60 protein-coding genes, 2 tRNA genes and 3 pseudogenes are annotated in these 111,823 nt (G+C 43.1%); 31 read left to right on the top strand and 34 right to left on the bottom strand.

Features of this window, described 5'->3' with window-relative positions:
• Positions 1–84 precede the first annotated feature (84 nt).
• Entirely contained in the window at positions 85–537 is a 453-nt protein-coding gene (locus H524_RS0100495; protein WP_027938820.1) for a hypothetical protein, read from the bottom strand.
• 1,565 nt (positions 538–2,102) lie between these two features.
• Here H524_RS0100495 and H524_RS0100505 point away from each other — a divergent pair.
• A complete protein-coding gene (locus tag H524_RS0100505; RefSeq protein WP_027938821.1) occupies positions 2,103–3,572 on the top strand; it encodes a toxin-antitoxin system YwqK family antitoxin in 1,470 nt (489 codons plus the stop codon).
• A 563-nt stretch (positions 3,573–4,135) separates the two neighbouring features.
• Here the strand turns inward: H524_RS0100505 and H524_RS0100510 are convergent.
• The 5 genes from H524_RS0100510 to H524_RS0100535 form a co-directional block, all read right to left on the bottom strand.
• Positions 4,136–4,705, bottom strand: coding sequence for a DUF7822 domain-containing protein (locus H524_RS0100510; protein ID WP_027938822.1), 570 nt, complete (start codon positions 4,703–4,705; stop codon positions 4,136–4,138).
• Between the two features lie 374 nt (positions 4,706–5,079).
• On the bottom strand, positions 5,080–6,708 hold the full coding sequence (locus H524_RS0100520) for an NAD(P)-binding protein (RefSeq protein WP_044121143.1): 1,629 nt from the start codon (positions 6,706–6,708) through the stop codon (positions 5,080–5,082).
• A gap of 13 nt (positions 6,709–6,721) precedes the next feature.
• Complete coding sequence (locus H524_RS0100525; protein ID WP_027938824.1) at positions 6,722–7,780, bottom strand: thiamine pyrophosphate-dependent enzyme; 1,059 nt, start codon at positions 7,778–7,780, stop codon at positions 6,722–6,724.
• A 14-nt stretch (positions 7,781–7,794) separates the two neighbouring features.
• Positions 7,795–9,036, bottom strand: a complete 1,242-nt coding sequence (gene porA, locus H524_RS0100530; RefSeq protein WP_027938825.1) for a pyruvate ferredoxin oxidoreductase — start codon at positions 9,034–9,036, stop codon at positions 7,795–7,797.
• On the bottom strand, positions 9,029–9,607 hold the full coding sequence (locus tag H524_RS0100535) for a 2-oxoacid:acceptor oxidoreductase family protein (RefSeq protein WP_027938826.1): 579 nt from the start codon (positions 9,605–9,607) through the stop codon (positions 9,029–9,031). Before H524_RS0100535 ends, porA begins: the two co-directional genes overlap by 8 nt.
• Positions 9,608–11,538: 1,931 nt before the next feature.
• On the opposite strand from H524_RS0100535, the pseudogene H524_RS17960 reads away from it, so the two are divergent.
• The 6 genes and pseudogenes from H524_RS17960 to H524_RS13465 all read left to right on the top strand — a co-directional run.
• Positions 11,539–11,799 (top strand): annotated as a pseudogene (locus H524_RS17960) (EcoRI family type II restriction endonuclease); the annotation flags it as partial.
• A 2-nt stretch (positions 11,800–11,801) separates the two neighbouring features.
• Positions 11,802–12,839 (top strand): annotated as a pseudogene (locus tag H524_RS13455) (adenine-specific methyltransferase EcoRI family protein).
• Between the two features lie 1,315 nt (positions 12,840–14,154).
• On the top strand, positions 14,155–15,153 hold the full coding sequence (locus H524_RS0100555; RefSeq protein WP_156907494.1) for an ROK family protein: 999 nt from the start codon (positions 14,155–14,157) through the stop codon (positions 15,151–15,153).
• 1,686 nt (positions 15,154–16,839) lie between these two features.
• Positions 16,840–17,865, top strand: coding sequence for a helix-turn-helix transcriptional regulator (locus H524_RS13460; RefSeq protein ID WP_084281565.1), 1,026 nt, complete (start codon positions 16,840–16,842; stop codon positions 17,863–17,865).
• A 674-nt stretch (positions 17,866–18,539) separates the two neighbouring features.
• The gene (locus H524_RS0100565; RefSeq protein ID WP_044121146.1) at positions 18,540–19,430 is read left to right on the top strand and encodes an aldose-1-epimerase; all 891 of its coding nucleotides are present in this window, start codon (positions 18,540–18,542) and stop codon (positions 19,428–19,430) included.
• A gap of 426 nt (positions 19,431–19,856) precedes the next feature.
• On the top strand, positions 19,857–20,396 hold the full coding sequence (locus H524_RS13465) for a nuclear transport factor 2 family protein (protein ID WP_044121147.1): 540 nt from the start codon (positions 19,857–19,859) through the stop codon (positions 20,394–20,396).
• A 260-nt stretch (positions 20,397–20,656) separates the two neighbouring features.
• Here H524_RS13465 and H524_RS0100575 read toward each other — a convergent pair whose 3' ends face one another.
• Positions 20,657–21,322 (bottom strand): YiiX/YebB-like N1pC/P60 family cysteine hydrolase, encoded by a 666-nt coding sequence (locus tag H524_RS0100575; RefSeq protein ID WP_027938829.1) that lies wholly within the window; start codon positions 21,320–21,322, stop codon positions 20,657–20,659.
• Positions 21,323–25,305: 3,983 nt separating this feature from the next.
• On the opposite strand from H524_RS0100575, the gene H524_RS0100590 reads away from it, so the two are divergent.
• From H524_RS0100590 to H524_RS0100635, 8 genes are all read left to right on the top strand, one after another.
• Positions 25,306–26,325 carry a hypothetical protein gene (locus H524_RS0100590; protein WP_027938830.1) on the top strand — a complete coding sequence of 340 codons (1,020 nt, stop codon included), beginning with the start codon at positions 25,306–25,308 and terminating at the stop codon, positions 26,323–26,325.
• 174 nt (positions 26,326–26,499) lie between these two features.
• On the top strand, positions 26,500–26,850 hold the full coding sequence (locus tag H524_RS0100595; RefSeq protein ID WP_027938831.1) for a DUF6547 family protein: 351 nt from the start codon (positions 26,500–26,502) through the stop codon (positions 26,848–26,850).
• A 704-nt stretch (positions 26,851–27,554) separates the two neighbouring features.
• Entirely contained in the window at positions 27,555–28,502 is a 948-nt protein-coding gene (locus H524_RS0100605) for a LacI family DNA-binding transcriptional regulator (RefSeq protein ID WP_027938832.1), read from the top strand.
• 612 nt (positions 28,503–29,114) lie between these two features.
• Complete coding sequence (locus H524_RS0100615; RefSeq protein WP_027938833.1) at positions 29,115–29,924, top strand: DsbA family protein; 810 nt, start codon at positions 29,115–29,117, stop codon at positions 29,922–29,924.
• Between the two features lie 129 nt (positions 29,925–30,053).
• Positions 30,054–30,521 carry a hypothetical protein gene (locus H524_RS0100620; RefSeq protein WP_027938834.1) on the top strand — a complete coding sequence of 156 codons (468 nt, stop codon included), beginning with the start codon at positions 30,054–30,056 and terminating at the stop codon, positions 30,519–30,521.
• Between the two features lie 1,226 nt (positions 30,522–31,747).
• Complete coding sequence (locus tag H524_RS13470; RefSeq protein WP_044121149.1) at positions 31,748–33,475, top strand: carbon starvation CstA family protein; 1,728 nt, start codon at positions 31,748–31,750, stop codon at positions 33,473–33,475.
• Between the two features lie 969 nt (positions 33,476–34,444).
• A complete protein-coding gene (locus tag H524_RS0100630; RefSeq protein ID WP_027938835.1) occupies positions 34,445–35,476 on the top strand; it encodes a LacI family DNA-binding transcriptional regulator in 1,032 nt (343 codons plus the stop codon).
• A gap of 1,006 nt (positions 35,477–36,482) precedes the next feature.
• A complete protein-coding gene (locus H524_RS0100635; protein WP_156907496.1) occupies positions 36,483–37,232 on the top strand; it encodes a DUF4405 domain-containing protein in 750 nt (249 codons plus the stop codon).
• A 350-nt stretch (positions 37,233–37,582) separates the two neighbouring features.
• Here H524_RS0100635 and H524_RS0100640 read toward each other — a convergent pair whose 3' ends face one another.
• Complete coding sequence (locus H524_RS0100640; protein ID WP_027938837.1) at positions 37,583–38,446, bottom strand: CbrC family protein; 864 nt, start codon at positions 38,444–38,446, stop codon at positions 37,583–37,585.
• A gap of 366 nt (positions 38,447–38,812) precedes the next feature.
• A complete protein-coding gene (rbr, locus tag H524_RS0100645) occupies positions 38,813–39,388 on the bottom strand; it encodes a rubrerythrin (RefSeq protein ID WP_027938838.1) in 576 nt (191 codons plus the stop codon).
• A gap of 1,004 nt (positions 39,389–40,392) precedes the next feature.
• Between rbr and H524_RS0100660 the strand changes: the two genes are divergently transcribed.
• The 6 genes from H524_RS0100660 (at position 40,393) to H524_RS0100685 (ending at position 46,823) form a co-directional block, all read left to right on the top strand.
• Positions 40,393–40,469, top strand: a tRNA-Pro gene (locus tag H524_RS0100660).
• Positions 40,470–41,029: 560 nt separating this feature from the next.
• Positions 41,030–41,461 (top strand): hypothetical protein, encoded by a 432-nt coding sequence (locus H524_RS0100665; RefSeq protein ID WP_027938840.1) that lies wholly within the window; start codon positions 41,030–41,032, stop codon positions 41,459–41,461.
• 421 nt (positions 41,462–41,882) lie between these two features.
• Positions 41,883–43,262: an AAA family ATPase gene (locus H524_RS0100670; RefSeq protein ID WP_027938841.1), complete on the top strand. Its 1,380-nt coding sequence runs from the start codon at positions 41,883–41,885 to the stop codon at positions 43,260–43,262.
• 292 nt (positions 43,263–43,554) lie between these two features.
• The gene (locus tag H524_RS0100675) at positions 43,555–44,934 is read left to right on the top strand and encodes an AAA family ATPase (protein WP_027938842.1); all 1,380 of its coding nucleotides are present in this window, start codon (positions 43,555–43,557) and stop codon (positions 44,932–44,934) included.
• A 298-nt stretch (positions 44,935–45,232) separates the two neighbouring features.
• Entirely contained in the window at positions 45,233–46,627 is a 1,395-nt protein-coding gene (locus H524_RS0100680) for an AAA family ATPase (protein ID WP_027938843.1), read from the top strand.
• A gap of 119 nt (positions 46,628–46,746) precedes the next feature.
• A tRNA-Pro gene (locus tag H524_RS0100685) sits at positions 46,747–46,823 on the top strand.
• 542 nt (positions 46,824–47,365) lie between these two features.
• Here H524_RS0100685 and fabA read toward each other — a convergent pair.
• The 4 genes from fabA to H524_RS0100710 form a co-directional block, all read right to left on the bottom strand.
• Positions 47,366–47,893, bottom strand: coding sequence for a bifunctional 3-hydroxydecanoyl-ACP dehydratase/trans-2-decenoyl-ACP isomerase (gene fabA, locus H524_RS0100695; RefSeq protein WP_027938845.1), 528 nt, complete (start codon positions 47,891–47,893; stop codon positions 47,366–47,368).
• 856 nt (positions 47,894–48,749) lie between these two features.
• Positions 48,750–49,385 (bottom strand): cAMP-activated global transcriptional regulator CRP, encoded by a 636-nt coding sequence (gene crp / locus H524_RS0100700; protein ID WP_407708024.1) that lies wholly within the window; start codon positions 49,383–49,385, stop codon positions 48,750–48,752.
• 601 nt (positions 49,386–49,986) lie between these two features.
• The gene (locus tag H524_RS0100705) at positions 49,987–51,786 is read right to left on the bottom strand and encodes a hypothetical protein (protein WP_027938847.1); all 1,800 of its coding nucleotides are present in this window, start codon (positions 51,784–51,786) and stop codon (positions 49,987–49,989) included.
• 303 nt (positions 51,787–52,089) lie between these two features.
• Entirely contained in the window at positions 52,090–54,609 is a 2,520-nt protein-coding gene (locus H524_RS0100710; protein ID WP_027938848.1) for a hypothetical protein, read from the bottom strand.
• 1,420 nt (positions 54,610–56,029) lie between these two features.
• On the opposite strand from H524_RS0100710, the gene H524_RS0100715 reads away from it, so the two are divergent.
• The 3 genes from H524_RS0100715 (at position 56,030) to H524_RS0100725 (ending at position 58,280) form a co-directional block, all read left to right on the top strand.
• Positions 56,030–56,695, top strand: coding sequence for a restriction endonuclease (locus H524_RS0100715; RefSeq protein ID WP_027938849.1), 666 nt, complete (start codon positions 56,030–56,032; stop codon positions 56,693–56,695).
• Between the two features lie 1,071 nt (positions 56,696–57,766).
• Positions 57,767–57,991, top strand: a complete 225-nt coding sequence (locus tag H524_RS13475; protein ID WP_084281567.1) for a TnpV protein — start codon at positions 57,767–57,769, stop codon at positions 57,989–57,991.
• A 13-nt stretch (positions 57,992–58,004) separates the two neighbouring features.
• A complete protein-coding gene (locus tag H524_RS0100725; protein WP_027938850.1) occupies positions 58,005–58,280 on the top strand; it encodes a DUF6809 family protein in 276 nt (91 codons plus the stop codon).
• Positions 58,281–58,346: 66 nt separating this feature from the next.
• On the opposite strand, the gene H524_RS0100730 is transcribed toward H524_RS0100725, so the two are convergent.
• The gene (locus H524_RS0100730; protein WP_027938851.1) at positions 58,347–59,366 is read right to left on the bottom strand and encodes a virulence RhuM family protein; all 1,020 of its coding nucleotides are present in this window, start codon (positions 59,364–59,366) and stop codon (positions 58,347–58,349) included.
• A 354-nt stretch (positions 59,367–59,720) separates the two neighbouring features.
• Between H524_RS0100730 and H524_RS0100735 the strand changes: the two genes are divergently transcribed.
• Positions 59,721–61,619 carry an AAA family ATPase gene (locus H524_RS0100735; protein WP_027938852.1) on the top strand — a complete coding sequence of 633 codons (1,899 nt, stop codon included), beginning with the start codon at positions 59,721–59,723 and terminating at the stop codon, positions 61,617–61,619.
• A gap of 240 nt (positions 61,620–61,859) precedes the next feature.
• On the top strand, positions 61,860–63,794 hold the full coding sequence (locus H524_RS0100740) for an AAA family ATPase (RefSeq protein WP_027938853.1): 1,935 nt from the start codon (positions 61,860–61,862) through the stop codon (positions 63,792–63,794).
• 315 nt (positions 63,795–64,109) lie between these two features.
• Here H524_RS0100740 and H524_RS13480 read toward each other — a convergent pair whose 3' ends face one another.
• The 16 genes from H524_RS13480 to H524_RS13515 form a co-directional block, all read right to left on the bottom strand.
• Complete coding sequence (locus H524_RS13480) at positions 64,110–65,672, bottom strand: hypothetical protein (RefSeq protein ID WP_052338817.1); 1,563 nt, start codon at positions 65,670–65,672, stop codon at positions 64,110–64,112.
• Positions 65,673–65,805: 133 nt separating this feature from the next.
• Positions 65,806–67,368 (bottom strand): AAA family ATPase, encoded by a 1,563-nt coding sequence (locus H524_RS13485; RefSeq protein WP_044121150.1) that lies wholly within the window; start codon positions 67,366–67,368, stop codon positions 65,806–65,808.
• On the bottom strand, positions 67,368–68,423 hold the full coding sequence (locus H524_RS0100755) for a hypothetical protein (RefSeq protein ID WP_027938854.1): 1,056 nt from the start codon (positions 68,421–68,423) through the stop codon (positions 67,368–67,370). Before H524_RS0100755 ends, H524_RS13485 begins: the two co-directional genes overlap by 1 nt.
• Before the next feature lie 509 nt (positions 68,424–68,932).
• Positions 68,933–70,549 carry a hypothetical protein gene (locus H524_RS13490; RefSeq protein ID WP_052338818.1) on the bottom strand — a complete coding sequence of 539 codons (1,617 nt, stop codon included), beginning with the start codon at positions 70,547–70,549 and terminating at the stop codon, positions 68,933–68,935.
• Positions 70,550–70,713: 164 nt separating this feature from the next.
• Complete coding sequence (locus tag H524_RS13495; protein WP_044121152.1) at positions 70,714–72,384, bottom strand: AAA family ATPase; 1,671 nt, start codon at positions 72,382–72,384, stop codon at positions 70,714–70,716.
• Positions 72,381–73,439, bottom strand: coding sequence for a hypothetical protein (locus H524_RS0100770; RefSeq protein WP_044121153.1), 1,059 nt, complete (start codon positions 73,437–73,439; stop codon positions 72,381–72,383). Before H524_RS0100770 ends, H524_RS13495 begins: the two co-directional genes overlap by 4 nt.
• Positions 73,440–73,620: 181 nt before the next feature.
• A complete protein-coding gene (locus H524_RS0100775) occupies positions 73,621–77,694 on the bottom strand; it encodes a DUF2357 domain-containing protein (protein WP_027938856.1) in 4,074 nt (1,357 codons plus the stop codon).
• 346 nt (positions 77,695–78,040) lie between these two features.
• On the bottom strand, positions 78,041–80,557 hold the full coding sequence (locus H524_RS13500) for a DUF8727 domain-containing protein (RefSeq protein ID WP_052338819.1): 2,517 nt from the start codon (positions 80,555–80,557) through the stop codon (positions 78,041–78,043).
• Between the two features lie 2 nt (positions 80,558–80,559).
• On the bottom strand, positions 80,560–82,626 hold the full coding sequence (locus tag H524_RS0100785; protein ID WP_044121155.1) for a hypothetical protein: 2,067 nt from the start codon (positions 82,624–82,626) through the stop codon (positions 80,560–80,562).
• The gene (locus H524_RS13505) at positions 82,613–86,299 is read right to left on the bottom strand and encodes an AAA domain-containing protein (protein ID WP_052338820.1); all 3,687 of its coding nucleotides are present in this window, start codon (positions 86,297–86,299) and stop codon (positions 82,613–82,615) included. Before H524_RS13505 ends, H524_RS0100785 begins: the two co-directional genes overlap by 14 nt.
• Positions 86,289–87,701 carry a protein kinase domain-containing protein gene (locus tag H524_RS0100795; RefSeq protein WP_027938858.1) on the bottom strand — a complete coding sequence of 471 codons (1,413 nt, stop codon included), beginning with the start codon at positions 87,699–87,701 and terminating at the stop codon, positions 86,289–86,291. The genes H524_RS13505 and H524_RS0100795 overlap by 11 nt, the downstream gene beginning before the upstream one ends.
• 9 nt (positions 87,702–87,710) lie before the next feature.
• Entirely contained in the window at positions 87,711–88,391 is a 681-nt protein-coding gene (locus H524_RS0100800; RefSeq protein WP_027938859.1) for a protein phosphatase 2C domain-containing protein, read from the bottom strand.
• A 10-nt stretch (positions 88,392–88,401) separates the two neighbouring features.
• A complete protein-coding gene (locus H524_RS0100805; RefSeq protein WP_027938860.1) occupies positions 88,402–88,854 on the bottom strand; it encodes a hypothetical protein in 453 nt (150 codons plus the stop codon).
• Positions 88,855–89,148: 294 nt separating this feature from the next.
• Positions 89,149–89,862 (bottom strand): vWA domain-containing protein, encoded by a 714-nt coding sequence (locus H524_RS13510; protein ID WP_044121164.1) that lies wholly within the window; start codon positions 89,860–89,862, stop codon positions 89,149–89,151.
• A 783-nt stretch (positions 89,863–90,645) separates the two neighbouring features.
• The gene (locus H524_RS0100815; protein WP_027938861.1) at positions 90,646–91,593 is read right to left on the bottom strand and encodes a hypothetical protein; all 948 of its coding nucleotides are present in this window, start codon (positions 91,591–91,593) and stop codon (positions 90,646–90,648) included.
• 3,293 nt (positions 91,594–94,886) lie between these two features.
• Positions 94,887–95,933 (bottom strand): penicillin-insensitive murein endopeptidase, encoded by a 1,047-nt coding sequence (locus tag H524_RS13515; RefSeq protein WP_052338822.1) that lies wholly within the window; start codon positions 95,931–95,933, stop codon positions 94,887–94,889.
• A gap of 1,709 nt (positions 95,934–97,642) precedes the next feature.
• On the opposite strand from H524_RS13515, the gene H524_RS0100840 reads away from it, so the two are divergent.
• The gene (locus H524_RS0100840) at positions 97,643–101,251 is read left to right on the top strand and encodes a two-partner secretion domain-containing protein (RefSeq protein WP_027938862.1); all 3,609 of its coding nucleotides are present in this window, start codon (positions 97,643–97,645) and stop codon (positions 101,249–101,251) included.
• 602 nt (positions 101,252–101,853) lie between these two features.
• On the opposite strand, the gene H524_RS0100845 is transcribed toward H524_RS0100840, so the two are convergent.
• Positions 101,854–103,038: a PD-(D/E)XK nuclease family protein gene (locus tag H524_RS0100845; RefSeq protein WP_027938863.1), complete on the bottom strand. Its 1,185-nt coding sequence runs from the start codon at positions 103,036–103,038 to the stop codon at positions 101,854–101,856.
• Between the two features lie 595 nt (positions 103,039–103,633).
• Here H524_RS0100845 and H524_RS0100850 point away from each other — a divergent pair.
• Positions 103,634–104,896: a DUF1189 family protein gene (locus tag H524_RS0100850; RefSeq protein WP_169726109.1), complete on the top strand. Its 1,263-nt coding sequence runs from the start codon at positions 103,634–103,636 to the stop codon at positions 104,894–104,896.
• 581 nt (positions 104,897–105,477) lie between these two features.
• Entirely contained in the window at positions 105,478–105,903 is a 426-nt protein-coding gene (locus tag H524_RS0100855; RefSeq protein WP_027938865.1) for a DUF1036 domain-containing protein, read from the top strand.
• Positions 105,904–106,456: 553 nt separating this feature from the next.
• Here H524_RS0100855 and H524_RS0100860 read toward each other — a convergent pair.
• The gene (locus H524_RS0100860) at positions 106,457–107,452 is read right to left on the bottom strand and encodes an MYG1 family protein (RefSeq protein ID WP_027938866.1); all 996 of its coding nucleotides are present in this window, start codon (positions 107,450–107,452) and stop codon (positions 106,457–106,459) included.
• A 570-nt stretch (positions 107,453–108,022) separates the two neighbouring features.
• Here H524_RS0100860 and H524_RS13520 point away from each other — a divergent pair.
• Positions 108,023–109,021: a tRNA-dihydrouridine synthase gene (locus tag H524_RS13520; RefSeq protein ID WP_052338823.1), complete on the top strand. Its 999-nt coding sequence runs from the start codon at positions 108,023–108,025 to the stop codon at positions 109,019–109,021.
• Between the two features lie 308 nt (positions 109,022–109,329).
• The gene (locus H524_RS0100870; protein ID WP_027938867.1) at positions 109,330–109,908 is read left to right on the top strand and encodes a hypothetical protein; all 579 of its coding nucleotides are present in this window, start codon (positions 109,330–109,332) and stop codon (positions 109,906–109,908) included.
• Positions 109,909–110,103: 195 nt separating this feature from the next.
• Here the strand turns inward: H524_RS0100870 and H524_RS0100880 are convergent, their stop codons facing one another.
• Both H524_RS0100880 and H524_RS0100890 read right to left on the bottom strand, forming a co-directional pair.
• Positions 110,104–111,075 (bottom strand): flagellin N-terminal helical domain-containing protein, encoded by a 972-nt coding sequence (locus H524_RS0100880; RefSeq protein ID WP_027938868.1) that lies wholly within the window; start codon positions 111,073–111,075, stop codon positions 110,104–110,106.
• Between the two features lie 209 nt (positions 111,076–111,284).
• A pseudogene (locus tag H524_RS0100890) lies at positions 111,285–111,491 on the bottom strand (flagellin); the annotation flags it as partial.
• Positions 111,492–111,823 lie beyond the last annotated feature (332 nt).

The raw sequence follows: 111,823 nt of genomic DNA on the forward strand, positions 1-111,823 counted from the left end.
TTTTCTTTGGCTACATAACTCTTTGACTGGGACATGGGGACTCCTAATTTCCTACTTCTAGAAAATTATATCAAATTCATCTCCTCAAGTTGCGTTAAGAGGTGGAAAGAGTTTCTTATCCTTTGCCTTGAGGGTGTGGAGCATTCTAAAGGCTACTTCAGGCTTGCCTAAGATGGTGATGCTAGAAACATCTTTGCCATTGGTACCGGCGCATGAGTAACCCTTGATGCCGTTGAGTATGAACTCAAAGTAGAGCAGGTCGCCTTGTCTCTCAATTGGATTAACTTTAGCATGCTGAGCTACTAAGGTTCTTTGTAAGTCAGTAAGTAACTTAGTTGGGTGAATCTGACCAGAGCCTACGACGATATTAACGCTAGATTGCACACCAGGATTAACGAAGTTGACGTTAACTGAGTGCGGCATGTTCTGAGGTCTTCCTTGTACATGCCAGGTGTTGCCTAAATCTACGGTAAAGAAGTGAGTTTTGAAAACTTCAGCAGATGCAGTTGCAGGGAAGGTTAGTGTAACTGCAGCCATAACTAATCCAAGTAATGGGAGTGTAAGTTTTCTTGTAAATTCCCTTACTGACAGTTTTAGCATAGTCACGTCCTTAGCCTCATTAGGCGCTAAGTGCAAAAGACAGGGAGTAGTTTGTCTTTGGCAATGAAAATAGGGTTCTAAACTATGATTTGAGTATATGACACTTGCTCAGATTATAAGAAATCGATCATCTGACAAAGTGAAGCGAGTCAAGTTTTAAATTGCGAATATCTTGCCAATCATACTTAACATGTGTGCAGTAAGAAACGATCCACGTTTTTATAGTCTAAAAATAGCAAAAGACAGAGTGCCTTTAATCAACTTGACGTCATTAAGTGTGAGCAACATGTTTATTTTTCTGAGCAGCTAGGAAGTGTATATGTTGGGCTCTATGCAAAGAACTCTGAGGCTAAAGATATCCTTGAGGCCATATAAGTGCAGATACAGCCAAGTTTTACCGTATATGCATCAAAACTTAATAACTTTAGGGTAGAATATGCGGCCTTAGCTCATAGCATATGCTAAACAGCGTCAGACTATTAAGGTATCTGCATACACGCCTTTGGTTCGTGTTAGCGCTCTTACGTGGTTTTGATAGATGTTTTTAGGTTTTGTACTGGCATGTACTTATGGGCTTTATTGGTATCTTAGCGAGCAGGGTACCTAAGTTTGGTCAGTAGTTCTTTTTACAGGCCAAATGGCTAGTCAATTGCGCGGCGATATTTGATGAAAGATAAGCAGTGTACTTACCTAAGATACTTTGCTAATTGAGAGAAACTGTAAGGTTTTACTCGCTAGTTTGGTGATGACGTACTCAAAATTGCTAAGCGGTTGAGGATCGATCGTGAAATATTCTTAAAAGTAAGTAATATTAGACTTTGATATGTGTGTGGTTATGACTGATGAAATGTCTTTTTTAGTGTAATCACAACAGAATCACATACTGCTTTTTAAAGTATGCACGATCTTTGCTTAGAGCAAAGTGTTGTTTTGTTTTAGTCGCTATCTCGACCCATTAAGTAGCCTTAATGGAATCTCTTTTGTGTAGGCTTTATCCATGGCACTTTTTAGTGCTTTTATGCTAAAGCTTATGGCATAAGAGTAAATCTAGATGGCTTAGGTGTGTGATCTTATAGCACCTCATCAAAACGACGGCTTTGATGCAATGTAGTCTTTTGAGCAAGATTACTGTTAAAGCGATCTTTCTTGAGGATGTTTTAACTCAAGAATAGGTTTATAAATTGACTCAACATTAGGGATTTGTATAGCGTTTGCTATGCATGATCTCTATTGACTAGGCATGCACAGAGATAGTCATTAAGAGTTAATCCTTGTAGTTCACGAAAAGTACTGTTAGTTGATTTGTCCGTAACTTCAGTGCCTTTTCTTGCCATAGCTGTACAAAACGGCCAGTGGTGGTGGCAACAAGGTGCTTTTGCTTAGCTTTGTGATGCTCGTAGCTCGGGGCATATGCAACACCTTTATAGCCAGGTGCTGTCATGTGTAATTGCTATTGGTTTACTTTCTCTTATTAGAGAAACTTTTTAGGGGCATGTCTGAAAGTGCGGAACACTAACCAAGAGTTCAGAAAGGCCAAGCAAGATCCAAACGTAAAGCTAATGCTGGCCGCTGGTCCAAAGCTCACTCACTTAATGCCGGGTGATAGACCAGCTAAGCAAGACAAACCTGCCAATGACATGGGTAGGCCTGCAGCTCCACAGCAAGCTGCATCCACAGGTATGTCTACTGTCGAAGCTTTGGCTAAGGTGTTTTTCAATGCACCTGCAGCCCAAAGCTCGCCTGCAGCAAAGGCAGATCCTAATGCAGCGGCTGCTCAAAATGGAGTCAAGAAGCATACTACCGAGCGCAGTTACTTTGAAAATGGCATGATCCGCTCTGAGACGCCATTAGTTGATGGTATTCGTCACGGACGCGAGCGTGTGTTTTTTGCCAACGGTAATGTTCAAATCGAAACACCTTGGGTAAAAGGCTATAAAGAGGGTGTTGAGAAGCAGTACTTTGAAGACGGTGGTATTCGCCGCACTACTAGCTATCGTCTTTCTAAAAAGCAGGGTGCTGACACTGAGTACTTTGAGCAGGGTAATGCTATCCGTCGAGAGTCATACTACACCGATGACATCATCGATGGTACTCAGCGTGAGTTCTATCCAAACGGCACCATTAAGAATGTAAATCAATACGAGCACGGTGATCGTCACGGCATTAGCTCTACCTTCACCTCTCAAGGTGCCATCATGAATGAGACACCTTATGTGCATAACATTATTCACGGTGTAGCTCGTTCTTATTATTCAGATGGCCAGCTCAACCATGAGACACCATTCCAAAACGGTGTTAAGCATGGTGTTGAGAAGTGGTTCTACATTTCTGGCAAGATTCAGCGTGTAGCTTTCTACCAAGATGGTGAACTCAACGGCACTCGTAAGATGTATTACGAGAATGGCTACATTGAGTCAGAGACTACTTTCTCCGATGGCAAGAAGAATGGCTGGGATCGTGAGTACTACTCTTTAGACACTAGCACTGAGCCAGAGAGTGAGGGTGCTAAGGCAACCCAAAAGGTTTTAGAGACTTCAGGTGTTTCTATCATCAAGCCAAAAGATGAGAACGGCGATCGTAAGATTGTGTTCATGGGTGATGATGAGAAGCGTGGCTTAATGAAGCATGAGGCTTTCTATAACCACGGTGAGCCAGAGGGCTTAGAGCGTACTTATTACGACAATGGTAATGTCGAAACTGAAGGTAACGCTGTAAACGGCTTCTGGGAAGGCATTGCTAAGACTTACTATGAGAGTGGTGTGATTCACATGGAGTCAAACTTCAAGGCTGGTGTACGTGTCGGTGAAGAGCGTCACTACAGCTTAGCAGGCCACCTCAAGTTCATCGTCTACTATGATGAGAACGGCAAGCCATTTGAAGGCAAGTGTGCATGTGGTAAGAAGTTTACCCAAGATCAGCTCGATGCTTTCTACAACGGCTCAGGCGATCCAACCTGCGATCACCGCCGTTAATAAGCTTTAGCTTAAGCATAAGCATAAGCACCGCAAAATCCTTAAAAGCAGCAGTCATTCGACTGCTGTTTTTACTTTAGCTCCATAAAAATGCCGCGCACACATTGTAGGCATGAGATCATCGTGATGGAATCGTCTTTCTTATAGAAGTGCGCTAGTTGTGTCATTGTTTAGCCACAGGCTGTTTAGAGGTGCTAGCGCTAGCTTGCTGTAGCAAGCTGCTCCACCATGTTTGCGCTCATAACCCTAAGCTATTGAAAAGCTATGCCGCTGTAAAGGCATAATGCTGTAGCGAAGTAAATGACAAGGATCATGGGATAGGGCAATAAGCTTTTGGAGTGTTATTGCGCATAAAAGAGGGATGCAGGAGAGGGACTGCACTCGCTGCGGATAGGGCTATGAGGCTGCAGCGGTTGGCATGGGTCAATGCATTGCGTGGCGGCTATATTGTTTAGAGTACCGTGCCAGGGTAGGGGTTATGGCACGGTAATGAGCACTTATCACTAGGCGGTAGTGGATGTGGTAGTGCGGCGTTAGCTGATTGGGGTTTTAGTCAGATAGCACTATTCGTAAAAGAGCACGTCATCCCACTCGATGCCTAGAGCCTCATCAATAGCGTCGTCTTGGCCTTGCTCTTTGAAGTTCTTAAGCTGATTGAGACTGTCTTTGAGGTAGGTCTTATTTAACACATTGTTTTTGTGAAGATCATCGAGCATGTAGATGAAAAATGCAGTTTCCTCATCTTCATACTGAGACTCATCAAAGTCCTCAAAGTCGTCAGGATCATCCATCTCAAAGATCTCGACTACCTCAAGAAAGACCTTGGCATTTTTGCCTAAGTACTTGTCTAAGAACTCGTGGCTGTCGTTAGATAATTGGTTGAAAGTCTCGTCAGATAAGACACCTTGCTGATGGCAGTTATCTAAAAACTCAAAGAAGTTCTTGTAGCCTGCATCAAAGTCACCACATAAGGCTAGAGGATCGTCACTTTCCCAGATATGGGATTTAACTTTAGTGCAGTTGCCACTAACCATGAGGATGTGGCTAAGAGGGATTTCATAGGCCCACTCAGAAAGGCCCTCAAACCCCTCACTATCTGGAGTTTTAACGTATAAATAGCTGCGGTTGCTCATGATAATTCCTTTTTACAGCAAGAGACAGAAGCTAAGCTAAGCTAAGCCAAGATAAGCTTGATTGTGCAAGCAAAAGCTTGCTTTCTACTGCTGCGTGCAATGATACTGAAGTTAGCATAGCACATCGCTTGATATATAGGAGGGTTTATACCAGGAACTGTGAGGATTGATCGCTTGAAAGCTTGGGGAATAATCTTTTAGGGTTTAATTAAGGGAAACGCACTGTTCTTGTAGATTTTCGTGCTAGTTGGTGAGCGGCAATAAAAAAGCGGGCTTGAGCCCGCTTGAGATAAGGGAGAAACCCCTTCAGATTAGAATTTAGTGTTGGATTCAGGCAGGCGTCCCCGCCTGAACCACTAGATGGGACAAAGAGACTAGATCTTCTCTGGAACCATCTTAATGTGACCGCAAGGACACTCCTGAGCACAAACACCACAACCCTTACAGTAGTCGTAGTTGAACTCATAACCCTTGCCTGGGCCTAACTTGATAACAGCGTTGTCAGGGCATACGCCGTAGCAGTTGTCGCACTCCATGCAGTTACCGCATGATAAGCAACGACGAGCCTCGAAAACTGCGTTCTCTTCGGTTAAACCGTGCTGAACTTCGTCGAAGGTTGAGGTACGACGAGCAAGCTCGAGCTGAGGACGAATCTTCTTAGGAGCATCGGAGTAGTAGAATGGGTGCATGTCTTCCCAACGTGCATCCTCGTGCTTCTCTGCCTTTACGTATGGACGGCCAGATAAGAAGCCGTGAACACCGCGAGCTGCATGCTTGCCCATGCCGATAGCGGCAGTTACGGTACGGTCACCTGGAACCATGTCACCAGCTGCGAAGATACCAGATACGGTAGTCTCGAAGGTAGTGGTGTTAACGGTAACAGCGTCCTTCTGTAACTCTAAGCCTGGAATAGCCTGTAAAGGAGATAAATCAACGTTCTGACCGATAGCTAAAACTACGGAGTCAGCAGGCATGTCCTCGTACTCGCCAGTTGGCTGTGGGTTGCCCTTCTCGTCAAGTGCCATCTTCTCGATCTTTAAGGTCTCGCCTTGAGCCTGATCGATGGTGGATAACCACTTAACCTCAATACCTTCCTCGATAGCGCCATCCATTTCTTCTTCGTTAGCTGGCATCTTATCGCGGTTACGACGGTAAACGATGATTGGCTCTGCGCCTAAACGACGTAAAGAACGAGCTACGTCAACAGCGGTGTTACCACCACCGTAAACTGCTACCTTACGGCCGATCTGAATGTCGCCATCGGTAGAAACCTTCTCTAAAACGTCTAAAGCGGTAAGAATACGGGTAGTATCACCAGATGGGATGTCAACATTTGAAGATAATGAAGCACCCATGCCCATGATAACTGCGTCGTACTTGCCGTTTTCCTTCTCAGCAAGAACATTTTCGATCTTACGGCCGTACTCGATGGTTACGCCCATGTCGAGAATGCGCTGTACTTCAGCGTCTAAGATCTCACGTGGCAGACGGTATACAGGGATACCGTAACGCATCATACCGCCAGCCATCTTAGCCATTTCAACGATGTGAACAGTGTGGCCAAAACGACGTAAGTGGTAAGCAGCGGACAGACCAGCAGGGCCTGAACCGATAACTAATACACGCTTGCCGGTCTCACGAGCTGGCTTCTTGAAAGCTAAGTTGTGAGCTAAAGCGTAGTCACCTAAGAAGCGCTCAACAGAGTTGATACCTACGGACTCATCTAAGAAGCCACGGTTGCACTTGCCTTCGCAGGTGTGGTAGCAAACACGACCCATACATGCTGGGAGTGGGTTTTGCTCAACTAAAACGCGCCATGCGTGCTCATAGTCACCCTCTGATGCGTAGTAGAGCCACTGCTGGATGTTCTCACCAGCTGGGCACTGCTTGTTGCAAGGTGGGAGCTTGAATACGTTAACTGGACGTAATGTACGCCATGAACCGGTGTGATTGCTTAAGGATGAAGCAGGATCAAGGGTTGTGGCGAATGGTTTTTTCATCATTTTGAACGGCTCCTTAGACTAACTCTTGACGCTCGTAAGCCTGAATGGCGGTTGGTACGGTCTCAGGGACGGAATCGCCCATCATGTCGTACTGGCGAATGTTCTCTTCGCACATCTTCTCGAGAGCCTCGAGTACCTTAGGATCGGCCTTCTTGCCGGTTAAGTGAGCATAGCGGCGCTGTAACTTGAGGAAGTTGATGATTGGCTGCTTCTCTTTGATCTTGTGTACAGAAGTTACCTTACCGTACTCAGCCTCGAATACTGGGTAGAAGCCAGTCTCAACAGCTAAACGAGCAACAGTTACAGTGCTTGATGATGCGCTACCCCAGCCTAATGGGCATGGAACGAAAATCTGGATGTAACGAGCACCACGGTAGCTCATTGCCTTCTCAACCTTGTACTCAAGGTCACGAAGATCAGCTACGGTTGCGGTGGCTACGTAAGGAATACCGTGAGCCATAGCAATCAGTGGAACGTTCTTACCCTTACCCCAATCAGAACCTGGGTGATCACCAACTAACTGAGTGGTTGCAGTACGAGCTGATGGAGGGGTAGCAGATGAACGCTGTACACCGGTGTTCATGTATGCCTGGTTGTCGTAGCAGATGTATAAAACGTCATCGTTACGCTCAAACATACCAGAGAGTGGACCAAAACCGATATCGGTGGTACCACCGTCACCACCCTGGGCGATAATACGGGTCTCTTTGCCACCATACTTTAAGGCACGAACCTTAGCAGCGGCAGCCATACCAGTACCTACAGCAGCTGCGTTACCGAATAAGGAGTGGATCCATGGTAAACGCCATGCTGATTCAGGATATGGAGTAGAGAAAACCTCAAGACAGCCAGTAGCATTACATACAGCTAAGTTGCCGTTGGTTGCACGCATTGCAGCGTCGATAGCGGTACGAGCACCTAAAGCTTCACCGCAACCCTGGCAAGCACGGTGGCCAGAGGTTAAGGTGTTAGGACGATCCACCTCGGCCTGAACAGCGCGCATGGATGGGTTTAAAAGACGGTTACCTACGGTGTTGGAACCGGTCTGGTAGAAATGAATCTTGTCTAACATTGCGATCTCCAGAACTAGCGTACAGACTTAATGATGTCGCTCTCAGCGATAGGGCCGTCTGCAAAAGAAACACCCTCGGCATCCTTTAAGTAGTTGTTGAGGACATTAGGTTGAGCATCAACGAAGGTTAATTCCTCAACTAACTTGCCCTGAAGAGCCAGATCAGCGATGTTCTTGATGGTTGAACCTAAGATTGCACGACCACCTAAGCCAGCTACTACAGAACGGATCTTGCAGTCAGTGCCGTACATGGAGCGCTCAACCTCTGGGCCGATAATGCCACGAGCACCGATGGAGAATGCACGCTCAAGAACAACAACGTTCTTGCAGTCGCCGATAGCTGCCTTCATTGCCTCGTATGGGAATGGACGGTAGGCCTTTAATGAGATAATGCCAACCTTGTAGCCCTGCTCATTGAGACGATCAACTTCGTCCTTAGCAGTACCAACTGAAGAACCAGCGATAACGATCTTAACGTCAGCATTGTCGCAGTTGTAGCACTCAACTAAGCCGCCAGAGTTGCGACCGGTGAGCTTACGGTACTCTTCGGTAACCTTCTCGATAACGCCAATAGCCTTAGCCATCTTGCGCTGCTGTAAAATCTTAACCTCAGTAAATGCCTCTGGGCCAACCATAGCACCCATAGAAATAGGCTGCTTAGGATCTAAGAACTCCTTAGGGTTGTACTCAGGTAAGAATGAATCGATCTGCTCTTGTGATGGAATGTCCATACGCTCAAAAGCGTGGGTTAATACGTAGCCATCCATCAGAACCATGACTGGAAGACCAACTTCTTCAGCGATCTTGAAAGCCATGATGTGGGTGTCAACTGCGTCCTGGTTGGACTCACAGAATAACTGTAACCAGCCAGAGTCACGCTGTGACAGGGAGTCAGAGTGGTCGTTCCAAATGTTAATAGGAGCACCGATAGCACGGGATGCTACGGTCATAACCATAGGAAGACCTAAACCTGATGCGTTGTATACGCCTTCTGCCATGAACAGGAGACCCTGAGAGGCAGTAGCAGTGTAGGTACGAACACCACCGGCTGCAGCACCGATGGAGATAGACATAGCGGAGAACTCGGATTCACAGTTAATGAACTCGCACTCCTTGAGCTTGCCTTCCTTTACGAGCTTACCTACGTTCTCAACGATGTGAGTTTGTGGGGAAATTGGGTAAGCACATACAGCACCAGGACGGCAAAGGGCAACGGCCTCAGCGATACCAAGAGAACCTTCGATTTGCTTAAGCATTTGCGCCTCCGTTCTTGATGTTGCTAATAAATTCGTAAGCTAAAGCAGCGGTCTCAGCGTTAGCATCACCGACCTTGCCTGGATAGCGGGTTTGGAATGACTTCTGTACTGACTCGAGCTTGAAGATGCCGGTAACAGCTGCTAAAGCGGCGATCATTGGTGCACCTGGAAGTGGACGACCAATCTTCTGCATAGCAAAGTCAGTTGCTGGTACAGTGTAAACGTGACCAGCTGGTAAACGCTTAACCAGCTCTGGAACGATTTCCTCTGGGGACTCGTTGGTGTTGATGATGGCGTAGCCATTATCAGATAAACCAGCGAATACGTCTAAAGCGGTTAATAAAGTACGATCCTGAACAACTACAGCATCAGGACATAAAATTGGCTCGTGAGTTCTGATCTCTTTTTGATCAATACGAGCATATGCAACAACTGGAGCGCCTGTACGCTCGGAACCGAAGCTTGGGAAAGCTTGTGCACAGTGGCCTTCTAAGAATGCTGAGAGTGACAGCATTTCGGCTGCGGTAACTACGCCCTGACCGCCACGGCCGTGTAATCTAATCTGAAGCAAAGTAGGCTCCTTTAATATGCATCAAATCAATTTTCTCTTAGCCTTAGCTACTTACTTATGACTTCTGCACAGGGATACGACTTTTCTTTTACTACGCGATGCATTAAGAATGTTCTAATATGAGGACTTTCAGTAAGCATCAAGATTGAAGCTTTATTTGCAAACGCCTTTTCTTGGCGTTTGTGTCAACACATCAACCGTTAATACTTAACTGATGTATTAGCCATTTTTTAAGTAGTAAAAGCCAAGTGCACAATATCTTGCGATACTGTCTCGAAACAGCAGGTATAAAAGGCATACAAGGAGCACTTGACTTGAGTGCATATCCTTTAGCCTTAATACATACACAGACCTGCAAGAAATGACTGTGTACAACCGCTCCGAACCTTGTTACGGGGCACTTAAGACAGTTTGACAAGGACTGCCGTCGTAGTCCGCTTACCTTCAGGAGATGTCAGAAGACAATCCTAACGTTTAAGCAAATGAACTAACGGGAAAGATCCGCAAGTTACGCCATTAAGAGTTCTTATCTCACCTTCAGTCTCCACGAAAGAGGGAGCAAAACAGCTTAACTTAGGTGCTTGATGTATAAGAGAAAGCTTACACGCAAGAGCACCTGCGAAACTCAAAAACAATATAGTCAACAACACCGTAAAAAGCCACGTACCAATTCTGATTTTGGTTAGCGTCGGATAACTATAAACGTGATGATCTTCACACTAAATTGCCAAAACGGTGCCCATGGCAGTGCGGTTGCACTAAAAATGATAAGTATAAATATTATGTCATAGATAAAATCGGTGATCTAAAAGCGCATAAATCCCTTATCTACAAAGGTTAGCTATAGGTAATTGGGATTAGGCTAGATGGCTATGATGTAATCTAGATCACAACTTGTGACATTCAGAACTTTAATAAACCTACTTAATTAAATGATTTTAATAAATAGCTATCGCCACTAAATTGATGTGAAATTTTTCAAAAGATGATGTGCATGCTGTTTATAAGCACGTGTATCTATTTGAGAATAAAAGATATATAAGTAACGCTTATGGAAAATCGGTTCTTAAACGCAGTCACATCCGCATCAATTAATAGGTGCTAAACCTAGTAGATTAGCCAAAGTTGGGCATTATCTTGGATCCAAGGTGCCGATTACTGCAAAAACACTGCAAAGAGTCTCACTTGAAAAACTAGTATCAAAAGGGCGCTTTTTAGGTCATATTCTGGAGTGAAGTTTCAATTTGACATGTCTCAATGAAATTAAACTCCATGCCAATTACCGCTGCACCTTCTCTTTTCGCCCGCAATGGTGCAAAGCAAATTACGCAAAGCTACTCATTATCAACTCAAAGTCACGAGGCCTACCAAGCCCATAATGCAATGCCAGGCTAGCACATAGTTGAGGCTGCCTATGCTATAGCGTGTGGCAGCCGATCTTATAGCGTGAGGCCTCATCACCATCTATAACTAGGCAGGTTGCTATTTCAAGCAACAAGCTTAATATCTATTGAATACTTCAGCCAGGTAACACGTTCACAGGCATATACATACATACATACATATATATGTATCAGCTGACTGCATTGCTCATAAGATGGTACCTGTGTAGGTAATCGCAATGCCAAAGTAGCTGCAGCTAAGGTCAGATAGTGTCCATCTACATATATAGAAGCAGTACAGACTTTAGTAACACCAATCATTCTACTGGGCTATGTATATGACCATCATTAATGGATTCAGAACCTTTAGTTGACCTTAAAGTTATATCTAGCAGTTTAAGATCTTGGTGGTATAAGTCATACAGTAACGCCAGGCTTACCTCGTTGCTGCTCTCAGATCAGGTATCTTACGTTTGTGCTTAGTTTGGCGGGCTCTAAGTTGCTTAGTGAATCTATTAATGTAGCTCGCTCAGATGGACGGTTGTTTCTTTAGAGAATGATTCAGGACTTGTTAACAGAATAGATAGACTAACCTCAGCAGTCTATGACATGGTAATCAGTATCGACCACTGTTAAACAAGTTTGTTAAGCATGAAGACAGAACAATCATGTTGCAGGCTGCTTCTATTTTATATACAAGGTAATGGTAAGGGGTGTACAAAGGAACAAATGTTTGAAATCATGCTTGAGATAGCTGAAACATCGTTGCAGATGCTTGGCAGGGATTTGAGGAATCAAATGAAAGGTTGAGTATGGCAAGACAAGCAACAAATAAGAACCTACAGAAAGCCAAGAGGCTTAAAAGCGACGAGTTCTATACTCAACTTTGCGATATAGAGCGTGAATTGCAGCATTATGATGGTTGCTTTGTAGATAAGGTTGTTTACTGCAACACCGATGATCCTAAAGACAGTAATTTCTTTAAGTTCTTCAAGCACAATTTTAGAAAGCTTGGGCTGCGCAAGCTAATAGCTTCGTGTTACAAAGAACAAAGTAGGGGTCTTTTTAGTGAGCCTGCTAGAGGGCAAGCATATTACTGTGTTTATGAAGGTAGCGAAGAGACGACTAAAGTAGGCTACTTTAAAGGCGATGGTGATTTTAGAAGTGAAGAGTGTTTGGCCTTACTTAAGCAGGCAGATATTGTTGTCACTAACCCACCATTTTCACTTTTCAGAGAGTTTGTAGCTCAACTTGTTGCATATCAAAAGGATTTTTTAGTAATTGGCAACATTAACGCAATCACTTACAAAGAGATATTTGAGCTAATCCAAGGCGATCGTGCCTGGCTTGGCGTTAATCTTGGTCGTGGCATTTCTGGGTTCATTGTCCCTGACCACTACGAGCAATATGGTAGCGAGGTTGATATTAATGCAAACGGGCAAAAAATCATCTCCACTAATAACTGCCTCTGGCTTACTAACTTGGATTTAGCTTAAAGGCGCAATGATATCAATCTCACTAAACATTATTCAGGAAATGAGCGCTGCTATCCTAAATACGATAATTGCGACGCTATCAACGTAAACAAGACCAAGGATATTCCTAAAGACTACCCTGGACTCATGGGAGTGCCGATAACTTTCTTGCACAAATACAATCCAAGTCAATTTGAAATTGTAAGGTTTAGAAAAGGCGATGACGGCAAAGACCTACGTGTCAACGGCAAATGCCCGTACTTTAGGATCCTTGTGAAAAATAGGGCACCTTTGACATCCACCATTATCCCCACAAATGGCCAAGCACCAGCGCAAGCATCAGCATCTGCTCTGAATATGCAAACAGGCAAGTAGTTGCATCTGGTCAGAATATGCAAATGACCGAGCTGATGCGGCTGATTGAATAGCAAAGCTTATTTGGGATTGTCGTTTTTCATACACTGCAAAGTTTGCAGAAAGCTGCTTATGCTGCAGTGCGCTTTTATGGTAGAGATTGGCTGATCTTTTTGTTTGTAAATGGCTTAAATATGCTATTCGTGGGCAAGTAATGTCTTGCCTTTTCGCAGTCGCAACAATTTTTTATCTATGTAGTATGGCGCTCAATGCATATCTAGGCGCTGAAAATCCCATAGATATGCAAATCTTGATACATAATCAAAGCGTAGACAATCTCTTTATCAGTGATAATTTGCTTGAGTATATGATAACAATTTGCAAATACTTATACTAAGTATTGTGGCCATAGTTCATTATTGATGTAATAGCCACCGAACAAGTCTTGATCGCGTCCTGTATTACTGTGAACCCAGTTGAGTACAGGGCGCTTTTTTATTTTGGCCCTCCAAAAAATCAGATACAGCCATTCGTCCTCTCTTTTTCACTCATCCCAAGCATACAGACACAATCCCTGCAGAGACTGCTGCCCTTCACTTACAAAGCCGTTGACAGCTCTACAGGTAGCACCGTATAAAGGCGTCACATCCCGTAACTGCTTAGTCATTTAGCCCGTAGCATTGGTATGCAGTCGGTCTCAACTTGCTTGTCTCACACCTCCTAACTAGATGCTTAATGGATGCTTACATCGGGTTATTCTGCCGTGCTAATAAACGAGGTACTTGCTGCACTAGCCATGGGGCGTGGTGCGTGAGATCTTTGTTCGCCATCTATAAATGAGAGTGTGGTGGGCAATAGCCATCAAATTTGTAAGTTTAGTGGCCTTGGTTGCTAATACGCTGCCTTTTGCCTTATGGGCTGGCAAGGTGGCCGTGCTTAAGATATAAGCACAGGGGATTATTGAGATTAAGTCGCATGAGGGCTATAAAGTGAGACATGAGCCTGTGTATTGGCAAAAGCTTGAGATAGGCCTCAGGACTTGCATGCTAGTCTCATGCTAGAATCAATAAGATGCCGCTTTGCTATCACTGAGCATGTATGAGCTCGTGATTAGGGGCGCTTCGGTGTTTTTACTTACTTGGCGATTAGTCATTTTGTGTTAAAAATGTGTTTGCTATTTTGAGGCCTTTTTGTACTATATGGCGGACAAAGCTCTTTTACGAGCGTCATTGGATAGGTCAAAAGTAGCTATCTTTATTTTGAGCAAGCGATACCTTACAAAAGGCAGAGCTTGAGTGTTAGTGTGTTAATCCTTGTTTAGTTTAGGGTGCCATTAGTGAAAGATATCAACCAACTGTTGATGAGCCATGATATCCGTGAGAAGAATCTTGAGACAGTTCTCAGGACTCTTCATAAAGAACAGGTATCAACTGCAACTAAGCTAAATAAGCTCACCGGCTTATCTGTAGTTACTGTTAATAAGCTCCTCGATCAGCTTGTTGAGTCTGGACAGGTTAGAGTAGGTGCTAATACTAAGAACCTCAAAGGAAGACCTGCCTCTACTTATCACTTTAATGCAGCCTATAAATTAGTGCTCATCATTTCATGTTACAAGAGAGGCGGCCACGACTATGCGGGCTACTCGATTCATGATCTGTTTGGTGAGTGTATTGAACGCCGTGAAGAGTTACTTGCGACCGTCCATACTGATGAGTTTAAAGTAGCGATTGAGAACTACTTAGAGCGCTTCCCAAAGATCTCCATGATCGGTATCTCCATGCCATCTGAGTCGATTGGCGGCCGTATGGCTTCAGCACTACGTCGTGATCCTCTGTCACGTCGTTTAGCGCAGCATATGAAAAATCGCTTCCACCTACCGGTCTTTTTGGAAACTGATATTAATGCTGCTACTTTAGGAGCCTTTAAACGTCACTCTCAATACGAGTTCGTGTGCGGTTTAGCATTAGTACCAGGTAGATCTCCTGTGTGCTCCTTCTGTTATAACGGCTCCTTGATCCGAGGTCGTGATGGCTTAGCTGGTGAAGTTAAGCACTTCCCGATGTATAACAATATCGGTATCTTGCCACTTGACCCAGATGCTGCTGATGATCTTGCAGTACGTACACTGCAGGCAGTCACCTGCGTGCTTAATCCTGCACTGATCGTCGTCTATACTGAGAGCCTTAAGTCTGGGCCTGCTCTTGCTGATCGCCTTAAGCGTCGTCTGACTAATGAGGCAGAAATCGTATTAATGCCAAAGATCGAGGTTACCGATCATATGCGTGAAGACATTGTCTCAGGCATGATCACCTTATGCTTAGAACATCTAAGCTAAGAAACACTGCTAAAAGATTTGATAAGGCACAAGTTGCCATCATAAGAGGGTCTAGGAGCACTGCTGCTAGGCCCTTTTTCATAAATAGACTTACATCGCCACCTAAACTCTTCGAGTTATCGGCGGAGAATTACGCCTATTAGTTAAATCGGATAAATCTTTAGAGCAGCAATCTTAAAATAAAGGTCAGGGCTATAGGATAGGCAGCATAGCGGATGTCGAATTGAACGAGATCATTTGGGGCACAAGGAATATGACTGTGCATTTTGTGCTTTGGAAGAGACTAAATGATGGTCTACTAAACATAACTAAGCTCCTCAATAGGATATTAGTTGGCTTTTCAGCAATATGAGTTCACTTATAGGGAGATAAAAGTGAGACTTTATCTCTATATCAATTGTTCTGTTATATAGTATTTGAACTCTATCAACTAGGCTAATTGGCTTGAACATTGATCTAAGTTTTGTGTAAGTGCGTTTAAATCCTAGATACTCTTAGAAAACTTTATGCTACAAATCAAAAATAAGGATACTCATCAGTCCAATAAATAAAATTATTGCACATAATGCCAAACATGCTTACACAACTATAGTTGACATAATTTATATAAGTGTTAAAATGAATTGTGAAACAGTTCACTAAAGGTGTTGTATACTAGTATGGATCAGCTAAGTTAGCTCATATGCTAGCTTGTTCAACGAATTAGTTAAGATTTAAACCTTGTCTAAACCTACAATTGAGTGTGACAAGTACATAAATATTTAGTTAACCATCATTTGCATTGAATGCCATATGCACATTGGTGCTATACTCTTTTTCGTTGCAGCACATGAGTTCTAGCCTCTGTCATGCCTTTTGGGGCCATACAGGGCATTACTAAAACTGATACAACCCTTAAGCTCAATATATGCACATTCAGTAACTTAGAACTTCATTTTTTAAACACTGAATGATTTTATGCATGTTTTGCTCTAGACATAAGAATTGGCTGTAATACCCAACTACTTATATATAGAGTAATATTTGAATGCTTTAGGTATGCAACTAAGTTAAGACTTCTTTGCTTGCTCATGCAGAGGCATCTTTAATCAACGCTTATACATGTTAGGCAGTTAGTGCTCTGATCTTATACATGTATGCTCCTTTAAAGAGACCTTTGTCATTTACTTATATTTGTTGTTTCCGCTAGGTTACTTCATAAAGTAATGAGCAGTGAAATAGCTTGATTCACTGATTGGGACAGCACAAGATAAGCTTAGTTTGCCATCTGTTGTTGGCTTTACCTTAATGGTAAAGTCTGAATATGCAAACCTTTTGAACTTATAGCCTGTAGCTAGTAAGACAAAGGGTTTGTGGTAGTGTATGCACAGTTAGATGTAGATTTTTGTGTGGTTAAGGTTCACCAGAAGACTTGTTGCAATGAGTGCTTGGCTTATTGCGCTCACCTTGTGTGAATGATACTGCAAGATTGTTTATATTGGCCGATGCGCACTTTAATCGTTGTTTAATCATATGTCGTATGTGCAGGATCTGTTGTTCATTGTGTGGTTCATACAGCACAGCGACAATTTGCGATTTTAAGCTGGCTTGATGATAGGAGCTTGGTGCTAGTGTTACGTTTTATCAACATTAGTAGCTATCAGTTAATACTGCTTAAATGAGCAAGTACTATGAAAGGGACAAGGTATGGCAGCAAACTCCTATTCAAGCACGAATGGGTCTGAAACAGAGTCAATGGATCCACCCGCAATTGCCTTTAAGTGGACCCAGGCACGACGCCTTGAGTTTATTGACTTTCGTTTAAGTTCAGACGGACGCGTTAATCGTAGTGACCTCGTTGATTTCTTTGGTATCTCTGTACCACAGGCATCTTTAGATTTAGCTCGCTACCTTGAGTTAGTTCGCAAAGCTACTCCAAGACGTAAGAATCTTATCTACAATCGTCATCTTAAGTACTATGTTCGTACTGAAGACTTCAAGCCACTGTTCCCAACGGTATCTAATCCGCAAAGCTACTTAGCTGATTTGCTTGCTCTGTGCCGTGGTGAGTTACCTCAGTCCCGCAATTTCTTTGGCTATGTACCAAATGTAGGTGTTGCCACCTTCGTACCTCCACGCCGTAGTGTCGACCCTGAGATTCTCTTCAATATTCTTGAAGCAATTCGTTGCCGTATGGCTGTGCACGTTACCTACATGAGCGTTAGCTCTGATGGTGATCAGTCACACCTGATTGCTCCTCATGGTCTTGCTTACGATGGCAACCGTTGGCACGTACGTGCTTACTGCTACAATCGCCATGGATTCCGTGATTTTGTTCTATCACGCCTGCTTACTTGTTCTGCACCGGACATCCAAGCACCTGAAGATCGCTTCACTGCTCCTGGTGGTAACGGTGTCGTAATAGTAAGTACCTCTGGTCGTGATGATCGTGATTGGAATACTCTTATCGATCTCGTATTATGCGCAAATCCTAAGTTACCTGAGCGTGCTAGACGTGCTGTTGAGATGGATTACGGCATGGAAGAGAATGGTACTGTGGTTTACACTTGTCGTCGTGCCTTAGTCTTCTATACCCTGCAGTGGTTACGACTCACTCCACATGATGTTAACTTACCTCCAGAGTGCCGTCAGATTGTCTTAGACAATGAAGACGAGGTAATGGCAGTTTTAGAGAATGACAACTTCTCCTCATTAACTGTTATTCATGAGTGAAACGATCCTGCAAGTCAGGTATTCGTTGCAAATTCTGGTCTAAAGTCGCTCTCTAATTCTCAAAAGCGCAAGTAATAGACCTAAAAATGCCCTAGCAACTCAAGTTGCCAGGGCTTTTTAGTTTCTGCATACAGCATATCTTGCAGCGCTATCCTCGCCTCAATCTTTGCACGCATCAACGTAGCTACAAGCGCTTTAGGCAACACGCGTCTAAGTTATATGAAAGGGCAGGAATGTGTACTCTAAAGGATGCAGTGAAGGTATGTAGATGCAAATCTCTAAGGCTATACTAGCAGCAAGGCAATTATGCTATGTATAGCCTAGGCGTATAGCTCATTACATATTAGAGCTGTCATCTTTGATACAAGATAGGGTGTCATCGCTTTTTAGCTAGATACTTGCGTTAGCACGCAATTTAGCTATATCTTTTGGTCTTTTACAATCAAGAATGCAAAGTTTGTTGTATCATGTATCATAGTGCAACAATTGTTTAGCAATCCCGGTGAGTGTTGTCAGCCCACATGGTGTGCTGCAAACAATATATAAAGATCAACTAATGGATGAGCCTTGTAGAGGCTTTCTCTAAGCTAGTTTGTTTTACGACCTAGTCACAAGCAGTGTATTCGTGATTGATCTTTTGGACTTTTCAATCAGACAAAAGCAAGGTGGAATTTATGCATCTTAGCGGCAAGACGGTTTTACTCCAGGCAGGTGATTACACTGCGACTATCGTAACCATCGGCGGTGCAATTGCTAGCTTAAAGTATTTAGGTCATGACATCGTCATGCCTTGGAAGCCAGAGTCTGTTCCTGAGGGCTATCAGGGCAAGATCCTCGCTCCATGGCCAAATCGTATTCCTGATGGTATCTATACTTTTGCAAATCAAGAGTACAGTCTTCCTATCAACGACAAAGAGACTCAGTGTGCCTCTCATGGTTTAGTGGCTTGGCAAGAATGGTCCATCAAGAGTATGTCAGCAAGCGGCGTTGAGCTGCAGTGCTTTATTCCTCCACAGCCAGGTTATCCTTTCTTAATCAGCCTGCAGGCTAATTATGAGCTTATTGAGGGCATGGGTCTTAAGATCGACATTACTGCTCAGAACGTAGGCAAGGAAGACGCTCCATATGGCATCGGTATGCACCCATATATCACTATTGATGGTCAGCTCATCGATGAGTGCGTATTATCCATGCCATTTACTCGTGCCTTTGCCTTATCCGAGCGCAAGATCCCAACTGAGGTTGTCTCTGTAGATGACTTAGGCTTCAACTTCCAAAAGCCACGTGCTATGGGCCCAGTTGAAATCGATCACTGCTTCATCTCTGAAGGCGCTGCTCGCATGAATACCGTCATGCTCGAGAACAAGGATCTGAAGGTTTACTGCAAGTCTAATGCTCCATTCATGCAGCTGTACACTCCAGATAAATTAGGTCGTAAGTGCTTAGCTGTTGAGCCTATGACTTGTGCTGCTAATGCCTTTAACAATGGCTACGGGCTCATCACCTTAAAGGAACATCAGCACAGCACCTTAACCTACATCATTGGTGCTGTTAAGCAGGTCTAAGCGCTAGCTTAATAGGATATATGCTTTGATTAAAAAATGCAGACCATCACTAGGCCTGCATTTTTTTATGCGCCCAATCTAAATGCCTTAAGGTTTTGCACCTTATGAAGTGGTCCCATGTATAGGCGCATTTATACAAGCAGCAATTATCTATTTACTCATACAAACATGCAAAAGCGAAAAAATATTGGATCGTCTATCGCAAAATAGCATTCGTATCATTGTTGTTCGCGCTTTGCTCGGCTATAGTATAAAATTAGACTAAGAGTACTAACGTATTTGCTTGCGATGCTCTGTGAAAGTTACCTGCTTCACCGTAGCTAAAAACTCCAGCAAGACGTGTTAATGCCATTGTGCGCTCTGTATGCACATAAGGATAAGAGCTTCTTAGGTAACGAATAATCCCATCCACACGGAGAATTGCAGATGTTAAAGATTGCCAAGATTGCATTAGTGTCAGCTATGTTAACCGCTGGTTTAACCGGCTGTGGTGACAATGCTCCAGATGCATCCATCCCTGCTAAGGTTTACGCTGACGGTGTTGTAAACAGCGACTTACACAAGATGCTGTCAGTAATGGATCTTTCTGACGTATCCAAGGAGAACCAGAAGTTAGTTTCTCAGAGCTTAGGTGAGATCTTAAACACCACCAAGGCTATTGCAGCAGCAAAGGGTGGTTTTGCTAAGTACGTTGTTACCGACATTACCGCTGAGGGCAATGAGGCTGTTGCTAACGTTAAGTTCATCTTCAAGGATGGTAGCGAAGTTGTTAGTGCAATCCCAATGCGTTTATCTGGCGACAACTATGCTGTTGTTTTAAACCAGGCTCGTGCTGAAGAGACCGCTGAGGTTGCTGCTGAGGACTTAGTTCCTGCTAATGCCGAAGTTCAGGCTGCTCCTGCTGAGCAGGCTGCAGCTCCTGCTGAGCAAGCAGCAGCTCCAGCTGCAGAGGCTAAGGCTCAGTAAGCTGCTAGCTTCAGGCAACAAGATAGGCTATAGCAATACTAGAGCCTAACATCATGCAAAGGCATCATGGGATCATAACCTGTGGTGCCTTTGTTGTTTTTGGTCTTAAGAAAAAGATCGTGATAGTGGTAAAGGCTTTAGCATGTGCATGATCTTTTACTAAGCTAGCAAGTTATAAGAGCAATTGACATTAAAGTGCCTTGGACCTTCAACGTGAGCTTGTGTACTGCTAAGGTTAGGCGTTCACGTTAGTGCTACTTTTAGAGCGATTGAGGATCATCAAAGACATAGATGATTTTAAGATTGGGATCTTCGATAAATGACTGCGGGACGTAATAATCGCCCTCGTTGAGCGGAATGTTTAAAAATGTCTTGTTAACTTGCATGGTGACGTGATCTTGTAGAGCAAAGATCACCATCGAGCTACAGTAGATGGATTGTGGATCTGGAGTGATAGTAAAGGGCTGGCCTTCAATACTCTTAAGATAGTTTTGCACCTGCACAATAGAGCTGTCTTTAAGATCTTGATAGCGTCCAATGGCTAGAGAAGAGGCCTCGCTAACAAAGTTCTTAAGGGGAATAGTAATCACCCCTTCAAAGTTTGAGCCTGCATCATCTGCAGTGGTGGCGTGCGTAACTAAGATCTCAGGCTCGATAGCGCTAATCATACCCATATGTGAGTACTTACTATTAGTGACATCTGCAATGACAAAGCTATCAGCACCAACTCCCATTCTAAAGATAAGATCACCCACCTTAAGCTTAGGAAGTGGCGCAATACTCTCCAAGCTTAAATGCGTTACGCTCGATGATGTGATCTCATTGCGCAGGTATACAGCAGTACTTAGAGCACCAACTATGGTCAGTGCTGCACAGGCTGCGATTAACTTAGTGCGCTTACGTAGATGAAGTTTGCTTGAAGACATAGAGTAGGCAATAAAGGTAATAAATGATTAGCACAAGGGCTGCTATGCATATTGTATCAGTAGCTCATAGCTTTATCTTAAGCTAAGTGCACAGACTCACTAGGATCAGAGCACTGCACTCATCTTCTAAGCATAACGCATGAGCGTTAATGGCATGACTTACCGCTGGCGATCTTATCAAGTGGCACCTTCAGCTTATTCTATTACCATACCATTTAACGAAAGGTCAGAAGAGCAGCACAGTCTAGGCACTGCTTATTCAGCAGCATGAGAGATGCGCGGCATGAACCATCACTTATCAATAATGATTAGCGTGCCATGCTGTTATACGGCTGTGAATTAGGCGCGACCACCACTCTAGGAGCAATCTTACTTAAAGAGCAATAAGTCTGCTCTTTAGCAACTGGCCATGATCCTAAGCAAGGATCATTAGTGCTCAGCGGTGATCCTCTGATAAGCCATACTTCAACGATCTTGCTACAGGATCACAGGGTAGCGCGTGATCCCATTGAAAGCTCTAGGCAAAGGGCCTGATCCTTTTCAAAAGATCAGAATATAGTCAGTGATCTTTCTAATAGAACAGAAGATAGCCAGTGATCTTTCTAAGAGATCAGAGGATAGGGCGTGATCCTGTTGAAAGCTCAGAGGATTGGGCGTGATCTTATTGAAAGAACAGAGGATAGGGCGTGATCCTATTGAAAGATCAGAGGAGAGTCTGTGATCTTTTTTTGAAAGATCATGAGATCAGAGCGGTGATCTTGTTTGATCTTTTGCAAAATAGAGAAAAGATCACCACTGTTTGTGGTTAAACGGCTTATTTATAAGGTTTATAGTGCAGCGATCTCATAAAAAGGCGGTGATCTTAGGGGCTGAGATCTCATGATCTTGTGTAAAAAGCGCCAGTTGTCATACAAGTAATGGTGATTTCGACAAAATTGCACTGTTTATAGCAAAGCGCATAAATAGGGGCGTTTGTTGTTGTCTACACGTACAAAAATTATTTCTAAAAAGATTTTTTAAAATCTAGTGGAAAAGAGGGAACTTTTATGTGAAACTATACGTAGATTGATTGTTGAGCTTGCTTAGCAATCAGTTAGGAATGACGGGTCGCTCCCTGACTTCCGAATTTCTATAAAGCCTCTTTTTTTATAGCGGATCTCTTCGGAGTGAAGCTAACGTACTGACCAGAGTGCAACGTTATTCATAATAGGTATCATGCGTAAGCCTGTTATGAAATTCTTTGAAGTCGGAGCTTTGTCGGTATGGTCTTGGATTGGAACTGAGCAGCAGCTAAGCTTGCTTAAATAGCAGAGACATGATGCTGTATAAGACAGAACGCACTTCTAGGGGAAGCCACGGGGTAGGATCCGTGGAGCACTGAACCTAGAGGATTGTGTAGTCTTTCAGGTACTCGCCGAGACAGGGGGCTTTATCGATATAGCCCATCCCCTCTAGCTAAGTTCTTAGCAAACTAATCTCCCTCAAACAAAATCTTCTTCTTAAACATACCCTTTTTGCGCCCATCGCATCCACCATATATCTCTTCATCATCATCATTTTTCACATCTTCTTATTGCCAATAGCCCTTAGTGCCATCGCGTCTCAATCTGCAAATGTTTTCATCAAACAGCAAAATCTTGCAGCCATCAGCACCAAAAGCAAGCGTCTCATTGTGAAGATTATTCTTTTTCATTGCATCATGCTGCAGCATGATTATTCATAATGCGCTCGTAGCCAATGCAGCTCAGCCCATTACGCCGTCACTTAATCTAGTACTAACGTAATTGTCTAGCAGCTACAACAGCGTAGCAATGAAGGTAGGCGGATGTAAAAGGATAAGCTTATGAATACCAGTCCCAAATATGAGCAAACTCAAGGCTAAGCAGGCAGACTCGTATGGGCATAGCTCTATACATTTATCTTTCTGTGTAAGGATGAGAGAAAGTAAGCTATTTTGTTGATGCTGCTTAACTACCAATACGTACGCTACGGCATGTATCAAAGAGTAACTTACTGGCCATGTACTCAGGCTTTGGCCATGAGTTCGCATTAGCGCATGTCTGCACTTTGATACTACAGATTGGCACTGCCGCTTGATGCTACAGCTAGACGCTACAGCCATACGCATTCGCATTGGCGCGGCAGGTAGTCATTCCTTTGGTTAAGCTTATAGCTACACTATGCTGCACCGGATTCACTATGGCTAGTCATTATGCAAGGTAGGTAATTCAGAGTACGTGTTTTAGTTGTGCTGTATGTGATGGTGCACTATCAGTCTGATCTTAATGGATACCCTGCATGGCATAAACTACTCCCAGTGCCTTGCGCACAATGGATCTCACGTTCTTTAGGTTAATGGAGCTAACGTCCTTTTGCTAAATGGATGGCGTGCCTGGGGGCAAGTTTCTGCGCAGCTAGGTGCCAAATGGATGACGTGTCTACTGTCAAATGGGCAGATGTGCCTGATTGATGGCGTCAATAGACAATGTAGGTATGAGTAGACGCAATGGTGGCGTGTTGAGCGTAAGGATTAGGATTACGATGAATTTGGGAGTATTTGTGAGGATAGGTTAAGAGGATTTGCAAACTAAGTAGCCTCCAACTAAACCTGCAGTAATTGGAGGTACAAAGAAAAGAGCATTTTGCGTATAACGCTCAAATCTTATGCAGCTGCTGGTGCCTCAGCATCGAATACCTAGGCCGTGAGTAATCGATACGGTGTATGAACCGTAAATGAACAACTTCTTGTAGCGCCTTGATTCACAGTCATGCGATTGCATTGTGAATATGGCTTTAATTCTGACTTTCAAAGTCAGTCTGACACCTTAGGTTGGTTCAAGACCTACCATGCAGGTTAGGTGTAAGTTTTATTACTGCTATAAGTTGTTCAGGACGTATGTCAGTCTGAGCCCTTGGTACAAGTCCAGTGTCTTTGCAGTTCTTAAGAACGCATCGATGCTGGGTGATTTGCCCAAATCAATAGAGCTTCTAAGTGCATTAAGAGCTAGAGCTCTTATGCGTTAGATGCAAGCCCTATCAAGCCTCTTACATATAGAATGCATCGCTAAGCACAGATTAAGGAAATCTGAAGCTCTTGATTAGCTCCGACACCCACCATTAAAGCCTCTTACCTCTGAAAATGGTGCCGCATCGGCTGTACAGTTACGTCATTTAAAGTTGAAAGCAATACTAACTTACGTAAAGCCGTATCATAAAATCAACTTTGTGCAGCACGGACTGCTTATGACTTTAAACTCCAATGAGGTTGATAGCTAAAGCAACACTTAAGTAGGCTAGGTGTTAACTGAGCTATTCAACAAAGAACTCTTGACCATCCACACCAAATTGCGAGTATGGTACTCGTAACGAAAAAACCTTAAGTTTAGCTTAAGGATAAGAGGAAGAGTTGCTTTGTCATAACGGTAGGCTCTTAAGGTCTACCCTCATTGCAAGTCTCTTGTCTTAGTAGCTTTAATAGCTAAGACAAGTGCAGTTCAGATGAGATTAGCGACATCTGACACTAAGATAGACATTGATTTGGGCTAAAAGTTTCCAGAAGCTGCCAAAATTTTTTAAAAAAGTGTTAATAATTTTTTAAAACATGATGAACATCGTGTTTAGTGGTTGAAAACTTGTATACAAGATAATGGTCTATAAGCAGGTGTAATGTCTTTTTAGCAATCGACTCTTGGCATACAGTTAAGTTAAGAAAACAGCTGATTAATCACATTATTAAGTTAAATCCCATCGCCATAAAGACAAAGCATTGCATACTTTGAAACAATATAGGTACTGATGCACGAGTAATGTTAGCTATTTGGGCAGCTGTTAGAAATCTCAGAGTGCATTATTAACGCTTTCTTTAGATTATGGTCTGTTCCTCATAGCATGGCAAAATGAGCCATGATGTGCTGCTTTAAAGCTCACATATAGCAATTAACAGCTGCATGGAAGATAGACCTGATTAAGTTTAGTGAGGTTGTATGGGGCTAAGCATTCTTAATAGCGGGCATCTAACACGCAAAGCTTTTGACGAACTTGATTCAAGCGAGAAACTCGACTTGATGGTTAAGCTTGGCGAGCTCTATAACATGAGCTTTATTAAGCTTCAGACTTTCAAGCGCTATGGGCAGCACTGTCACACGGGTGTGTTTGAGTCAGACGGCCGTCGTTTTGTGTTTGTGCCTGGTGATGAGGTTACCTTAGGTTGGGATCACTTTGCTCAGGGACTTAACGAGGATAGTCAGGCTGAGCTTGACGAAGTGATGAGTGAGTATGAGTTTGACAAAAGCCCTGAGGAATTTATTAGACAAAGCATGAGTCCAGTACGTAAGGCCATCATTGGACCTATGCTAGTTGCTCAAGAATTAGAAGAAACAAGTTACGAGTCTATCGACATGGGCGATCCAAGATTTGCTAATGAGCCAAAGTTTATCAAGAAGTACCAAGAGTTCGTCGATAGCGACTCTAAGTGCCTCATCTGGTATAACACCATACGCTTTGAGCGCATTAACAAGCATATAGTCATAAGTCTTTATCAGCCAAGCGCTTATCAGCAAGTAGTTAAGTCCTTGCAAGAGCAAGGTTTTTCATTACCAACTGCTGATGAATGGGCCTATCTATGCGGTGGTGGATGTCGTACCCTCTTTGCATGGGGTGATGGCATGGACTATTCGATGCACCTTAAGCATTTTAGTGTGATTGATGCAAAGAACAATGAGCAGGAATCATCTGATGGTGGGCAGTCAGATAGTAAATATGACATGCAAAAACCAAATTTCTTTGGTCTGAGTATTGGCTATGACCCGTATATGCGCGAGTTAGTACTTGCAGATCAGTGCACTAGTTGTGGTGGTGACGGTGGCTGCAATATATGTGGCGGTTTCGGGCCGTTTCTTGGCTTTTTATCATGCTCTCCTCATGGCAAAGCTGAGGTGCATGAAAGTGATGAGGTTGATGGCGATTACGATTTCATTAGACCAATCATCAGGGTTCAGGTATAGCCTTGCAGTCTTGTCGCTACGTACAGGCTTTGTCAGCATGGACACAAGCCTTGCTTGATAGCTTTACTTGATAGCTTTGCACCAGTCTCAATAAAAGCTTTAGCTTTTGCGATGCTTGAGCAATTATCAGCACTGTATGACGAATATCTACTTTGCAATCTTTGGGTGGTTAGTATGAAAAAGCAACTAGAACTATATAAGTCTTTTGTAGATGGTCTTGTGGAGCGTAAAGAGTCGATAACAGCTCGTCGCGTCTTATCTGAGGGGCTGCCAAACATAGCCGATAATGCTCAGGACAATCAGATCTTAAGTACCATGTCTCAAGAGCAGCGTGAGCTTTTAGCTAAGCTCCTTACACAAGAACGTATCAGTGGCATGCATGACACTCTTAGCTATATTAATGAGCTCATGGATTTAGAAGATCTAAAGCTAATACAGGATGGAGAGGCTTTGGATAATAACAATTTTGAGAGCCTGCACTACGACTTCATGTGCCGCTTAGAAGGGGATGAGTGGCCTGAATAGACTGTGAGCTCATTCTCATAGATAGTACCTGATGCTATAGCGTATAGCTGTAGCATCAAGCTGTTGTATCAAGCAGCGCTTAAGGATGAGATTAGTGATGCATCGCGTGTACTATGGGGTGCAAAAATTATGGCAAGCGTTGATGGGTGACTGCAAAGATTGCAGAAGATGACAAATTAGTAAGCAATTTTGTTGCTTTTCACTGTCTTTAGATTATGGTGGCTGTCTATACAGCTGTGGCAAATTAGTGATGCCAAATGGTTTGTTTTGGGGAAAATGTGATCTTTGACTAAGATTTGTGATACGAATTTGTGATGTTAATCATTGCTTTGCAAGTCCAAAGATACGCCATTAGTGACTGCAAAAATTTCAAGAATTAGTGAAAATAATGCAAAGGTCTCTGACATTGGCTTGATAAATTCAATCATCTTTGTGCTATTCTTGTTTGAAACTAGTGCCAAAGAGAGTTTAGGCACTTTATTGTGTGCAAAATGTTAGAGCATAGAAGCTCTATCAGCATATGCGTGGTCGCTTTGTAAGTAGTGTGGTCCTTAAAAATCTTACCAAGCACTTAAAAACCACTGCGATACTGATACTTATCTCTGCTTGTATTGCTTATTTTTAAAGGCAAGGTCTGTATTAGCTACAGCAAAGTTGTAGTGATGTTATACAGCTGCCAAAGCTTTCAGTTTAGGGGACGTCACATGGCCAGAATCACTTGTATTGCAAACGAAGTTGGAGTATCCCCAGCAACCGTATCTCGTGCCTTGGCTCGTCCTGAGATGGTGGCTAAAGCAACACGTGAGCGTATTCTTGCTAAAGCCAAAGAGATGGGTTTTGATGTTTCTAACAACCGTGGTTTAGGTGATGGTCAAAATCTTTTAGGCGTGATCGTTGCCGATCTGACTAACACCTTCTCAGCAGGTATTCTCAAAGCTATTACCTCACTTGCTGAAAATGACGGTATGCAAATTCTGCTCGGCGTGACCAATGAAAACTCCATGGTCGAGCGCAAGATCATTTCAGACTTCAATCGCTACTCTTTAAGCGGTTTAATTGCCATGCCTACTGGTTCATCTCAATGCCCTGTTATTGAGTGCCGTAATGTCGTGGCTGTTGACCGTCCTTTTATTAACCGCGAAACTAAGTGTGCCTTAATCAATAACCAAAAAGTGGTTAAGATTGCTTATGAGCATTTAAACCTTAAAGGCCACAAGCACATCGTTTATATCAGCGGTAAGAGCTCTTTATTCACTTTCAAAGAGCGTTTAGTCGCTGCATCTTCTTATGACAATGTAGAGTGCATTGAGTTAGATGCTCTTGAGTACAACGATCTGTACACCAAGGCCTTTGAGCTTACCAACATCTTGCTCACTCGCCACTCTAACCGTCCAAGCGCCATTTTGACTGCCAACAATGCCATTACCTCTGGTGTTGCTTATGCGCTAAGCCTGCGTAATGTAGTTATGCCACGTGATATGGCCTTAGTGTCCATTGGTGATCCTGAGTGGTGCCGTTTCTTTCCATGCCCAATCACTACCGTGAAACTGCCTGAAGATGACTTAGGCAGTACTGCCTATGAAATGCTCAAGCAAAGCGATCACCATGTTCGCTTCATTGAGCCAATGCTTCTGCCTCGAGCTTCTAGCTAACGATGCAAGCTGTTAATTGCTCCAGTTAAGTCGTAAGCTCCAGTCAAATCCTTAGCATTAAGCCCAAAGATGCATCTGCTCAAGCTGCAGCATCAAGTTTAGCTGCAGCATAATACTAAGCAGTGCATCTTGATACGATGCTGCATCCTAAGTCAAAGCTATATTGTGCAAGCTAAACTATAGTGTATGAAGCTAATGCTCATGCATCATATACTCATGCATGTAGTACATGGATATGCCAATACCTGGCATTAAGTTACATGGATTGCTCATGCCAAGACTATAAGCCACATGGAAGGCTCATGCCTGTGCATTAGTATCGGCCATGCTTATGATAGTGCTTTTAGATAAATGGTTATGCTTATGTTAATGACGTGGCATGAGGTCAAAGTCCTAATCATGGCTAGCTAGATCTTGCGACTAATAACTTGAGCAATTTGGCAAATTCTTACTTTCTATAGCAGTTAATTTTTGTGAAGTGTGATCAAGGCTTGCTTGTGCGCTAAACATAGCCCTGCAAGGAGACTATACGGTTTGCTACAATGCATAAGGTTAAGCTCAATTTGAGCTTGCACTAAAGATTACAAATTTGGATTTACCGAGGTTGGATAGATGTTCTCAATGCGCTCATTGAAAGTGACTGCTATGGCCGGTGCCATTGCAGCTTCATTAGGTTGCTTCCAAACTGTATCAGCAGCACCTGATACTAAGTCTCTGTTCACTCCTGAGCAAAAAGCTGAGCTTGAGACCATCATTCATCAGTATATTGTCGCTCATCCTGAAGTGCTCGTTGAGGCATCAAAGGCCTTAGAGACACAGGCTGCTGAAAATCAGCAAGCTGCACTTGAGCAAGTATCCTCCATGATCCGTGCTGACCCAATGGTGCCAGTTCGCGGTAAGCCAAATGCTAAGCACTATTTAATTGAGTTCTTTGACTACAATTGCGGCTATTGCAAGGTAGTACGTCCATACACCAAGAAGTTCTTAAAGGATAACGACGCAGCTATCTTCTATGTAGAGCTGCCAATCTTATCCCCAATCTCAGTACGTGCCTCAGCCATTGGTTTAGCTCTGTATAAAGTAGATCATGACAAGTACTTTATCTACCAAGATGCCCTCATGGAGTCAAAGGAGAAGATCACCTCAGAAGATCAGCTCAAGGCTGCTGTAAAGAAAGCAAAGGGTGATTACGAGGCTCTTTCTAAGATGGTATCTGAGGATACTTCTATTCAAGAGGCCATGCGTAAGAATATGGAGTTAAGCCAGAAGATTGGTCTGCAGGGTACTCCTTTCTTTATCTTAAACGGTACTGCTATTCGTGGTGCCATCCGCGACTACTCTGTCTTTGCTGATATCATCAAGGAGACAGAAAAAGAGCAAGCAGCTGCTAAGGGCAATGAGAGCAAGGATGCCAAGAAGTAATCTTGCTATAGGCTAAAGTCTCTTTAGTGCCAGATGCATTTGTACGAACATGTATTTGGCTACATAGGCGGTTGCAGAGTAGTCTGTAGCCGCTTTATTTTTGGACGCAGGATAAGATAGGGGGTAGATGTGAATTGGGTTGTGATTGTGGCCATTGCTGTGCCAATCTTATTTGTTATTGGCATGATCAATAATGCCTTTAAAGATCAAAAGAAGCTTGAAGAAGGAGCACTGCGTAACTATTTATCTAAGCGCAAGGGCAAAAGAGCTAATGGCTATGACGATGATGACGATGACTGGGGTGTCAAAGCTCGTGCCTTAAAGCGTGCAGTAAAGGAAGATAACACTCCAAGTGATGTTACATCATCTGATGCGCTGGCACGTGAGGGAGCAGCCTCCTCTGCCATCTCAAAAGATCTTGCAGGTGATATCGACACCTTACATCCATACGCGCCACGCTCCTCTGAGGCAAGCTATAAGCCTATGGGTGATACTCAAGCAACCAATGCTGCCTCGTATTTCTCAGCCTACTATAAGCAAGACGAAGTTAAGGATGAAAAAGAGGCATCATCCGCTGCGCCCAAGTCCAACAAGTAAGTGCTGTAGTGGTGTCTAAGTCCAACAAGTAAGCGCTGCAGTGGTACCTAAGTCCAATAAGTAAGCACTGCAGTGGCAACTAAGTCTAATGCTTTAGATAGCACTGCACAAAGGCATCAAAGTTGGACAACGAGTTTGCTATCAGTGTTTATTAGCAATTATGGCCTCTTGCCAAGCGCTAAGGTCAAGCTAGCTAAGTGCTTTAGGTAGAAGGGCATCAATCAAACTAAAAGAGCTGCACTGGCACAGATACGTCCTAGTTTTGCTTAGATACTCATCATTTAGCCTGCTTAGGCGCATTCCTCATTACATGCAAGCACCAATACTGCTTGCATACCATTCTAGACATAGCATCAGTTAATTGCTTCAGCCCAGCTCTGCACTGCATTCTTTTTCACGCTACGGCGTTGTATGCCAGATCATTAGCTAAACGATCAGGCCTAAATCGGGACCAAATCCAGTCCTAAATCCAGTTTTGCTCTCTTTGGCGCTGTGATCTTTTTGCTTTGATCCTATTGCTGTGATCTTTTGGCTGTGATCTTAACTTATGCGAAGGCAAGGCTTTAACCTCATGGCTTTACGAGATTTGCCTTTAAGCCATAGGTATGGGCTTGAACTTATCTTGAGGATCTGAGGTCTTGGAAAGAATTAATTGCTTTGCTGCAGCTTAGTGAGAATTGGGCATGGTCAAAAAGGTGGTTAAGCTGCGCTTACGTGGAGTGGTGTATTAGGCTCTGCTGCACTCTTGTGTGATAGATACTCATTTTGTAAGAGTGATATAAATGATCCTTTGACTACTTTTTGTGCAATCAAAGCATCATTTGCGGGAGGATGGCGCTTTTTGCGTTCACTTAGTGAGCATTGCGCTTTGCAGCTGTTGAATCAAAAGTAGCGATCTTGCAAACTGACAACAAGCCACATTCAAGTGGTGCTAAATGTTCGTGAGATTTTAGCTCTCCGTGAGCAGACGAAACTACAACTTAATTCATCAGCAGCTAAGTTCAATATTTGCGCTTAGTGCACGGCAACATCAAGCCATACGATGAACCTGAGCTTTAGGCATTCAGACAATGAATGCAATAGCTACTAAGAGACTATCGCTACCGTGAGCAGCACTCTTAGGCACTTAAGCAATAACTTAAGGCAGGGTCTTAACACTCTTACCAGAGAAAAAGATTTGATTTGTAGGGAGCATGCTTAGAAAAAAGAGGGCAGGAGTTTTTTAGATGACAGGCAGTGTCTTGTTTTGTATCTGCTTAGCGTATTTTGTGGTTGCATATTACGTCTATGGCGGTTTCTTATCCAGAGTTTTCAAAGTAGATCCTCAGCGTCCAACCCCAGCTGAGACCAATTTCGACGGTGTTGACTATGTTCCAACACCAGCTGTGGTGCTCTTTGGTCACCACTTTGCCTCTATTGCCGGCCCTGGCCCAATTGTTGGCCCAATCATGGCTGCATATTTTGGCTTCCTTCCTGCGCTGATCTGGATTTTAGTTGGCTGTGTTTTTGTCGGTGCGTTCCATGATTTTGCCGCTTTAGTTATGTCAGTACGTAACAAGGGCAGATCTATTTCATTCATCATGGAAAAACTGATGGGCTTTACCGGCCGCCAGCTGTTCTTAGGTTTCTGCTTAGCATGCCTCATCCTCGTTGTCGGTATCTTCTCGATTCTGATTGCAGGTATGTTTGTATCACTGCCTGAAGTTGCTAGCGCATCGCTCCTCTTTATCTTAATGGCTCCTGTGTTTGCTTTTTGCACCATGAAGTTAGGTTGGAGATTATCTCGCGCTTCCTTAATCTTTGTACCGCTGGTCTTTGTTACTGTTTTAGTTGGTATTGAGTTTAAGTTAGATCTCGTTGCATTATTTGGCATTACTGCCTCTGAGGCTAATATGGTATGGCTCGGTGTATTAGCTTTATACATCTTTGCTGCCTCAGTTGTTCCAGTGCAGTGGCTGCTGCAGCCTCGTGATTACCTCAACAGCTATCTCTTGTACGGCATGTTAGCTTTAGGTTTTGTAGCTATCTTAGTCTACAACCCAGAGATCAAGATGGAGGCCTTTGTAGGTTGGAATGCGGTAACTGCCGATGGCAATATGACTAATCTCATTCCTGCATTGTTCATCTTCGTAGCTTGCGGTGCTTGCTCTGGCTTTCACTCCTTAGTAGCATCAGGTACCACCTCAAAGCAGATTCGTTCTGAAAAGGACATGCTGAAGGTTGGCTACGGCGGCATGATCATGGAAGGTGTATTAGGCGTGATGGCCTTAGTAGCTGTAATGGCCTTAGATCCAGCCGTCTTTAAGGAAGTAGGTAAGAATCAGCCATTAGCTTTCGCAACCGCTATTGCATCATTCTCTACTGCCTTAGGTATCTCTGAGGAATTTGCACGTACTTTCTTATCCTTAGCTATTGCTGCATTCATGATGACCTCATTAGATACTGCAACTCGCTTAGGTCGTTTCTTACTGCAAGAGATCTTCTTACCTCGCACCATCGATAAGGCAGGTAATGAGATCCGCACAGATGTTAATGCTGTACCAGCATGGCGTGCTTTTGTAACTAACCCATACTTTGCTGCAGTGTTTGTTGTAGGCGTATCCATCATGTTAGCTTTAACTGGCTCTGCTGCCTCAATTTGGCCAATCTTTGGTGCCTCTAATCAGTTAATGGCTGCATTAGCTTTCTTAGCTATCACCATCTATTTGTTAGTTAAGGGTTCTAAGTGGTACATCGCCTTTGTACCAATGATCTTCATGATGGTCATGAGCTTATGGGGCATTGTGCAGGTAATCGGCCAGCAATGGGGTAAGAGCACAGTGTTAGTTACCGCTGGTATCTTCTTACTCGTAATGGCTGTGATGATGATTGCTTTAGGCTTATCCATCATCTTCCACTACCTCAAGGCTCATATGCGTGGTCAGACTCCTCATATCGAGGTTGAGCAGGCCTAAATATAACGCCTCATAGCAAGAATAAGTAATACCTCAATTAGGGCTGGTTCTTTTTTAGACCAGCCCTTTTTCATTTTGAATGCACATAAGTACAGTAACCATCGAAAATTTCAGTTGTAACGATGTGTTTACAATTGCCGCTGAGGCAAACATACCAGAGCAATCTCTAATACAAGATTATGACACTATCAAAGTACTCGCCGTATGTAACTGCAGCTAAATAGTTGAAAGGGTGGAGTCTTCAGCCTCGTCTGTGAGCATTTGGGCTTAAGACCAAAAACAAAAAGCCACCAAAAACTCAAGAGCCAGCATGGACATGGCCTTGTGAGCTTTTTAGATAGTCATCAGATGGGCCTATCTGGACAGTCATTCTAATTACCAAACGTCTCATGCTTTGGCAGATAAGCACAAGCATCATTTAAATTGGATTTAGGATACGCGCTGGCAAATTTTGGGGAAGTTTTTTTGGGATGGGCTTGGTGTCAATGCGACGTGTAATGTCTCTGGGGATAAGCACATTGTCTTAGCGTAATAAGCGTGCTTTGTGCACTTGATAATAAGATAGAATCAACACCATACTTAACAGCGCTTAGAGCGCTTGTGTCATGCACATTTGTGGCAAGTTAGTGAGATGCAACTCTCAGATTTTGGCGTAATAACTTTAATCTCAAAGACAAAAGAATCACAATTTAGTGCAATTGTTGTTGTCTGAACATGCTGGCACTTTAAGCCTAATTGGCTGATTGCATCCCCAAAGTTAGCTGTGAGTACTCATAGTTACTGATGACTTGCTTATATGGTAGTGTGCTTTGTGCTTTTTTGCTATCAAGCCTAAGCTTAGTTTCTATGTGTATATTAAGTATTGAGTATGAGTCAATGTGCTCGTACTGTGCCTTTTAGCACTGTTTTGAATTAGATCTATGCGAGCTTAGATCGCTTTCTTATGTTTTGTGAGGTTGAGGGCCCTTTATGAAGGTTACAGTCAAAAGTCTGGCTTTGGCTGCAGGCGTATCACGCGGTACGGTAGATCGCGTACTTCATAACCGTGGATCGGTTAAACCTGATGTAGCCAAACGAGTGCGTGCTCTGGCCAAACAGCTAGGCTATGTTCCTAATCGAGCTGGACTTGCTTTAGCTGCTCACAAAACGCCAATTAAGATCGGTGTACTCATGCCATCAGTGGGTAATGCCTTCTATCAAATCATCATTGACGGCATCTCTGATGCTCAAAAAGAGTATGCTGACTTAGGTTTAAGTGTGGTGATTAAAGAGATCAACGGCTTTAATGAAGACGATCACTTAGCTGGTATTGATGATTTAATTAAGCAAGGCTGCAAAGGTTTATGCCTAGCCACAGTTAATACGCCTAAGCTTAGAGATCGCATTAATCAACTGCACGACAATCATGTAGCTATCGTGCTCTTCAATACAGATGTAGAGGGCACCAAACGTCTTTGCTATGTGGGCTCTGATTACATTACCGCAGGCGCAACCTGTGCGGGCATGGTAGCCTTATCTTGTCATGAAGAGCAGTATGTTTTAGTGGTGACGGGATCACGCAATATGCTCGGCCACAATCTGCGTATTAAGGGCTTTGAGGACGAGCTTAAAAATCAGAAAGTGCCTTATCAAATCATCAGTATTGTTGAGAGCTTTGATTCAGATATCCGCGCTCAACAAGTCACCTCTGAGGCCTTAAAGAAATATCCATTCATCAACTGCGTCTATATCACTGGTGGTGCGGTGCAGGGAGTAGGTTCAGCCTTAATTGCACATGATGATCCTAAGATCTTTGCTATGGGCTTTGACGAGCTATATGCAACTAAGCAATTAGTCAGTGAAGGCATCATTAAATTTGTTATCTGTCAGCAGCCACGCCGCCAAGGCTATCATGCGGTTAAGCGAGCCTATCAGGCTGTAGCAGGTCAAATTATCGAGGGTAATGTTCAGGACTTCATCACTGATACCATTATCAAGATCAAACCAAACCTAGGCCGCTAAACAAAAGCTCATCACTGCAATCTTGGCAAGTATTCAATAGCCACCGAGACCAACTATCAGCCATATGATGAGCAGATCATCGACATAGAGATGCCTAGGCCTATGCTGTGGCAACAGCCACAGCAATGCTATAGCAATAGCAGCAGTAGCAAGGCTATAGCCACAGCTCATACTCAGCCATTCACGTTGATCATAAGCTTACGCACACTCGCCATCGGTCATTTGCATGAGAGGCAGCTGACAAGCAAAGCTATCAATCATGGAAAGCTATCAATTAGGCAAGGCGAACAATCACGCAAATTGAGAACGCCGTGCAATATTCACCAGCATGATCCGCGCTAGCTTTTACTAGCTAGCAAGAGAGAAGAGCTGTGATCTTTTCTAAACGCAAGCATGCCTTTTCCCGCCTCAACAATATCTCAAGTTCCTAACCTCAATTAAGATGCCGCCGCGCTCGTAGTTGATACAAATGTGCGAGTTGTATGGCCTTACGGTCAAAATTTAGGTAACTGTTAATTGACCTAAGCTTAAGCTAGGTATCGGGTCATAAAATGAGGGCGATTTTTTGATGATGACATTAAGAGCTATGCATAAGCCTTTATACAAATGGCTTGGCAGAGCTTGCAATGATCTCTTGCTCTCTTAGTCAAATCTAAATCTCTGCATCTAGCTAGCCTCCAAGATTATGATGAGACTGCTTTACACTGATATGAATGCTGACTAAGACGTGAATGAAGATGGCAAGTTAAGCTCTTATTGTGTATGTCATCAAGAAACAGAAGTAATCTTTATGCGTTTGCTAGTTGCCTGCAGATTGCGTTTGTATCAGGTACTAGTGGGTGTGATGATTCGTCATGAGCATCTTCGCATAGCTTTTGTGCGCTTTATTGTACAGATGTCTTTGCATTGAAAACTTGCCAGAACGAAGCGTTGCACCTTTGCTTGTTTTGATCGCTCAGAGCAATGAGAAGCAAGATTACATTTAGTACTGAGGTGTTATAAAGTTATGAACCGTTTTGTTAAAGCCTTGCTCATAGCGGCTTTAGTCTATACTTTGTTGATTGTATTCTTTGGACAGCTGTATTTTTATAAGTGGACGGGCAAGCTTTGGCATGAGATCGCCGGAACTATAGTGTTCGTGCTGGTGGTGATTCATTTGCTGATGATGAAGTCTATCTTTAGCTACATCACTAAACAGCGCTCAGCCTTCTTCATCTACCGCGATATCATTTTGCTTTTGATGGCCGTGGACTTCATTGCCGTAACTATCTTTGGTATGGCCATGTCCAAAAATCTCTATCCAGGCTGGATTCCAATTGAAAAAGCGATCGCACGTCAATCTCACACCTCTTTGGCGATCTATCTGTACATCTTAATTGGCCTGCACTTAGGCTGCTATCTAAGCAAGCTCTTATCCATGCTCAATGACGCCTGGGCTATACGTGTGCAAGAAAAGGCAGCAGCATGCTCTATTAAGGAGTCTAAGTGCCCGTTCAAAGGTAGCAAGGCTCCTGGTAATTGGGTATTGCTCAGCCTGCATATCGTGGCACTCAACGGCTTTTTAGAAATCTGTAAGCCTTACTATTGGGATGTGATCTTATGGCAGTATCGCAAGCTTGCAATTGATCGTGACCGCTCCTACATCTTAAATACCATTGATCAGGTATCCATCACGGTCTTCTTTATGATTGTCTCTTACTACGTAGCTCGCTACTTGCTGTTAAAGGGTTCTCGTGAAGATCGCATCAGTGCCTAATCAGAACTGCAGCTCATACCCATCAGCGCAAGCTCATCAACATGAGCTTACTTGCTAAAGCTAAGATAGTGAAAGCCACTCATCTATAGTGCTACAAACTAAATATCTAGACTACAGCGTACTGATATCAAAGTTCTGCAAACGAAGTTAAATAAGCAAAAAGGCCTGATCGCTCAACATGTGGCGATCAGGCCTTTTAGCTTCTAAATTAAGCTAGTAAAGGCCTAAATGGCCGAAATGTCCCCTTATGCGTCTATAATGTAGTCATCGCTAAGATTACTAAAGAAGCCCATATTCAATTACCTTTTGTTGCTCTACCAACTAAAAGTGGTCAAGTGAGTGTTTTCGCCTTAATCGCAATCCATCCAGACCATATGTTTGCCACAGTGAAGACACTTGAAAAGATAGCATTGTAATGAGCCACCATTAACCGAAGTTTTAATTAAATCTTTTTCTTCCTCAGACCACTGTGGATCATCCAAGACCTCATCTAATACTCCCAGAGCTTTGAGCTCAGCAGCTCCTACATAGCCTATAAAAGCGCAAAAATCTCCACAGTGTGAGCGCCAATATTCTTGCTGCCAGCCGCTATACCCAGGAGTGCGGTTGATAAGTTCATCAACTTTCTCAGCATCAAGCACTTCTGGCTCTAAACAACCATTATCTTGAAAAGCACCATCAAATTTTTTAGCAGCAGCACCAGATGCTATACACTTAGGACAAAGATAGTTGATGTCGTCAATTGCGTAAAATGGGCCGTCGTAGTAAATATGGGTGGAACAGCCGCAGCAATCACAAACAACAGCATATTGAGCTTGAGTGAAAGCTCGTGTAGCTAAAGGATTAGGATGATATTTGAAAAATGGTAGATCCAAAGATTTGAGCTTTTCCTGCTCTAAAGCTTGTTCACTGTCAGTTAGAGGACGAGGTAAGGCATAGTAATTACCTACCTTATCGGCCTCTTCTTTTAAAACAGCCAGACGCTTAAGCATTTTGCGATCTTGCTTGTTGGCTATGCTTAATAAGAGCTCATAGGCATCTTTTTTGAGCCTTAAAATTTCCAAAACATCATAAAGAACTATTAAGGCAGCTTCACTGTGGTCAGCTTCGAGCTCTTCTTTAAAAAGATACAGAGCTCTTACAACATCACTAGCACCATCTTGTTCTTCAAACAGCCGCTTTAATTCAATATAACGCTGTCTAAAAGTATCCATAGTTCCTTCCTCCTTTGACCACGCATAACCCCTAGCCATATAAAGCTACTATATAATTAGGCTAAAGCTATCTTTGGCTGCTTTGTAGGGCTCTTTCGGCCCTTTAGGCCATTTAGGCCTTTACTAGCTAAATTTAGAAGCTAAATTACTTATGGCCTTTAGTTGGTATTAGCATCATAAGCAAAAAGGCCTGATCGCTCAACATGTGGCGATCAGGCCTTTTTCATCTTGCCCATAGCTAAGTAGAACTAAAACTATGCTTACAAGCACTGCTACTGAGCAACATGGCAGCTCTTAGTAAGCTATGCAGCAAATACTGCAGGGCAGCTCCTAGCAAGCTATGCAGCTAAGGCGGTAGGGCAACTATTAGTAATCAGCGCGTAAGACCTCAAAGTAATCTTGTGGGTGATTACATGCAGGGCATACCTTAGGAGCAACAGTGCCCTCATGGATAAAGCCACAGTTACGGCAGCGCCAGATAACCTTGTCACCACGCTGGAACATGGTGCCAGCCTCTAAGTGGGCTAAGAGATCAAGATACTGCTTCTCGTGCTGCTTTTCAGCTACTGCAATGTTCTCCATTACTGCAGCAATAACAGGGAAGCCCTCTTCACGAGCAATGGCAGCGTACTTAGGGTACATGTCAGTCCACTCTTCGTTTTCACCCTCAGCAGCTGACTTTAAGTTAGCAGCGGTGTCACCAATAACACCGGCAGGGAATGTGGCAGTAATTTCAGCATTACCACCCTCAAGGAACTTAAACAGACGCTTTGCATGTTCTTTTTCCTGATTAGCGGTCTCTTCGAACATGGCTGAAATGAGAACATAGCCTTCTTTCTTAGCTACAGAAGCAAAGTAGGTGTAGCGGTTACGAGCCATAGACTCGCCAGCAAAAGCAATTAAGAGGTTCTTCTCAGTCTGAGTTCCCTTTAAGCTAGGCATGTTAATCTCCTTTGACATGATTAACCGGCTTAAGATAAAGATCTCTAGATGTGTTGGGATACATAGATCGCAACATGTTTTGAGATAAAGATCATCGCAAGCGCGGTTATGGATTTTTGATTGAGATAGTGAGTTCTTAACCAAGCCATCAACATAAGATCTTGCCAAGTGCCGTTATCAACAGCTATCAAAGCAAGGCTAGATTGTAGGTAGATGAGCGCTCCCATCAGCTTGATGAGAGGACTAAGAACTTGCAGCAATCAATCTCAAATATAAGTGCATGCTCTAGATACAGTACTTTGCTGCCCATTATGCCTGATAAAGCTTATTTACAGGCCAAAGTTATGGAGCAGCTTCCTTGATTTAGCATACAGATCCTGCCTTGTATAATGACCCTTGAACAGCGCTTTGTCAAATTACGCGGCATCCTATTGTGAAAAGTCGCTTGAGTAATAATACAAGTGTGATACGAAAGTGCCATCTAACTCGCATTGTCAAACAAAATATTCTCCTTAGTGCTTCAGCTACTGCAGTTAAGGCTAAAGCTAGGGCCAAAAAGGCCGCCTTTTAGCTACCGCTATTTGAGCTACGATACTGCCTCAAGCACAGCTACTAGCCAGCATCCACAAAGTCTCTACAACACCCAAGCCAATCAAGCCTAAAACAAAGATAGCTAAGAAGCTAGGTAATTGAGAGCCACCTGAGTTACCCACACTAAACCATGATCAGTGCCAACACTGCTATGCTTAGGCTAGCTAACCAAGCTAGGTCGAGACCAAGTCAAATATGCTCAATAGTGCTTCACGTACAAATAGCTTAGCCATGATCTTTTTATGAAGACATGCAGATACTTTGCATCACCAGGACAGAGCCCTTGTAAATAGCTCTAATAGCTCAAGCTGAGCTCAGATTAGGCAGGGAGTGATGGTATTAATAGGATATTTTGAGTTTTTCGTTAAATCTTTGTTGACAGTAGATCATGACTTACCTATAATGGCGGCCATCGGTGATTAGCGCAGTCCGGTAGCGCAACTGCTTTGGGAGCAGTGGGTCGTAGGTTCGAATCCTACATCACCGACCATCTAAAAGAGGCACCGCAAGGTGCTTTTTTTTCGCCTTTTGAAAATGTCCTCCCCGACAGCTGCTCCTGTAGCAGCCTCTAAGTTCATTCATTCATTCATTCATTCATTCATTCATTCACTCACCTCATAAACCTTTAGCCCATATCTTCATTGCCGCAGTAAGTAGTAGAGCTTATTTGCTCGACCAAAAGCTACAGTTCAAAAATCATCTGGCAGACAAATTTAAGACTAGTCGATGTCGCGCTCATTCCTTCTAAAGCTTAATTAGTGCTAATGCTACTCTCGTGCATTATCCCCACAGCTAATTGAGAGTGTATATCATGGCAACCTTGCAGCAAGCAAACTCTAAGTAAAGTAAACGCCTTGTGTTGTATTAGCTTCGCCACAAATAGGGCATAGGGCGCGTTCAATCACTTTTTGATGCTTGACAACTAGCAACATAATATGTTATTATTCAATATCATATTATGTTGAACACGCTAAAAGTAATTCATGTACCTCCAGGTACGTGGGTTAGGCTGCCGCATGAACTCTATGATCCACGAGAATAGGGTTTGATATGTCGCAAAAAAGATCTCATGCTTTGTCTAATGTTGTGACAGGCGAAAGTAGGTTTACCTCCAAGCAAATTAAGCGTGTGCGATTAAAAGAGAACGTCACTCAACAGATTGAAAATACCTGTACAGGACTTCTTTTAAAAAGGCTACGCGGGTTGCTTGGTGAGCCTAAATGGCGAGATGCTCAAAGGAGGTTTGATGAGTTAAGCAACAAGACTGCATTAACTCAAGAAGAAATAGAAGAAAAGCAAGCACTGAGCGTCACGATCTGTGAGCTCAAAAAGCGTTTTCGCATCACCAGAAATCACATGTATGAAGAAGCAGCTAAGGTTAATCATCATTTTGGATGCGTCCTTAGTAGTATTGAGTCTCAAGATGTTGCCACTAAAGCTTTTGTTGAGTTTGAAAAAGCTCATTTCTGGCAAGCAAACTAACTTCTTCTCAAGCTTGATGGTGTCACCATTGAGCTTTCATTAAAGGTGATGACTTAAGTTGTTATCTTAACGTCAAGCTTGAAAAGCACAAGACGTTACATATGAGAAGCGACGGGGTTATACATGCATCTCTTTTCTAAAAGAGTTGGTACATAACCAAGCTATGCTAGGCCTAAACTAGTGTAGTTATTTCTTCTCACTATCCTGTCTTCAATGGTCAGCGACTTGTAGCAGACTCCGACAATCTTGTCGGATAAGGTCACAGGTAAAAGCCAGTCCCATTTCGGGACAATTCTCTATGGGATTGCACAAGAACCTCGAGAATTTGCTCATTGGTACTTGTCAGTGGCTTGCCTGTTGTAGGTAATTAACTGTCTGCAACCCATAGCCAACTCAATACGTTAGGTTAGGTTATAGGTTTATGCTGCCAACAAAATTTAGCTCAGGTTCCAACAAAACATTTGCCCAATATCTTCAAAGCGAAGCCGTCTATGTCGATAAGACCAAGTTTGCGTGTGATCTTGCAGAAGATTATGCAAGCTTCATGTTTCACCGTCCACATGGCATGGGTAAGAGCCTCTTAGTTTCAAGTCTAAAGCACCTTTTTTCTAAGGGTACGGTTGGTACAGAGGGACTTTACTGTCACGATCATTGGCCAGAGGAAAATTGCTATTTTGTCTTCCACCTTTCTTGGGCTGAAATCAACGCCAGTAGCCGAGAGTCTTTTAAGCAAGGTGTTAACGAACAGTTGCAGCCTTACGCCGAATTATTTGGCGTCTCTCTGGAAGAACGTAGCTACATTGGTTGGAACTTCGAAAACTTAGTTAAAGAATGCGAGAAGAAGTTAGCAGACGAGAACTTTTTAGCTAAGCATCCTGAGCTTACAGATGGAGATCGGCCTCTTTGTAACGAGATCGTGCTCATGGTTGACGATTACGATGCTCCGCTTAACCAAAATTTAGATAATCCAGCTCTTTTCGAAGAACTTAGTGATACTGTCCGCTCTTTCTTTTGTACCGTTAAAAGTATATGCCTGCGTTTTGTATTGATTACTGGTGTCAGAGGCATTGCTCTTTGTGATATTTTTGGCGGTGCTAATCAGTTTATCGATATCTCACTTGATCGTACGTACGCTACAAGCTGCGGCTACACTTTAGAAGAGATCGAGCGCTACTTTGAACCGCAGATCAAGCATGCGCAAGAAGTCCTTAACATAGATCATGATGAGTTTTTGTCTAAGTTAAGCTACTACCTTGATGGCGCTATATTTAGTGATGAGCCTGATGTTAACGTTCATCAAAATAAGGTCTTCAATCCAGTTGTCATAAGTTCTTTCTTGAACAATCCAGATCAGGGGTTTGAACAGCCTTGGCCTAAGCCACGGCTGCCATATAACCTTTTGGTTAAACTCATGCAGGAAGCAGCTCAAGTAGTATATTCAGAAGTATTTCACAAAGCATATCCAGATTGGCGCAATAATGATCAAGCACAGTCAAAGCCTCTTGATGATTCGAGCGCATCTATGTGCTCGATTACCTTGCTCGATCAAACGTATGATCAGAGTTGTAATGGCGATATCAAACTGCTATTGGTCGATTTTTATCTGTTGAAAGATAAGCTTTATATCTATGAACAGAATTATTCTTGTTCAGCTGTCACCCTTTTGTTCCAAGAAGGCTATCTAACTATCAAAGCCATCGAAGACGATATGGCTTACCTTGGAATTGCAAATAAGAATGTGGCAAAGTTGCTTGCTGCATTTGAGTTGAACAACTCAAGCACGGTGGGTCAAGAAGAATAATTTGAAGGATAAGGTCTATAAAACTTACTAGCAATGCAAGGAAGAGCGATTAACAGCTAGAGAGTAGTTCATATCAATATACGCTCTTCAATGGTCAGTGATTTGTGGCAGACTCCGACTATCTTATCGGATAAGGTCATAGGTAAAAGCCAGTTCCATTTCGGGACAATTCTCTATGGGATTGCACAAGAACCTTGAGTCTTTGCTCATCGGTACTTGTCAGTGGCTTGCCTGTGTAGGTAATTAACTGTCTGCAGCCCATAGCCGCCTCAATACGTTAGGTTATAGGTTTATGCTGCCAACAAAATTTTGCTCAGGTTCCAACATACCATTTGCCCAATATCTTCAAAGCGAAGCCGTCTATGTCGATAAGACCAAGTTTGCGTGTGAGTTGGGGAAGAGACGGTCAAGTATCATGCTTCACCGTCCACATGGCATGGGTAAGAGCCTCTTAGTATCAAGTCTAAAGCACCTTTTCTCTAAGGGTACGGTTGGTACAGAGGGACTTTACTGTCATGAGCATTGGCCAGAGCAAAAGTGCTATTTTGTCTTCCATCTCTCTTGGTCTGAGATCAACGCCAGTAGCCTAGAATCTTTTAGGCAAGGTGTTAACGAACAGTTGCAGCCTTACGCCGAATTATTTGGCGTCTCTCTGGAAGAACGTAGATACATTGGTTGGAACTTCGAAAACTTAGTTAGACAATGCGAGAAGAAGTTAGCAGACGAGAACTTTTTAGCTAAGCATCCTGAGCTTACAGATGGAGATCGGCCTCTTTGTAACAAGATCGTGCTCATGGTGGACGATTACGATGCTCCACTTAACCAAAATTTAGATAATCCAGTTCTTTTCGAAGAACTTAGGGATACTGTCCGATCTTTCTTTTGTACCGTTAAAAGTATATGCCTGCGTTTTGTATTGATTACTGGTGTCAGAGGCATTGCTCTTTGTGATATGTTTGGCGGTGCTAATCAGTTTCACGATATCTCACTTTATCGCAGGTACGCTACAAGCTGTGGTTACACTTTAGAAGAGATCGAGAGCTACTTTGAACCGCAGATCAAGCATGCGCAAGAAGTCCTTAACATAGATCATGATGAGTTTTTGTCTAAGTTAAGCTACTACCTTGATGGCGCTATATTTAGTAATGAGCCTGATGTTAACGTTCATCAAAATAAGGTCTTCAATCCAGCTGTCATCAGTTCTTTCTTGAACAATCCACAGCAGGGGTTTGAACAGCCTTGGCCTAAGCCACGGCTGCCATATAGCTTTTTGGTTAAACTCATGCAGGAAGCTGCTGAGAAAGTGTATTGGAGGTTGTTTAGCGAAGCATATCCAGATTGGCGCAATAATGACCAAGCACAGTCAAAACCTCTTGATGATTTGATGGCATCGATGTGCTCGATTACCTTGCTCGATCAAAAGTATGATCAGAGAATTAATGGCGATATCAAACTGCTATTGGTCGATATTGATCTGTTGAAAGATAAGCTTTATAGCGTTGAAGAGATTTATTGTGATACAGCTGTCACCCTTTTGTTCCAAGAAGGCTATCTAACTATCAAAGCCATCAAACACGAAAATGCTTACCTTGGAATTGCAAATAAGAATGTGGCAAAGTTGCTTGCTGCATTTGAGTTGAACAACTCAAGCACGGTGGGTCAAGAAGAATAATTTTAAGGATACGGTCTATACAACTTACTAGCTATGCAAGGAAGGGCGATTAACAGCTAGTGAGTAGTTCATTTCAATATACGCTCTTCAATGGTCAGTGACTTGTAGCAGACTCCGACTATCTTATCGGATAAGGTCACAGGTAAAAGCCAGTCCCATTTCGGGACAATTCTCTATGGGATTGCACAAGAACCTCGAGTCTTTGCTCATCGGTACTTGTCAGTGGCTTGCCTGTGGTAGGTGATCAACTGTCTGCAGCCCATAGCCCCGTCAATACATTTGGTTAGGTTAAAGGTTTATGCTGACAACAAAATTTAGCTCAGGTTCCAACAAAACATTTGCCCAATATCTTCAAAGCAAAGCCGTCTATGTCGATAAGACCAAGTTTGCGTGTGATCTTGCTAAAGAACATCAAAGCTTCGTGCTTCACCGTCCACATGGCATGGGTAAGAGCCTCTTAGTTTCAAGTCTAGAGCACCTTTTTTCTAAGGGTACAGTTGGTACAGAGGGACTTTACTGTCACGAGCATTGGCAAGATCCAAACTGCTATTTTGTCTTCCACTTCTCTTGGACTGATATAAGTGCTTTTAGCCGTGATTCTTTTGAACGTGGTCTTTATGCGCAGTTAATTCCTTACGCGGAGCTCTTTGGCGTTACTCTTGACGAGGAATATAACATTTGGGTCAATTTTATAAAATTAGTCAAAGAGAGTGAGAAGAAGCTATCCAAAAAGAGCTTCTTAGCAAAGCATCCAGAGCTTACGGACGGAGATCGGCCTTTGTGTAATAAGATCGTAGTGCTCGTTGATGACTACGATGCTCCTCTCAACAAAAACTTACAAAAGCCAGAAGTTTTCAAAGAGATTAAAGAAGCTGTAGGTTTGTTCTTTCGTTCTTTCAAAAATATAAGCATGCGCTTTGTATTACTCACTGGTGTCAGAGGCATTGCTCTTTGTGATATGTTTGGCGGTGCTAATCAGTTTATCGATATCTCACTTGATGGCAGGTACGCTACAAGCTGTGGCTATACTTTAGAAGAGATCGAGCGCTACTTTGAACCGCAGATCAAGCATGCTCAAGAAGTCCTTAACATAGATCATGAGACTTTTGTATCCAATCTTCACTATTATATTGATGGCGCTGTACTGAGTGATGAGCAGGGCGAAAATAGGCAAGATATCAAGGTCTTCAACCCCGTTATCATTAGTTCTGTCTTGAATAATCCAAAGCAGGGCTTTGAAAAACCTTGTCTTGAGCCATATCTGCCGTATAACTTTTTGGTCAAAGTCTTAAAGGAATCAGCTAAGGCTGTGTTTTTAGAAACGATGCCCAAAACAAATATACATCTTTTTAGTGCTGATGAGCCTGTGTACAAAGCTGTTTACAACTCTATTCTTTCTATGACTTCGGTTATGTTGCTTGATAGAGAATATGATATGTTTGGCCAGGGTGGTGATAAACTTTTAGAAGTTGATGTCAATAGGCTAAAGGATAAGCTCGATAGTGTTGCGGATATTGATGCAGCCAAAGCTATCCTCATTTTGTTTCAAGAAGGCTATTTAACTATCAAAGCCATCAAAGATGAAATTGCGTTTCTTGGTTTGGCAAATATTAAAGTTGCACAGCTACTTTCTCCGTATTTCATACAGAACTCGCCCTTAGCAAAGATCTTCAAAAAATGGCAAGAAAATTAGGGCTAAAAGTACTGGCTATGCTAGGAAGAGTTATGCTGTGCAAGCTTTATTGCTTGTGCAGCATAATTTTCAAATAAAGTGTTGACACGGGATCAGGCATTACATATAATAGCGCCCATCGGTGATTAGCGCAGTCCGGTAGCGCAACTGCTTTGGGAGCAGTGGGTCGTAGGTTCGAATCCTACATCACCGACCATCTAAAAGAGGCACCGTAAGGTGCTTTTTTTATGCCCGCAATAAAACAAGCCACTTTGAGGCTCCATCCTTTTTGATCTAGCAATTCATAGCAGATCCCAACACATCTCGTTCGAATACCCAAAACAGTTAAGATCGCCATATTAAAACTACAGCAATTTTCTGCATGCATCTCAAGCAATAGGCCATATCTGAGCATAAGATTAATTACAAGCATGGCAAGACAAGCGTTGTAAGTACCAATACCTTGAGTCTAGGCTATGCATAGTAAGACAAGCGTTGTAAGTGCCTATGTCTTAATTTTGAGGCTATGTATGGTAAGACGAGCGTTGTAGGCATATTGCCTTGAGTCCCGATCTGGGGTGGATGTGAGATTGGGATAAGAGGCGCTTTGAGATCGCCTCTAGTGAGTATATATAAGGATATTGAGGCTTGGCTTGAGGTAGGGTGAGTGGCGCTAGAAACAAAAATGCCCTCGAATGCTGCTTAATTGCAGCGCTTGAGGGCACTTTTTCAAGCTTAAGGGCACTAAGGTGCTAGCGATTAAGCCTGAGGAGGAATGAGGCCTACCTGCAGATCTTCGGCGGTGTAGATGTGCTGACCGTCAACGAATACCTTGCCATCAGCAAAGCCCATGTGGAGCTTGCCACGAGCTACGATACGCTTCATGTCGATAACGTAGGTAACCTTCTTGCAGCCTGGTAAAACTTCGCCCTTGAACTTAACTGACTTAACGCCTAATGCACGGCCCTTACCAGGACCACCACGCCAGCCTAAGAAGAAGCCAACTAACTGCCACATAGCGTCGAGACCTAAGCAGCCAGGCATAACTGGATCACCTGGGAAGTGGCAATCAAAGAACCACAGTTCAGGAGTAATATCGAGCTCTGCTGTAATCTGGCCAAGACCATGCTCGCCATCGTCATCACGAATAGAGGTAATGCGATCAAACATCAGCATGTTTGGAGCTGGTAACTGTGAATTGCCAGGTCCGAATAACTCACCTCTTGAACAGGCAAGAAGGTCTTCTTTATTGAATGAATGAACGCCGCGTTCACACAGTGATGCCATTTTTAACTCCTGTAGATACAAGCTCTGCTTAAGGTGAACGTTGAGTCCCTGTCTAAAACCTTAGCATAGGGGGCAAACAAGATCAGAGCCGTATTGGTAAATAGGTATTCTGCTGCAAGACTAAAGCATAGATGGCGTATATAAGCCAAATATCTAAAACTTTTGCTAGTCTCGTGCAAAAATCCGTGCATAGTATAGCACAAGGAAGCAAATTGACATGATAAGGGAACAAATCAGCACTGCAAAGCTGATGTAATGCACACTTCTATGCGATCTTGTCTACTCAAAAGTCTACATTTGCTGATGGTGTCAGACACATTACTTGCCTTTTTCGCCTGAGAGTATGTCTTAATAGCTAGTTATGATGACGTGAAAAGGGCTTATCTTTAGCTTACGTGCAAGACTAGGCAATAAGCTGGGCGCGAACCATATTTCTTGGTGATTCAGAACTTTTGGCGATGAGGTAGCTTAATTCTAGAGCTATTGATTATCTTAGGCGTGCTATAAAGCTTTGTTTGGATCATCGCTGGTGTTGAGGGCGATAGGTTCAAGATGTTCTTTGCTAAGTCATAGCATTTAAAACTGGGGCATAACGTTGCTGTAAGTTAGAAGACGGACTGTGGCGATGCAATGCGGCAGATTCTAGATTAGCTTGGGGCTGCGTCGTAATACGGATAGGGGCTTAAGTATTTAACTTAGGCAGGTGCTACGGCTCTGGGCTGGTATTTTTGGTGGCGCTATGATGTAGTGGCAGGTAAATGATTGTGGCGGTGTGATTTTTGGTCGGTACAAATACAAAAGCCCAGCAAAACTGGGCTTTTGTATTTGTAAGCCAAGGGTGCTTGGCTTATGGAAATTAACGGGTGCCGTAAACTACGATGGTCTTACCGTGAGCATGGATGAGGTGGTTCTCTTCCATCATCTTTAAGATACGACCAACGGTTTCACGAGAGCAGCCAACGATCTGACCAATTTCCTGACGGGTGATCTTGATCTGCATGCCGTCTGGGTGAGTCATTGCCTCTGGCTGGTGAGCGAGGTTTAACAGAGTCTTAGCGATACGACCGGTAACGTCGAGGAAGGCTAAGTTAGATACCTTCTTAGAGGTATCAGCTAAACGCTCAGCCATCTGCTGGCTTAAACGCATTAAGATTTCAGGGTTAACCTGAACGAGCTGCTTGAACTTGTTGTAGGAAACCTCAGCAATTTCGCAAGCAGTCTTGGCCTTTACCCAAGCAGTACGGGTTGGGTTTTCCTCAGACTCGTTGAAAAGACCGAGTTCGCCGATGAAATCGCCCTTGTTAAGATAGGTCAGGATCATCTCGTGGCCGTCGTGATCTTTGATCAATACAACTACGGTGCCCTTAACAATGTAGTACAGAGTCTCAGCCTTTTCACCAGCGTGGATGATGGTGCTTTTCTGAGAATACTTGTGAATATGACACTGACTAACGAACCAAGAGATGGTGCTGTCTGCAGGTGGCTTAACCATAATCAAAACCTTAGACGATTAAAAAACTATCACACGTTTTAGATCATAGCATGATCTCTTAAGCACATGAGAAAATGATGTGCGTCATGCCTTAACAGGCAATTAAAAATGTGACAATGGATAATGTTCTACTAAGCAAACATTAAAGCTTAGGAGAAATCTTGCTTCTTTGTAAAACACAAATCTTTTGTACTCGTGTAATTGTATACGATATTGATAACATATACGACACACAAGAGGCCTAAGATCGAATTTAGAACAATTTAAGAGCAAAATTAAACAAAGCTCTATGCAAGCATATGGTTTGTTTGAGAGTGAAAATGCTGCCAAACTAATTTAGTTCAATCAAAGCAATTGTTATCAACTTGCTAGCTTAGTCACAAAAAATCGACGTGTGTGCCCTAAGAGGCGTATGCTAGCGGCTTAATTCATGGTGATAGATACTAAAATCGCCTCATGGCAAAAGATGCAAAATAGCTTACAGTAAGGTTAATTTTGTTGCCTACTTAAGTTAAGACTGAGATCTTAAGCTATTACAAGAGTCTGCAGCCAGAATGGGTTTGATTGGCCCAGGGCTCATTGCTAGGCCCTGAGCTCATTGCTAGGCGTGCTTTTTGACGAAGCTATGCTTTTTAATTTTCGGTGTTTGGGATCTTGCGCCTTTGTCATTGAGCTTATTCATTACAAAGCTCTCGAGTGCAAAGGATATAGGCCCATCAGTCTCTACAGCAGCTTGCTTAGCATTGCGCTTACCCTTCTTATTACAGCGTGTCTTTGTCTCTGATGAGCTTTGTAAAGCCTCTGTAGCGCAGTGAGAGCAGTTGGCAGTGTCTTGAGTTTCTGTAGCCTTATTCAGGCTCTCTTGAGGCACGCTTTCTGTATTTTGCGACATGTTATTGATTAAAGGTGCCTTAGGCTTATCTAATGGCTGTGATGCCTGTGATCTTGTGGATGGGTCTGTGTGTTCTTGTGCTTCATCGCAATGGGCAAGATCTTGGTTAAAAGGACCAATCTCTGGATAGTTACTACGTAATGAGTAGTTGAAGGTCATGCGGTAATTGTTGAGTACTTCAAGCTCATTGGAGCCATTCAGTTGCTCTAATAAGAGCTCATCCTCAGTCTTGTGATTCTCTTTAGTAGTGCGCTTATCACTGTTTGCCTTGCGCTTAGCTTGCTGAGCCTTTAGCGCAGCACGTAATGAGATCATGGCCATATGGTCAGTAGCGCTATAGTCATTATCAGAGCTCTGATTTTGTGAGAAAAGGGAGCTGAGATTTGGCACGTGCTTAGGTACATCTTGATCTTGGCAAACTGCACTTATGCCTTGCAGATTGCAAGTGCTTTGTAAGATAAGCTTATTTAAAGTCTCTGGATCATGCTCAATTAATCTTCCAATATACAGATTCAGGCTGTTTAGAGCGTTGCAAGCATCACCATCGCTATCATGTTCTAAGTAGTTGGAAACTTGATCCTTACTAAGATCAGAGCAAGCGTTATAAAGCTGTGCAATTAGCTCTGGTGAAGTAATAGCTAGCTCATGGCTCTGATAAAGGTATGATGCTAAGTCATGGCATACATCTTCTGCATTGTTATCACTGGCAGCAGTTGCAGCATCCTCGCTAAGAGCTTGGTGTATGTTTTTAAGATCCTGCATGCTCTTGCAGGCCAATAAATTAAGCGCATTACCTTCGATATAGGCATCATCTGCGCTTGAATTGAGTCCGTTAAAACCAGCGCAAGTTTGATTAATTGCTGCAGCACTAGTGATCTTCTTGCCTCTATAGTCATCTGATTGCTTAGGTGAGCTGAGCACTTCATGACAGTGCATAAGCTTGCTTACTGAGGTAAAGTCAGGGATCGGGGCTGACCAAGCAAAATCGTATGGGTCTGATGAGATAAAAGCACTAGCACTTGTTAAAGCTTGGGTGTTCTCCTGCTTGTAGGCTTGGCTTGATGCAGCGCTATCTGCGGCATGCTCACAGCCATAGGCTTGAGACTTATTGGTCTTGTTCTCATCGTTTGTTCTCTTGGATAAGGCCTGATTACAATTGGATGAGGTCTGATTGCAATTACTCTTAGCGCTTACTTTTATAGAGGCAGACTTTGAGCTTGCCTGGCTTGCATCATTAGGCAAACGGGCTAAAGTCTCAAGAGAGAGTTGCTTTTCACGATTTACCTGGCCACGAAAGTTAGGGTGGTAGCGACGGTTACAGCGCTGGAAGTTATCAATTAGATTGAAGCTGTTTTTATTGTTCAGACACAGCTTGAGCTGTGCAGGTGCAGCAATAAAATGCGGGGCACAGATCATGGCTCCTAATGCCATGGGAGAGTAGTTTTGATCTGATACTGAAAAAGTAGCGCTGATCTTAAGATCATCAAATGTCTGTGGAGTAGCTTTCATCAATATACAGCGCGTAGTAGCACCTTGTGGGGCGCAGCAGTGCGCTATCTCCTGTAGTGGGTGGTAATGTGGGTAGTCGTTTAAATAAAAGGCGGCGATCTTAGCGCAAGGTTAGCTTGAGTATCATTAGATGCCAACATGTGGCATTGAACAAGCGTGTGCTCTTATAGCATGTATGGCGCGGCATTGCTTGTAGCGATCTAGCTGCAGCGCGATCTCACTACATAGCGAGATCGCTGCATCGCTAGCTCACGGCATAGCATCTCAATGTATGACCATCAAGATGCTTGATGCTCTGAGAGCCTAGTATTTAAGCGGTATGAGGCTTGTGCCGATCTCTTTATAATCTTTGTAAGATGCATGTAGTTCGTCAACTGAGTATTCGCTATCGATGAGGTTTAGGATCAGCGACTTGTTATCGATGTTAGATACATGCACTTTTCCTTTCAGCAGATGCAGGGGATTGAACTCATTGCTTTGGTACGTATAGGCGACGCCTCGATAGCGACCGTGGATGGTGCTTAAATATTTAGTACCGAGGCCATAATAGTGGCCTTTGATGATCTCAATATGATCGTCAAATAAAGCTATTTGATACTCTGAGCCACGTGGTCCGTAAAGCTTAGATATATAGTTAAGCTCACGAGCCTTCACAAAGATGGCCTCAAGAATGTCAGGATTGAGGCGAGCCTTGCTTGAGGCAGTATCGATGATGTATTGAGCAATAGCTGAGACACTTAAATGCTTCTTAAGTTCCTCAAGCAGACGGTTATCTAAGCGGCGAGCTAAATGTTCTCTTTTGAGTGCGCCAAAGGTTACGGCAAGTCCTAAACGGTCATACTTACTGCACTGTAGAGCAAAGGCTTTGGCACTAAAGAGCTGACTTTGGATCGCTATACCATCACTAAGCTCAATCTCATAATGGGTCTTAGATAGGCGATCGGGGATCGAAAGTAATGAGAGCGGAGATTTGTAAGCAGATGTAGCCAAGCTATCAAGGCTTGATCTGTCATGCTCTTTATAGTTTTTGTAACTCTGCTTAGATAGCGGAATGCAGCTAATTAAGACTTCATTATGCTTACCAAAGCTAAAAGTTACATTGCGTCTAGCCCCATGCTGCAGCTCCATTAAACTAAGCCTGCCATTGTATGGATAGCGGCTTATTAAGCTAAACTCATTATCTAAGTTAGCTTGTTTTAGAGGATAGATGCTAAAGCCTGGTCTATGAACAGCTATGGTGGCTTGAGTAGGTCTGTTAGAGACTAACTGTGCTTGATTATCTTGGTAGACGTCTAGCTGAGGTAGATGCGCTATTGAGGCATCTAACTTAGGCTTTGAGGTTCTATTTACATCTAACTGAGGCTGATGGGCTCGTTGTGCATCCAGCTTAGGCAGCTTAGGTTTATGGGAAGGATCATCATGCTTATGGCCATCATGTACATAGATATGGTTAGTTGCAGACTCCTGCTTGAGGTTAATGAATCTTTCTAAGAGTGCTGATGGCAGATTCTTGCGTTTAGCTACCTTCTCATCTTCAAGCTGATCATATAAATAGCCATAGTCATTCAGACAGGTGAACATAGAGTAAAGCTCACCAATGGCCAGGCCTAAGACCACCTCTTCAAATGTATAGCTGCAGTTGTCGATATGACATAGAGCGTAGGTATAACGAGGGATCTTTAAGCCCATCTGCAGCTTAGTTAAGCGCATCGGACGAGTTCTGTTGGTATTGAGAGGCTTGTAAGGACGCATAGCCTCACCCTCATTAAAGCTGACTAAGTACAAGCAATTGATGTAGCACAGCTCGAGCTCATCGGCCATAAACACAAAGTCATACTGATGATTATCAGCAGAATCTGCAAAGGCAGGATCATCGCCATGATGGAAGCTATGATCATGTAGAGCGACATTAGCAGGGTACATAGCAACAGAAGATGCATGATGAGCACGAAGATCTTGGCTAGCTAAAGAGACGGTCTCTTTAGTGTTCTCTGCCATTAATGTCTGAGTACGAGCGGTATTAAGATCATGGCGAGGCACTGCAAGCTTACAAGCAGCACGATGATCTTGGGCTGCGTCAGTGAGATCGTGGTGCTGATAAAAGGCATTGGCAGACTCTAAATCAGTCGGTGAGCACAGCTCCGGCCTAGTGAATAGAGCTTTGAAACTCTGATCTACACAAGCATGGGGATCAATAATCTTGTTTGCGGTGGATCCTTTAGAACTATCCTTGCCAGAGAAAGCTTTTTCAATCTCAGCTGAGGTACGAGGCGACTCTATGCAGCTTACTTTATGAACTAAAGTACGCTTGCCATAACAAGTGGAGAGCTTCTTAAAGTCTGAATGCTGAGCAATATGTTCTTGTGCAATGCTTGAAAAACGACGACTAGCAGTGTCCTTGTGGCATGACGAGGCAGCATTTGAGTTTTCTAGCAAGTAATTTGTTTGCATCAATTGCTCAAGATACTGATGGGCATATAAAGGTGCAGCCATGAGACTGACATGATCGCAAGTCTCAATGTGCTCAGTACTCTGATCTGCTGCTAACACTGCAGAGACTTTATTGCCGTGAGGGCGCAGGTTAAGGAGGCGGACATTACGCAGTGAGTTAATCCTGCCCTTGCTTGGACTAAGTTGACCAAGCTTAGTTACATCATCTAAAGAAAGCTCCTGAGAGTCATAGATATCCCCTTTGAGTTTAGAGCTGCACCACTTGTCATCTTCAAACCCGCAAAGCTTGCTAGGCTTGTCCTCTTGTATATAGGCAGATGGGCACAGTACTGCTTGAGATAGCTTGTTGGAACTTTCTTTTACGCTTGCCATAGTTCAACTCCTAAGCACTAGTCGATGGCATGCACTGTAAAGTCGAATTGATAAAGCTTTTGCGATGGCTATCGCAAAACTGATTTATTTACGCAAGCGCATATATATCTAAGGCATACCTAAGTGCCTAGATACCGCATAAATAAGCACTTTGTAGGCGAGTAAAAAATTTGAGGATAGGGTCTTAAAGAGTTTTGCGATCCCCGTCATAAAAAGTCATAAATCGCATATATAGGCTAAAGTTTTTGCGATGGCTATCGCAAATGTACGCTGAGATAGGCCATATTTGGCGCTAAAACCATTGGTTGCAGGCAAGTTGCAACACGAGGACTTAACTAGGCGTTTTGCTGCATGAAAGGGCATGAATACAGGCTTTGAGAGAGCAGGGTGTATAGGCTAGACAGAAGGTGTACTTGGGGAATGATGGCGTCTAAACGCGACTATAAACAATACGCTTGGCTTGAAGACCAAACTTTTATAGAGAAATGAGAGAAAAAAGACACGATTCGAGCAAGTTATGGCTTTTTAAACAATGTTCTATACATTGTGATGGCTATCGCAAAAATTTTGTAAGTTTTGATGTAGTAAGGCGGTAAAAATGTTGTATCAAGATTGCGTGCTTTTCAGGCCAAAATGTTGTATCAAGTTAGATACAGCTTTGTAGTATCTATAGCGAGCGATTGTGTAGTATCTAGTTACGCATTAAAATGTGATAAATAGGCTATCTTTGAACATGATGATAAAAATTTATTAATCAAGTACTTGCATCTAAGACGTAAAAATCTTACTATGTGATTCAGTATCTAGGAACAAAGATTGAAGCTAGTGAAGTTCGGCGCGTTTTTGTAAAGAATAGATACAGCAAACAAACATAAGAGAGTTAGCTGCTTGTCAAATGTGCATAACATTTGGCAAGCAGATATTTTGCTCTTTAACGCGATGGTTTAGCTTACAGGCTATTTCTAACACGCAGAGCAATTTACAGAATTCAAAAAAGAATAGGCGCTAGTGCAGCATTTAATAATGATGCTTTGCCTAGACAAACTGACATAAGGCTGTTAAGACCTTTATAGGCTATGAGTTAGTCAACTTACTAAAACTCTTGTAGCTTGAGTCTTCCCCTCCGTCGTTAGCTTTTTCCTATTCTTTAATTAAGCATGCACAACAAGCGCATTGAGCAATATTAAGGTTGCTATCAATTAGAGCTTGTTCAAATCAGACTATTGCACTAATAGCCATACTCAAATATCAAAGAGAAGTTCTTGGATATTAGGCCTTTACAAAGAAGCGGTAGCTAAACTGACCGCTAGAGCATCATCACGACTTGCTTCTTTAAAAAGCTTGTCAGAATACACGAATACATAGATTGGCCTTGAGTTATAGCTAAATAGACTGAAGTTACCATCAAGAGGATGTAAAAATGTACATGACAGACTCAAAAGCAGGTAAACAACGCTCCTGCCATGATTTGTCAGAGTACGTGAACAAGATTGCTGCGGCAGATCATAAGCTTTCCCATCACGCTATAAGCTTAGAGAAGGCCAAGGCAAGCGCATTTGCTACAACTAAGATTATTAGTCCACGAGCAAATGCACGTAATGATTTACCTGGTCACGGCGACTTTAACAAACCAAAGAGCATGAGCAAAGAAGACTTAGTAGCTCAGATGCTGTGTTCTAAAGTTTCAACTAAAGAGATTAACTTAGAAAAGTTACTCCAAAACTTATTTGACGCAAAGGGCTTTAAGACTCGTTGCTGTGCTGAGAGCACTTCACGCAGCGCGACCTTAATTGTCTCAACTCCAAGCAATGTCAAAGTAAGTGTGCAGATAAAGCAAAGCGCCCGCCCATTAACCGAGCCTATGATTGAGATTGCCAAAGAGGTTATGACTATCTATGGCACTAAGCACTCATTACTGGTATCCCTTGCTGGCTTTACTGAGAAGACTTTAGCTGCAGCTAAGCAAAACGACGCTTCATTAAAACTCTGGAGCGCTAAAGACATAGCTAAAGAGATCATTGCTAACTATAGCAATATGGACACACAAGTGCGTTCTTGCTTTGACAAGGTAATGAGCGTCAAGTAAGGCCTTTTACTCAAGTAGGCTCTGTATACAAGCTATTGAGCTTACTTAGTAATACCGCTTTATAAGAGATTTAGCAGAGTTAAAGCTTGCTAATCTCAACTCCTAACAAAACTTAGGAGCAAAAAAATAAGTGCATAGTGACCAAGCACCATATGCACTTAAATATTCGTACAGCTGAGTATACGAAAGACACTAAGGAGTCTGCTTAGATAGGCAAGCATTTCATGCTACATAAAGGCCATAGGCAGTCTTTTATTAGAAAGCTCATCCATTAGATGAGTCGAAAGGAAAATCTTCATAACTACGGGTGGGTCTTGCAGCTCGCAAAACTTAACAAGGCCCATCACCTCTAGTAGTTATCCAAGCTTGTTAGATAAACAAGCGCACGACATAAAAATCTTCATAACTACGGATGGGTCTTGCAGCTCGCAAATTTATACAAGGCCCATCACCTCTAGTAGTTATCCAAGCTTGTTAGATAAACAAGCGCACTACCAAAAAAACTTCATAACTACGGGTGGGTCTTGCAGCTCGCAAATTAATACAAGTCCCATCACCTCAGGCAGCATTGATACTATAGCTGCAACTCACTACACAAACTCATAACTACGAGCGCGAATCATAAAGCTAAACATAGCCTTTGCAAAAGTGCGCCACCTTTTTCTATTAGAGAAGCAATGTGGGGCTCCAAAGTGTTGGGGCCCTTTGTCTTCTAAAGCTGCATGACGGTCATGCAGATTTTCCAATACGGTAGTGAGTGAAAATTTTTAGAGCATTGTAATTGAAATTACTAGCACTTAGCTAACTAATTGTTTTCCGCTGTCAAATAATTAGAACGTGATCTAATTTTTCAACTTGCAAAAGGCAATTCTATCCCTTTTATCCACATTTGTATTTGCACGTATCGCGCTTCTTTCAAATGCTTATGAGCTCTATGGCAATAATATAAGTCCTGTAGCTTTGAAAATATATCACAACAGCAAGCTAAGCTAAGAGCTGTTGTCGTTGCAACCATCAGCGCAATTAACGACTACGGCCCCTTCAAGTGGGTATGTGAGGTAGTTAAGCTACATGAATATGGCACTCCTTATTGTCACTGAAAAGCTGTTTCCTCATTTGGAGGAAATCGACACCGCCTGCCGGGAGCGGCTGGAAATTATCGAAAAAGCCATGATGCAGCAAGAGGGCGTCACGCAAGCCCTGAAATCTGCCGACCAGATGGCATGGGTGCGCTCCATGAACTCCATCCACAACAGGGCCGAGGAAATCGTCCTGGCGAAGTTGGTCTACTGTTGAGGGAGGGAACGCAATGATTTTCGAAGCCATGTATAACGGGGAGTTTTATCCCTGTGAAACCGTTGTTCCCACATCCCAGGAATACCGCAAGGCGATTCAAACCTGTGCGGCGTTGATGGAGCAGCTATCCCAGCGGCTCAGCAAAGAGGACTACGCTCTTGTGGAGGAACTCCGGGCGCAGAACGCTATCGCTCAGTGCGAGGAAAGTGAGAGCCATTTCAAGTATGGCTTTTCGGAGGGGCTGATTGTCCAGCAGGAGGCCCATGAACAGCTGCAAAACAAGAAATAAGCGATGGCCGAAAAAGCCCACGCAGCCAGAAAGAGACCGGTGGCGTGGGCTTTGATGTATATATGGTTATTCTGTCAGATCATCCGAAGTTTCCGCAACCAGCCGGTCAAAGTCGCTCTGATAGGTCCGATCCTGCAATACCAGGAACTTTTCAAACTCTTTCTCAGCAAAGGCTTTGGCGATGGCAGCGATCACCTTGCCTTTATCATGCAGAATATCTTCCTCGTTGAACTGTAAAAATGCGTCAAGCCGCTTGACCCAATCGGCCATATACATGACATTTCCTCGGCGGGCCTGCCGTTTTGCATAGTCAAGGTACATGGTGACGATCTCGTTCAGGTTTCGCATTTTAGTTTCGTTCAGATAGTTTTGGGCGACGGCGACATCCGATTTGCAAATACGGCCTTTGGGTGCGTTTTTCCATGTGGTAAGCCCCATGTTGGGCTTGGTACTGTCGGCACGGCCATATACGATCTCGGCGTCGGTATGATGGGGGAGCGCATAGTGGAGCTTGTTCTTCACATTGGCGAAAAACTCCTTTGTGATGGGGCTTTCCACATCGTAGTCGGAGCTGCACTGGGAATAGATGTCCGTGATTTTCTGGTAGAACCTTCTCTCGCTCTCCCGGATACGTTCCAGTTGTTCCTCGAAATAATCCTTGCCGAAAAAGTTCTCTGGCTCCCGCAGCCGTGCGTCATCCATCACATAACCTTTGATGATGAACTCTTTCAACACCCGGTTCGCCCAAATGCAGAACATGGTCGCCTTTTTGGAGGTCACACGATACCCCACAGCGATAATGGCGTCCAGATTGTAATAGTTGGTCTGATACCGTTTCCCGTCCGCCGCAGTTGTTTCCATTTTGGAAACAACTGAATCCTCGTTCAGTTCGCCGGATTCAAAAATCTTTTTCAGATGCTTGGAAATGGCTGCTTTCTGTACATCGAACAGCTCTGCCATTTTTGCCTGTGTCAGCCAGAGGTTTTCCTGAAAGAGCAGGATTTCCACCCGCACTTCTCCGTTTTCGGTCTTGTAAAAGAGGATTTCTCTGGTTTCATACGAGGTCAGCCCTTGTTCCTTGCTCATTCCTGGTTACCTCCATCCGTCCGGCTCTTGTAGACATTGTACTGATTTTTGAACCGTGGGCTGCAAAAGGCGGCGTTGGACCTGCTGCCCAGAAACACCTTCTATCAGTGCTTGCACAGGCGCTGGGGCTGATCCCCGTCCACCAGCATGAAGCTGAACATCATCTGTATAGCCAGCAACAGGGAATGGAAATCCCAGTAATAGGCTGTTGCTAAACGAACACAAGCAAACATGATATTTGCGTGGTTATCCTGAGCATTATATGAAGATCTAGTTAGCTATTTCAGCTGACATCGTGTTAAAGGGCTTATACTATGTAAGCAGCATCGCTAGCTTAATGTACGAGGTATGATTATGGTGCCAAGAAAAATTGCCTCAGGTTTTTATAAATCATTTAGTCAGCTTATTCACGACAAATTTGTCTATGTTGATAAGACTAAAGCTGCCTGTTTTATGGCAGAGCGAGAAGAGTGTTACTTATTAACTAGACCTCGTCGCATGGGCAAGAGCACCATGGTCTCAACCTTAGAGTATTTGTTCTCTAAAGGCATGGTAGGCACAGAAGGTCTCTACTGCTACGATCATTGGCCAGAGACTCAGCGCTATTTCGTCTTCAAGTTTGTATTCAGTTTATTTGATATCACCTCAATAGACTCGCTAAGAGATAAGTTCCGTAGTGAATTGAAGAACTATGCAGGTTATTTTGGCGTTGAGATCTCTCAAGATGATCCTATACACGTATGTTTTGAGCAGTTAGTTGCTCAGAGTGTGAAGAAGCTATCGGATAAGAGCTTTCTAGCAGACCACCCTGAGCTTCAGGATGGGGATCAGCCATTATCCACGGATAAGGTAGTCTTACTAATTGATGAGTATGACACTCCGCTTACGCATTATTTAGAAACGAATAGAGATCCTCATGAGCTTCAAGAGTTTTACTGTCATCTATTTGCAACCATCAAGAAGATAGGCTTCCGCTTCGTATTTGTTACGGGTATAAGCTCATACAAGCAGAGCTCCATCTTCGGTGGCTCAAATCAGTTTATAGACATTTCACTCGATCCAAGATACGCCACCAGCTGCGGCTATACTCAAGAGGAACTTGAGCATTACTTTGCACCAGAGCTAGAGAATGCTCAACAAGAGTTTAACCTTAGTCGTGACGAGCTAATGAATAAGCTTAGTTATTACTATGGTGGGTACTTTTTCAATAGTCTCCATGACAGTCATAATGATACTCATAAACTCTTTAACCCAGTTAGTGTTTCCTCGTTCTTGAGCGATCCATCAGATGGCTTTGATAATTACTGGGGTAAGACAGGTGGTGGTTCTGATTTCTTGTTAAAGCTGATATTTCTCAGCTCACAAGAGATTAATAGGCAGCTCTTGAGGAAGCTCTACAAGAGTGTATTTGACTCACTAGATCTCAGTGATCCTAAGGTGAATGAGTTCATCGAAGCTTGGTCGCCATTCTTCCTATTTGAGCTACTTTCACATGATCAACCTCAGGACAAAGATCGCTTGTTTTGCAAGGATGCAGATTCACTAAAGGTCGACTTATCTGAAGATGAGCTTTTCACTATTGATAATGCTATTGCTATCCTGTACCAGGCTGGATACTTAGCCATTAAGCATGTTGATGACGACAAAGTATACCTAGGTCTTGCCAATTACGACGCTACAAAGTCTCTGGTATCAGTTATTAATTCTGAAGGAAGCTTTATCAAAAGCACTTACTATAATCTTGCAAAAATGCTGGCGTCTCTTGAGGAGCTCCGCTTAGATATTTTTGAGCGGCTGCACAAAGGCAAATCCAATATAGGCAAGTATTTTCAGGGGATACTAAATACTGTCCCTGATAGCCTACTCACTAGAGATGGTGGTGAAAAGCAGCTTGCCTTCTTTAGCTACTGGGTCTTGAAATTCCAAGCCATTGTAAGGAAATGCGATGTTAAGCTGGACGCAGATCAGGCCAAGGTAATTATCTATCAGCCTCATCAGGGCGAATTGGCAGATGTGGCTGAGGATATTGTCATTGAGTTTAAGCTTGCCAATAGTCAAGAAGAACTCAAACAGCTTAAGGCATCATCAGTACAGCCCCAGGAAAATGACTCAGATAAAAGCCCTGCAGTAACAGATCCATATCGCTATTGCGTGCTAATAAGCCTAGATCAGAGGCTAGTAGCTGCCATCAGTGCAATGAATGCCGATGGTAGCTCAAAAACAGTGTATGTTTCAGATAAGCTGAATGAATAAGGCACAGGCCAAAGAGAGTTGTTATAGGCAGGGAATTGGTGCATCGAACTGTCGTTAGACGCATTCAAGATGAGCAGAATGTTTCTCTTAGTAAAGATGTACTTCTGTTAATTCTATTGTTGATTTAAGTTACTTCATCTTTGCCATGAAATAAGGCGCTTTGCTGAACCTATGCCTTAGCTAAAGCGTTATAATATCTAAAGATGCTATGTTTCATTCAAGTCAAAAACGGGGCTGCCAATGGAGACAAGATTCATAACCGATGGTGATTTAATTCCTTTTGATGATCTTATAGCAGGTGACACGGTATATGTTGATAAGACTAAATTCGCTTGTGAACTTGCAAAAAGACGCGGATCTTTCCTGCTCACAAGACCTCGTCGCATGGGCAAGAGCACCATGGTCTCAACCTTAGAGTATTTGTTCTCTAAAGGTACTGTAGGCACTGAAGGTCTCTACTGCTACGATCATTGGCCATTGACTGAGCGCTATTTTGTCTTTCGCTTTGACTGGAGTAAGTTTGTAGTATCTTCAGAAGAGCAGTTTAAGCAAAAGTTTGGACAAGATCTCGATTTGTATGCTTCTTACTTTGGCGTTGAAATCCCAACAAATATACGTGTAGCTATGCGTTTCGAGATTTTAATCAAATTATGCCTAGAGAAGCTGACAGATGAGGCTTTTTTATCCCAACATCCAGAGCTAAAAGATGGAGATCTCCCATTATCTTCTAAAAAGGTCGTGCTATTGATCGATGAGTATGATGCTCCTTTGACTAGAAGCCTAAATAATCCTGAACTTTTTGACAAAATAAGATTAGAATTCATAGAGTTTTTCTCATCAATCAAGGCTCTTAGGTACTTTAGGTGGGTTTTTGTTACAGGAGTCAGTTCATACGCGCAGACTTCCATCTTCTCTGGTGCTAATCAGTTTAAGAATATCTCTCTTAATGATGAATACGCTACTTGTTGCGGCTACACTCAAGATGAGATAGAGCACTATTTTGCTCCAGAGCTTAAAAACGCACAAGAAGTTCTAGATTTGGACTATGATGAGTTGATGGCAAAACTTAGCTATTTCTATGATGGCTATCTTTTTACTCAGCTTGGGAATCGAGATAACAGAAGCAAAAATGTATTCAGTCCAGTTAGTGTTTCTTCTTTTCTGACTCGCCCAATAAATGGGTTTATTAATTACTGGAGCGGCACAGGCGCTCAGAATTCCTTCATTTTTAAGCTCTTCGGAACATGTTCTCAAGTTGTTAAATCAAAAGTGTTGAAGAGGTTGTATCCAGACTTCTTTGAATCTATTGAACAAAATAGTCCTGAGTTGTTGAAAGTTATTGAATCAATGAATCTTGTATTCATGCTGGATCTTAATGATAGACAACTCAATGATTACGATGCTCATCTGATTAAAGTTGATATTGATTCATTAATCTTTAAGATTGACAATTTAGACGATATAAATGATGAATGTGCAATTGCCGTCTTGTTCCAATCAGGCTACTTAAGCATTAAACGAGTTGAAGGAGAGTTTGCATACATAGGTCTTGCAAATTATGAGGTTGCCAAAACATTCACTAAATTTGTAATGTCGCCTTCATTCTATAAAGAACCGGCACAACACAAGCTTTATGAAAAACTCCAAACCTTCTTTGACAACAGAGATAGTCTTTTTGCTAGCTTCCATGAGGGTGGGCATAGTTTAGCAAAGCAGATTAACTTGATATTAAATCTTGCACCTGAGGACTTATTTGCACCTAATAATCGCGAAAATGTGGTAACTGGCTTTTGCTACATCGCCATTAAATTCTCTGGTATTGGTGTTGCTCGCGAGGTTCACTACGTCTTAGGGCGTGCTGATTTAGTTGTCTATAAGCCAGACCTCAATATCTTGGTTGAAGATACTGTATTTGAGTTTAAGCTTGCTCGCCACGGTGAAAACATACTCACAAAGCTTGCCGAAGGCACCAAACAGGTCATCGACAAGAGATATGGTCTAAGCTTAGAAAACCCTAATCCATATCGCTACTGCGTCGTATTTAGTAATGATCTGAGACAGGTGGGAGCAATTGAAGCAATTAATGCCGATGGCAGCTCAAAAACTGTGTATGTTTCAGATAAGCTAAATGAAGATGGCACTGTTAACAGCCAGCTTTTGCCAAGCAAAGAGTAGGCTCATGCTATGGACAAGTGCCTATGCTGCTTTAGCTTAGTATGTGGCAATAGCAAATAATGGGCAGTTTTGATGTGACCATTTAGTCACGTCATCCGTACCAATGAAAAAAGCATTAGCTCCTTGCTAAACAAATTCTGTCTTAACAAGATGCTAATGCTTTAGATATGCGCTTATTGTGATCTCATGGCAAGTCCAATTATCTAAGCTGCAGATAGGTTAAAGTGTCTACAAACAACTATCTGCAGCTAGCTAATCGGCCTGAACTTTGTGGCAGAGCTTGATTCAAGCTATGGCACTTAAGTCCTCTTATAACTAGGAGAAGAAAGCGCCAGCAACACTCTTTAAGCCGCTGACCACGGCATTGCCAATAGCAGATGCCGTTTTAACAGCAGCCTTTGCAGCAGTGCTGACTGCTTTTACAGCTACTTCACGAACCTTTTGCGCAGCTTTAGTCACGACTCGGCCGACTGTAGAGCCAGCCATGTAGCCGACACCGCCTCCAATAAGACCACCAGCATATGCGCCAACTGGGCCTAATACCATGCCTATAGCTGAGCCTATAGCCATTCCTTTTAGGCTTGATACGGTTCCAGCTACAGTCGCAGCCGTGTTCTGTTCCATCTGATAGAAAGCATCTTTTGGACTGATATCGCCATTAGCCGCTTTAAATAAGACTTTGGTATTATCTACAGCTATAGAGGCAATGGCAGTAATTGCGCAGACTGAAGTTCCTTTTGGGATAACTGATAAAGTGCCACGCTCAGCAAGTACCTTTAGAGCACCCGCACTAGCGTGTTTGATACCTGCATCTGCACCAGATTTTAATGCTTGTTCTACAACTTCCTCTCCATCAATCTTTTCACCATCCCAGAGCTTTTTAGCTACGTGAAAGCCAGTGCCAACGGCAGCTGCCAGAAGAGCGGCTTTACCAGCTTCTTTGGCAATACCATAGGAAAGATCTTTGAGTTTATAGTCGTTGTAGTCGTATTCAAGCTTTTTGCCGCTTTGCGCCTCTTCTTGCATGCGCTTGGCTTCTTGTTTAGATAAAGGCTTGCTCTTTGTTCCGTCTGGTGCCTCAAGGGTAGTAGTGGCCTTCTTGCCGATATCGCCCTCTTGTCCTTCAGGGACAAGTTTTTGCTGACCGCGATAATCACCTCGTTCAAAAGCATCGGCGGTGGCTTTGGCATCTTTGCCGTATTTGACCTGATAGCGAGACGCAACTTTGCCTGTATTTTTGTTCTCAACTACGATGTCTACAGAGTTGGCCCGATAACCACTATCACCAGGCTTGAGCACGCGAGCGCGGTATTCACTGCCAGTAGCCTCGGCTTCGAGGTTAAATGTATTAACATGGTGCTGCTCTGCAATGAAGCCATCTAGATTTGGGTTTTGATTGATTTGTCCGCTATTAGTTAAGATGGTATCAGCTAGTTCATCATTGGCTTGCTTAATGGCATCATCAAGACCTTGCAGATATTTGCCAGCCTCTTGAGCACTTAAGTTTGAATTTGCTGAACGTAGTTCATTATAAAACCATGACTCTACTGGACGGCCATTATTGTTTGCAGCTTCAAGCTTAGCTTTCTTTTGCTCGATGGTCTCAAGAGTTGAGGTAATCTCATCTGCATAGGCATTGATTTGCTCAGGAGGTGTATCAGGAAGCTTGCTTGCCATTTGAGCTTTGAGCCAATCTTTGGTATCTACAGTCTCAGGCTTATTGATATAGCTTTGAACAAACTCCTTTTGCATCTCTTTGATAGCAATAGCCTCAGCCTCTTGAACCTTAGGATCAAAGCGCTCATCTACTACTAAGGTCTGAACCTCAACGCCATCAACCTCAGACATGCCTACATCAATTGTATTTTGATCTGCCATGATTTTGCCTATTAATAGGTTAGTTATCTTGCTTGCAAAGTGCTCGATTAACTTAGGAAAAAGTCACATAAGACCGAGGCTGTGATATCTACTCATAATCACAGCCTCAGCAATGAAGCATTAAAATGCTTGGCTAATAATCTTCGTTCTTCTTTGATCTGCTATCGGGCTTCTTTGAGGCGTTCTTAATTTTTAGCTCAGATACCTTCTCACGGCACTCATCAATCTTTGGTCCGAGCATGGCTGAAACTGACTCGGTGACCTTAATGGTATTGAGAAGATCTTCCTTGGTGAGGGCTCTTTCATTCTCAATGAAAGCCTTTTCAATTGAGCTATTAACCACAGCTTCGAGATCAGCGCCATTAAAGCCTTTGGTTTTAGTAGCTAAATCAGCTGTATCGAGACGTTTTTGCCACTTTCTGCGCTTCTTTAGATGGATGTCGAGAATCATACGACGCTCAGACTCATCTGGCAGATCGACAAAGAAGACCTCGTCAAAACGGCCTTTACGCATAAACTCAGGAGGCAGGGCAGAGATATCATTAGCAGTGGCAACAATGAAAACAGTGTTTTCCTTTTCTTGCATCCAAGTGAGCATTTGACCAAAGAGTCTGGTGGTTACCTCACCGCCGCCATTGCCAGAGCCAATGCCGGAGAAAGCTTTTTCGATCTCATCAATCCACAGCACACAAGGGCTGATAGCCTCAGCAAGCTTTAAAGCGCGACGCATGTTGTTCTCAGACTCGCCCACGTATTTGCCCATGAGTCGGCCCACATCTAGACGCACTAGAGGGATGCCAAACATACGCGCAGACACCTTGGCAGTTAGTGATTTACCGCAACCAGGCATGCCCACGATCATGACACCCTTTGGTACTTGCACACCAAATTTTATGGCGCGATCGAGGCGTGAGAAGATCTTTGCTTTGGTGGAGAGCCAGTCTTTAAGCACAGCTAAACCACCGATCTCGTCAATATTTTCCTTAACGTTGATAAGATCGAGCATGCCGGACTTTTTGATGAACTGCTCTTTTTCACGAAGAATAAGCTTCTTGTCGCTAGTGGTGATCATGCCGCCATCTTGATAGGCAAGGCGTAGCACCTGTTGAATCTGATGCTCATTAAGGCCCTTTAAAGAGAGGGCAAGATCACTTACCAGATCCTCAGGAACCGTGAGATCCATGAGCGCAATGAAGTCTCTAACTTGCGCCATAATGGCTTTTCGACCGGGTAGAGGCACATCTACGACAGTAACATAAGCCTCAATTTCCTTAGGGATATAAACTACTTCTGAGACGATGATGACAGTGCAACGATAGTTTGGATTGTGCAATGTCTTTTCGGCAATATCACGTAAAAAGGCAATAATACGCGGATCGCTGAGCTGATTATGTACATCCTTTAGCAATAAGATAGAGCCATTGAGGTTTTCATGCTCATCATCAAAACCAAAGCCCTCGTCACGATTGAGGTACAAGAACTCGTATAAGCCCTGAGGCTCAGCAAGCTCAGCATTCTTGGTCTTAAAGTTAACTGCGCCTAGTGCATTGGAAAACTCAATGATCCTAGTTTGACTACCAACTGCTTGCTCGATAGCACTATCGACCAAATTGAAGTCGAAGTTTTGGATATAGATAATCGGATGCAGTGACTCAATATATGAGCCAAGAACGTGCTTTAAAGATCTCTGGCTCATTAGTCATCCACCTTGAAATATGCTACTGGATAATCACTATAGTCAATAGAAGATAATGTAAGACCATCAGTTATTTGGAAAGGACTAACGGTACCTGCGCTTTGGAGGCTGCTTCCAAACAACGCCGCAAAAGCGCTAATGTTAGAAGAATTGTAATCTTCAGTGCCATTGCTATCATCATATATCTTGACGAGAGTAAAGTCATAAGCAGTTACGAATAGACATCGAGTTCCGCGTTTTTCAAAGACTTTCTTTTCTTCAGGAATATTCATCACAACCTTAAGCTGACCTTCAAATAAGCTTTGAAGTGATTTGAAACTCTCATAACGAGTTTCTAGCCCGATAGAGTTGAATAGCATGAAAGGAAAATTATTTGGTTGAATTGAACTAAATATTAATTTCTCATTTTCTTTAAAATCTTTTATTCTATTGTCTAGGATGCCCACGTCATATGCATTGGTTGTCCTATATTGATCAATGGAAGAGTATTTAGGCACTAAAAACTTGCGTGAATGCTCGTTGTAAAGCAGATTGAGACAGACAAGAGGGCGGTCCTGAAGGCTAGTAATAAAGAGCGGATAGATATTCTTTTCAAACAGTGGCTGGTAGTCTGTAGCAAGGGTATTAATGTGTTGCTGCACCACTTTAGATGGGGTGGATTTGTCCAGCATTTCTTTGACGATGGAGTCATATCCTGACACGTAATTAGAGATAACAGTAGCGCTCTGATAGCCTCTTTCTTCATTAACTTGGTTGGCTGCTTGACGCTTCTTTTGGTAGTTAATGAGAGAGACAGCCTCTTTGACCTTGTCCTCATCGGTAAGGATTTCAAAGATACGGATTAGCTCTTCAGTGATCTGCAGAACCTCAGTTGCTTTAATAGCCTCAACCTCGGCTAGTTCGTCTTTAAAGCCACGCACCTCAAGCCAGCGCTTGAGAAGACCACTTTCGTAGTACTCAAGCATGTCCTCGATGCAAAAATGCTCTTGCACATCCTCAATATTGCGGCATGGGTAGCCATCGCACATGAGGTTAAACTTAATTGTCTTGGCCATAGGCGGCTCCTAAGGTGATTAAGGCTGCATTAGTGTCAGCAAGTGATGGGTAGATGTACTGAGCTTAATTATTCACATGTATAAAATCAGTACGTCTTAATAGTATACCCAAGTTTACTCTCAAACCATCATAGTTACAACTATATGTGCAAAAAGATCAGGCTCCAAATACCTTTGAATTCCAGTATGAGATCAGTGTCACGAATATTGATAAGGCTCTATGCGCTTGTTACGCAATTGCAGCATTGTAAAGGGCAAGAGTAAGCATGCGGCTAAATTAGATAACATGAAATGAAAAAGCATTAGCTCCTTGCTATGCAAAGTTCTGTCATAACAAGATGCTAATGCTTTAGTTCAGCGCTTATTGTCATCTCATGGCAAGCCCAATTATCTAAGCTGCAGATAGGTTAAAGTGTCTACAAACAACTATCTGCAGCTAGCTAATCGGCCTGAGCTTTGTGGCAGAGCTTGATTCAAGCTATGAATCTTAAGTCCTCTTAGAACCATGACTAGAGCGAGAAGAAAGAGAATATGGAGCTCGCAAAGCTCTTGATGCCGCTGACCACGGCATTGCCAATAGCTGATGCTGTTTTGACAGCTGCCTTTGCAGCAGTGCTGACTGCTTTTACAGCTACTTCACGAACCTTTTGCGCAGCTTTAGTAATGCCACGGCCAACTGTAGAGCCAGCCATGTAGCCGATGCCGCCACCAACTAAACCGCCTATGGTTGCGCCAATTGGGCCAAATACCGCGCCAGCTGCCGCTCCTAAAGCGGCTGCACCCTTTACACTTGCTACAGTGCCGGCCAAGGTTGCTGCAGTATTCTGCTCCATTTGGTAGAAAGCTTCTTTGCCGGTGATCTCTCCATTGATTGCCTTATTTAACACCTTTACATTGTCGATGGCAGCAGAGGCAATAGCTGTTACAGTGGTTGCTGGGGTTCCTTTAGGGAGCAAAAATGGTACTGAGCCACGTTCTGATAGAACCTTGAGTGCGCCTGCAGTTGCTGTTTTTACTCCAGCATCGGCTCCAGTCTTTAATGCTTTTTCTACGACCTCTTCGCCATCAATCTTCTCACCTTTCCAGAGTTTGGATGCAATGTCAAAGCCTGCACCAGTTGCCATGCCGAGAATAGTAGATTTACCAGCTTCTTTGGCAATGCCAACGGATAAATCTTTAAGGCTGTAGTCATGGTAGTCATATTCAATCTTTTTACCACTTTGCGCTTCCTCTTGCATGCGCTTGGCATCTTGTTTAGATAAAGGCTTGCTCTTTGTTCCGTCTGGTGCCTCAAGGGTAGTAGTGGCCTTCTTGCCGATCTCTCCCTCTTGTCCTTCAGGTACAAGTTTTTGCTGACCGCGATAATCACCCTTTTCAAAGGCATCGGCGGTAGCTTTGGCATCTTTGCCGTACTTTGCCTGATATCGTGAAGAAACTTTGCCTGTATTTTTGTTCTCGACTACTATGTCTACAGAGTTGGCAGGATAACGGCTATCTACAGGCTTTAAATCGCGGGCGCGGTATTCACTGCCAGTAGCCTCCGCTTCGAGGTTAAATGTATTAACGTGGTGCTGCTCAGCAATGAAACCATCAAGATTTGGGTTTTGATTGATTTGACCACTGTTAGTTAATATGGTTTCAGCCATACGTTCGTTTGCTTGTTTAAGGGCTATATCTAGATTATGTAGATACTTAGCACCCTCAAGAGCACTCATATTAGAAACAGTATTTTTTACATCAAAGTAAAACCACTGCTCTTTAGGCACTTGAAGCTTATCGGCCTTAGCAAGCTTTAGTTTCTTACTCTCAATCGTATCAAGAGTTGTCGTGATTTCATCAGCATAGGCATTAACTTGCTCAGTTGGGAGATCAGGTAGTTTGCTTGCCATTTGAGCTTTAAGCCAATCTTTAACCTCTAAAGTTTTAGGCTTGTTTATATAGCTCTGTACAAACTCTTTTTGCATCTCCTTAATGTGTATGGCCTCGGCTTCTAAAATCTTGGGATCAAAGCGCTCTTCAACTACTGAGGTGTGAACTTCGAGGCCATCAATCTCAGAGACAGTATCGTCAATTGCTGATGTGTTTGAGTTATTTGAATGGGCTTTTGAAGATGTGATGTTATCCATTACGATTAGTCCTCTTGTACAGGCACAGAGCTAAAACTGCAGGCAATTTGAACATACACTAACGCAGCTTATACCCAACTCTAGCTGACAATGATTGGTTTTGAGGCACTTAACTAGAATGTGCTTCTTAAGGCTAGATAGCTAGAGCGCAAGTGCGTCATCTTTTAGTTTTTTGATGAATCGCTCTTAGCCTTTTTCTCTACCTTGTCTTGCTGTTTGTCACTCTCTTGAGTTCGAGTAGAGGCATTTTTGATCTTAAGTTCTGAGATCCTGTCTCTTAGTTCTTGTATCTTTGGTCCCAACATAGAAGAGATAGATTGAGTATCTTTTATGATGTCAAGGATTCCATCTTTTGTTAAACCTGACGCGCCAGCAATAAAAGCTTTCTCGATTGCTCTATTAATCACTGACTCAAGGTCAGCACCACAAAAGCCTTCGGTTTCTTTAGCTAAAGAAGCAATATCTAGGCGCTTGTGCCATTTACGACGCTTTCTTAAGTGAATATCGAGAATCATGCGGCGTTCTGCTTCAGTAGGTAGATCGACAAAAAAGACCTCATCAAAACGACCTTTGCGCATGAATTCAGGAGGTAGGGCCGAAATATTGTTGGCAGTCGCTACAATAAATACAGTACCTTCTTTCTCTTGCATCCAAGTTAGCAATTGTCCAAAGAGTCTGGTGGTGACTTCGCCTCCGCCAGAGTTAGAGCCAATACCAGAGAAGGCCTTCTCTATCTCGTCAATCCACATCACGCATGGAGAGATGGCCTCGGCGAGCTTTAAAGCATTGCGCATATTATTCTCGGATTCACCGACGAATTTGCCCATTAAACGGCCAACATCAAGACGAACAAGAGGTAGTTCAAACATACGTGCACAGACTTTGGCAGTAAGTGACTTGCCGCAGCCTGGCATGCCGACGATCATCACTCCCTTTGGTTCTTGCACGCCAAATTTAATTGCACGATCAAGGTTTTCAAAGATCACAGCTTTATCGCTCAGCCATTCTTTAAGCACACTTAAGCCGCCAATCTGTTCTTTGGTCTCTTTGACAGTAATGAGCTCTAGCATGCCTCCTTTTTTAATAAACTGCTCTTTTTCGCGTAAAATTAGCTTTTTGTCGCTTTGACTAAGAGTACCGCCGTCTTGGTATGCTAGCCTGAGAACTTGAAGAATCTGATGTTCGTTAAGACCCTTCAAAGATAGAGCAAGATCGCTAACAAAATCATCAGTTAACTCAAGCTCCACCGTTTTAATAAACTTTTGGACAATTTTGATGATGTCGTTGCGAGATGGCAGAGGCACATCAACTACACTAATGTATGACTCAATCTCTTTGGGGATTACCACGACGTCAGAAACAATAACGATTGTATTGCGATATAAAGGGTTGTACATCATATTGTCCGCAAACTCACGCATCATGGCGATGACGCGCGGATCGCTAAGCTGATTATGTACATCCTTAAGCAATAAGACGGTATTTCTGAAATTTTCTTCGAGACTAGCGCTATTCAAGCCACAGGTACAATAGCTTTTTAAAAACTGATAAAGATCTTGGGGTTGCTCGTTATCTTGGTTTTCCTTACCACTGTTTTCCTGATCTTGGCTTTCATAATCAATGAAGCCGTCGTCTAAAGAGCTTGTGGGTGGTTTCTTGTTTTCAAAACGCACGTAGCCATATGCATTAGAGTATTCAATGATAAGCGCATCGTCTCCAACTGCTTTTTTAAGAGCCTCATCTACAAGACGAAAATTGAAGCTTTGTACATAGATGATAGGATGAAGCGACTCAATGTATGAGTACAGCACATTATCTAAAGATCGAACCGTCATACGTTATCATCCGCCTTAAAATACGCAAATGCTTGATTGTCGCTAGTGCAGGAAACTTTGAGGCCATTACTAATACAAAATGGGCGAATGCTTGAACCAGTAAAGGTTTGCCCATTTAACTGAGCATTAATGGAGTTTGTGCCTAAAGGGAGAATGAGACAACGTGTTCTTTCATCCTCAAGAGTCTTATATGATGAACTGCTTGAAGAGCCTTTAATCATCTTATCGTCAACGATAATGACTTGGTCTTCAAATAACTCGCGATAAGCCTGAGCAAAGTTTTTGTTTGCTAATGAATTAGCAATGGTGTTTAAAAAGATAAATGGCATATTGACTGGCTGAAGCTGCTCAGAGAGCTTGCCTAGTAATTTGTGATATTCAGCTTTGCTGTCTGACTTTAGATTTTTGCATGCTGCATCCCAGTCTAAAAGCTTCATGCCTCCCCACGAATTAGAGCTATTACTAACACTTGCTGATAACAAAGATAGCTTAGGCACAAAAATATCACGTGTATGCTCGTTGTAAAACAAGTGCAAAAGCACTAATGGTCTTTTTAGCAAGCAAGTAGAAAAGAGCTCATAAGCACTGAGTCTAAGTAATCTGCTGTAGTCATTTACCAATGAGGTCATGTGCTGATTTAAGGCTGATGGTGGTGTATTTTTATCGACCATCGTGTTAACTAAAGATTCATATGTTGCTAAGTAGTTATTTGCGATAGAGTCGCTCTTAAAACCGCTAGCAGCATTGATCTTATTTGCCTGCAGCTGATTGTTTCTATAGGCAATGATAGATAGAGCCTCTTTGAGGCTATCATCGTCAATCAACAGCTCAAAGATACGAACTAGTTCTTCAAGTATGTGCTGTGGATTAGTACTGTTGATGGCCTCTACTTCTTTAAGCTCATAGTTAAGCTTGCGTACCTTAAGCCAGCGCTTGAGTAGTCCAGTTTTATAGTGATCTAGCAAGTCATCAAGACTAAAGTGCTCACGTATATCATCAAGGCTCCGGCAAGGATATCCGTCGCATATGAGATTGAATCTAATGGTATAGGCCATATGCAGCTCCATCGTATCTATGTTTTGAGGATAACGCCTTGGTACTGATAGCTTGCTTGAGAAGATAGCGCATTAATTTTTGCTTTACACAAGCATGTACTAAGAGCGTCTTAATATCTTTGTAGCTGTACGTCTTAGGTTCAGTGTACAGCTACTTTCTTATGGATAAATGATTTACCTCTTAGATCTCAAGATCACTAAAGCTCAGTCCAGTGATGGCGATATCTGAGGCGCTCTCATTACCGCTTACATAGACTAAGATAGCGTAAATAAAATCAGGGAGGTCACGATAAATACCCTTATTTGGTACCTCCACATTAATGAAGGTTCTTACATTCAGTTTTTGCTCGACGACAGCGCCCGCAATTGTTTCTACGGCATTGTAGAGTCTTTGCATGAGCGGAGAGTTAAGCGATAGCTGTCGTTTAATGGAGTCGTTATTCAGCTCTCTTAAGCGTAATACTGCCAAAATATATTCAAGGCTGGTTGTGACCGTATATTTGAGATTGCTGTCTTTAGCAAACGACTTACTATGGCAAACCTCTTCAATGTGCTTAACTGCCTTTTCAAACGCGGATAATAAAAGTTCACTATCAGTATTGAAGACAAAGTTTGGATGGCTCCAGACGGCATTTGATAACAGGCGTATCAACAGCTTTGGTTTGCGCTCACCGCATCTTTTGGCAATCATCTTGAGCAACTTGATTGCATTAGGATTGGTGCCGTCACCTAAACCATAGCCAATACAATCAGGGAATTGACTACGCTCTGCACCGAAAAATTCTTGCATAGCCTTGTTGGCGATCTCATAGTATTGATCACCCATGGATGTACCGCATAAACACAGCAAGTTAAGTAATTTATAGCGTGCTTGTTTATCAGTACAATTCTCATAATGCCAGATAAGCTTAGAGCAGCCGCTGCTAAAGGCATCCTGTAGGTTTTGAGGGAATTTACCGCTATAAATAGAGTTGCCTGAGTCAAAAACCTTATGGAAGATAAAGCTGGCAAACCCTCTCAAAACTTGTGAACTAGAAGTTTTGCCAGCTCTGATATTCTTGGCAATATAGGCAATATAGATTGTAGGAGCAGTGTATGGATCACAGTCTTCATTGCGGATCTTCTCAGCAAAGTAAGTGCCGTGAGTAAAGCTTGATTTGTTTTCCTGCCGCTCATGGTTAATGGTAAAAGAAACGTTGGTTATGCCTTCATGGAAACTGTCCTCGTCTTCAAAGTATCTTTGTAAAAATTTAACCGTAACTTGTTCGCCATTTTTGCCACATGGCAATTCTCTGGTACATACATATGCACCTTGTTTGGTTTTACCCCAGATACGGCCATAGCGATCTGACCTGAGTACAGCCTTGAATCGCTTTTCATTAGCTACTTCAAATGAAATAGTCTTAAGATTATTAAAGTCAGCTAAAGGCTTTTTAAAGTCAGCTTTAGGATTTTTACTGTTGTATCCGTCAATATTTTCCTCTCTAAACACAACATTAACTGGTGTATTACTGATATCTTCTATATCAATACTTAAATCAAAGACGCGCTTGTTATCTTTACCAAATAACTTGATTGTTTCATTGGTTAAATCAACTGTGTAGTAAGTATCAAGTGTGTTGTTGAAGTACTCACACATCTTGCTGATGATATCGATAGTGCCGTTTCCATATTTGTCTGGATAGGCTACGAGTTCTTTAGCGCTCAGTGCTTTTGGCGCTTTAGGAGTAGGGAGATCTAGATAGTCATAACTATCAATTTTTTCCCATGATACCTTGGCCTCAGCAAAAGGCGCGTTGCTACTTATTGGGATGAATACCAGCTTAAATGGCTCTTCGGCACCATAACAATAGGAAAGATGCAAGCTACATGGTACGTCGGTGCTAAGAGGAAAAGCACTGTGACGTACAACTGCAGCATATTGTGTCTTCTGCGACAGATCGTTTCTAACGAGCATGAGGTGGTGCTCTTTTACGCCTTTAGCAAGCGTAAATTGCTGATCAATTGGGATGGACTCCTCAACGTTAAAACTTGGCTGTACTGTGCAGTTTTGGATTAAATTGAACTTGCCGTATAAGAGCTTGATGGCAAGCTCAGGTAAGTGATCTTTCCAAAGGTTTTGCTCTGTTTGCTTTTGCAGTTGAGTAAAGAAGCAATAACCACTGAGCGCATCATCATAATTTAGGCTAGCCCATCTTTTAGCATATTTGTCGTTAGCCTTGAGCATATGACTAAGAGCTAATAGATGAATCTTGCCCTTACCGATGATACTGGCGTGCTCTTTAATGTACTTATCTACAATATTGCTAACATCAATGTACTTATTGGTATTTAACAGTTTTTGTCTGTTAAGCCTAAAGTGATGATTTCTATAACTAAAAGACAGACGTTGTGCTTCACAGATTAGTCCTGGCAAGCCAAACAATTTATACAATTGCTTAAACTCATCATCATTAGCAGGTGCAGCGCAGCTAGCCAGCTTATTAAGATTGTCAGTAATATCTTCTAATACACTAGGATGACGCTCCCACATGAGACCACCAAATTCAGGTAAATCTCTGGCGATCTTGGCATCATTTCCCGCCTGAACCAATGTCATAGATAGCTTGTCATCAACTACATCCATGACAAGTAAGGCATCACCAGGTTTAAAGCTATCTTTGAAGGTGCCTAATTGCATGGTCGCAAATGCTGCACCCATAGATCTTGGGAATGGCAGAACGTTACTAAAGGTTAAACGCAATGCCTTGTGCAGTTGACTAAGCTCAAAGGCATCGTATTGATCTGGGAATAAGAAAGTTAGCTTATCTGTAGAAAGATGCTGGCCTAAAAGCGTAGATAAGGAAAGTAGGTTCTTACTATTACCATCAGCAAGCGACGAGAGCACACTAAAGGTATCAATCTCGTTATCAATACTTATGGCTTGTGATTGATGGCAAGGGATAGTAGCTACGTATGTGCTGTCTAAACTATCATCCTTAAGGTGATAGTTCTGCATTAATAATCTTGAAGATAACTCACTGACTGGCTCATCATTGGCAATAAAACGTGGTCTTACTAAAAAAGGATCAATGACGATCTTGCTTGCCAATTTGAGGTCAGAATCAGCACTTGAGGCATTGATTTCTTTTAGTCCTGCACAAAAGCTCTCAACGATCGCTTGAGCAATGCCTTTTAAGGAAGCATATTTAAGCGCTATAACGCACTTATCGGAGTTTGTAGCGTCATTAACTACGCTGACGTGCTCAAGTTTATTAAGTGACTCTATTATGCTTTTACTTGCAGTTAGGCACATGGAGCATGAGTTAAAGCTTGCTTGAATACAAAGCTGAGCATATTCGATGGTCACTACGTTTTTATCAATTGTTAGGTTAACGTTGGTGCCATTGAGCCCCATGCCATAAATAAACTTAGCATTGAGATTAAACTTACGATTGCGATAGTCAAACACTACAGGTGCTTGTGCAATGGCAAAGTATTTTTGTACACAAGCAGCTGCAAGTAAAAAGAAGATATTAGCAAGCAGAGTCTCCACCGATAAAGCATCGTTTTTGACGATATCATCGATTTCTTTGAGTTCATTGAAGGCTCGCCAGATCTTCTTGTAGTTGCGATCGGAAAGGAGAGTGTTGTTTGGAGGCAGATTTTCCCAACGACGAATTTCACTTAGATCATCGTCGTGAGTTAGTTTAAAAGCCTGTGAGGCAAAAATGCTTTCGTCTGGGTCAATGTCATTGCTGCTTAAAACTCCGTGCTTTAAGTCAACTAGGTATGACATTTGTTTAAGAAACTCGATAAATAGACGGTTCTCACCCGTATCATAGCTATGACGATGGCGTACAGACATAATGGAATGATTGCTATTGGCAATCTTTTCTTTCACTGTTCTTCCAGGTCTTTTAGAAAGCCATTTGATACTATTACTATTGAGCTCACGAACCTTGTATACAGGCTGAATCACATCCTCGTGAATGATCTTAGTGCGCATGGTAGAGCTGATGTTTCGTACCGCACCATGAGTATCGTGGATGATCTTTGAGATGACATCTTTATGCGCTGATGTAGATGTATCATCAAGGGCTATGCTTTTAAGCAACTGATCTAGATTGAAGTCCCAATTGCTATCTTGTGACCACTCATATGATGAGGTCATGTAGCTTTGCAAACAAAGGATCACATTAGCTAAAGTGTTCAGATCCGAAGACGGATCGCTCTCTAGTGCTTTACAGAGAGTCTCATAGCTGTCGATTTTCATGAAAATTTTCCTTGCCAATGATTGCTAAAGATTTAGCAACACTAAAGCCTGTATCCTTGGGCCGCTAGCAGAGCAGTTACCTGCCAAAAATTAAGCACAGTGCGTATATACAGCACTCTAAGGTCCATTAAGCCATGAGCATTATTTCTATCACGGTGCTAGCTATGACGCTCTGAGCTATAACACTCATGTAGCAACGAACTGCACTAGCAAGACCAATTGAGCTTATCTTATTGCCCAATGTTAACAACTACTGTCCTAGCACAACGCTAGGACAGAGATTAGCTCATCTTAGTGAAACTCTTAGCGCCTAGCGCTGATGAGCTAATTAACGAGTCACAATAGGCTATTTAGTATTGTCTTGCTCTGCTTTGGCAATGTATTTGGCACTTGCCCACATGAACTGGCCATAACCATGCTTGAGGGCAAAGTTAAAGTCTTCATTTAAGCTTGAGAGGCCATTTTGACTTAAGATTGCAGCAATCTTGTCGAGACTTTGCTTTGCTTGGCCTCGGGTTTCAACACCACGTAGTTTAGGCATGATCTTTTGCACGATTTGATCTTCAAATGCTATGTTCATGGCATCAAGCAGCTCGCTTGAGGTTTCGCCTTTGTTAAGTTTTGCGCGTGCTGCGATCACAGTTGGGTAGTTCATAATGTAGAACTCAATGGACTGCCATACACGATGACCAATAGCGCGACCAACATCTTCAAGATTGTTGTTGATGTTCTCAACAATGCTGCGGAACTCATCCATTTTCTTTTGTTGATCGCCCTCTAAGTCAATCTTGCGCTGTACCCATTCGTTCCATTTTTCCATCTTTAACAGCTTATAGTTTTTATAAGATGATGTGTTGATAACTGGAACGTTCTTGCGACCTTTTAAAGTGAGTGGGCGAGGGAAGTTGATGACGATACCACGGTCGAGCACCTTATCTGATAGAGACTTAGTGGTTTCATCTTGATTCATGGTGCCGGTCCATAAGATATTACGTGACAGTTTTAACTGATAAGGCTTAACACCAGCACCAAGTTTTACCTCGATGGTTGGGAGATTTACCCTTGCGCAGCTACGACGAATCTCAAGCTTACTTAAAAAGTCAGCAAAGTAATGCTCAACGTGTGCGAGGTTCATTTCATCTAAAAGCACTAAGCAAGGCTCTTGGTTAAAAGGATCTTTTTCGGTGCAATTAACCAAGAAGCGTAGCAGAGGTTCAGGCTCAAAGCGATTGTCAATCGAGTTGAAATAGCCAAGCATTGATTCTTGACTATCCCAATTTGGCTGTACAGGGACGGAAATAAAGTTCATGCCACCAAAGAGAGCATAGAGCTTAGGCAGCTCTGATTTACCAGTACCAGAGACACCAGCTAAAACGGTGATGCATGACCAGTCTGAAATTTTAACTGCAGTATGAAATGCATAAAGAATGCGCTTAGGGAATTGAAGTCCCATACTAATACACTTAGACTCGATGCCATGAAGCCACTCAATTTCAGACATGTCTGAAGGATAGTATTCTTCACGTCCTTGATGTAAATTTTGGTCAGAAACCTCACCACTGATCTCAGCAACACGCTCCTCGTAAGTGGAGCGATTGCCTTGTGTTGATAGCAGGCGGTTTAACTTCTCTAAAAGTTGAGAGTTTTCTTTTTCAAGGACTTGATTTAATGCAGCGAGGCTATTTTTTTCGCACTCTAAGGTACTAGCCTTTTTCTCACTTTCTGAAGCATTGCAGGATTTCTCAAGTAACTCTTTTTGCTTGTTCTCAAGATCATGAATGTATTGAACTTTGCGCTGTAGTTCCACGCTCTTGAGATTAAGATCATTTTCAACAGTAGAATCGGGGCGTGTTTGCAGTTCGCTATAGAGCTTAGCATTACGTTCTTCTAGATCAGCGATTCTAGTGGTAATTTGCTCAGGAGTGCCACCAAACTTAGTCTCAAAATCGATGAATCGTTCTAATTGATTTTGCAGCTCTTGACGCTTGTTTTCTTGACGCGTAATTTCACGAGATTGCTCATCAACACGTTCTTGCAGATCTTTAAGGGTGCTATTAAGCACGTTTTGCATGTTCTGCATCACGTCCATAGCTTGTTTATCGAGTTCTTCTGCACGCTTGTCAAGAAGTACTTTATCGCGCTCAATTCTGCGTAACTCTTGAGAGTTCTTGGCCTCTTGTTCGTTGAGTGCTGCCTCACGCAAATCAAGTTCATTGCTGCGCTCTTGAGCCTTTCTAAGAGCGTTCATGCCATTTTCATTGGCACTTTCGTTGAACTTGGCTAAGTCATTTTCTAAGGTGGTACGTAACTTATTTGCTTTGTCATCACTTTGCTCAGTAAAGCGGCGTAAAGCATCTGCAGTGCTTTCACTTAAGCTCTTGTCAAATTCGGCTTTTTGGGAAGTAAGCTTGTTATTTACGTGCTCATCAAAGGCTGATTTTTGGGCATCACTTTTGACTGATAAATGCTCATCAAAAGCATCTTGCTTGGCCATGATCTTAGCGCTTAAGCTTTGATCGTTATCAATAAGGCTCTTGGCTAGGTCTTCAATTTTATCTAAAAGACCAATGCCTAGTTCATGTGCTTTGTCTTCTTTAGCCTGCACGAGTTGTTCGCGCTCGTTGAGTTTAGTCTCACGGTCAGTTACAGAGCTAGAAGCGCTTAGAGTGTTTTGTAAGTCAGAGGACTTGTCGTTTGTCATAATCGAATCCTTGTTGTTAGCAGCAACAGAGCCGGGAGTGAGAGCAGTAACGCTGTCAGAGGCAGTGACATCTGTAGTATTGACATCATCTTGAGTGCCATCATTATTGAGGTCAGTGCATGATGCAGGTTGATTGTTAGTAAAGTCTTTGTCGTCAGCCATGATTACTTTCCAATTAACTTAATGATGTCAATGCACTGGTCGCGTAACTGCCCCATAGTTAGAGCACTTTCAGTGAACTCAGCACTTTGGTTGCCGTGACCGCGTAAGACTAAGATCTTGTCAATAAGGGCAATAAAGTCCTTAGCAATCAGCTTTTTGACAAGCTCCTCATCTTGATTTGCGGCAAATACGAGAGTTTCTGCGCCTAAAGAAGATCTGCCATTGCGTAGGGCCTTGTTAAAGTATTCAATACTTACAGTTTTTAATGAGTCAGGAAGCTCCTTGTCTGTTAAAGAGGCAAGATAATTGAGCGCATCAGAGCGATTGGTAACTTGCATATCTGATAGATGCTTGTTCTCTTGGCTAAGTACTGTCTGCATAATGCGATAGAGAATTTGAGCATACTCATTTAAGTTTGGTAGCTGACTGTCAGACTTATCTGGAGAGATACGAATGAAGTCATTTCTTAGGCCCTCAGATAGTTGGGTAAACAATGCACCACCAAAGGCCTTTGACAAGCTAAGGTTTGCCTGTAGGCGCTCGGAGGATAAATTTGTAGAAATACCTGGTGCTGCTGCACTGCAATTGAGATTGATATTCGGCAGCAACGTTGCAACAACGTTTTTAGTCTTGTTGAAGATTTGTTTTGCATCAACGTTATCTAATGCTATTGCAGACTCTGAGTCGTGACGCACAGGCGCAGCAATTGTAGCTAGTCTTTGAATAAACTTGAGTATGTAAGGATCACTTGCGATGAGTGAGCGCATCGGGCTGTTTTCAGACTGATTAGCTTGAGCAATAGCAAGCGGTAGACATAGCTGCATAGTGGCCATGCCATCCTCAAATAAAGAAGCGATCTTGTTACCATTGAGGCGCTCGAGAAGATGAGTGCTTTTGTCGAGATCTTTAAGACCTAAGCTGTGAGCCATCTGAATAATTAGCGCACCATTATCTTTAGCGTTCTGATTTGTAAGAGTATTTAATAACTCTTCAGATAAGTGCTGTTCTTTGAGCATGTGCAGCAAAGCTTTTTCAACGAGGCTATAACATATTTTTACAACATCAGCTTCGTGAGCCTTCATGAGCTTGCGCTCATCATTAGATGCATCTTCATAAGCTTTATTAGGAAGCTTGCTTTGTGCGTCATAAATAAGGCCATGAATGTCTGCATAAGCAATTTTCTTAGTAGGCTTAGTCTCGTGAGCGCTTTGCTCGTTAAAGCTTGCACTTAAAATGTTTTGACGAATGTGGTCTATAGCCCCATCAAATGTAGCTACATAATCAAAAACAAAATCAATATTCTCACGTAAGCCATCAGAAAACAGGAGTTGATCGGCATTACCATCCTGCACTAAGGCTTTGAAGTGAAAATAAACTGGCTCATTAACATGGCTAGTAATGCTTTTAGTAGCCGATACATTAAAAGGCTTTTTATTAAGCGACCTCAGCTTACGATTAAGCATGGTGATGGTAGCTCTGAGCTTGTGTTCAGGCAGGAGAGCCGGGGCTGGTGTTTTAATATTCTTGTGCGACAGTCTATAGCCAGTTACGTTTACGCTCTTGCCTGCGGTACCAAAGTTCATGGTGAGGCTCTTTTCACTAGTGTTGCTAATACGAGCAAAGTTAGGCTCACCAATTTGAATATATGGCAAGAGCTCACCCGTTGCTTTAATTAAGAAGGCGCGGGCGAGCTCGTATTTAGTGTCCTCTTCACCATCGTGAACTTGATGCTGCTCAATCTTACTTAAACCTTGAGCAGTGAGCTTCATATCCTTATCTAACAGGCCAAGGTGTAGGAGGCGCTGCATAATATTGACGATTAAATCCTCACCTAAACAGGTCAGATTATTGATCTTTGCCGAAGATGAGCCGATACGATTAATGAGTCGTAAAATAGTTAACTCAAAAATATTAAGCTCGGTAATTATCTTAGAGCGCAGCGGGATATGGATATCATAGCTTTGGCACTCAATGAAGACATCATAGGTCTTACCAAGGACTTTAAAATCAGGAAAAAGGCTCTCAAAACTGGTCTGCTCAAAAAGACTGATAACTTTAGGTATTGCCATGAATAACCATGCCTCCATCTAAGCAGAGTTGGTAGAAATTGGCCATAGCAGGCACGCAGTGCTGAGCTAAGGTACACCAGCTGTCGTCGTGGAAAATTTTGCCATCCCCAACCACGATTAAAAGTTTCTTTTGACGGCTCAAAGACACGCATAAAAGGTGATCTGAGATCAAGCGACCATAGAAGCGGTTGCCAATTTTCTCTTTGTACTCAAGTGCCTTTTGATAGTCAGCATCAGAGCAGTCGTGACTTGTGCAAAGATTAAGCAGCTGCTCATCAAATTGAGGAGCATTGCGATGCGTTCTAACCACTGAGAGGAAAATGACATCAAACTCCATTCCTTGGAATGCATCCACGCTGCCAACTTTAACTTTAGAGCCAAGCGAAGCTTGGGAGAGCTTTCTTTCAATGAGATCTTTTTGAGCTCGATAGAAAGTAATCACGCCATAGCTTAGGTCTTTACCCTCCTCAGAGCCGAGGTACTGCTTTACAGTCTTAACGATATAGTCAGCCTCGCACTCGCGCATACGGCTGACGCCGTTGGATGTTTCTTTACCAAAAGAGTTTCGCATGTCTACCCAGCGATATGGCTTATCGCAGAGTTTTTGCACAAAGAAAGACTCATCTAACGGTGATTCAAAGCCTTCGTTGTACTTTTTGTAGAAGTTGTCGTTGACGAAATTACCTAAGGTTGGATGCATTCTGTATTGGGCATCAAGAGTAATGGTACGTTTGATACCATCTTTCTTTTCAAGTTCTTCAAGCTTTTCTTTGATGTACTCGAACATACTGGTGGTAATCACGTCATTGTTAACATCAGATCCCTCTGAACGCATATTCTCGAAGATTTCCTCATCATAAATATGCGGCAGCTGACGGTGATCGCCGACTAGGATGATGCGACGTTTAGCTTGTGTCATCGGAATAATTAGATCACCTGGATTAACACGCGCTGCCTCATCAATAACGACAGTGTTGAATTCAGGATGTTCATCATTTTTGACGTTTTTATAACGTCTAATTTCGCGACCTTCACTTTGCTGAGCAGTAGCGGCAACTGCAAAGGCGTAGTTGCGAATAGTATTGTTGATTTCAACAGGGTTATGCTCAACTTCGTTTAGTAAGTCATAGAGAATCTCGTCGATCTCATTTTGCGGCTTTTTAAGAGCCTTTTTGAGTTCATCATAGACATCTAGAACATTGCTATCGATCTGACAGTCACTATACTGTGGAGGCGGAGTGCACATCTTAATGAGGCTTAATCGGGCCTTGCTTAACTTTTGTAATAAAGCTTCAGTGACATTATCGGCACTACATTGATAAGCCTCGTCTAAGGTGTCTAAGATAAATTTATGATTAGGATTGCCTTTGGCATTGAGCCTAGATTGAAGATCATCAAAAGCATATAAAGCTCGTCTTGGGCCATCGTCTAAAAAGCCCTCTTTGGTGGTGCGAATGGAGCGTATAGTTCGCAAAAGAGAGTCATTGCCTAAGCTATCTTTGAGCTTAAAGTCTAAGATAAGCGCGGTGATCTTTTTATTGAGTTCATGCTCTACGCAAATGCTCTTGGCAAAGTCTAAAAAGGCAATAGCTTTAGCCTCAGTTGGTGAGACTATGTACTCATTACGTAACTTGCCGAGGGTAACAAGCTCCTCAGGCTCATTGAGCTGCGGATTTTTCTCCTTAAGACGCTGCATAAAGTCTTCACGCCAAGCGTCGATCTTCTCTTCTTCAGAAATATCTTCACTACCTTGACGGCCTAATTTTGGAGTAGGCATAGAGTTAATCATCAATCTTTCAATTACGTTGCGTACAGCATCGTGTTGGAAGCTTGAGATTAGAACTTGAGCATTTTCATACACACGCTTATCGCTAATTTCATTGAGACGCTCGATAATGGCGGTAATGACGGTCGTCTTACCAGTGCCTGGAGGTCCTTGAATCAGAGCAATATCTGGAGTATTCAGCGCAATAGCTATAGCATCCTTTTGTCTTTGTCGAGGTTGTCTTTGTTTAAACACCTTGTCAATGACTAAAGGAGAAGTTGGCTCAATATGGGATTTTTGCGCCGCTTTTAGATCAATAGTTGGGGTACGTCCCTCAATGAGCAAGCCTAGGCTAGGGTTCGCAGCTTGACCGGAGGCAATACGCTCACGGGCCGTTTGGCGGCGATAGATCTGCTCATAATAACCATCGATAGCAAGACTTGCCTTCAGACGAGGTAAAGACTGACCGTCTGCATTGCTAAGCAACCAAGAACCGTCATGAGACTTTTGTTTGATATCAAATAAAATGCGATTTGGTTTTACCTTAGACTCTTTGAGTTCTTTTGCATGCTCATTGTATTGAGTAAAGGTCATCTTAGGATCGCTTAGATAAACCGGAACTTCACTTGCAAAAGAAAGCTGATCTCCTACAGAAATATATTTGAGCTGCTCATTGCTTAAGTCTTTTGGATAGACACGAATGGTATTGTTGCTTTCCACAGCAATATTGTTGTGATTAAATTCGATGAGGCCAATATTACGTGCTCTTTGTAAGAGAAAGTCACCCTCAATGGACGTATACTTATCCCAAACACTCAAGTAACCTTTAGTATTTTTAAGATCACTAATTAAAGAGTCACTATAGGCCTGAGCCATAGTGGTAAAGGTAATATTGCCAAAAATAAGGCCCATTTTAGGCACTAAGGCCATTCTAGGGTCGAGTTCATAGGCTGTATACAAAGGTCTCTGTACGCTGCCCATGTTCTTAATTTTGAGCGCAAAATCCTTACCAAAGAGCATGAGATCATCACTAGCATCTGAACAAGCTGGCTCGTCATTTAAAAGGGCATCTAGCTCAGTGCTATCAGATTTGACTTCATCTGTGACACTAGATGCACTAACATATTGCTCATCAAGCTCATCTGCAGTAACAAAGTCATCCTCAGTAAGGGCATTTAAACCACCAGATGTGGACGCAATATTATGTTGCTCCTCAGCTTGGTTTGCTTGAGCACTCTTTGCCTGCTCATTATCATTGCTTGGAGCAGCTGCCTTTGCTTGTGCCTCATCATTGCTTACAGCAGAGGCCTGTGCATGACCCTCATCATTGCTTACTGCAGTGGCCTGTGCCTGCCCCTCAGTTTGGCTCCCATTAGCGACCTCATTTTTATTGAGATTTGGAGCTTGCGTCTTTACCTTAGGCTTGTTGCTATCCTTAGCAATGAATGAATAGGCATAGCACAGAGTATTGCCATCATTTAAACCAAAGTTGCTCTTAAGGTTGCTATCAATGGCTGTCTCACAAGCTAAACGCTTTTTAATCAGGACTTTCTTTACCTTATCGTCAATAACGATTTTTAAATTATTTACCCTTTCTGTGGTGTAGAAGAAGGCAATGTGTAAGAAGAAGAGATTTTCTTCTTTTTGATAGCTTAAGATACTGGCTAGGTTATATGGATACTGATAGAGCATGTCTGCTAGCTTTGTAGCATCCTGCTCATTGCTTACTTTAAAGTGAATAACACCATCCGTAGTAATCATGCTGAAATTATTAACGGATGTAATTTTAATGTGACCATCCTTGCTTTTAATGCTCTCATCGGTAAAGAGCTGACAGCTGAGGCTGTTGATGGTCATTTGCTCATGAGTACGAAGATCTTTAATCGCAGTGTATAAATTATTGGCCATGGATAGAAACCTCGATGATGATGTCGCTACCACTATCAGTGCTTAAAGCGATTTTGCTGTCGTATGAAGGGATCTCTTGTGAGCCATAGATAAGTTCTTTACGGCTGCCATCATGGGTAATTAAAGACAAGCTATCTTTACCTAGATCAAGGTTTGAAATTACATAGCTATCTTTGAGACATGTAAGCGTGAATAGAGTCTCGTCGCTATTAGATGGTCTAGGACCGCTAATAAGACGCTTAGGAACGTTAAATTCTTTATCAAGTGCAAAGTCTTTAGACAGGCAATAGATTTCTTTGCCATCTCGTGTCGCCCGCACTGTAATGTAATGTGCCTGAGTGTCGCACCATGGGCATGTTTCTATGCGTGCATCAAAGTGCATGGAACAGTGTTTACAAGTTACTAAGTGGTCTAAAAATTCACTTAATGCGTAATACCACTGACAAGTAGTTGGTCGTAAACGTGGCATTTTGCGGCCAGTTTCACTAAAGGTTTTCTCAAATAGCGCTAAGAGCTCTTGTGAAGCGATCATGTCTTTGGCAATGGTAAAGCCTTTATTAGACACATTGCTTGGATCATCCTCATCAAAGATCCATGGTAATAAACCGCTATAGGCTTTAGTATCGAGATCATCTACAAAGTCATCATCGTCACCAGGCTCACACAAGGCACCTTTAAATGGATGGTTACAATAGATATCTTGAAATAAAGATATGGCAAAGGAGTAGCAATCAGAGTACAAGGAGCAGACGCAGTTTGGAGAGACGACTTCAGGAGCCGCAAATTCCTCAGTAAATACAACCTCAGAGGTGATTGCTTCGGCAAAGGATAAGTTGTCGGCATCAATAAGCCACACAATCTCATCTGATCCTTGATCAGAAATAAAACAGTTGCGACCAGAAAAGTCGCAATAGACAAGGCCAAGTGAGTGGATATGGGCTAAGATTCTGGCTGCTTTTTGATAGGCAGCAATACGACGACGTAAACCACCTGTGGCAATATAGCCTGCTACAAAATCGGCAAAATCGTTATTACCAGCAGAGCGCATTTCATTTAGCCAAGGGTTGGAGAGTTTTGAGTCCTCATCAGTTGGGCTAAAGGCCGTAGCAAACTCTTGCATATCATCGAGTAATGACATGACATAGCCATGAGCGTCTTTGAGCTCGGATAATGGCAAGGTTAAATTTACTCCCTGAGGAATAGGGAGCAAGCGTAAGTCAGCAAATCGGCTATTAAGCTCATCAAAGTTTTGCTGCTTTTTACATTCCTTGGCATGAATGATTTTGACAGCAAGAAAAGACTTTTGGGTTCGGTATACAGTACCTTGACCACCGGCTTGTCCTAACTGTTTAGTTATATAGTGGGTAAAGCCACTGATATCTTCGTATTGTTGCGTTGCCAAAATGAGCTCCTATAGACCAATACAGTAGGCGATAGTCTTATCGTCTGAGCCAGGCCAATCACTTAGCCATGAGTTGATATCTGAGGCAATCTCAGCTTGAGGCATGCAGCTATAGCCCTTTAAGAACTCATCAGTAAATTGCTTGAGTATATCGTCGCTCATATCATTAATGGTGATGCCGTCACTGCAAAGGATGGCACCGTGCACATCTACTCCGCTGCGCTCAATGAAGTTTACTTCTTTGAGATCTAACACCTCAGTTAAACAGAAAGTCTCATTGGCAAAGAGACCTTCTTTGTCATCTTTTAAAAGTACAATTTCGTCGCTAAGTTGCACGCTCAAAAAGCCATCACCAAGGCGAGCCCCAAAGACACGATCGTGATATTTGACGACAAAGAGCATGGTGGCATAACAGTAACGAATATTGTGAAGTAGTAAATATTTACGCCACATCTGATGGGCTTTTGTGACAAAGTCTTCACATGAAATGGTCATCAGCTCATCTTCAAGGGCGATTGCAAGCTTAACAATAGACTCACAAATCCTTTGAGAGCCTGATTTGGAGTCCGTTAAGCTACCTAAACCATCTGAAAGTGCGATAATAAAGCCTTCTTTGAGTTCACTGCACATAAAGCTATCTTGGTTTTGAGAGTGATAGCTGCCTTTAAGTGATATGCCGTCAATAACCATCGCGTTGGCTCTACTGAGAATTATTTAAAAAAAGATCATGTGCGCACATTAAGCCATCTACAGCTTCATAGACACGCTCTTTTCCTAGTGCTTGTTTTGCATAGATATCGTTTGCATCAGCACCGATGAGAACTATGGATAGGGACTTATGAGTAGCTAAATGCGCTAGCGCATCTTGGTCATTTTTCTCAAATATGCCATCAGTAAGGATAATAATGTAGCTATCGGTATGTTCTTTAACAAAGCTTACTAATGGGCCAAAGTCTGGCTTGCTCTTGCTTAAAGATTTTCCGGGAAATTTTTCAATAGCATTAGACCAAGAGAGAACAGTACGCTCAGTAGATGGATAATGACTCTTGGTAAAGCCGTCAATGGATTTAGCTATGTATATTGAGGCAGCTCTTTTACCTTCTTCATACATGCTGCCTGAGCTATCGATGATGACGTAAAGATGTTGCGACATCGGCTAATCCTTATATTAAAAGTGCCGTCTAATGCTCACTTAAGAGCACAGACAGCATGCACTACGTATAAGTAACAACTAAACAGGTCTAAAATATAAGCTGACACTTATCAAGGCCAAAGAAGCCGTTAACATAAGTGCTGAACCCCGTATAAAAGATGTGTCCTTAAACAAATTTAGAGAACAGCAAATTGCGTCAGAACATGGCAACATGAAATCGCTTTTGCTAAGAGCCGATGGTCAAAAGCGAGCTTGTGCGCATGGTATAAACGCAGTCTAGTTTAAGCCTAAGTATTAGTACTCGTCGCTGAAGATTACATCCTGATCGCTAGCTGCAGGGGCTTTATCTGAATCAGCGGCATCTGCAGCAGCCTTGGTTGCAAAAGCATTTGGATTTGGGGAATCAGCACGCTTAGTGACTGACATAGAAAGGGTATTGAAAGCATTTACAATGTCACTAGCCTTATCTGCGTATAACATATTTGCCTCATCACTGCAGAAAGACTTTAATAAAGTGGTATCTGCAGTGCTACCAATAGCTACGGCAAAGCACTGGCACTTTGCAGAACGCCCTTCATGTAAGAAGTCGTGGATAGGTTGACTAGTTTCGTCAGTAGGAACACCATCAGAGAGTAAAACAACCGCTGGACGATAGATATTAGATGGAGTCTTATCCCTGTCCTCAATGATTTCCTTGGCAAGCTGAATGGCTGCACCCATTGGAGTCATGCCAGATGCTTCAAACTTTGGAATGACAGTTTCAACTAGTTTTTTCACTGGAGTGTAAGGTAAATACAGCTCAGCGCCCTTAGCGCCGAAAGTAATGATGGAAATGCAGATTTCAATGTCATTAACACGAGCGTCATAGCAGGCCTGAACCATGTTGGTTACAGCTAAATGCAGAGCTTTAATTTTTTCGCCTTTCATAGAAATACTGACGTCTAAAAGAAGCAGTACAGGAAGCTTCTTTGGTTCGGATTTTTTAAATAAACTTGGATCAAATGCCATATCAACCTCTTGAAAGTTTGCAGGCTTAAAGCGCACGAAAGAGCAAGCAATCTTTCTAAAATATGAAAACAAGTCGCAAACAAATGCGAAGTACTCGATGGATCAAAAATATATCCTATCAAAAGTATACTTAAGTTTACTCTCAAACCATCATAGTCACAACAAATGGTCTAAACAAAAAGTGTGTCTTATGACAAGTTTTTAACAAAAAAAGCGCAAGCTACAATGGTTCATTACTATCATAAATGCCTTAAATAAAGAGATTGTTAAGGCTTGGTTACACTGCCAACACGGCACCAAAAAATTATACTGATGCATGACTACGCTGCAGACAAAGTAGGCCAAAACTAACTTATGAGATATGACCATGAGCGGGCGCTAAGGAGAGGCCTCTTGAAAGGTATGTAGTCAGAGCAGGCTGTAGGCAATAACACCGCAAGAGAATGCCCCATATCTTAGAGGGAACCGTTGGATAATGGCAGCTATAAGAGCAGCATAGGCTCATACCAATAGCTCATTGCCAATAGGATGGTTGCTTAATAAGGAAATATAGCAAAACTGAAAGAAAGGTCCTGAGAGAATAGCTAGCTACTAATGATAATGTTGGCCTACTTATGACAATTGCGCCTTATAAATGAAAGGCAGCCTAATCAAGAAAAGGGTACAAGGGGCGGGTGGAGCAAAGGTGGGCGGCACAAATGAAAATGGCCAGAAAAACTGGCCATTGTGTGTACTATGTGGCTGCCTAAAAATTCATGCTCAAGGCAGCGTGTAAGATTCTTATCAGAACAGCGAAGCTGACTGAGCGGTGCTACGACCAAGGATTTGCATCATGGCCATATCAGAGCGGAAAGTATCATCTAAGCTGCGATCTAAGGTGCGCTCTTGTAGCGAAGCACCAGCCTCTAAAGCTAAGCTGTTGCCTAAGTCACTATCAGAGTGACGTAAGAGATAGTTGTAATCCTTAGATTGCAGAGCAGCTGGGTTTACTTTAGCCATTTCGATGGTGGAGCTGAGCTTTTCAGAAAGCTGAGCACCAGTCATAGAGCTAGCACCAAAGTATTCAGTTGCCATCTTGCCATGTGGGCCGTCTTCGTTGCCAAAGACCATAACATTAACAAAGGAGTTCTTCTCGCTGTCAGAGGCATTTAAGTCACTCAGTAAAGAGCGCATGCCCTCTGGGAGCATTGAGGTGAAATCCATTACCTTGTTCTCAAGGTTTACAACTGCAGCAGGGTCTTGCTTTAAAGTGCCACTAGCGTTAGCAGCGGCAAGTTCTTTAGCTGACTCAATAGCACCGATAATCTGAGCAGCCTGAGTAGCTGCAGTATCAGGGGCACCAATGTTCAGGCTATTGGCAACACCGCTGTAACCATTGGTGTTGGAGGTTGATAAGAAGCCTGCAGTACCTAACAGAGCATCGGCTTCAGCAGCTGAAATGCCGAAGTTGTTCTGAGCTTGAGCTAGTACACGGGCAAAATGATCGCCATTATTGCCGAAAGTGCCAATATTTGCACCCTTGGCAATATTAGAGCGGCCAGTTGCTGCCGTCTCCAGTGCTACTGGATTAACAGTCTGCTGACGTACGCCTTGTACTTGCTCGATCTCACCTGCGTTGCTGAGCATGGCAGCAAACACACCAGCGTTACGTGGGTCAGCGCTCTTATTAGTAGCGCTAGATTGGTAACCGTATGCAACCTGTGTGGTGTGAGATACGTTGCTAATGGACATAAATAGCTCCTTCCAAGCAGGGAAGAAAATATCTGAGAGGCCTTGGCTTTCTCAGTAAGCCTTAAGTAAAACTCAAGACTTATTAAAACTTAAATTGCTAAAGCACTCAGAAAAGTTATGCTTGGCACAAACTAAAGTGCAGCTAATGTGCCAAAAATTCACAGGCACAAAGTAAATTACATCTTTTTGAATTTTCTAGCTACAACTTTCCTTTACTTAAGCCATTTATAGGCCAACTTTGCAAGGGCGTAAAAGCCATCAAATACCGCTCATTCTAGATACACACCATGCTGCCTTTGCCACCTTGGCCATAAGCTGCCCCCAAAGACTCATACTTAACAGGCAAGATAGCCAAACGCTCAGCCTCGATTGGCAAGCTATCAAGGCACTACCGCCAGGCTCAGACACAAATAAGCAACAAGACTAAGCCTCCAACAGACTAAGCCCCCAATAATCGCCATTGCCGATCCCATAAATCCAAGCCTAGCTTTATCCAATCGCAATAGCCGCACAAGATAACAAGACTATGCCTTCATGCGCTAAGCTCAATAACAATACAGCGACTGTCTACCATGGCCATAGCCATTGACTCAAGATAGTAGCCATTGCAGCGCCCGCTCCTGTACAAATGCTATTGCCAGACAGAGCATTCCCAGAGCACTTTGCCGCCATAGACAGGCAAGGGCGACTCACCTAAAGCTTTAGCAAAGCCCTTTGCCATAGTAGCCATGCACGCCGGCGATCCACACTCTGCTCAAGGTACCGTAGCGCCTCAAAGATCATATATAAGAGCTTTAGAGGTAAGATCTTGCCGCTAACATAAGGGTAAGCCTGCCGTCATTGCCGCGATCACAATTAAGATCTCAGCTTAGATCGCTACACCAATATAGACATTGCACCTCAAGATCTGCAAAACACCTCAAAGCTCATCATTAGCAGCTTTAAAGGCTCTAAAAGACCAGCTCATGCCTTCTAAGACTTTGAGCCAATATCCTTATACAAACTTATCATCTAAACGTAGCACAAGAAATACGTACACGACGCAGCAATAAGCCTCCACTAAGGCTCTAGGATTGCCATCTTTGCCTTCATAACCACCGATGCAGTTTTGCCGCATTTTATCGAGCAGGCATGTACGTAAGATAGGAATAATCCTTGGCCCTGAGAGCGCAAATCTATGCTAGGTGAGCACACTCTCATCAGCATCAGCATCAGCATCTGCATCAGCATCAGCATCAGCATTAGCACCAGGCCTAACAGCAGAGCATACCCACGAAGATCGCATCTAAGATTAAGTATTGCCGCATAAAAGCATGAGCTCACAGAGTCATGCACAACAATATACCCATGAGTCGATGCTGCATAGAAATAAGTATTGCCGCTACCAAAGGTATTGCTCAAGAGCTGTTGAGATCTTCAACTAAGTTAGTCTTTGCCTCGAGATCTTGCCACAAATTACTTAAGACATTGCCCATGATCTTGGTGCCAGTTAGTTCAAAGCCTCGGAGATCTTGCAGTTTTAACCAACAGCCATGATCCTGCAGTTGCAGTCATATGCTCTAAAACGAGATCGCCGCTCGTTGCCGCTTTTGCCGCCCGCCCCAATACATCAGCTCGACAAGCACTGAGATCTTAAATTTGCCAAGCCTTAGTCTGTATGATCCTATGGCCATGATCCAGAGCCATGATCTTGCCGCTTTGAGCGGGTCACTATGATGCTAGACAATTACCATTGCCGCATGAACTTCTTACCGTGATCTTGCCGCTGTTGACCCAAAAACCACGATCCCACAGTTACGCCCGCCCACTCTAAAAATAAGATCGTCGCACCTTGCCGCATTTGCCGTTAACGTAAATCTAGCATCCAGATAGGCGCTGAGATCTCTATATAAGCTGCGCACTAAACGCTGTGATCCCGTGGCTTTACTCAGCCTAAATCTAGCGCCCACCTAGGTTCTGTGATCTCTATATAAGCTACGCACTAAGTGCTGTTGATCCTCTCGATTTGAGCCGGCTGCTATGATCTTGCATCTTTGATCTTTTTGCTAGTTACTTCGTTGCCACAGTGTTCTTGCCGTATTAGAGCCAAATGCGTTGTTCCATCTATATAGTTTGCCATTTGTAACAATATAAGATCACAGCTTTGCTATATAGATTGGCATTGCAACAACATAAGATCACGGCTGTGCTGTCTGTGCTGCCTATATAAGATCGCAGGAAGATGCAGTTTCTACCATGAGTCAAATATATAGTCTCGATAGGCTCTGAACTCTTGGCACTGATTCAAAGATATAAGATCGCAGCTTGGCTATATAGATTGCCGTTGGTACAGCATAAGATCACAGCTGTGCTATCTGTACTGCCTATATAAGATCGCGGCTAAATGCAGTCTGTACCATGCGCCAAATATATAGTCTCGAAATGCACTGAGCTCTTTAAAAAAGATCGTCAAATGAGCTATCTCATTGCCCAAGACTCTGATGCCATGATCTTGGAGCGTCTAATCTAACTGCCACGATCCATCATCCCATGTACCCTTGGTTTAAAAACAAGATCACAGCCATGTGCCGTACTTGTTGCCAGCCTTGTCTATCGCTTTGATAAGAACTGAGATCTCCATACGAGTTAGCACATTGCCACCATAGTAGTGCTGTTTCGCAATAGCTTATTGCCGCCGAATAAAGAGGTTTTCAGTAGCTGATTAGATTAATGGCCATGATCTCTTTGCTAGGCAGTCTCACCAGCAAAAAAGATCGTGGCCTTGGCAAGGTACGACTTTGCCGCATCACGAGAGACCAACCACTTTGTTTATAGCGGCGATGAATGCATACGCCTCTATCCGCAGGACTTATGCTTCTAATCTATAGAGCTGATAAATGCATAGGCTTCTAGCCTCAGGCTTTATGCTTCATATTTACAGTGGAGGTAAGGCATAAGCATCTAGCCTCAAGCTCAATGCTTATATTTATAGTTGAGGAGAGGGCATAAGCATCTAGCCTCAAGCTCAATGCTTATATTTATAGTTGAGGAGAGGGCATAAGCATCTAGCCTCAAGCTCGATGCTTATATTTATAGTGGAGAAGAGAACATAAGCCTCTAGCATCAGGCTTTATGCTTTATATTTACAGTGAAGGTAAGACATAAGCATCTAGCCTCAAGCCTTATGCTTCATATTTATAGTGGTGGTGGAAGCATAAGCCTCTAGCCTCGAGCTTAAGCCTAAAGTGCCTTGCGTTATGTGCCTGGCTTTATGCTTTATGCTTCGGGCTATTGGCTATAGCTGAGGCTTTAGCTTAGGCATCAGGAATGTCAGTAATACCAGCTTGCACGAGCTTACACTGAGCTGGTGGTTGAGGGCGCTCCTTGCGCACGGCTGTCTTTTTAGTGGCGCTTGGTGGAGGCGGATTGAGCCAAGAGTCGACCTCATAGCCACAGCCAGTGCCGGCAGGGACTTGAGCTTGGGTAACACAATTTGGGCTATCTGATGGGCACTTGAGGCGCACATGCATATGGGCCTGATGACCAAACCAAGGACGCAGCTTAGTTAAAAAGCCATTGTTTGGTTTTTGCTCGTAGACACGGCACATGTGCTTTTTAATCATTGGGGCGACAAAGATGCGATCGACACGTGGGTCAGAGGCTGCTGCTTTAATATACAGCTCAATGGATTTAGTGAAGGTACTCTGAATCTGATGACCTTTGACGATATAGACATCCTCAGGATTAATTAGCTCTTGTTCACTCTTACGTGGCAGAGCAAAGTCAAAAGGCAAGTCGACATCGATACCGGTGTTATGCGAGGCATGAGCTGACCTAAGTCCATAAGTACCACCATAACGTAAGGACAAATCACCAATTAACAAAGGTGGCAGACCAAGATTTGAGCTTCGTTCACTTAAGTCATGTAGGTATTGCACCATAAGCGGGTGAGCAAAGTTACGTGGGCCGCGACGCTGTACTTGATAGTCTTGGTCTTTATCTGAAAACTCAGCGGCATTAGCAATACAACCCGCCGAGGTAGTGCCGTAGATACGGCTTTTAGAGCCACGATAAGGGGTAAAGTGCGAATCAAGCTCATAACCTTGAGCTTGAGCCTCTTTATAAGCAAGCTCATAGCTTGCAAAGTCAGAGTGGCGTGAGTGTGGTTTAGCTGCTGCTACTTGAGGTGCTTTTACAGGTTGAGAAGCATTTACGGGGCTATTTGCTTTAGCCTGTGCTGCCATGTGCTCAGTGGCAGTGGCCTTAGAAGTATTGTCATTTGAAGATGAGCAAGCGGCTAAAGAAGCGCTCAAGAGCAAGCATGAGGCTAAGGTGGTAAGAGTACGATATGGTTTGGTCATAGCTAAAAACCGGCAAGATTAAGAACGATCAAATAAGATCATGTCATTAGTATACAAGTAATGCAAACCATCAAGCGCTAATTTATCAGGCTTATATGGAATCAAGAGGTGGCCTACAAAGCTTGCACCGGCCATGGATTAGATCACAACCATAGCTATCTCATAACCTAAACAAGTACAAACAACAGCAAGCTCATAAGTTTAGCTAGCCTATAAACACAGCAGCAAATAGTGGTGCTAGCTTTAGAAATGCGCTCTTTGGGCTGCTAGCTTAGCTTGCATCCTTCTATTCACTTGCATGCATGGATTAGCTTAAGCACGTTTGTGGCCATCAGTGACTGTCTAGGCTGATACGGCTATGTTTGCTAGGCAGCATGCGCGACAAACTTTGTAGGAGTAGCCATACCTTGAGACTTGGCAATATCTTGATGGTGGCAATATCACGATACGCGGCAATACCTGAATGCACTTCCATACTTTAATGGTGACAATACCTGTGGGTATGGCATTACCTGAATGCATTTCCATACCTTAATGGTGGCAATACATGTGGGTATGGCGATACCTTAATGGTGACAATACCTGCGTGCATGACAATACCTGAAGGCACTTCCATACCTTAATGGTGGCAATACCTGCGTGCATGACATTACCTGAATGCATTTCTATACCTTAATAGTGACAATACCTGTGGGTATGGCAATACCTGAAGGCGTGCACATACCTCAATGGTGACATTACCTCGATGCGCGGCAATAACTGAATGCGTAGCCATACCTCAATGGTGAAATATCTAGAGTAGTGGCCATAACTTAAAGCCTGGCCAACCTTAATGGAGGCAAACTCAAGAGGCGTAGCGATTCATAAATGCCTAGCTATAACTTAATGGTGGCAAACTCTGAAGGCGTAGCGATTCATAAATGCCTGGCCATACCTTAATGGAGGCAATATCTGAAAGCCTGGTCATACATTAGTGTTGAAATACCTGTGGGTGTGGCAATACCTAAATGCCTGGGCAAACTTTATCGTGGCCATAGCTGAAGGCTTGGCAATCAAAGCTGGCGTGGCAAACGTGGCGAGCGTACGTTGAGCTCAAAGGGCATGGTAGTGATTGTGGCGCATGGGATGAGGAGCAGCTCGTAGTGTAGTGGCAGTAAGGCGCATTGTGTCTTAAGCGATTGGCCGGGGATGGTTGCGATATGTCACTTTGCAGATTTGACTGCACTTGCTGGCTTTGGGGCTTAGTGGCCTCATTTTGTGAAGTGCTTCACAAATATATTTTGGTGATCGCCCTCACACTCTGGGAGCTAAGAGTGAGGTCGCTTTGCTGTGATGGGGTGATTTTGTGAGATCTGGAGATGAGGTTTTGGTGGTGATGGCGGGCTTATTTATCTAGGTTTTATGGTTTTTTGAATGAGACAAAATCGCCCTTGGGGGCCTCTTTTGTTGTTCAGAAATAAGCGTAGTCTAGCTCATGAAAACAGTTGTATCGAGCTTCACGTTATAACAAAACTGCCGCTCTGCTATTCAGGGCGGCAGCTTCTTATAACAGCTGTGAAGATGAGTAATAACTGTCACTTTTTGTTAATCATTAAATACATTAAGTACAGCTACGCTAGGCGCTAAGTACATATGTGTACTCATACACATATCATGTTCAAGGTTAAAGATGCGTATATGAGTGTAGCTGCTGATATAGGACATGGTATATGTCACAACTACACCAAAATCCACTTCAGGCATGGGATACAGAGGCTATAGGCTCAATGAGTGAGTCGAGCTCGCACCATCATAGGCTTTCTGAGAGCAGCTTACTTGCAAGTAAAGATCAGCGTATTGCTGTAGCTGCAGCTTATGAGGCCGATGAGCAAGGTACTCTTAAGTTGTACTCTGATGTAGCTCAGGGCGCACACTCTTGTGAGGCTGGTGCTGCTATAGCTATGGGCGCTTCCAAGGCAGCAGGTGCTGCGGATTGTGCAGGTGGTGCGGGCGCTGCGACTGTGATTGCCGCAGCTGCTGTTGCTGTTGCCGCTGAAAGCGGCGATGTGGCTGCAGTTGACTCTATGCTTGGCAAGGCTGTTCGTGTTATTCAAGGAGCTGATGAGCATGAGCTGATGGCCGCTCAGTTGGGAAGTGGCAGCGTTAGTAAGCTTGGTGTAGCAAATGATGGTGCCATCGGACTTAGCTTTCATAACGAAGCTGCTGTGGTGGTTAATGAGGATAGTGCTGAGGCTATGGGTGCTCAGCATACTCATAGTCATGCCCAATGTGCTCATAGCATGGCTGCTGATGCGGTTAATGCTCGTAATGTTGGCGCAGGTTCGGGCGATGGCGCAGCGCATTTTAAGGAGCAGGGGCGTGTGGCTGCGCTAGCTGCAGCTTCTGCTAATAGTGATGCTAACGCTGCTTATAATGCTGATACTGAAGCTAACGCTGCTGATGCTGCTGATGAGGCTGATGCTGAGGCTAAAGCTGCTGATAGTGCTGAGGCTGAGTCTAATGATGCTAATGTTTATGCTGAGGCTAACGTTCCTGATGATGCTGTTGCTGATGGCGCTAAGGGCGAGGGTGGCACGGCTCTTATTTGTGCCCGTGGTGCTAAGAGTGCAATGCTTAAAGAGCGTATGAGGATAAGTAAGCTTTCGCTTGCTGCCATGATGTTTTGTGGCGCAGCTTGGGGCTATAGCAATGCAGCTCTGGCCGCTGGTGCCATGCCGGATATTAACAAGGCCTACAATGCCTCAATTTCACAGCAGGCTAATGGTCTTGGCACGGTGATGACAGTATCTACGAATAAGAATAACGCGCTCTTGATTTGGAACTCGTTTAATGTGGGCGCAGGCAATGCGGTGCACTTTAAACCAACACCAGGTAAGGTGGCCTCATTTTTAAATGTGGTTAAAGGACCAGGTGCGTCTCATATTGATGGCCATATTGTCGATGATAGCCATGGCTCGAACTTATACCTCATCAATCCAAATGGCATTAGCGTAGGTAGAACAGGATCTATTGAGAACTTTAAGTCGGTTTATTTAGGCACCTCTAAGCCATCACAAGAACTGATGAATCGTTTTAAGGATGGTAATGGCCTGCCACTGCCACCTGAGATCATGCCTCAAGGTAGAGGCATGGGCAAGATTACCTTAATGCGTTCCATCGAGAGTAATGATATTCGCATTAATGGTGGTCATATCATTATTGGTGCGGCCCATGAGGTCTTTGATGCAGCTGAGGATAAGACCAAGATTCAGCTCAATAGCTCGATTGACCGTATCGATATTGGCGGTAATCTCGATGCTAAGCTTAAGACTAATCAAGGCATGACTTATCGTGATTTGCTTGAGAAAAACGGACTTAAGGCTGCTAAGGACAGTGACATCAATGTCAATGGATCACATAAGAGAGGAAGCTTTATCGATCACTCTAAGCAAGTGGGTATTTATGGTGCCGATCAATTAGTCAATATTAAAAATGACATGAGTGGTAACTACTGGTTAGTGGGAGATATTGAGCTAAAAGATCACGCGCCTATTGGCAAGGATACTAATGAGGCCTTCAAGGGCACCTTAGATGGAGCCTTTAACAGCATTACTTACTCAGGCACCATTGATGATAGTGGCAATTATGGTCTGTTTGCCGCTACTGATGGAGCTACGGTTAAGAATTTGAAGCTGCATGAGGCTCAGTTTACTCTCGATGCTGCAGCTAAGGGCAAGGATGTAAATGTTGGCGCGATTGCCGGCACCATGCATAACACCAAGCTTGAAAATGTCGAGGTCAATAAGTTTGAGATTAAGGATGGTCGTAGAACGGTAGCCTTAGGAGCACAGAGTAATTTAGGTGGTGTAGCTGGCAAGCTTGATGGCAATACTAAGCTTAAAAATGTCATGGTTAGCCTTGAGGATAAGAGTGCAAGCAAGCTTGCCAATGATTTAAAGGCCGGCAAGATTGCCTCAGCAGGTGTGCTAGCAGGTAGTGTTGCAGGTAATGTAGCTAAAGAGGGTGTAGTCGTAGCACTTAAGCCTAAGGATGGCGCAGCAAGCTTAGATGCCGTAAGTAAAAATGATGCTAAGGTAAACATTGCCACTACTTACTCAGATGCTGCAGCTGAGGCTTTAGCTAATGGCATGAGCCAAGATGAGCTTAATAGCATCTTTGTAAGCTCCGGTACTCAAGGTAAGGATGACTATGCTTTAGGTATCAAGGGCTTTTTAAAACCATTTTATGTGGCGGACTTTAACTTTACTTATGATGGCAAGGTACATGACTATCGTGATTTAGTTAACAACGAAGGCTTTGATATCGATAGTCTGCTCACTAAGACCGATGTGCGTGATTATGCGCAAAAGGATGCAGGTTATTACGACTTTGCGGTAGTGACACGCAAAGAGAATCAAGAGCTTGGTCATGACTTTTACTTTTCATACAAGTATGCCGATGAGACTTGGGATAAAGGAGCAGGTGGCAGCGGTGCTATTCATGATCGCAATCAGCGCGTGGATTCTTTAGGCGGCACCTTAACCGTCAATATCAACAAAAAGCAGGTGCAAGTAGATGTAGCTGATCAAGTAATTGCCCATGATCACAAGCCAAACCTAAGCTTAGGCAAAGATACTATTACTAACTTAGATGACTTACTTGCTCATGGCTTAGTCACTGGAGACAAGTTAGATGATTTAGGCATTAGTTTAGAGATTGGTGTAGATGGCAGCATTATTGGTAAGTCCAATAGCCACAATTATGAGGTGGCCTTTAAGCCAGGTACTCTAACCGTACTGCCAAAGCCACAGCCACAGCCAATGCCTCAACCGCTGCCAAAACCAGAGCCTTTACCTGAGGTAAATCCTGCACCACAAGTACCTGCAGCAAGTGATGATAGAGAGCTGCCAACTATTGCTAAGTGCTCACACTGCGGCAATATCGCCAACTCCATTGGTGGTGCCATGCCAACCTTGGTTAGTGGTAGTCGCAAAATCTATGTAGGTCAGCTTGATTACGCACCTGCATTTATGGCCGCACTTGAGGATGGGGCTCCCAAGGAGAGCTTTAATGAGCAGGTGCTGGCATATCATGACAACTCTGATGCCAATAAGGCTATGGCTTATGTAAATGCACTTGCCTATAGCAAATCAGATGATGAAGAGGATGATGATGACAATAGCTACATTGAGAGCTATGCCCATGCTTCAAAACAAGAGCTTAATGGCTTTGAGGATGATGAGATAGATAGTGTTGAGGCTATTGATCCAAAGTTTGCTAGCAACACTATGAAGAATGTATCCAAGCTCATCGAGGTAGAAGAGCTACCTGCAGCCTAAGGGGCAATTAATTACAAGTACCAAGATACGCTCAACCAAGCTTAAGATGGCAAGCACTATAGAACTTAGCATCATCAAGCTTAAGGGCAGAGCATAATGGCCAGTGAAACAACTTAAGCTACTTGAGCAAATAAGCTACTTGAGCAAACAAGCGACGACAAGCGCACTGGCCTAAAGAACATGCTATATCCAAAGCTCCTCATTGAATTGGGATCCTCAAGGCAAACTCATAGAGTAAGCTTGAGCAATGAGGGGCTTTTTTGCGTCTAGTGCCACTAGTGCCACCCAAAAGATTCCTGCATAAAAAATCCCACCTCACGCATTTCACAGATATAACAAGCCATCGAGTACTACGAAGTCACTTCTCTTGACTCAAGGCATAGCCATATAAGCCATTACTGCGCAAAAGGATATTAAAGGAACTAAGGCGCTTAAGGCTCATAAATTTCAGCAAGCTCATAAAGCTCAGCTAGCTTAGCATCACAAGCGGCATAAGCTACAATAATGCGCCATCAGGGCAAGACTTTAGCAACGACTAATGCAGCCATCAGCAATATAAGCTTATTACTTATAAAAGCTCTGAGTACGTGAGTACAGGAACACTAGGTAGATGACCTTAAGCTATTTAGCTCTAGTAGCCTTGGTTCAAGGTCGCACATATGGCTATTAATATCGTCAATCATGGAATCAATAAGCGCTTGCCTTTTAGCAGCATCTTGTAGAGTTGCTCTGCTCTCTTCGTCAAGTACTCTGAGGTTAGGCCCATACTTGTCTTTAGATTGCTTGAGGTTAAAGTATTTCCAGCCTAGCCATACGGTGTGGTTGTCAAATCCCTCTTGAAAGAGTTGAGTAATTAAACGACCAAGGTCTTTTAATAGCTGGGGATTCTTTTTGTAATCGCAATGGTTAAAATAGCCATCTACTTCGAGGGATAAACCATAACAGATGTAGTACTCTATCTCGATACAAAAATATATGGTCGCATCCTTATTATTTAAGGAACACTTTGTTAATGGGATATTAAAGCCAAAGAACTGTGGTGATTTTGGGAAATTAGCTAGAAACTCTTGTTTAGTGCAGGTACTGTAGTTTTTGTCTAAACCTTCATCAGGGACAGCATAGCGTTGTTGTAGTAAAGATAGAACTTTAGTTTTAAGCTCATTCACAAATTGCCATACTAGCTCTGGGGATCTTGTAACACCGTCTGCAAATAAGTGCTCAACTAATAGCTCTTTATAGCTTTGAATAGTACTTTTTAGTCTAAAGTTTTGTTGGACTGTTTCTAAAGCAAGCGAGTCCTTAAGCAGCCTCATAATGTGATCTTTGTAAGATAGCTTTATTAATGAGGCATTTTCTTCAGTATCTGCACAGATGCTGTATTCTGATGGCTTAAGTCCTTCAGGGGTTAAATAAATTAGCACAATCTCCTGGCTTGTATATCCTAAGTTCTTGAGTGCTGCAAAATAGTTGTCTAATTGCTGTGGCTGATCACGAGCATAAATCTTGTTTTCTATAATGAGTACGCGATAGTAAGGTACTTCTGAGCCACTAGGCTTAAACTTAAGACGTACTAAAATATCTATTCTTTTAGAGTCAGGACAAACAAATTCAGTGTCCACAGCACCATCAATTAGTTCATCACTGTTTATATTAATTTTGTCAGATAAAAGCTTAATGAAGGCGCAAAGTATCTCATGCTCTTTGAGTAAAGAAGCTATCAGACTAGAATGCAAAGCCTCTTTACGAGATGCGTTGATCTCATTTAGAACATTGTATTGTCCATACATAGCAGCTCCTTAATATTGAATTGACAATAGCTAAAAGATAAACGTGAACTTATTGTCTTGCAACTAAACTATACCCTCATAATCTTGCGATTGATACAGCAAGCAGCTTGCTTTGTTGTTAAGTCTAAAAGTATCAACTTACCAAAATTATGAGCTAGATAATAAAAGAGCTATCTAGCAAGCAAGGAAGCGCTTTGGCGTTGCTCTGAGTAGCGAGGCATGGCCAGGACTTTCTTAAGATGCTCGATAAAGCAGGGGATGGAGCTCAAAACTGCTGAGCAGCTGCTCAGTTAATCTGGTGCGGGTGCTGGTTTTGATGGTGCACACGAGCTCATGGTTAGGCGGTGGTTTTGATGATGCACACGAGCTCATGGTTAGGCGGCGGTTTTGATGATGCACATAAGCCATGGGCGGGCGCTTGATGGTGCTTGGAAAGTGTGAGGTTTGCTCTGTTAATGGATAGCGAAAGTATCTATCAAGAGAGTGGCATGTATACTTGCTATAATAGGCCGTATTTCTAACTTGGCGGATTGATAAGCTATCTATGCAATTTGATAAAACTCTTAAATACCTCTCTTACCCGTTTAAGGCGATCGTGTCACGACGCTTTTATTTTGAAGTAATGTCAGAAATGGCAGGAGTGGGTATTACCTATCTGTTCTTGCTCTGCGCTGCTATTGCACTGCCTGCTACTTATCAGGTTAAAGCAGCCTTAGCTACCTTACAAAGTTATGAGCTCTCTACTGTAGTAGGTAAGATTCCACCTAGCTATATTGATACTAATGGCGTGCTCTCTCCAACTAATCCTGATGATGCAGCTGCAAAGGTAATTTATAACTCCAAAGGCCAGGCTATTTTGGCCTATAACTTAGAAAATGGTCCTATTGATGGACTCAATGAGTCAGTGCCAATTACCATCACCTCACATGCTGCCATCCTTAATACCCATGATGGTACTGTAACTGTGCCTTGGACTTCAGTATATGGCAATGCTGGCTCGCAATTTGAGCCGCTGGAGATGGCTCGTGCCTTAGAGCAGGCCTTTAACTCCTCATATTACACCGTATGGCTCATGGTGACCTTATGGATGTTCTCCATGCTTGCCTTTATTGTGCTCATTGCCGGTGCTGCTACTAAGGCCATTGGTAGCATCTTTGTGAAGACCAAGGTAAGCTATGCCACCGCACTGCGTTTAAGCTCTTATGGCGCTACCTTAGCTGCCTTCTTAATGCTCTCGCAGTTCTTCTTTAATATCTCATTCTCTTACATCATGCTCGCCGGTATTCCGATTTGCTATACCGTATCTTTCTTAGTACAGCTAAGAAAGGTCATTGAGACGTGCATTGCTGATCCAAAGTTTGCGCTGTCAGCACGTAATCCGCTGCGTCAATTTTATGAGTCCCAAAGCCGTGTGCGTGAGGACAATACTGTTGACCATGGCCCAGCCTATGACGATCTTGACGAGGCAGGTCGTTTTGAGCGTGAGGAAAACTTACGCCGCATCTTTAAGCGTAATGCCGATAACATCAGAATGAACATGATGCATCAGCAGCACAACAATCCATATCAAAACCAATCTCAGTGGCCAAACTCCAATGAGCAGCGTAATGATAATGGTATGTGGCCTAATGCAAATGACGAGAGCTCTAAAAACAATGAGCCACAGGACTCAAACGCTACTGACAATCAAGCAAAGAGCCATAATGAGCGTAAGGATAATGAGGTCAAGCCAAATCCATATGCTTACAATGCTAAAGATGACGATGACTCCATCTTCAACGATAACTTTGACGATCTGCCAGAGCGTGGAGAAGTCAAAAAAGGCGGCGAGGGCAAGGACTCATCCTTTACCCCTTAGTCTGTAAATTGCTCACAAGCATCCTCTACCAGCAAAAATCTCAAAGCCACATGCCTTGCGCCTAAGACAATAGTCCAAGGCTAATGCACAAGGCCAAGACAAGGCCACGGCAAGGCTAACGCATAAGGCCCCATGCCAAAGTCCAACAGGCCAATGCCGAAAGGTACATGGCAGCAGGCACCAGACCAGGCGCTTAGCAGTTAAGCTATGCATAGCATTGCAAAAAGCACGAGAAGGCTTGCTAGAGGAGATGGCATGGTAGAGGAAAGGGCCTAGTAGAGGTGATGCCCAAGCAGTCAAAGATAGAGAAAAAATCACTACTTGGCTGCAACAGCACCTAAGCACAAGGCAAAATCGCCTCTTATGGGATTAATGAGCCCCACATGAGCTTAGTTTTGCTACAAAGATGTAAACAAATGCTGTGCAAGCTACAAACTCATGAGTACTTAAGGTACAATCCGCACAGTTAGTGCAAGTTAGGAAACTTATGCATCGCTCTTGTGCTTTGCTATTAGTTGCTTAAACAGGTACTATACTCAATACTGACGATTGGAATTACGTTCGCGCACGGAGGATGGACAGTGTTACGAAAGACAGTTGCAACCTTAGCTATGGCTTTAGGTATGGGCGCTATAAGCAGTGCTAATGCTTTGGTGCTTGAGTGCAAGAACGTGGCTGACGTGCCAATTTCAGTAGCCTTATCTTACTTAGACTACGATGGTAAGACCTGGATGGTTGAAGGTTGGTATAACTTCCCTGCAGGTTCACGTGCTAATATTGAGCTTGAGAGCTCTAACGACATCTTCTATATCTTTGGTGAGTTTGAGTCAGGCGACTTAGTCTCCGGCGGCCCAGGTGCCTTAAATCTGCCAGTTAAGTACCGCACCTTCAAGCACATCCAAGGTCAGCAAAATGGCCAGCCAGACGCTGAAGTATCCTTTGTACGCGGCGTAGCTTCCCAGGGTGTTGCTCAAATCACCTTTGGCCCACTCGCTCCAAAGAAATAAGTTAAGCACGCTAAGCAAGCAAAGTAATCAAGCCAAGCAAGGTATTCAAGCCAAGCTCCTGCCGCTGCTTAGCCGCATCAAAAAGCTCACAAAAGCCCACTAAGCACACCACTTAGCGGGCTTTTTGCTTATTAGGCTATCTCAAAGTACTCCAAGAAAAGCTTAACAAAACGTAACGCTAATAATGCCTAGTCTGGCAAAGAGCATTAATTGCTGCAGCATAACTAGCAGCATAATTGCCAATTACGCATCAAGCCACTTAAAAGATGCAGGCAGCCCACCTCAGTACAGTTAGAAGAGCACATGAGGACAAAGGGTATAAGTGGCCATATTCTTTTGTAATGGAGCAATACAAGCACAAGGACTATGCTTAGCGAAAGAGAAAGTGAGCACTTTACCCTGAAGCTACCAAGAGAAAACAGGGTTTAGGGCAGAAGATCGATATTTAGCAGCACAGCAATGTATAGCCCCATAACAAAAGACCTCCACAAGGGAGGTCTTAAGTGTGCTTAGGCTAGGGCGTCACTAAGCTTGAGATAATGGTAAGTATTGCTTACTCGTTGCTGACACCGTCTTTAAGCCACATGCGAGCAAGTTCTAAATTGGTCTCAAACTCCATAGCACCGCCAGTGAAGCCGGCACGGTGAATAAAGATAGTGCCCTTAAGGCCAGTTACTGCATCTAACTCTTCATCATCTAAGCCACGCCATGCAACAGGAGCAGTAAGCTTGTTCTTAAAGCGCTCAGCCTTAGAGTAAGGCAGCGACTGTACTCGCCAGCCGCGTTTGCGATCTGGATAGATAGCGAGCTTGCAGTTAGCAAAACGCTCAAAGTCAGACAGAACAGCTTGGCTCCAAGGTAACTTCTCATGCATGATTAAGAGCTCACCACCATCATAGACAGCAAAGACCTTGGCAATACCAATCTCAGTGTTTAAGGCATTGATAGAGGCGTTAATGAGCAGGGTGCGCAGAACCTCAACAGTGGTCATGAAGTTTTTGTCTTGCTCTTGAGCTGAGATATCTGGAATGTTTTGCATTGCTACTAAGTAGGCAATGTCTGGAGAGAAGCGATAGAACTCATTGAGCTCATCCATCACACGCTGCTCACCTGCGTTTTCAACCTTAACAGTGTCATGTAAGTAGCTATTGAGCTGACCATTATCGTTAAGGTCAACAGCGTACATGATCTCACGGTCAATACGATCTTTAGCTGCAGCTAAGATCTCATCAGTAAGCTCAGAGCGCTTCTTGTCATTTAAGAACTTGTTGGCGATCTTCTTTAAGTACTCAGAGCCAAACTTATCCCACATTAAACCTGCAGTAGCGTAGTTGATGCCATTGCTACGGGTGAGATTAAACTCATTAGAGTGGTGATCAAAGTGCTTTTCGTCATTCATGCCAGAGACATCGATAATGATGTCGGCAGTCTCAAGCGACAGGGGATCGCGTGAACGAATTATCTTGCAGTCTTCATGAATGAAAGAGATGATGGCACAAGCCAATGTCTCGTCGGCATGAAAGCTACCGTCATGAGTTGCTATTTTCACAAGTTACCCCTTAGCTTGCGACCTCTAATCGCAGCGTTGTTAATAAAAACACTGTGCTAACTTAAGCACCTTAAGTTCACATAAAGCCGATATTACACAAATAAAGAATCAGCGTTACACCATCGCAAAAAGCGATCATCATGCATAAACGCCTATCAAGACAGCTGTGAGTATCAGACAATATGAAATAATGATCTTACCACCATTGTATCTATGCAAATTGAATATGGGTCAAAAAACGCAATAAGATCTCAATCAAATGGGTGTAACAAAATGAGTTAATAACTCAAAAGTACGAAAAACCGTAGCTATGTCACGTTTTTGGGGTAAAATGCAGCGTTCAGATTTTGGGCACATCATCTTCTACAAGGAAGAGATCTAAAAGATCCAAACCAAAACTAAGCGGGATCTGATGGCCAAAAAACATTTTAGCGACATACATAACTTCATTAAGGCCCTCTATGGGATGCCAAAGCGACAGACAATTAAGTCGCTTAGCTGAAGTAATATGCTGCTATAAGCTATTAGTACAGGATGCAGCTCTAAGTTTGCTGCACGGAGGAACAGACAGTGGCTCTTGCGATTAGTAAAGTTTATCTTGCTCCAATGGAAGGTGTAACCGATCCACCAATGCGCAAGGTTTTGACTCGTCATGGAGCCTATGATGCCTGTACCTCCGAGTTTATCCGCGTTACTGATGAGCCAATTCCAAACAAGACTTTAATCCGCTATGTACCTGAGTTAAAGCAGGGTGCAGTTACTGACTCTGGCTGTCCATGCCGTGTGCAGCTTTTAGGCGACGTACCTGAGTCCCTTGCCATTACCGCTAAACGTGCCGTGGCCTTAGGTGCTAATGCAATTGATCTGAACTTTGGTTGCCCTTCTCGCTTTGTGCATCACGGTGGCTCGATGCTCTTAAAGGAGCCAGAGCTCTTAAACCGTATCGTAAGCACTGTACGTGAAGCCCTTGATCCTGCTATTCACCTGTCAATTAAGTTTAGAACTGGCTTTGCCTCATCTGACGAGTTACCGACTATTATCAAGGCAATGGCTGTAGATGGTGTCAATGAGTTAATCATTCATGCTCGTACCCGTAAAGATCTCTACCGTGCTGAAGCTATTAATCATGCTGCTATAGGCGGGATCATGAGCCTTACTAATGGCATTCCTGTGGTAGCTAACGGTGATATCGTGGATATGAAGAGCTCTAAGGACTGCGCAGCTCTGACGAATACCGATCGTCAAATGATTGGACGTGCGGCCTTAGGTATCGTCAATATTGCCCAAGTGCTCAAGAGCCATGCTGAGCCTTGCACCATTTCAGAGCTCCTTAACGTAGTTTGGGAGTTTGCTCTAGAAATGGTCGCTTTAGGTTATGCAGATAAATCCGTAATGGATAGAATGAAGCAGTTCTTAGGCTATGCTCGCAAGTTTAGACCAGAGCTCAATAGCTTCTTTAGAGTCTTTGCTCGCTGTCAAAGTGTCTATGAGGCACAGCACTTGCTAGTATCTTACATAGAGCATCCAGAACAATTTGAGATCGCCCCTGAGATGCAGCCAGGCGCTTAGAAAGATCACAAGATGACAAGATCGCTAACGCCGCTAAGTCTTTATGATGCTACTCTCAACGCAACAGCTTGAGCATCAATATGACGCTGCACATATTGTGATCATTTAAGGCGACCAAGAATAGATAAAAGCCCAAATAACATTAAGCTTTGTGATAAAGCTTAGTTAATCATAATAAGATTATGAGCATGTGGCTGATTCTTTGGTAGGATGTACACAACAATTTAACGTCTGTGCTAAACCTTGTGTGGATTCCGTTTACACAATCTTGCTCAAGACCATGTTCAACCTTTAACGGAAAGTAATTTATGGCTAAGTCTAAGTTTTTTTCAGCATTCAAACGCGCTGGTTTAATCGCTGTGATGACTATTGCCGGAGTAGTGGTTTCATCTAGTGCTCAGGCTGTTGAGCCGGACAAGGCAACGCTTACTCGTTGGAACGACTACATGAACAACATCGTTCCTGTTTACTTTCCGGCTGTTCCATTTGGCTGGAAGATCAGCATTGATAACAATGTAGTTACTTACAGCAATGCAGTAAAGCAGAAGGTTCGTAACGAAACTACCATGAAGGGTACTTTCATCAAGATGCGCTATACCCGTAAGACCTCACGTATGGATGCATCCCGTTACATGGATAGCTACATGAATGCTCATGCATGCACTGAGAAGATAGAGCAGGGCAAGGGCTTCTACACCACCTCATGCGTAACCACTAATACTTACGCTATCGTAATTGGTGAGGTAGACAACATGTACATCATCGAGCTGACCGGCGATTACAACAACGCAGCTCGTGCCATCATCGAAAACTATGTTGGTTCCATCGTACGCGGCAAGCGCGTTTTTGCTGACCGCTCCATCGGTGAAATCACCCCAATGTACTAATCAAACGAAGTTCTCAGCTTACAAAACCAAAAAATCCGCTCGGCCCACCCAGCGGATTTTTTTATGCCCGCCATTTCCCAAAAAAAAGCAAAAATCACAGCTCCCACCACAAGTGCTCTTGAAATGCCGGCCATAAAAAAGGCCGTCACGAGGACGGCCTTTAGCGATATGAGTATTTGATTATTAATCGGTATTTTAGCCGCCTAACAGGCTTAAAGCAACAGTTGGACGCTGGTTAGCCTGGCTCAGAATAGTCTGAGAAGCCTGCTGAATAATCTGGTTCTGAGTTAATGAAGCAGTCTCAGATGCAAAGTCGGTATCACGAATACGTGAGCGTGCATCAGACTCATTTTCAGCAATAGAGCTCTGATTGCGGATGGTGCTTTCCATACGATTTTGGATTGCGCCTAGGGCCGCACGCTTAGAATCCACGGCCTCAATCATCTTATCGATGTTAGCTAAAGTTACTTGTGCAACAGATGGCTTATCCACTAAGAAACGTGCAAGAGATGGTGCGTTGGCATCTGAAAGAATGATGCCGGCAGCTTTACCAGCTTCAACAGCAGTATTTTTAGTTTCTAAGTTAGCAAGCTTAGCAATACCATTCATGTGGAAGCCAGCTGTCATGAGCAGCTTAATAGTATCTTGTGAATTAGCTCCTACCTGGAAGAAATAGTTGCCATTTGCATCCTTGAGAGTATCAAGCGGATTACCTGCTGTTGTGGCTTTACCATCTTTTGCACCAAGACTCATAAGTACATGAGCGCCTGCAAAAGTGGTCTTATAACCGATACGTGAAACCTCATGACATAAGGCATCCACTTCCTCTTGGAGGGCCTTACGATCTTTTTCAGTATTGGTACCGTTAGCAGCTTGTACAGCTAAGGTACGGATACGCTGCAGCATGTTGGTGGTTTCGTCTAAGGCACCTTCAATGGTCTGTGCTAAGGCGATACCGTCGTTTGCGTTGCGATTTCCCTGATTTAAGCCATTTATCTGGGATGTTAAGCGATCAGAGATCTGCAGACCAGCAGCGTCATCTTTAGAGCTGTTGATACGAAGACCTGATGATAAACGCTGATAGGAAGTGTTGAGAGCTAAGGTAGAGTTTGCAAGCTTACGCTGAGCGTTAATGGAGCTTACGTTGGTATTGACGTATAAAGCCATAATCGTTATCTCATATCAGTAATTATGTAGGCTGCCAAGCTAAGCTGCTCGCACTACAAACTAAACTGTGAAAGCATATTTGTAAGCAACAGAATATGCAGGCACTTACAAATGGACTCTCGAATCATGACATCTCTCAAATAAGGCCGCAAAATGAGATAAAAGCGGCCTTAGAGATATGAGAGATTACGAAATTTAGATCCTAGCTATTAACCGCCTAAGAGATTAAGCGCTACAGTAGGACGCTGATTAGCCTGGCTAAGAATAGTCTGAGAGGCCTGCTGGATAATCTGGTTCTGAGTTAAAGCTGCGGTCTCAGATGCAAAGTCTGTGTCACGGATACGTGAGCGTGCATCAGACTCATTCTCAGCAATAGAGCTCTGATTGCGGATGGTGCTTTCCATACGATTTTGGATCATTTTTGCGACATCTTTGATTGCAAAAATGAGCTCTTCAACTAACTTCGAAACCCAATTATTATTTTGTCGCAAATTCTCGAATACAAAATTTGTCATAGGAGCAAATTCTCTCTTTTTGGCGACGGTTTCAATGCCATAATTCAATAAACAAATTTACATACGCTACGTATATTATCACCATATGTGAGGTGATGTACGTCACTAAGCTGGTATTGACAATTAATGACATTTGTGCTTATTCATTAAAATGTCAAAAGCAAGACGTAACAAAGCGATGCTGTATTTCTACAACATTAGAAAGCACATAATATGCCAACATATAATACTAT

Origin of the sequence: Anaerobiospirillum succiniciproducens DSM 6400 (genome assembly GCF_000482845.1) — a bacterium.
GTDB classification, from domain to species: Bacteria; Pseudomonadota; Gammaproteobacteria; order Enterobacterales; family Succinivibrionaceae; genus Anaerobiospirillum; species Anaerobiospirillum succiniciproducens.

What these genes read in the sequence shown, in the direction of transcription:
- H524_RS0100495 (WP_027938820.1), bottom strand. Translation starts at nt 537, where the DNA reads ATGGCTGCAGTTACACTAACCTTCCCTGCAACTGCATCTGCTGAAGTT.
- H524_RS0100510 (WP_027938822.1), bottom strand. Translation starts at nt 4,705, where the DNA reads ATGAGCAACCGCAGCTATTTATACGTTAAAACTCCAGATAGTGAGGGG.
- H524_RS0100520 (WP_044121143.1), bottom strand. Translation starts at nt 6,708, where the DNA reads ATGATGAAAAAACCATTCGCCACAACCCTTGATCCTGCTTCATCCTTA.
- H524_RS0100525 (WP_027938824.1), bottom strand. Translation starts at nt 7,780, where the DNA reads ATGTTAGACAAGATTCATTTCTACCAGACCGGTTCCAACACCGTAGGT.
- porA (WP_027938825.1), bottom strand. Translation starts at nt 9,036, where the DNA reads ATGCTTAAGCAAATCGAAGGTTCTCTTGGTATCGCTGAGGCCGTTGCC.
- H524_RS13460 (WP_084281565.1), top strand. Translation starts at nt 16,840, where the DNA reads ATGGCAGCAAACTCCTATTCAAGCACGAATGGGTCTGAAACAGAGTCA.
- H524_RS0100565 (WP_044121146.1), top strand. Translation starts at nt 18,540, where the DNA reads ATGCATCTTAGCGGCAAGACGGTTTTACTCCAGGCAGGTGATTACACT.
- H524_RS13465 (WP_044121147.1), top strand. Translation starts at nt 19,857, where the DNA reads ATGTTAAAGATTGCCAAGATTGCATTAGTGTCAGCTATGTTAACCGCT.
- H524_RS0100575 (WP_027938829.1), bottom strand. Translation starts at nt 21,322, where the DNA reads ATGTCTTCAAGCAAACTTCATCTACGTAAGCGCACTAAGTTAATCGCA.
- H524_RS0100590 (WP_027938830.1), top strand. Translation starts at nt 25,306, where the DNA reads ATGGGGCTAAGCATTCTTAATAGCGGGCATCTAACACGCAAAGCTTTT.
- H524_RS0100595 (WP_027938831.1), top strand. Translation starts at nt 26,500, where the DNA reads ATGAAAAAGCAACTAGAACTATATAAGTCTTTTGTAGATGGTCTTGTG.
- H524_RS0100605 (WP_027938832.1), top strand. Translation starts at nt 27,555, where the DNA reads ATGGCCAGAATCACTTGTATTGCAAACGAAGTTGGAGTATCCCCAGCA.
- H524_RS0100615 (WP_027938833.1), top strand. Translation starts at nt 29,115, where the DNA reads ATGTTCTCAATGCGCTCATTGAAAGTGACTGCTATGGCCGGTGCCATT.
- H524_RS13470 (WP_044121149.1), top strand. Translation starts at nt 31,748, where the DNA reads ATGACAGGCAGTGTCTTGTTTTGTATCTGCTTAGCGTATTTTGTGGTT.
- H524_RS0100630 (WP_027938835.1), top strand. Translation starts at nt 34,445, where the DNA reads ATGAAGGTTACAGTCAAAAGTCTGGCTTTGGCTGCAGGCGTATCACGC.
- H524_RS0100635 (WP_156907496.1), top strand. Translation starts at nt 36,483, where the DNA reads ATGAACCGTTTTGTTAAAGCCTTGCTCATAGCGGCTTTAGTCTATACT.
- H524_RS0100640 (WP_027938837.1), bottom strand. Translation starts at nt 38,446, where the DNA reads ATGGATACTTTTAGACAGCGTTATATTGAATTAAAGCGGCTGTTTGAA.
- rbr (WP_027938838.1), bottom strand. Translation starts at nt 39,388, where the DNA reads ATGCCTAGCTTAAAGGGAACTCAGACTGAGAAGAACCTCTTAATTGCT.
- H524_RS0100665 (WP_027938840.1), top strand. Translation starts at nt 41,030, where the DNA reads ATGTCGCAAAAAAGATCTCATGCTTTGTCTAATGTTGTGACAGGCGAA.
- H524_RS0100670 (WP_027938841.1), top strand. Translation starts at nt 41,883, where the DNA reads ATGCTGCCAACAAAATTTAGCTCAGGTTCCAACAAAACATTTGCCCAA.
- H524_RS0100675 (WP_027938842.1), top strand. Translation starts at nt 43,555, where the DNA reads ATGCTGCCAACAAAATTTTGCTCAGGTTCCAACATACCATTTGCCCAA.
- H524_RS0100680 (WP_027938843.1), top strand. Translation starts at nt 45,233, where the DNA reads ATGCTGACAACAAAATTTAGCTCAGGTTCCAACAAAACATTTGCCCAA.
- fabA (WP_027938845.1), bottom strand. Translation starts at nt 47,893, where the DNA reads ATGGCATCACTGTGTGAACGCGGCGTTCATTCATTCAATAAAGAAGAC.
- crp (WP_407708024.1), bottom strand. Translation starts at nt 49,385, where the DNA reads ATGGTTAAGCCACCTGCAGACAGCACCATCTCTTGGTTCGTTAGTCAG.
- H524_RS0100705 (WP_027938847.1), bottom strand. Translation starts at nt 51,786, where the DNA reads ATGAAAGCTACTCCACAGACATTTGATGATCTTAAGATCAGCGCTACT.
- H524_RS0100710 (WP_027938848.1), bottom strand. Translation starts at nt 54,609, where the DNA reads ATGGCAAGCGTAAAAGAAAGTTCCAACAAGCTATCTCAAGCAGTACTG.
- H524_RS0100715 (WP_027938849.1), top strand. Translation starts at nt 56,030, where the DNA reads ATGTACATGACAGACTCAAAAGCAGGTAAACAACGCTCCTGCCATGAT.
- H524_RS13475 (WP_084281567.1), top strand. Translation starts at nt 57,767, where the DNA reads ATGAATATGGCACTCCTTATTGTCACTGAAAAGCTGTTTCCTCATTTG.
- H524_RS0100725 (WP_027938850.1), top strand. Translation starts at nt 58,005, where the DNA reads ATGATTTTCGAAGCCATGTATAACGGGGAGTTTTATCCCTGTGAAACC.
- H524_RS0100730 (WP_027938851.1), bottom strand. Translation starts at nt 59,366, where the DNA reads ATGAGCAAGGAACAAGGGCTGACCTCGTATGAAACCAGAGAAATCCTC.
- H524_RS0100735 (WP_027938852.1), top strand. Translation starts at nt 59,721, where the DNA reads ATGGTGCCAAGAAAAATTGCCTCAGGTTTTTATAAATCATTTAGTCAG.
- H524_RS0100740 (WP_027938853.1), top strand. Translation starts at nt 61,860, where the DNA reads ATGGAGACAAGATTCATAACCGATGGTGATTTAATTCCTTTTGATGAT.
- H524_RS13480 (WP_052338817.1), bottom strand. Translation starts at nt 65,672, where the DNA reads ATGGCAGATCAAAATACAATTGATGTAGGCATGTCTGAGGTTGATGGC.
- H524_RS13485 (WP_044121150.1), bottom strand. Translation starts at nt 67,368, where the DNA reads ATGAGCCAGAGATCTTTAAAGCACGTTCTTGGCTCATATATTGAGTCA.
- H524_RS0100755 (WP_027938854.1), bottom strand. Translation starts at nt 68,423, where the DNA reads ATGGCCAAGACAATTAAGTTTAACCTCATGTGCGATGGCTACCCATGC.
- H524_RS13490 (WP_052338818.1), bottom strand. Translation starts at nt 70,549, where the DNA reads ATGGATAACATCACATCTTCAAAAGCCCATTCAAATAACTCAAACACA.
- H524_RS13495 (WP_044121152.1), bottom strand. Translation starts at nt 72,384, where the DNA reads ATGACGGTTCGATCTTTAGATAATGTGCTGTACTCATACATTGAGTCG.
- H524_RS0100770 (WP_044121153.1), bottom strand. Translation starts at nt 73,439, where the DNA reads ATGGCCTATACCATTAGATTCAATCTCATATGCGACGGATATCCTTGC.
- H524_RS0100775 (WP_027938856.1), bottom strand. Translation starts at nt 77,694, where the DNA reads ATGAAAATCGACAGCTATGAGACTCTCTGTAAAGCACTAGAGAGCGAT.
- H524_RS13500 (WP_052338819.1), bottom strand. Translation starts at nt 80,557, where the DNA reads ATGGCTGACGACAAAGACTTTACTAACAATCAACCTGCATCATGCACT.
- H524_RS0100785 (WP_044121155.1), bottom strand. Translation starts at nt 82,626, where the DNA reads ATGGCAATACCTAAAGTTATCAGTCTTTTTGAGCAGACCAGTTTTGAG.
- H524_RS13505 (WP_052338820.1), bottom strand. Translation starts at nt 86,299, where the DNA reads ATGGCCAATAATTTATACACTGCGATTAAAGATCTTCGTACTCATGAG.
- H524_RS0100800 (WP_027938859.1), bottom strand. Translation starts at nt 88,391, where the DNA reads ATGGTTATTGACGGCATATCACTTAAAGGCAGCTATCACTCTCAAAAC.
- H524_RS0100805 (WP_027938860.1), bottom strand. Translation starts at nt 88,854, where the DNA reads ATGTCGCAACATCTTTACGTCATCATCGATAGCTCAGGCAGCATGTAT.
- H524_RS13510 (WP_044121164.1), bottom strand. Translation starts at nt 89,862, where the DNA reads ATGGCATTTGATCCAAGTTTATTTAAAAAATCCGAACCAAAGAAGCTT.
- H524_RS0100815 (WP_027938861.1), bottom strand. Translation starts at nt 91,593, where the DNA reads ATGTCCATTAGCAACGTATCTCACACCACACAGGTTGCATACGGTTAC.
- H524_RS13515 (WP_052338822.1), bottom strand. Translation starts at nt 95,933, where the DNA reads ATGACCAAACCATATCGTACTCTTACCACCTTAGCCTCATGCTTGCTC.
- H524_RS0100840 (WP_027938862.1), top strand. Translation starts at nt 97,643, where the DNA reads ATGTCACAACTACACCAAAATCCACTTCAGGCATGGGATACAGAGGCT.
- H524_RS0100845 (WP_027938863.1), bottom strand. Translation starts at nt 103,038, where the DNA reads ATGTATGGACAATACAATGTTCTAAATGAGATCAACGCATCTCGTAAA.
- H524_RS0100870 (WP_027938867.1), top strand. Translation starts at nt 109,330, where the DNA reads ATGGCTAAGTCTAAGTTTTTTTCAGCATTCAAACGCGCTGGTTTAATC.
- H524_RS0100880 (WP_027938868.1), bottom strand. Translation starts at nt 111,075, where the DNA reads ATGGCTTTATACGTCAATACCAACGTAAGCTCCATTAACGCTCAGCGT.